The sequence below is a fragment of the Enterovibrio qingdaonensis genome (assembly GCF_028683135.1).
In the GTDB taxonomy this organism is placed as follows: Bacteria; Pseudomonadota; Gammaproteobacteria; order Enterobacterales; family Vibrionaceae; genus Enterovibrio; species Enterovibrio qingdaonensis.
Genome location: NZ_JAJUBB010000003.1, coordinates 346,029 through 461,371, shown reverse-complemented (window position 1 = coordinate 461,371; position 115,343 = coordinate 346,029). Strand labels below are relative to the sequence as shown.

General features: G+C 46.8%; 91 protein-coding genes, 1 pseudogene and 2 riboswitches. Of the genes and pseudogenes, 32 read left to right on the top strand and 60 right to left on the bottom strand.

Going from position 1 to position 115,343, the window contains the following annotated elements; all coding sequences use genetic code 11:
• Positions 1-161: 161 nt before the first annotated feature.
• Together LRP49_RS06910 and LRP49_RS06905 are read left to right on the top strand one after the other, a co-directional pair.
• Positions 162-917 (top strand): annotated as a pseudogene (locus LRP49_RS06910) (transporter substrate-binding domain-containing protein); the annotation flags it as partial.
• The gene (locus LRP49_RS06905; protein ID WP_274141203.1) at positions 900-1,145 is read left to right on the top strand and encodes a ribosomal protein L7/L12; all 246 of its coding nucleotides are present in this window, start codon (positions 900-902) and stop codon (positions 1,143-1,145) included. The pseudogene LRP49_RS06910 and the gene LRP49_RS06905, both read left to right, overlap by 18 nt.
• A 122-nt stretch (positions 1,146-1,267) precedes the next feature.
• Here LRP49_RS06905 and LRP49_RS06900 read toward each other — a convergent pair whose 3' ends face one another.
• The 4 genes from LRP49_RS06900 to LRP49_RS06885 form a co-directional block, all read right to left on the bottom strand.
• Positions 1,268-1,816 carry a YbhB/YbcL family Raf kinase inhibitor-like protein gene (locus LRP49_RS06900; protein ID WP_274141167.1) on the bottom strand — a complete coding sequence of 183 codons (549 nt, stop codon included), beginning with the start codon at positions 1,814-1,816 and terminating at the stop codon, positions 1,268-1,270.
• A gap of 115 nt (positions 1,817-1,931) precedes the next feature.
• A complete protein-coding gene (locus LRP49_RS06895; RefSeq protein WP_274141166.1) occupies positions 1,932-4,136 on the bottom strand; it encodes an AHH domain-containing protein in 2,205 nt (734 codons plus the stop codon).
• A 156-nt stretch (positions 4,137-4,292) separates the two neighbouring features.
• Positions 4,293-7,343 carry an efflux RND transporter permease subunit gene (locus LRP49_RS06890; protein ID WP_274141165.1) on the bottom strand — a complete coding sequence of 1,017 codons (3,051 nt, stop codon included), beginning with the start codon at positions 7,341-7,343 and terminating at the stop codon, positions 4,293-4,295.
• Positions 7,344-7,346: 3 nt separating this feature from the next.
• Positions 7,347-8,447 (bottom strand): efflux RND transporter periplasmic adaptor subunit, encoded by a 1,101-nt coding sequence (locus LRP49_RS06885; protein ID WP_274141164.1) that lies wholly within the window; start codon positions 8,445-8,447, stop codon positions 7,347-7,349.
• Between the two features lie 204 nt (positions 8,448-8,651).
• Between LRP49_RS06885 and LRP49_RS06880 the strand changes: the two genes are divergently transcribed.
• The 3 genes from LRP49_RS06880 (at position 8,652) to bfr (LRP49_RS06870) (ending at position 10,440) form a co-directional block, all read left to right on the top strand.
• Positions 8,652-9,245 (top strand): TetR/AcrR family transcriptional regulator, encoded by a 594-nt coding sequence (locus tag LRP49_RS06880; protein WP_274141163.1) that lies wholly within the window; start codon positions 8,652-8,654, stop codon positions 9,243-9,245.
• 236 nt (positions 9,246-9,481) lie between these two features.
• On the top strand, positions 9,482-9,952 hold the full coding sequence (gene bfr / locus LRP49_RS06875; protein ID WP_274141161.1) for a bacterioferritin: 471 nt from the start codon (positions 9,482-9,484) through the stop codon (positions 9,950-9,952).
• A gap of 8 nt (positions 9,953-9,960) precedes the next feature.
• Positions 9,961-10,440: a bacterioferritin gene (gene bfr / locus LRP49_RS06870; RefSeq protein ID WP_274141159.1), complete on the top strand. Its 480-nt coding sequence runs from the start codon at positions 9,961-9,963 to the stop codon at positions 10,438-10,440.
• A gap of 65 nt (positions 10,441-10,505) precedes the next feature.
• On the opposite strand, the gene LRP49_RS06865 is transcribed toward bfr (LRP49_RS06870), so the two are convergent.
• The 9 genes from LRP49_RS06865 to LRP49_RS06825 all read right to left on the bottom strand — a co-directional run bounded on the left by LRP49_RS06865 (position 10,506) and on the right by LRP49_RS06825 (position 19,541).
• A complete protein-coding gene (locus LRP49_RS06865; protein WP_274141158.1) occupies positions 10,506-11,204 on the bottom strand; it encodes a class I SAM-dependent methyltransferase in 699 nt (232 codons plus the stop codon).
• 39 nt (positions 11,205-11,243) lie between these two features.
• Entirely contained in the window at positions 11,244-11,690 is a 447-nt protein-coding gene (locus LRP49_RS06860) for a GNAT family N-acetyltransferase (protein ID WP_274141157.1), read from the bottom strand.
• 217 nt (positions 11,691-11,907) lie between these two features.
• On the bottom strand, positions 11,908-12,348 hold the full coding sequence (locus LRP49_RS06855; protein WP_274141156.1) for a hypothetical protein: 441 nt from the start codon (positions 12,346-12,348) through the stop codon (positions 11,908-11,910).
• Positions 12,349-12,393: 45 nt separating this feature from the next.
• Positions 12,394-12,891, bottom strand: coding sequence for a hypothetical protein (locus tag LRP49_RS06850; protein ID WP_274141153.1), 498 nt, complete (start codon positions 12,889-12,891; stop codon positions 12,394-12,396).
• Between the two features lie 74 nt (positions 12,892-12,965).
• Positions 12,966-14,006, bottom strand: a complete 1,041-nt coding sequence (locus LRP49_RS06845) for a histone deacetylase family protein (protein WP_274141151.1) — start codon at positions 14,004-14,006, stop codon at positions 12,966-12,968.
• Positions 14,006-15,034 (bottom strand): ABC transporter substrate-binding protein, encoded by a 1,029-nt coding sequence (locus LRP49_RS06840; protein WP_274141150.1) that lies wholly within the window; start codon positions 15,032-15,034, stop codon positions 14,006-14,008. Before LRP49_RS06840 ends, LRP49_RS06845 begins: the two co-directional genes overlap by 1 nt.
• Before the next feature lie 342 nt (positions 15,035-15,376).
• Positions 15,377-16,384, bottom strand: a complete 1,008-nt coding sequence (asnA, locus tag LRP49_RS06835) for an aspartate--ammonia ligase (protein WP_274141149.1) — start codon at positions 16,382-16,384, stop codon at positions 15,377-15,379.
• A gap of 161 nt (positions 16,385-16,545) precedes the next feature.
• The gene (locus LRP49_RS06830; protein WP_274141147.1) at positions 16,546-18,525 is read right to left on the bottom strand and encodes an alkyl/aryl-sulfatase; all 1,980 of its coding nucleotides are present in this window, start codon (positions 18,523-18,525) and stop codon (positions 16,546-16,548) included.
• 110 nt (positions 18,526-18,635) lie between these two features.
• Positions 18,636-19,541, bottom strand: a complete 906-nt coding sequence (locus tag LRP49_RS06825; protein ID WP_274141146.1) for a LysR family transcriptional regulator — start codon at positions 19,539-19,541, stop codon at positions 18,636-18,638.
• A gap of 266 nt (positions 19,542-19,807) precedes the next feature.
• Between LRP49_RS06825 and LRP49_RS06820 the strand changes: the two genes are divergently transcribed.
• On the top strand, positions 19,808-20,668 hold the full coding sequence (locus LRP49_RS06820) for a PA4780 family RIO1-like protein kinase (protein WP_274141144.1): 861 nt from the start codon (positions 19,808-19,810) through the stop codon (positions 20,666-20,668).
• 49 nt (positions 20,669-20,717) lie between these two features.
• On the opposite strand, the gene LRP49_RS06815 is transcribed toward LRP49_RS06820, so the two are convergent.
• The 10 genes from LRP49_RS06815 to torC form a co-directional block, all read right to left on the bottom strand.
• Complete coding sequence (locus tag LRP49_RS06815) at positions 20,718-21,338, bottom strand: CDP-alcohol phosphatidyltransferase family protein (protein WP_274141143.1); 621 nt, start codon at positions 21,336-21,338, stop codon at positions 20,718-20,720.
• On the bottom strand, positions 21,331-22,017 hold the full coding sequence (locus LRP49_RS06810; protein ID WP_274141141.1) for an ATP-binding cassette domain-containing protein: 687 nt from the start codon (positions 22,015-22,017) through the stop codon (positions 21,331-21,333). Before LRP49_RS06810 ends, LRP49_RS06815 begins: the two co-directional genes overlap by 8 nt.
• A complete protein-coding gene (locus LRP49_RS06805; protein ID WP_274141139.1) occupies positions 21,986-23,686 on the bottom strand; it encodes an ABC transporter permease in 1,701 nt (566 codons plus the stop codon). Before LRP49_RS06805 ends, LRP49_RS06810 begins: the two co-directional genes overlap by 32 nt.
• A gap of 39 nt (positions 23,687-23,725) precedes the next feature.
• On the bottom strand, positions 23,726-24,865 hold the full coding sequence (locus LRP49_RS06800; protein ID WP_274141138.1) for an ABC transporter substrate-binding protein: 1,140 nt from the start codon (positions 24,863-24,865) through the stop codon (positions 23,726-23,728).
• Between the two features lie 5 nt (positions 24,866-24,870).
• Entirely contained in the window at positions 24,871-27,048 is a 2,178-nt protein-coding gene (gene lpdA, locus LRP49_RS06795; RefSeq protein ID WP_274141137.1) for a dihydrolipoyl dehydrogenase, read from the bottom strand.
• A gap of 1,096 nt (positions 27,049-28,144) precedes the next feature.
• Complete coding sequence (locus LRP49_RS06790; RefSeq protein WP_274141136.1) at positions 28,145-28,738, bottom strand: TfoX/Sxy family DNA transformation protein; 594 nt, start codon at positions 28,736-28,738, stop codon at positions 28,145-28,147.
• A 117-nt stretch (positions 28,739-28,855) separates the two neighbouring features.
• A riboswitch (cyclic di-GMP riboswitch) is annotated at positions 28,856-28,953 on the bottom strand.
• Positions 28,954-29,250: 297 nt separating this feature from the next.
• Positions 29,251-30,261 (bottom strand): HTH-type transcriptional repressor PurR, encoded by a 1,011-nt coding sequence (gene purR, locus LRP49_RS06785; RefSeq protein WP_274141135.1) that lies wholly within the window; start codon positions 30,259-30,261, stop codon positions 29,251-29,253.
• Between the two features lie 438 nt (positions 30,262-30,699).
• Positions 30,700-31,347 (bottom strand): molecular chaperone TorD, encoded by a 648-nt coding sequence (gene torD, locus LRP49_RS06780; RefSeq protein ID WP_274141134.1) that lies wholly within the window; start codon positions 31,345-31,347, stop codon positions 30,700-30,702.
• A 161-nt stretch (positions 31,348-31,508) separates the two neighbouring features.
• The gene (torA, locus tag LRP49_RS06775) at positions 31,509-34,037 is read right to left on the bottom strand and encodes a trimethylamine-N-oxide reductase TorA (RefSeq protein ID WP_274141133.1); all 2,529 of its coding nucleotides are present in this window, start codon (positions 34,035-34,037) and stop codon (positions 31,509-31,511) included.
• A gap of 68 nt (positions 34,038-34,105) precedes the next feature.
• Positions 34,106-35,269, bottom strand: coding sequence for a pentaheme c-type cytochrome TorC (gene torC, locus LRP49_RS06770; RefSeq protein ID WP_420791526.1), 1,164 nt, complete (start codon positions 35,267-35,269; stop codon positions 34,106-34,108).
• Positions 35,270-35,686: 417 nt separating this feature from the next.
• Between torC and torR the strand changes: the two genes are divergently transcribed.
• Together torR and LRP49_RS06760 are read left to right on the top strand one after the other, a co-directional pair.
• Positions 35,687-36,403, top strand: a complete 717-nt coding sequence (gene torR, locus LRP49_RS06765; protein ID WP_274141131.1) for a two-component system response regulator TorR — start codon at positions 35,687-35,689, stop codon at positions 36,401-36,403.
• Between the two features lie 41 nt (positions 36,404-36,444).
• Positions 36,445-36,915, top strand: coding sequence for a DUF2947 domain-containing protein (locus LRP49_RS06760; RefSeq protein WP_274141130.1), 471 nt, complete (start codon positions 36,445-36,447; stop codon positions 36,913-36,915).
• 106 nt (positions 36,916-37,021) lie between these two features.
• Here the strand turns inward: LRP49_RS06760 and LRP49_RS06755 are convergent, their stop codons facing one another.
• Together LRP49_RS06755 and LRP49_RS06750 are read right to left on the bottom strand one after the other, a co-directional pair.
• A complete protein-coding gene (locus tag LRP49_RS06755; RefSeq protein ID WP_274141129.1) occupies positions 37,022-37,270 on the bottom strand; it encodes a DUF3297 family protein in 249 nt (82 codons plus the stop codon).
• Between the two features lie 111 nt (positions 37,271-37,381).
• Positions 37,382-38,371, bottom strand: a complete 990-nt coding sequence (locus LRP49_RS06750) for a 2-hydroxyacid dehydrogenase (protein ID WP_274141128.1) — start codon at positions 38,369-38,371, stop codon at positions 37,382-37,384.
• Between the two features lie 213 nt (positions 38,372-38,584).
• Here LRP49_RS06750 and LRP49_RS06745 point away from each other — a divergent pair, with 213 nt between their 5' ends.
• Positions 38,585-38,986, top strand: coding sequence for a hypothetical protein (locus LRP49_RS06745; protein ID WP_274141127.1), 402 nt, complete (start codon positions 38,585-38,587; stop codon positions 38,984-38,986).
• Between the two features lie 396 nt (positions 38,987-39,382).
• Here the strand turns inward: LRP49_RS06745 and LRP49_RS06740 are convergent, their stop codons facing one another.
• The 19 genes from LRP49_RS06740 to LRP49_RS06650 all read right to left on the bottom strand — a co-directional run bounded on the left by LRP49_RS06740 (position 39,383) and on the right by LRP49_RS06650 (position 60,748).
• Entirely contained in the window at positions 39,383-40,435 is a 1,053-nt protein-coding gene (locus LRP49_RS06740; protein WP_274141126.1) for a TRAP transporter substrate-binding protein, read from the bottom strand.
• Between the two features lie 84 nt (positions 40,436-40,519).
• A complete protein-coding gene (locus LRP49_RS06735; protein ID WP_274141125.1) occupies positions 40,520-41,842 on the bottom strand; it encodes a TRAP transporter large permease in 1,323 nt (440 codons plus the stop codon).
• A complete protein-coding gene (locus tag LRP49_RS06730) occupies positions 41,839-42,405 on the bottom strand; it encodes a TRAP transporter small permease subunit (protein WP_274141124.1) in 567 nt (188 codons plus the stop codon). Before LRP49_RS06730 ends, LRP49_RS06735 begins: the two co-directional genes overlap by 4 nt.
• Before the next feature lie 35 nt (positions 42,406-42,440).
• On the bottom strand, positions 42,441-43,157 hold the full coding sequence (locus LRP49_RS06725; RefSeq protein ID WP_274141123.1) for a glutamine amidotransferase-related protein: 717 nt from the start codon (positions 43,155-43,157) through the stop codon (positions 42,441-42,443).
• A 9-nt stretch (positions 43,158-43,166) separates the two neighbouring features.
• Entirely contained in the window at positions 43,167-44,327 is a 1,161-nt protein-coding gene (locus tag LRP49_RS06720) for an iron-containing alcohol dehydrogenase (protein WP_274141122.1), read from the bottom strand.
• 9 nt (positions 44,328-44,336) lie between these two features.
• Positions 44,337-45,722, bottom strand: coding sequence for an aldehyde dehydrogenase family protein (locus LRP49_RS06715; RefSeq protein WP_274141120.1), 1,386 nt, complete (start codon positions 45,720-45,722; stop codon positions 44,337-44,339).
• A 117-nt stretch (positions 45,723-45,839) separates the two neighbouring features.
• Positions 45,840-47,210: a glutamine synthetase family protein gene (locus LRP49_RS06710; RefSeq protein ID WP_274141119.1), complete on the bottom strand. Its 1,371-nt coding sequence runs from the start codon at positions 47,208-47,210 to the stop codon at positions 45,840-45,842.
• 231 nt (positions 47,211-47,441) lie between these two features.
• Complete coding sequence (locus tag LRP49_RS06705) at positions 47,442-48,419, bottom strand: LysR family transcriptional regulator (protein ID WP_274141118.1); 978 nt, start codon at positions 48,417-48,419, stop codon at positions 47,442-47,444.
• Between the two features lie 113 nt (positions 48,420-48,532).
• Positions 48,533-50,188 carry a pyridoxal-dependent aspartate 1-decarboxylase PanP gene (gene panP, locus LRP49_RS06700; RefSeq protein ID WP_274141117.1) on the bottom strand — a complete coding sequence of 552 codons (1,656 nt, stop codon included), beginning with the start codon at positions 50,186-50,188 and terminating at the stop codon, positions 48,533-48,535.
• Between the two features lie 152 nt (positions 50,189-50,340).
• The gene (locus LRP49_RS06695) at positions 50,341-50,877 is read right to left on the bottom strand and encodes a hypothetical protein (protein ID WP_274141115.1); all 537 of its coding nucleotides are present in this window, start codon (positions 50,875-50,877) and stop codon (positions 50,341-50,343) included.
• A gap of 212 nt (positions 50,878-51,089) precedes the next feature.
• Complete coding sequence (locus LRP49_RS06690) at positions 51,090-52,157, bottom strand: sn-glycerol-3-phosphate import ATP-binding protein UgpC (RefSeq protein ID WP_274141113.1); 1,068 nt, start codon at positions 52,155-52,157, stop codon at positions 51,090-51,092.
• A gap of 39 nt (positions 52,158-52,196) precedes the next feature.
• Positions 52,197-53,045: a sn-glycerol-3-phosphate ABC transporter permease UgpE gene (gene ugpE, locus LRP49_RS06685; RefSeq protein ID WP_274141111.1), complete on the bottom strand. Its 849-nt coding sequence runs from the start codon at positions 53,043-53,045 to the stop codon at positions 52,197-52,199.
• Complete coding sequence (ugpA, locus tag LRP49_RS06680) at positions 53,045-53,926, bottom strand: sn-glycerol-3-phosphate ABC transporter permease UgpA (protein WP_274141109.1); 882 nt, start codon at positions 53,924-53,926, stop codon at positions 53,045-53,047. Before ugpA ends, ugpE begins: the two co-directional genes overlap by 1 nt.
• Before the next feature lie 56 nt (positions 53,927-53,982).
• Positions 53,983-55,287: a sn-glycerol-3-phosphate ABC transporter substrate-binding protein UgpB gene (gene ugpB, locus LRP49_RS06675; protein WP_274141107.1), complete on the bottom strand. Its 1,305-nt coding sequence runs from the start codon at positions 55,285-55,287 to the stop codon at positions 53,983-53,985.
• A 289-nt stretch (positions 55,288-55,576) separates the two neighbouring features.
• Entirely contained in the window at positions 55,577-56,827 is a 1,251-nt protein-coding gene (locus LRP49_RS06670; protein WP_274141105.1) for an ABC transporter substrate-binding protein, read from the bottom strand.
• A gap of 2 nt (positions 56,828-56,829) precedes the next feature.
• Entirely contained in the window at positions 56,830-58,272 is a 1,443-nt protein-coding gene (locus LRP49_RS06665) for an ATP-binding protein (protein WP_274141104.1), read from the bottom strand.
• Complete coding sequence (locus LRP49_RS06660) at positions 58,262-58,984, bottom strand: response regulator transcription factor (RefSeq protein ID WP_274141103.1); 723 nt, start codon at positions 58,982-58,984, stop codon at positions 58,262-58,264. The genes LRP49_RS06665 and LRP49_RS06660 overlap by 11 nt, the downstream gene beginning before the upstream one ends.
• Before the next feature lie 169 nt (positions 58,985-59,153).
• Entirely contained in the window at positions 59,154-59,252 is a 99-nt protein-coding gene (locus LRP49_RS06655; RefSeq protein WP_157490740.1) for a MetS family NSS transporter small subunit, read from the bottom strand.
• The gene (locus LRP49_RS06650) at positions 59,249-60,748 is read right to left on the bottom strand and encodes a sodium-dependent transporter (protein WP_274141102.1); all 1,500 of its coding nucleotides are present in this window, start codon (positions 60,746-60,748) and stop codon (positions 59,249-59,251) included. Before LRP49_RS06650 ends, LRP49_RS06655 begins: the two co-directional genes overlap by 4 nt.
• Positions 60,749-61,684: 936 nt before the next feature.
• Between LRP49_RS06650 and cydH the strand changes: the two genes are divergently transcribed.
• The 7 genes from cydH (at position 61,685) to LRP49_RS06615 (ending at position 70,758) form a co-directional block, all read left to right on the top strand.
• Positions 61,685-61,777, top strand: coding sequence for a cytochrome bd-I oxidase subunit CydH (cydH, locus tag LRP49_RS06645; RefSeq protein ID WP_274141100.1), 93 nt, complete (start codon positions 61,685-61,687; stop codon positions 61,775-61,777).
• A gap of 88 nt (positions 61,778-61,865) precedes the next feature.
• Positions 61,866-63,095 carry a patatin-like phospholipase family protein gene (locus LRP49_RS06640; RefSeq protein ID WP_274141098.1) on the top strand — a complete coding sequence of 410 codons (1,230 nt, stop codon included), beginning with the start codon at positions 61,866-61,868 and terminating at the stop codon, positions 63,093-63,095.
• A 25-nt stretch (positions 63,096-63,120) separates the two neighbouring features.
• Positions 63,121-63,678 carry a sugar O-acetyltransferase gene (locus LRP49_RS06635; RefSeq protein WP_274141097.1) on the top strand — a complete coding sequence of 186 codons (558 nt, stop codon included), beginning with the start codon at positions 63,121-63,123 and terminating at the stop codon, positions 63,676-63,678.
• 146 nt (positions 63,679-63,824) lie between these two features.
• Positions 63,825-64,424, top strand: coding sequence for a GTP cyclohydrolase II (locus LRP49_RS06630; protein ID WP_274141095.1), 600 nt, complete (start codon positions 63,825-63,827; stop codon positions 64,422-64,424).
• Positions 64,425-64,786: 362 nt separating this feature from the next.
• Positions 64,787-65,989 carry a multidrug efflux MFS transporter EmrD gene (gene emrD / locus LRP49_RS06625; protein ID WP_274141093.1) on the top strand — a complete coding sequence of 401 codons (1,203 nt, stop codon included), beginning with the start codon at positions 64,787-64,789 and terminating at the stop codon, positions 65,987-65,989.
• 242 nt (positions 65,990-66,231) lie between these two features.
• Positions 66,232-67,629 (top strand): peptide MFS transporter, encoded by a 1,398-nt coding sequence (locus LRP49_RS06620; RefSeq protein WP_274141090.1) that lies wholly within the window; start codon positions 66,232-66,234, stop codon positions 67,627-67,629.
• A gap of 349 nt (positions 67,630-67,978) precedes the next feature.
• Positions 67,979-68,066, top strand: a riboswitch (cyclic di-GMP riboswitch).
• A 28-nt stretch (positions 68,067-68,094) separates the two neighbouring features.
• The gene (locus LRP49_RS06615) at positions 68,095-70,758 is read left to right on the top strand and encodes a calcium-binding protein (protein ID WP_274141088.1); all 2,664 of its coding nucleotides are present in this window, start codon (positions 68,095-68,097) and stop codon (positions 70,756-70,758) included.
• 67 nt (positions 70,759-70,825) lie between these two features.
• Here LRP49_RS06615 and LRP49_RS06610 read toward each other — a convergent pair whose 3' ends face one another.
• From LRP49_RS06610 to narQ, 3 genes are all read right to left on the bottom strand, one after another.
• Positions 70,826-71,101 carry a hypothetical protein gene (locus LRP49_RS06610; protein ID WP_274141087.1) on the bottom strand — a complete coding sequence of 92 codons (276 nt, stop codon included), beginning with the start codon at positions 71,099-71,101 and terminating at the stop codon, positions 70,826-70,828.
• Positions 71,102-71,468: 367 nt separating this feature from the next.
• Positions 71,469-72,098: a response regulator gene (locus LRP49_RS06605; RefSeq protein ID WP_274141085.1), complete on the bottom strand. Its 630-nt coding sequence runs from the start codon at positions 72,096-72,098 to the stop codon at positions 71,469-71,471.
• Between the two features lie 16 nt (positions 72,099-72,114).
• Positions 72,115-73,821: a nitrate/nitrite two-component system sensor histidine kinase NarQ gene (gene narQ, locus LRP49_RS06600; protein WP_274141083.1), complete on the bottom strand. Its 1,707-nt coding sequence runs from the start codon at positions 73,819-73,821 to the stop codon at positions 72,115-72,117.
• Between the two features lie 174 nt (positions 73,822-73,995).
• Here narQ and napF point away from each other — a divergent pair, with 174 nt between their 5' ends.
• The 7 genes from napF to napC are packed head-to-tail and all read left to right on the top strand — an operon-like array spanning position 73,996 to position 79,981.
• Positions 73,996-74,475: a ferredoxin-type protein NapF gene (napF, locus tag LRP49_RS06595; protein ID WP_274141082.1), complete on the top strand. Its 480-nt coding sequence runs from the start codon at positions 73,996-73,998 to the stop codon at positions 74,473-74,475.
• Entirely contained in the window at positions 74,472-74,759 is a 288-nt protein-coding gene (locus LRP49_RS06590; RefSeq protein WP_274141081.1) for a chaperone NapD, read from the top strand. Before napF ends, LRP49_RS06590 begins: the two co-directional genes overlap by 4 nt.
• Positions 74,743-77,229 (top strand): nitrate reductase catalytic subunit NapA, encoded by a 2,487-nt coding sequence (gene napA / locus LRP49_RS06585; protein WP_274141079.1) that lies wholly within the window; start codon positions 74,743-74,745, stop codon positions 77,227-77,229. The genes LRP49_RS06590 and napA overlap by 17 nt, the downstream gene beginning before the upstream one ends.
• A 19-nt stretch (positions 77,230-77,248) precedes the next feature.
• Complete coding sequence (gene napG / locus LRP49_RS06580; RefSeq protein ID WP_274141077.1) at positions 77,249-78,046, top strand: ferredoxin-type protein NapG; 798 nt, start codon at positions 77,249-77,251, stop codon at positions 78,044-78,046.
• Complete coding sequence (napH, locus tag LRP49_RS06575; RefSeq protein ID WP_274141075.1) at positions 78,046-78,906, top strand: quinol dehydrogenase ferredoxin subunit NapH; 861 nt, start codon at positions 78,046-78,048, stop codon at positions 78,904-78,906. Before napG ends, napH begins: the two co-directional genes overlap by 1 nt.
• Positions 78,896-79,375, top strand: a complete 480-nt coding sequence (locus LRP49_RS06570) for a nitrate reductase cytochrome c-type subunit (protein ID WP_274141073.1) — start codon at positions 78,896-78,898, stop codon at positions 79,373-79,375. The genes napH and LRP49_RS06570 overlap by 11 nt, the downstream gene beginning before the upstream one ends.
• Before the next feature lie 9 nt (positions 79,376-79,384).
• Positions 79,385-79,981, top strand: a complete 597-nt coding sequence (napC, locus tag LRP49_RS06565; RefSeq protein ID WP_274141072.1) for a cytochrome c-type protein NapC — start codon at positions 79,385-79,387, stop codon at positions 79,979-79,981.
• 52 nt (positions 79,982-80,033) lie between these two features.
• Here the strand turns inward: napC and LRP49_RS06560 are convergent, their stop codons facing one another.
• Complete coding sequence (locus LRP49_RS06560; protein ID WP_274141071.1) at positions 80,034-80,354, bottom strand: HI1450 family dsDNA-mimic protein; 321 nt, start codon at positions 80,352-80,354, stop codon at positions 80,034-80,036.
• 195 nt (positions 80,355-80,549) lie between these two features.
• Here LRP49_RS06560 and LRP49_RS06555 point away from each other — a divergent pair, with 195 nt between their 5' ends.
• The 4 genes from LRP49_RS06555 to LRP49_RS06540 all read left to right on the top strand — a co-directional run bounded on the left by LRP49_RS06555 (position 80,550) and on the right by LRP49_RS06540 (position 84,955).
• Positions 80,550-81,338 (top strand): hypothetical protein, encoded by a 789-nt coding sequence (locus LRP49_RS06555; protein WP_274141069.1) that lies wholly within the window; start codon positions 80,550-80,552, stop codon positions 81,336-81,338.
• A gap of 287 nt (positions 81,339-81,625) precedes the next feature.
• On the top strand, positions 81,626-82,996 hold the full coding sequence (locus LRP49_RS06550) for a YjiH family protein (RefSeq protein WP_420791525.1): 1,371 nt from the start codon (positions 81,626-81,628) through the stop codon (positions 82,994-82,996).
• 581 nt (positions 82,997-83,577) lie between these two features.
• Positions 83,578-84,183, top strand: a complete 606-nt coding sequence (locus LRP49_RS06545; protein ID WP_274141067.1) for a type VI secretion system-associated protein TagO — start codon at positions 83,578-83,580, stop codon at positions 84,181-84,183.
• A gap of 178 nt (positions 84,184-84,361) precedes the next feature.
• Positions 84,362-84,955 carry a PGAP1-like alpha/beta domain-containing protein gene (locus LRP49_RS06540; protein ID WP_274141065.1) on the top strand — a complete coding sequence of 198 codons (594 nt, stop codon included), beginning with the start codon at positions 84,362-84,364 and terminating at the stop codon, positions 84,953-84,955.
• A gap of 64 nt (positions 84,956-85,019) precedes the next feature.
• Here the strand turns inward: LRP49_RS06540 and LRP49_RS06535 are convergent, their stop codons facing one another.
• Entirely contained in the window at positions 85,020-86,303 is a 1,284-nt protein-coding gene (locus tag LRP49_RS06535; protein WP_274141064.1) for a DASH family cryptochrome, read from the bottom strand.
• Between the two features lie 459 nt (positions 86,304-86,762).
• Here LRP49_RS06535 and LRP49_RS06530 point away from each other — a divergent pair, with 459 nt between their 5' ends.
• Positions 86,763-87,098: a hypothetical protein gene (locus LRP49_RS06530; RefSeq protein ID WP_274141062.1), complete on the top strand. Its 336-nt coding sequence runs from the start codon at positions 86,763-86,765 to the stop codon at positions 87,096-87,098.
• Between the two features lie 56 nt (positions 87,099-87,154).
• On the opposite strand, the gene LRP49_RS06525 is transcribed toward LRP49_RS06530, so the two are convergent.
• Both LRP49_RS06525 and LRP49_RS06520 read right to left on the bottom strand, forming a co-directional pair.
• A complete protein-coding gene (locus LRP49_RS06525; protein WP_274141060.1) occupies positions 87,155-87,787 on the bottom strand; it encodes an OmpA family protein in 633 nt (210 codons plus the stop codon).
• A complete protein-coding gene (locus LRP49_RS06520; protein ID WP_274141058.1) occupies positions 87,784-89,199 on the bottom strand; it encodes a TolC family outer membrane protein in 1,416 nt (471 codons plus the stop codon). Before LRP49_RS06520 ends, LRP49_RS06525 begins: the two co-directional genes overlap by 4 nt.
• Before the next feature lie 467 nt (positions 89,200-89,666).
• On the opposite strand from LRP49_RS06520, the gene LRP49_RS06515 reads away from it, so the two are divergent.
• Positions 89,667-99,914 (top strand): retention module-containing protein, encoded by a 10,248-nt coding sequence (locus LRP49_RS06515; RefSeq protein ID WP_274141056.1) that lies wholly within the window; start codon positions 89,667-89,669, stop codon positions 99,912-99,914.
• Positions 99,915-100,038: 124 nt separating this feature from the next.
• Positions 100,039-101,019 (top strand): chemotaxis protein CheV, encoded by a 981-nt coding sequence (locus tag LRP49_RS06510; RefSeq protein WP_274141054.1) that lies wholly within the window; start codon positions 100,039-100,041, stop codon positions 101,017-101,019.
• 62 nt (positions 101,020-101,081) lie between these two features.
• Here the strand turns inward: LRP49_RS06510 and LRP49_RS06505 are convergent, their stop codons facing one another.
• Both LRP49_RS06505 and LRP49_RS06500 read right to left on the bottom strand, forming a co-directional pair.
• Positions 101,082-103,217 (bottom strand): TRAP transporter permease, encoded by a 2,136-nt coding sequence (locus LRP49_RS06505; RefSeq protein WP_274141052.1) that lies wholly within the window; start codon positions 103,215-103,217, stop codon positions 101,082-101,084.
• 92 nt (positions 103,218-103,309) lie between these two features.
• Positions 103,310-104,323 carry a TAXI family TRAP transporter solute-binding subunit gene (locus tag LRP49_RS06500; RefSeq protein ID WP_274141050.1) on the bottom strand — a complete coding sequence of 338 codons (1,014 nt, stop codon included), beginning with the start codon at positions 104,321-104,323 and terminating at the stop codon, positions 103,310-103,312.
• A 334-nt stretch (positions 104,324-104,657) separates the two neighbouring features.
• Here LRP49_RS06500 and LRP49_RS06495 point away from each other — a divergent pair, with 334 nt between their 5' ends.
• Positions 104,658-104,909 carry a hypothetical protein gene (locus LRP49_RS06495; protein ID WP_274141048.1) on the top strand — a complete coding sequence of 84 codons (252 nt, stop codon included), beginning with the start codon at positions 104,658-104,660 and terminating at the stop codon, positions 104,907-104,909.
• A gap of 37 nt (positions 104,910-104,946) precedes the next feature.
• Here LRP49_RS06495 and LRP49_RS06490 read toward each other — a convergent pair whose 3' ends face one another.
• The 4 genes from LRP49_RS06490 to LRP49_RS06475 form a co-directional block, all read right to left on the bottom strand.
• Positions 104,947-105,435 (bottom strand): hypothetical protein, encoded by a 489-nt coding sequence (locus tag LRP49_RS06490; RefSeq protein ID WP_274141046.1) that lies wholly within the window; start codon positions 105,433-105,435, stop codon positions 104,947-104,949.
• Between the two features lie 391 nt (positions 105,436-105,826).
• Complete coding sequence (locus LRP49_RS06485) at positions 105,827-107,254, bottom strand: NAD-dependent succinate-semialdehyde dehydrogenase (RefSeq protein ID WP_274141045.1); 1,428 nt, start codon at positions 107,252-107,254, stop codon at positions 105,827-105,829.
• 132 nt (positions 107,255-107,386) lie between these two features.
• The gene (locus tag LRP49_RS06480) at positions 107,387-108,724 is read right to left on the bottom strand and encodes a CoA-disulfide reductase (RefSeq protein ID WP_274141044.1); all 1,338 of its coding nucleotides are present in this window, start codon (positions 108,722-108,724) and stop codon (positions 107,387-107,389) included.
• A 63-nt stretch (positions 108,725-108,787) separates the two neighbouring features.
• A complete protein-coding gene (locus LRP49_RS06475) occupies positions 108,788-110,188 on the bottom strand; it encodes an L-cystine transporter (protein ID WP_274141043.1) in 1,401 nt (466 codons plus the stop codon).
• Positions 110,189-110,903: 715 nt separating this feature from the next.
• On the opposite strand from LRP49_RS06475, the gene LRP49_RS06470 reads away from it, so the two are divergent.
• Positions 110,904-112,151 (top strand): hypothetical protein, encoded by a 1,248-nt coding sequence (locus LRP49_RS06470; protein ID WP_274141042.1) that lies wholly within the window; start codon positions 110,904-110,906, stop codon positions 112,149-112,151.
• A gap of 122 nt (positions 112,152-112,273) precedes the next feature.
• On the opposite strand, the gene LRP49_RS06465 is transcribed toward LRP49_RS06470, so the two are convergent.
• From LRP49_RS06465 to LRP49_RS06455, 3 genes are all read right to left on the bottom strand, one after another.
• Positions 112,274-113,290, bottom strand: coding sequence for a Preprotein translocase subunit SecY (locus LRP49_RS06465; protein ID WP_274141041.1), 1,017 nt, complete (start codon positions 113,288-113,290; stop codon positions 112,274-112,276).
• 267 nt (positions 113,291-113,557) lie between these two features.
• Entirely contained in the window at positions 113,558-114,451 is an 894-nt protein-coding gene (locus LRP49_RS06460; RefSeq protein WP_274141040.1) for a DNA-3-methyladenine glycosylase family protein, read from the bottom strand.
• Between the two features lie 150 nt (positions 114,452-114,601).
• Positions 114,602-115,303, bottom strand: coding sequence for a response regulator (locus LRP49_RS06455; RefSeq protein WP_274141038.1), 702 nt, complete (start codon positions 115,301-115,303; stop codon positions 114,602-114,604).
• Positions 115,304-115,343 lie beyond the last annotated feature (40 nt).

Genomic DNA, 115,343 nt, shown 5'->3' with positions numbered 1-115,343 from the left:
TACTCAACCTACTTATTGTTAATTGTCAGTTTAGCTGCCGTGCAGGTTTGCTGATTGACTGTCGTCCAAAGGAAAACGTCCAAATCCTCAATACTTAGACCCTATGGGTACCGCGTGGTTGATAAATTGAAACGACCAATAATCAAAAAAGACCTATCACCATGAAAGCATCACATCTTATCGCAACCGTTGCTTTATCCCTTTCCAGTTTCGCAGTGGCAGATCAATTGGACGATATCCTCGAAGCAGGCGTCATACGTGTTGGCACCACGGGCGATTACAAACCCTTCTCATTTTATGACGGTGAAACCTATTCAGGGTATGACATCGACGTGGCTCAGTATTTGGGTGAGCAACTTGGCGTAAACGTCGAGTTTGTGCCAACAACGTGGAAAGGACTGATAGACGGACTGAAAGAAGACAAATATGACATTGCAATGGGCGGGATAACCCGTCGTATGCAGCGTCAACTTAGCGCCGAACAGACACAAGGTTACATGGTATTCGGGAAGTGTTTTCTCGTTGCTAAAGGAAGCGCGGGAAAGTATGACACGCTGGAAAAGGTGAATATGTCATCTGTGCGAGTGGGTGTGAACATTGGGGGAACCAACGAGAAATTCGCAGAACGTCATTTGCCGAATGCGACCTTCACCAAGTTTGAAAATAACCTTGATGTGCCTAAAGCGGTAGCAGCGGGTGATGTGGATGTGATGGTCACTGAAACGCCAGAAGGCTTTTTCTATGAAGTCACCGACGCCAAATTAGAAGCCTCGCGCTGTGATGAGCCATTCACGCGCAGCCAGTTTGGTTATCTCATTCCTAAAGGTGAACAAGGTCTTCTCAATGCGGTGAATTTTGCGATTGATGAAATGAAGCTTAAAGGTATTGAGACTGAGCTCATGCAGAAGAACCAACTCGTGGCAGAACCTAAGTTTGAGGTTGTCCTTGTCGCGGCTGATGGAAACAAAGTTGACCTTATTCAAGCGGTCAAAGACGCAACCGGTCTTAGCTTGATTGAATCCAAGACGGTTGTTGAGCAGCTTCCAAAAGTGCTCAAAGAAAACATGGCCAAAAGCGATGCTGAAAAAGTGGCCGCAGCCTTGAAAGATGCTGGTGCCACTATCGAAATAAAGCCGGTTCAATAGGTGAGCAACGCTAAAGCTAGCCGGTGTGTTCCGTGACAAAGGGAGCCTTTTGGCTCCCTTTATATTTTGCGGCTTCGACCTCGTTCTATTGCGTTATGCAATATTGGTTTGCTGCAAACTTTTTACTCGCGCGCGTTGGTTGGCGCGATCAACTGAGCTTCGCCGATACGGTGTTGAAGAATGTAGTATCCGGCCAGTGCAGGAGCACCATCTGCGGGAACGCCGAGCTTATCAACATCCAATGCATAAACGGTAATTTGGTAGTTATGTTTGGGCGCATCTGGTGGGGGACATGCGCCACCAAAACCAACAAATCCAAAATCGTTACGCTGCATTTGCGCGCCTGCTGGAAGGTTTTCACCGCCTTCTTTCCCTGCATCAAGCCTCAGCCCGTTCACATCACCGGGAATATTAATCATGACCCAGTGCCACCACCCACTTCCGGTTGGTGCATCAGGGTCATACATTGTGACGGCGTAGCTTTTGGTGCCTTCAGGTGGGTTTTCCCAAATGAGTTCTGGGGAATGATTGTCACCTTTACACCCCCAACTATTAAAGATTTGGCCTTTCGTCAATGATTCTCCCTCCGTAACCTGAGGGCTGGAAAGGTCCATCGCAAATGAGTGTGTCGCAAAGAGTAGTGTGGTAAATAAAACTGAGCGTAATTTCATTGCTTGTTACCTGCTGATGGATTGCGCCAGAAGTATGGTTATTTATGGAAAACGGCTCTGTATTCATTTCAAGACTTTTAGCGGCTAAGAGCGCGTATGCTTAGATATAGTAGGGTCAGAGAGGGTGGTTCCCATTGAGAATTTGGCTACGAATACTAGACAGTGCTTCAAGAACTTGTGTTCTTCCGCCAGCGGATGCTGCGGTGAGTTCTTGGTTGATCCAACCAATGTATCTTCGTGTGTGAAGCGTGGAGTGGATTTGCCCTGTGTTGGGGTTGGCGACGATGTAGTCTCGGGCTAGCCAAACACCATTTAATTCTGAATTGATATTGATGTTGAATCTTTCCAAAATGGCTCTGGAAGGGGCCGCGTCTTGCATGCCTTTGGGTATGATGTGATGGGCGTGATGGCCTGGCGGTCTTGTACCCGCTGTGCGTTCTAAATTGGCGGCCAGAACTTCCGCATCGGTTAAAGACGAAGTTCTCGGACGAGTGGTCGTTCCAACATTACGTGTGCCTTCCGGTGCGACATCGGGTCTACGGGTTGATGACTGGGCATCGGCAAACTCTTCCAGTATTTCTAGTCGCCTAGCTTCCTCTGCGGATGTGCTAGGTGTCGAACGTGATGATGAACCAGAACTCGATGTGGATCTGGATGGTGCGGCGTCTTCAATCGTATCGGCTGCTTCACTCATTGCGCGTGAACCGCCCGCTGTTTGACTGGTATGGGCCGCCATTTGCGCGCCTTGTGCAGCGACAGGGCCGAGACGCCCCAAGTCAACGGTAATTGCGCCCCCTGCACTTAATGCGGCTGAGCCCCGACCGACTGCCACGACCGCCTCCGCTCTCACGGGAACGGTCACTAATGCCCCTCTCGCCGGTGTTGCTGCTGCTCCTGCACCTGAGGTAGCGAGAAAGACTTCGGCTTCGCCAAAAATGCGTCCAATGATGCGTGCTTGCTCGGTAGGTGATGCCGACGTAAATGCATTTATCAACTGCTCTCGGTTCCGCCAAAATCGCGCAATGTTATCGGGTAACTCTCCGAGGGCTTCAATAAAGCCACCAGGGTCGCGAACTAACATGACAATTGATTCTGCCATGGCGACACCTGCTTCACCCATTCCTTGAAAATACGCAAAGATTTGGTCGCGAATTTGTCCTTCTGATAAATCTTGCCAAAAGCTCCCTGCAAAGGTGATCTCGTCGGGTACTTCGTGTTGTGAAAAGCGGCGGCTTTTCCGTTGCAGTAACTGCTTAAAGCGTCGTCCTCGCGCACCCTCTAGCTCTCGTTTTACTGCGGTAATGCCTGAACGGAAGTGGTAACCACCGAATGCGCCGCCGTAATAGTGGCGATTGTCTAATGCCGTGAGGAAAGAATCGAAACGTTGCCTTGTTGTCGCGTATCGTTCAATGATTGTGAGGATCTCCGCCTCTTCGTCATCACTGACATGTACCTCTTGAACCAAGTTCATAATGCGTTGAATATCCCGACGTCTTGATGCTGTATCGTAGTTAGGGCGTCTCCTGCGCTGTGGCCTGCTCACTTGTTCTTCGGGTGGCGTTGGGCGAGACGTGGTTCGGTCTCCCAGTACTTGCGAAGCGACATCTAGGTTTTCTTGTAAGGCTAATCTGTCGACTGAACCTTCATCAAAATTCTCGATATACGCGGATAAAGAGGCGACAAGTCGTTCTACCGTTTCGGTGTTGACGCCTTCAAAATCGGCTTCTGTGAGTTGTTGAACGAGTGACTTATCAAATATGTCAGCACGAATGCGAGAGGCCGCTCCTTGCTGCCACTGGAAGACATGAGCGAGTTCATGCGCAAGGGTGTGGTTTGGCTGAATCGGAATGCGACTGCTTAACCAAATATGGTTTTCAAACGCAAAAGCATTTGCCCCCATGCTTTTACTCAACAGATCGGTTTCTTTCCCTTGATGAAGCCTAACGTCACGAATGTCATGAGGTATGCGGTGTTGAAAGAAGGAAGCCACATTTTGGGGGAGGGGAGAGCCACCTCGGTTTAAATGGGAACCTTGACTGGAATGTCCCTTGTTTGTCGAGGTCGGCACTGAGGCTTCGGATGCTAGGGGCTGAGGAGAAGAAGCCAAAATTTGTGATGAAAACGCATCGGCATCATTCTCCTCGATAGCGTTTCTTTTTGAGGAAGATGTGCGACCGCTGGTGGCTCTTTTTAGCGGCATATGCCTCGCCAGTTTGCGTGTTGTACCTGATAAGGAAGCGCGAGGAGATGACTCAGCGGCACTTTGCTTGCTGGATAAGTTGGGCTTGGGCTTACTGTGGAGAGGATGAAATATTGACATGTTGCCGCCACCTGAAGCTTGTCATGTTGTAGATACAACTGCACATTCTAAGGTGAGTATGACTAACGCCAGTCAAAGAGATTGTATAAAGTTCAAGGCAAAAAGAGAAATACCGGCTGATGAGCCGGTATTTCGTGTTTTCATTTTGACTTAACGCTAAGCCGTTTCCACTTTCACGCGGAAGAACATTGCGTAGAAGAGCGGGATAACAACCAGTGTCAGGATAGTTGCGAACAACAGACCAAACATGATGGTGACCGCCATACTCTTGAAGAACGGGTCTATCAAGAGTGGTGCAACGCCAAGGATAGTGGTTAATGCACCGAGCAACACCGGACGCGCGCGACTGAGTGCTGCATCTATGATGGCATTGTAAGGCGATTTTCCATCCCGGATTTCCACGTCAGCTTGGTCTACCAGTACGATTGCGTTTTTCACCATCATACCAATCAAGCTTAGGAAGCCGAGGATGGCCATAAACTCAAACGGCGTTTGGAACACAATCAAACCAACGGTCACACCTACTACGGCAAGCGGTGCAGTCATCCAAATGACCAACGGTTGGCGTAGGGCGTTGAACATAAAGATGACCGACAAGATCATTGCAGCAAAGCCGTAAGGTGCTGAGATAACAAGACCTTCGTTAGCATCTTTGGATGCTTTGTATTCACCGTACCATTTCAGTTCATAGCCTGGTGGCAGATCAATAGCTTCAATCTTGCCTCTAACGTCGTTAAACGCATCTGCAGTCAGCACGCCCGGCGCAGGGTCCGCTTGAACCAACAGTGTTGGCATACGGTCAATACGACGAAGGATCGCATCTTGATAAACCACATCAACAGAATCAACCAACTGACTAACCGGAATAAAACTGCCTGTTGTCGGGCTGAATACTTCGGTATTTTCAATCGCACGTTGATGTTGACGTTCGCCTTCTGGAGAACGTACCACGATAGGGATCAAGTCATCGCCTTCGCGGTATACACCCACATTGCGGCCACTCAGGGTTTGAGCAATCGCTTGGTTGATTTCTTGCGTTGTTAGACCATAGCGTTGTGCTTCTTCTGCAGAGTACACAGGGCGAAGTACAGGCACTTGCTGACGCCAGTCATCTTGCACTGCGATCAAGTTAGGATCATTGAGCATGATGGCTTTTGCTTGTTCAGCTAATTGACGCAATACGGCACTGTCAGGACCTTTAAAGCCCGCTTCAATCTTCTTACCACCGCCACGGCCCAGCATGAATTTCCAGACTTTGATAGAAGCATCTGGGTATTTTGCATCAAGCTCGCTTTGGAGTTCACTCAGAAGTGGCGCGATCTTTTTGTAGTCGTCGATATCAATCAACAACTGACCATAAGCAGGGTTTCGCGCTTCTGGTGCGTAAGTCAGCATAAAGCGCAGACCACCGCCACCAATAAAGCTGGTGATGTTAGTGATGCCATCTTTTGCTTTTACATCTTTCTCGATGCTAGCGACCATGGCTTCCGTGCGCTTAATGTCAGAGCCTTGCGGTAAATAGACATCAACAACAAATTGTGGACGTTGAGAATCTGGCATGAAACCAGGTGGTATAAACTGTGCGCCCCAAATTGCCATTGCCATCGTGCCAAAAAGCAGAGAACAGCTAATGATGCGGTGTTTCAGTACCGTTTTCAGCAAGCCTTTGTATGCAGTTACCGTACGGCCCGGTTTTTGTCCTACTTTAGCTGGCTTAACTTTCAGGAAGTCATAGCAAAGCATTGGCGTTACGGTGACTGCAAATACCCAGCTCAAGAACATGGAGTAAAGAATTACCCAGAACAGTGAGCCCGCATATTCACCCATATCAGACGGTGACAAGCCAATCGCACTGAATGCACAGATACCGACGACGGTTCCGCCAAGAAGTGGCCACTTGGTCGAGTTCACGACCTCTGAAACAACTTGCTCTTTGTCTGCATCCGGCTCTTGTTGGAAACGCACCAAAATGCCATCAGTCACAACGATGGCGTTATCCACCAACATACCAAGGGCGATAATGAGTGCACCCAGCGAGATACGCTGCATCGCAATGTTGTCGATGAGCATGATACAGAGTGTGCCTGCTACGGTGAGCAACAGAACAAATCCGATAATCACGCCTGAGCGGACACCCATGAACAGCAGAAGAACCACAAATACAATGGCAACCGCCGCAATCAGGTTATCGATAAAGTTGGTGACCGATGCGCGTACAGAGTCTGACTGCATGGAGATGACATGCAGTTCCATACCCAAAGGACGTTGACTGTCCAGTTCCGCTAAGCGTGCTTTAACTGCATCACCCATGTCTACAACGTTACCGCCAGACACGTTTGAAATACCGAAGCCAACCGCGCGCTCACCGTTATAACGCATTAGCATTGATGACGGTTCTTGGTAACCACGAGTGACGTTCGCGATATCGCCCAAGCGCAGCACGGTGTTGTTGTCACCGACGCCGACTTGCAGGTTTTTGAGGTCAGCAAACGAGTCAATACTGGAGCTTGGGATCACGGGAATACGCATTGAATCAGTTTCTATGCTGCCTGCAACGGTTACCAGATTTTGCTTTTGAAGAACTTGAAACACTTTCTGAGCAGATACGCCGAACTTCGCCAGTCTTTCGCTGGAGATCTCAACGAAAATCGTTTCTTGCTGCTCTGCAAGCGTGGCGGTTTTTGCTACGCCGGGTACCAACACCAAGTCGCGACGAAGGGTATCCACGTAGTCTTGAAGTTGCTTGTCCGTAAAGCCTTCACCAGTGACGGCAAAGAAGAGGGCGTAAACATCGGCAAAGTCATCGTTAACAATGGATGGACTCGCACCCGGTGGTAATTGACGCTGTGCGTCAGAAACCTTGCGACGTAGTTTGTCCCAAACTTGTTGAAGGTCAGCGGCACTTTTTGCAAATTCCAGCTTAATGTCGACTGTCACTTCAGACATGCCTTGTTTAGACACGGATTTCACTTCTTTTACTTCTTGAAGTGATTGAACCGCACCTTCAATGACATCAGTGACTTCATCTGACACTTCTTGTGCTGTTGCGCCCGAATACGGCGTGTTGATTACAGCCTGACGAATAACAAACTCAGGGTCTTCGAAGCGGCCGAGTTTCAGGTAGCTGATATAGCCACCTAATAGCGTTAGCGCGATAAGCACCCAAACGCTGGTGCGTTTCGCGATGGTATAACGTGCAATATCCATCGATTAGGCTCCAACGCGTGCATCAGTATATGGACGAACTTCCATGCCTTCTTTCACGCTGGATACACCCGCGATGATAATACGTTCGCCGATTTTCAGATTATTTTTCACAACGATGCGATTTTTCAGCAGTGCGCCAACTTCCACATAGCGTTTTTCCGCTTTGTTATCATTGGAAACAACCCAGACAAACTGTTTACCTTGGTTATCTGGTACAACCGCAGTCAACGGAACGGTGACGTTTTCCAACGCGCCATTTTCGCTATTTTCTGGAATTACTTTTACCGCCATGCCAGGTAGCACGCGGAAGCCTTTCAAGTCAGAGAAACCCAGTACCACAGGGTACGTTTGAGAAACAGGATCTGCCTCTGTCGCAAATGTTCGCAACTCAAGAGGGAAGTGTTGGCCAGGGATGGCAGACAACTCGGCACTTGCGTCGCGGCTATTGACGCCAGACAGCATGACTTTGTGTGGAATATTAATAACCACTTCCAGATCGCTCAGGTCGTGCAACACGATAACTGGCGCATTGGCTTGAATTTGTACGTGATTGTCGACCAGTTTACGGCCAATCACACCGTCGAACGGTGCTTTAAGCTCGGTATACTCCAGCTGACGTTTTGCATCTTCGACACGGTTTTTCGCTAAATCGTAACGGGTCGTGATGGCATCAAGATCCGCTTTAGAGATTGCTTGGCTTTTCTCAAAAACTGTTTTTGCGCGTTTGTATTCCAGAGTCGTATTTTTTAGCTCAAGCTGGGCAGACTCCAACGCTGTTTTTGCATCGCGAGCATCTAGTAAGGCAAGGATTTGGCCTTGTTTAACCTGATCGCCTTCTTTTACTAAAATTTCAGTGAGGCGACCGCCCACACGGAAAGCAAGGTCTGCACGCTCTGCTGCGCGTATAACACCATTAAAGCTAAGTTCATCGCCGGATTGTGTTGCGACGATCTCAGTAAGGGCTGGCTTAATTGCAGGGGCAATAGTCTGTTCAACAGGTTCTTCACCACAGCCCGTCAAAACGAGCGCAGACATTGCAATGCTTGCTGCAAGTGCATTGGCTTTAAATGTTGCCAATGAGGACTTCTTAACAACCACTTTCACCTTATTCTCCAATAAAAGAAGGGACCGTCTGATACGGACCAAAAGTGTATTTATCAATTTGATAGGCTCAACTTAAGAGCAAAAGCAGCTCTAAAGTAAACTTGTGAGTTTATATTATTATTGTTTTCAACGAAGGTAAACTCAAAAGTGTACTTTTTTGTTTCTAGTTGTTAAAGTCGGCGTGTGTTGACGAGGAGAAAAGAGATGACACGCTCAGAGCAAAAACGCTTGGCCATTGTTACTGCGGCCAAAGCAGAGTTTATTCAACATGGATTTATAGCGGCGAATATGGACAGAGTTTGCGCCTCTGCTGAAGTTTCAAAGCGTACGCTTTATCGTCATTTCGAGAGTAAGGAAGTGTTGTTTGAGGCAGTGCTGACCATTATTCAGAGTACCATTGACGAAGGTGAGCACTACTCTTACAACGCCAAGCTAAGTATAGAAGTGCAATTGTCTGAGATCATTCGAAAAGAAGCGGAAACCCTTTACGGCACGTATGGGATTCCGTTTACACGCACCATCGTCTTAGAGTTTCTTCGCCAGCCAGAGATGGCGCAGCAAATTATCTCAAAGATCTACATCAATAGATCGTTGACCCAATGGTTTGCAGAGGCGCAACGTGAAGGGAAACTCAAGGACATGAAAGTGGAATTACTGTCCCACACCTATTCTAGTTTGTACAACGGTATGTTTGTTTGGCCCCAAATTTTCGATATGCAACCGATACCGACGGGGAAAGAATTTGAAGAAAAAATTCAGCATATCGTTACGGTATTTTTGGCAGCCTTTGCGGTCTAGCGTTTTTCTTAGCGAGGTGTGTACCTCGCTAACCCTCTGTTTATCCACCTGCTTTAATTTCCCTACAAAAAACAACAGATTTTCAGTCATAGATAAACGCGATGTGTAACGATAATGACAATGCTTCTCATTATCTAAGCGTCTGAAAATCTTACACTTTTGATTTGCGATTAACAAAAAATTTACTTATTCTTTCCCCTCAGTAGTCACGTCAACACGAAACAAGGAATGCTGTTATGAAAGGGCATCAGGAAGTCATTGTTGAGCTCAATCGGATATTGACCTCTGAATTGACGGCAATTAACCAGTATTTCCTCCACGCGAGGATGTTTAGAAACTGGGGCTTAGAAGCGTTGAATGAGGTGGAATACAAGAAGTCCATTCAGGATATGAAGCACGCCGATAAGCTGATAGAACGTGTACTTTTTCTTGAAGGTTTACCAAATCTTCAGCATCTAGAGCGTCTAAGAATTGGCGAAGATGCGGAAGAAATGCTCAGCTGCGACAAAGTCATGGTCGAAGAGGAACTGGTTCAGTTACGCGCGGCTATCGCAATGTGCGAGTTGAAGAAGGATTATGTAACTCGAGATATTCTCAACGCTCTGCTGGAAGATGAAGAAGAGCATCTCGATTGGTTAGAAGCCCAATTTGAACTCATTGGACTGACTGGCATTCAAAATTATCTGCAATCACATATGGACGACTAGGGGATACCATGAAAGGCAATCAAGAAGTTATTGACGCACTCAACCACCTGTTGGCCCATGAATTGTCCGCGATGGATCAGTACTTCGTTCATGCACGCATGTATGACGATTGGGGTTTGCAGGAGCTGTATGAACGCATTAACCACGAGTCAGATGATGAACGTGAGCATGCGTCTCGTCTGATTAACCGAATTCTGTTCTTAGAAGGCACACCAGACGTAGCGGGACGCGAGCCGCTGACGATTGGTAAAAATGTTGAAGAGATGATCAATAACGATCTTCAATACGAATATAAAGTGGCTGCCGCGTTGCGTGAAGTAATTGGTCTGTGCGAGGAAAAGCAAGACTACCAAACGCGTGAGATTTTGGTGGAATTGCTGGACGATACAGAGTCTGACCATATGTACTGGCTTGAGAAGCAACAATGGCTTATCAAGAACGTGGGCCTGCAGAATTATATCCAGTCGAAGATGGGTAAACCTGCTTAAGTCAAACTTTGAATAGACGTTTAAAAGCCGCTTTTACGAGCGGCTTTTTTCTATCTGTTCAACGGTTATTTTTGGCATTTGAAGAAGATGAAGTTTGGATTCTTTCGAAGACGCTCATACGTTTCTTCACAAATCAGCTTCGCTTCTTCTGACACTTGGCCTTCAGACATTTTCGTTATTGAAAAACCCGCATCGGTGATTGCATCCGTGATTTCAGTTAATGAGCGACGATAGAAGGTGACCTGTACTGGCTCACCAACCGTGTTCCATTCTTCTTTCACCAACTCTCGGTCGAAGTAATTACCTGTCGTAGAGCATTCAAAGTCAGCAAAAGGGTGGTGGGTAGAAAACGCAAAGACACCACCCGCGCGTAGAACCCGATAGGCCTCCTCCATCACCACATTCAGATCTTCGATGTAGTGAATCACCAATGGGCTGACGGCAACGTCATAGCTATCGTCTGCTTCTTTCGGTAATCCTTTGGACAAGTCTTGCTGGTATGCGCGTACCCTGTCTTTGAATTTACTTTCGACAATGTCGACCATCTCGTCTGAGAAATCCAAGCAGGTCACCGAACGCGCGTTTTGCGCGAGAAAATACTCGGCGTAAATACCAGAGCCACAACCCAGATCGATAACGTCTTTTCCCTCGACACTGTCGAGCATAGATTGCAGGGTCGGACGTTCTAACAACGCGTTATAGATATTGTCTTGCACGACAGTGTCATACTGCTGAGCAAACGTAGAGTACATATCAGATTTCATGGAAGCATCGCCTTGAAAATAGGGAGAAAGACGGCGGCATCATAAATCAAGGTAGAGCCTCAGCATATCTTTATGTTGTATCCCGTTTTCAAAAATCGGCTCTGCGTAATTATCGAGGAAATGATCTTTAACAACACGTTCAATACGGAAACCAAGTCTCTGATAATAAGTAAGTTGATAGCCAAAGCTTCCCGTTCCTAACTCGATGCGAGTGACGCCTTTTTGCCTGATTTGCATGAGTACGAACTCTAACAGCTTTGTTCCGAGACCTTGATGCTGTCGGTGTGGACTCATGGCGATATTGAAGATTTCAACAACACTTTCATTTATCGGCTTCACAACGCAAACACCAATGATGTCGTCGCCTTCTTGCACGATATAGCACCATGAATCTGTCAAATACGCTTGTATGTTCGATATAGAAGGATCTGCTTCCAAAAGCAGTTCAATTGGTGCAGTGCTTGAGTCTACTTCGAGGTACTTCATAGGGCTCACTTTGGTCACTTTTTCAAGAACAATGAGAGTTTAGAAGGTGCACATCAGATTATCATTAGTCGATACTGAGAAGTGCGCGGAAAATGACAATCGCTCAGCAGAAAAAGTAAGAGTTATTACACGATATTGGTTTCTCTTCGGGATGCAAAGGTGAATATATCCAAGCTCGTTAAATCTGGTAGATTCAGACCGTTTGGTTATTTGGATGTTAGTCTTCTTTGGAAGCGTTGATATTTGTCTTGCCTGTCGCAAGCGCGTTAAGGTAAGCGACAATAACAAATGTTGGTGCGACTTCGATTTCTTTTTTACAAATACGATACTGTTCCGGTGCTCTGCTGTTTTTCTCTATCATTTCTCTCATCAGCGCGCGGTGAACATTCCAATAGTAGAATGTCACTGGAGGAAATGCAGCGCATAAGATTGTCATTTCATACAAAGTGCTGTCTGCCTTAAGCGAGCCTTCTTCAGTGCTGTACTTGTACATAAAGCGTGTCGCGCCAAGGAGAAATACAATCCCGAACCCAAATAAAAAATAGGCACCTAGCCCCATTAAAACTGAACTGGTTTCAATACATTGGATCGTTAGCCTGATTGCTAATGCAAAAAACAAAACAGTGAATAAATAACCTTTTCTTTTAGAGAGGATCAAGGCTGACTCCTTAATAAGGGGTAAGTAACACCCGAACAATACCGCTCAGTGTTTGGGTTTTATTATGTCTAAATACGTTTTTATTAATGAAGTAGGAGCCACGTGCATATCGGCTTCGGGCAGTTTATTTTCATCAGGTGTTGAACGATTAGCTTCGATCATCTGTTTTAGTAGTCGCTGATGCTGAAACCAAAGGTAGGTGGTGAGCCCTGGCAATAATATGAGTTTCGTTGCCATGATGAGCATATGCTTCACCAATGTTGCCTTATCACCTTGCAGCATTTCGATGGTGTACATAAAGCGAGTTGCTCTTAGCAAAAACACCAGTGTCAAACCGAAAGATACATAGGCGAAAAAGGCATAGGAGGCACTTTCGTTTCGCCAAGCAGACATGGTGGTGAAAACGAGGAGAGCGGAAAATACTGCACTGAGTAGATATCCATTTCGTCTTGAGAGCAGTAAAAGCATGCCGTTAAGTTCGTTATGTAGTAAAGATGTAGGTAAGTTATCACGGTTATAACGAACAGCGACGAATTTTTCCACGTTAAATATCAACGTTTTAAATGGATGTCAAATAAAAAGCCGCTCCATAGAGCGGCTTAATTCTTGAACGAGGCTTAGTTAGCAGAACGGAAACCGTTCAGCACCGCCACCGTATTGTGGCCTAAATCGTCAACGGCATAACCGCCTTCAAATACAAACAATGTTGGCAAGCCCAGCTCGCCCAGCATGGTGCCGATTTGCAGGTAGTCTTCCAGCTTCAGTTTGAAATGGCTGATTGGATCGTTTTCATAGGTATCCATCCCCAGTGAAATCACCAGCGAGTCTGCGCCGAAGCTGCGAATTTTCTCGATGGCTGTTTCCAAAGCAGGGCGGTACAGTGACCAATCGGTCTTACCTTGTGGCAGAGGAATATTCAGGTTAAAGCCTTCACCTTTACCTTCACCCGTTTCGTCAGCAAAACCTAGGTAGTGCGGGTAGTCGTAATCTGGGTCACCATGGATAGAGGTGAACAATACGTCATTACGACCATAGAAAATGGTTTGGGTACCATTACCGTGGTGGTAGTCGATATCCAGAATAGCCACTTTGTTATGACCCTTACGACGCAAACCTTCTGCTGCGATCGCCGCATTGTTGATGTAGCAGTATCCGCCCATCAAATCAGGTGCAGCATGGTGACCCGGCGGACGGCACAGCGCAAAGGCCGCTTTGTCACCGTCAATCAGCATATCAACACCAGTCAGTGCGCAATCAACGGCCGAAGCAATGGCCTCGAAGCTGGTTTTTGTAATGGCTGCTGTCATGTCGAAGCTGTAGTAACCCAGTTTACCTTCGATATCCTTAGGTACACGGTTACGCAAGTGACGCGCAGGTACAAAACAGTAAGGAGATGCATCACGGTCTGGACCGTAAGTGTCTTCCCATTCGTTCCATGCATTTTGTAGGAATTCTACATAGTCAGCGGTGTGTACCCAACGCATTGGCTCAAGGCCAAACTCTTTAGGTGCGACCACTTCATAGCCCTCGTTTGCATTAATGGCATTTAATACCATGTCAGCGCGCTCTGGCTTTTCAAAGCAAGGTGTCGCTTCACCGCTCAAGAATTCATATTTTACACGGTGCAGGTTTTGCTTTTCGCTGTAGATGACTTTCATTATCGCTTTAGTTCCAGCCAGTATTGGTTGTAGATCGATACTGCTTCACCAATGTTAGACAGGAATTGACCCTTTTGCTTCACGTCAGTGTTTGGGAAGATCACATCGCTATTGCGCAGTTCATCTGGCAAATGGTTCAGTGCACCTAAGTTTGGCACTGCATAACCAATTTCTTTTACCAGAATTGCTTGGTTTTCAGGCTTCATCAGGAAGTTGATGAAGGCATAAGCCGCTTCTTTGTTTTCTGCGTGCTTAGGAATAACGATGTTATCCATCCAGAAAATCGTGCCTTCTTCAGGGTACACGTATTGGATAGACGGGTTTTCAACCATAGCGCGATATGCCGTGCCATTCCACTGCATGCCCACGTTCACTTCACCCATTATCAATGGCGTGTGCGGCGCATCAGAGTTGAACAGCGTGACATTTGGCTTCAGTGTTTTCAAAAGCTCATAGGCTTGACGGATTTCGTCTTCGTTTTGGCTGTTAACGCTGTGGCCGTTCATGATCAGAGCCATACCGAATACGTCGCGCAGATCATCAGTCAAAAGCAGTTGACCCGCAAATTCCTCTTTCCAAAGGTCAGCCCAACGTTTTACGTCTTTGCCGTCAACCATGTCGCTGTTGTAACCCATACCAGTGCTTCCCCACATGTATGGCAGTGAGTAGCGGTTTTCTGGGTCAAACGACTGGTTCAGGATCGATGCATCCAGATCTGCAAACGCGGAGATCTTGCTCTTATCCAGTTCGTGAAGCAGGCCTTCGTTGCCCATGATCGAAACGTAGTAAGTAGAAGGGACGATCAGGTCATAGCCTTTTGCATCAAGAAGCTTCACTTTCGCATACATGGTTTCGTTACTCTCAAAAGTAGAGTAATTCACCTTGATGTCGGTTTCTTTTGTGAACTTTTCGATAAGTTGCTGGGGAAGGTATTCAGACCAGTTGTAAATGTTTAGGAACTGATCGGCGTTAGCAGAGGCGGAGAAAAGCAGGCTGGCGGTCGCAGCAATAACAAAGTTTTTTTTCATCTACGTAGTGTTATCCGAAAACATATTATCAATAAATGGAACGCAAAATTGCGCGCGAGGATTAAATAGGAAAGTGGGGGTGTACGCAAGGTAAATCATTGAAAGGTGATGCGAATGTAAATGAAGAGTGATAACGAGAGATGATTGATGGAAGTGATGTGTGATTATGTCTCGGAGAGTGGCGTTCAATTGGCTGAAAAAGTAGACGGTGTATCACAAGCATGGAATGACGCAGTTACTGAAAGAATAAGTGACATTGAATGTTAGTGGGTAGGGAAGTCTCGCTTTCCTTGGAAAGAAAAAAGACGCCATCAAGGCGTCTTTCGATTCATTTTATGCCGATTACAACAGCACGATCTGGTTGCGATCGCACTCTTCAATCATTTCATCCGGCCAGATGGAAGATTGCACTTCACCAATGTGCGCTTTTTGCAGGAAGAACATGCAAATGCGTGATTGGCCAATACCACCACCGATGGTGTATGGCAGCGTTTTATTAAGCACGCCGCGGTGGAATGGCAGGGCGGCACGATCTTCACAGCCTGCGATATTCAACTGCGCCTGAAGGCTCTCTTCACATACGCGAATGCCCATTGAAGAAAGTTCTAATGCACTGTCCAATACAGGGTTCCAGAACAGTAAATCACCGTTAAGGTTCCAGTCGTCGTAGTCGGGTGCGCGGCCGTCATGGCGTTCGCCGTTAGACAGTTTGTGACCGATGTTTTGAATAAACACGGCACCGAATTCTTTACAGATCGCGTTTTCGCGCTCTTTGCCTGTCATGTCAGGGTATTTTTGCAAAAGATCTTCAGAGGTGATGAACGTCACTTTCTCTGGCAGACGCTTTTTCAAAACCGGATATTCTTGGTAGATGTAGTTTTCAGTCTTCAAGAAAGCGTTGTAGATCTTCTCTACGGTAGTGCGAAGGTAGGCATCAGTGCGCATTCCTTTATCCAGCACTTTTTCCCAATCCCACTGGTCAACGTAGATAGAGTGGATATTGTCGAGTTCTTCGTCACGACGAATGGCGTTCATGTCCGTGTAGAGGCCTTCATCGATATCAAAACCGTAGCGACCAAGAGCCATGCGCTTCCACTTTGCAAGCGAGTGAACCACTTCAACGCATGCGCCATTATCATCTAATAAGTCGAACGCTACCGGACGCTCTGTACCATTCAAGTTGTCGTTCAAACCTGTTTCTGGTTTAACAAACAGTGGTGCGGACACACGGGTAAGGTATAGCTCGTAGGCTAGCGCGTACTCGAAGTAGTCTTTTAGTTTTTTGATCGCGACTTCCGTATCACGAAGTCCTAGAAGAGGTTTGTATTCAGCAGGGATGGTGAGTTGCATGTAACGTCCTTTGTATCGTTTTAATTCTTTCCTGCCAACACCTTACACTTTGCATGGTTACAGCGTCTAGTAGTTTTCCATGCTTAACGAGCGGTTATTGTGTTTTGTCCCAGTAGAATGAAAAAGAGCCGCGATGTGCGGCTCAATACATGGCATTGTTTTTACTTCTTCGGCTCGATGATATTGAACCAGAATTCGAAGTTATCCAGCATACCTGCAATGTCAGTCAATGCTTTCGCATTGCCTTCAATTTTTGCTTGGCCAGCTGAAACCAGATCATTCAGTGATGCCTTACCCATCAGAACCTTGTTTAAGGCTGCGCGGTCAACCGTTAGGGTCATGTCTGGGTTGTCTGATTGCACGCCTTTGAGATTGTTAAGGTGCGCATTTTCCAATTCAACCAAGAAGGTTTCATTCACATCGGGCAACACAAAGTTAATGGTGTAATCAACGCCGGCTGCTTTGTCGCCATTCAGGCGCACGCCAAGGTAGTCAAGGAACAGTTCGGTATCCATTGCGACAACAACATCGGCACCTGCGGTTTTGGTTGCGTCACCTTTAGGTGTGCCGTGGCGTAGTTCGTAAGCACCCATCAGGTAGGTATTGCGCTCTCCGGCTGACTCGCTTTGGTAGCCAATTTGCTCTAAACAGTCCGCTTGCAAGAAGCGCGCTTTCTGGTTTGTTGGCTCCGCGAAAACAGCTTTGTCTACAACCTCTGCACACCAACGGTACTCACCGCTTTTATATGCTTCCTGACCAACTTTCAGTACGTTATCGATACCGCCCATTGCTGCAACATATTTAGGTGCGGCGTCTGTCGGGCTGAGTGGACGAAGCGTGGCTGGGTTCATATCAAAGTAACCCAAGTATTTGTTAATGACCGCCTTGGCGTTGCGGTGGTAGCTACCGTGGTAACCGCGGTTATACCATTCATGGGCCAGTACATCAGGAACATGAAATTCGTCTTGAATTTCGTTGATGGTCACACCATGGTTTGCCAAACGCAAAGCCTGATCGTGAATGTAGCCATACATATCACGTTGTTTACGCAAGAATTGGTTTATGTTGTCATTGCCCCAGCGCGGCCAGCTGTGAGATGCAAACATCACATCTGCGTCGTCGGCATACATATGAATGGATTCATTGATGTACTTGCTCCACGCTTTCGCATCACGTACTTCTGCGCCACGCAGTGTATAAACGTTATGAAGGCCACCCACCGTGTTTTCTGCCATCCACAACGCGTTGAATTGTGGGAAATAGGTGTTCATTTCTGCCGGTGATTCAGTGCCCGGCGTGTTTTGAAACTCCATGGTGATACCGTCTACCACTTTGGTTTCGGTCTCTTCGCTGATAACCAGCGTAGGGGCAATCATGGATACTTCGCCCTGCGCAACGCCTTTACCGATAGCAGCATCAACTTGGCCTGTTGCCGATTTTTCGAGTGCATTGCCGTATTGGTAAGTCACGCGGCGAGACATGGCATTACCTGCCAACACGTTTTCAGCTACGGCATGGTGAAGAAAACCGCGTGGCGCGATGATTTCCACTTCGCCATTGTCGACTTGCTCTTGGCTAACAATGCCTTTGACCCCGCCGAAGTGATCGGCATGTGCGTGGCTATAAACAACAGCTTTGATTGGACGTTCGCCAAGTTCTTTGTTGATGAAGTCCAACGCTGCTTTGGCGGTTGCAGGGACAGTGAGCGGGTCAAAGACAATCCAACCTGTATCGCCTTGGACGAAGGTAATATTGGCAAGGTCGTAACCACGGACTTGATAGATACGATCCGTCACTTTATACAGCCCGTGGTGCATGTTGAGTTGCGCCTGGCGTTGTAGGCTAGGGTGAATGCTGTCGTAGTCTTTGCCATCAAGCAGGAAATCGTAGTTACCTAGTTCCCAAATGACTTTTCCGGCCTTGTCTTTAATTTCAAGGTTGTCTTGTTGAGTAATGAGCCCTTTTTCAACGAGTGCAAAATCTTCTTTGTCGTTGAATGGCAGCGTAGCACGCTGTTCGGCAGCGAAATTCTGTGTTGTCTGGGTTGGGGCTTTCGCTTCTGGCGAATACGTGTGCGCGGCGGCAGGAAGAGTGGTTGAAGCAACCATCAGGGCAATTAACGTCGGCTTTAGTGTTTTCATTGTAATGCTCTCGTTTTTCTATTCATCGGAAAGGAACGAGAGCCAATATATGCAACCCAACGTGCTAGAACGATTCGTAATTCAATAAACAATTGTTAAGCATTGCTTAACTAATTGGTGAGAATTTCCTCAATTTGCATTTTTAGCCACTGAATCCCTTCATCATGCTGCTTTGCTTTATGCCAACAGACAAAGGTTGGGATAGGGCGAATATCAAACGGCAACGGTTGGACGCAAAGTCCTAACTTTTCGGCCCACAAATCGGCCAGCCTTTTGGGCGTGAAGCATAGGAGATCCGTTAATGCGGCTGTGGTCATCAGGTTCATCATCGAATCGCTTTGGTAATAGACTTTTCGAGTAGGAAGCGGTTTATCTATCAGGTTAGAAAACATAAAGTTTCCAAAGCGTCGGCTGCTCAATGCCGTATGTTTCTCAGCAAAAAATTGCTGAAAAGTAATGCCATTTTTTAAGCGAGGGTGGTCTTTTGCATAGACGACAACGAGCTCCTCTTCTGAAATGCGAGAAGTCATTACTGACGGATGACTGACGGGTAACGACGATAAAAACAGGTCAGCTTCTCTTTCACTGAGCACCTGACTCGGTGTGAAGTGGTTGTCTTCGTAATGGTGGAGGTGAACGGTAATATTTGGGGCGACTTCACTGAGCCTGCGAAGCAACTGCGGCAATACCGTTAAATCAAAATAGGCGTGTCCACCAATAACAAACTCACGCGTGCTGGTAGCAGGATCAAAAGAGGTGTTGGCTTCTAACCCGAACCGGATAGCACTTAACCCCTCAGCGACATGGCGGTGCATATTGAGTGCATACTGTGTGGGTTGTAGACCTCTGCCTTGACGAACAAATAGCGGTTCTTCTACCTGATCACGCAAACGAGATAAGTTCTGGCTTACAGCTGCAGATGTCATGGTTAACTTCTCAGCTGCTTTTGTCACAGAGCCAAGCGTCATGACAGCGTCAAACACCGTCAATAAATTTAGGTCGTAATCTCTGAGCATACAATTTAGTTAAGTATTGTTTAATGATTTTTAGTTTAACATTGCATGCCGAAAATAAAACTGGGTTGCAGGGTGTGTAGGATGCTGAGGAAGGGGGAGTGATAGATTCAGTCGCTTTAAATGAGTGAATTTTCACTAAACTTGGCGAAGAAAGCGTTCTTTCTTTACATCCAAGAGTTCGCACTCTATTGTGCCGGAATCTATACGGCTACTCGATATATCGAGGTTAGCTTATTGTTGTTGCGTTTTTCACATATGAAGGTGAGATGAAGATACCAGCACGATTACTGCCACTGGTTGAAGATGGCATGGTTGATGAAGTGATTTCTCAGTTGATGAGTGGCAAGGAGGCTTCTGTATACGTGGTGTCGAGTGGCGGACGTATTTGCTGTGCGAAAGTGTATAAGGAAATTGACCAACGGAGTTTCAAACAAGCCGTTGCGTATCGCGAAGGGCGAAAAGTCCGTGATAGCCGCCGAGCCCGTGCAATGGCTAAGGGGTCGAAGTTTGGCCGCGATGAGCAAGAAAAAGTGTGGCAAAACGCGGAAGTAGATGCGCTCTATGCGTTATCACAGGCTGGAGTCAGAGTTCCACAGCCTTACGGTTGTTTTGACGGTGTGTTGCTTATGGAGTTGGTGACGGACGATGAAGGATCTGTTGCTCCGAGGCTGAACGATGTCACCCTGAGTAAAGAGCAAGCACTGCGAGACCATGCGCAAATCATCAAAGATGTTACGCGTATGCTTTGCGCGGGCATCGTACATGGCGATTTATCCGAATTTAATGTGCTGGTGGATCATCTTGGCCCAGTGATCATTGACCTGCCTCAAGCCGTTGACGCATCCGCTAATAACAATGCGAAATGGATGCTGGAGCGTGACGTAAACAACATGACCAATTATTACGGTCAATACGCGCCTGAGTTGATTGGCACCCAGTATGCCAAAGAAATGTGGGCACTTTATGAAGCAGGCGATCTAACGCCAAATACTGAGCTGACGGGCGTCTATGTCGATGATGGCAGTGATGCAGATGTTGATGGTCTCATGGCAGAAATTAATGCAGTGATGGAAGAGGCCAGATTACGCCGAGAGCGTCGATTGGAAAATGATGCTGAACAAGAGTGACGCTGAGTTCCATCACTTATAAAAATGTAAATGTTATTAATTTAAAGGGCTAGTCGACAGACTCGCCCTTTAACGTTTGAAAGCCAGCCCAAATGCGTGTTGTTGTCGTTATCCAACACATGGCACCAAACGCCCATGCAATTTCTGCAAAGTACTGTGGGAATAGACAAAACAGAACGAAACAAGCGATAGTTTCTGTTCCTTCAGTTAGCCCCCCGATGTAATACAGAGACTTACTTTGATAAACCGGGTTTTCGATGTTTCGCTTGCTCGCCATGACGGCAAAGGCAAGAAAGCTCGACCCTGTCCCCATAAATGAAAACACCAAAAAGGTGGCTGCAACGGCATTTTGTTCAGGATTCGCCAATGCGAAGGCAAAGGGAATCATTGAGTAGAAAAGGAAGTCCAGCGTGATGTCGAGAAATCCGCCAGCATCTGTAATCCCTTGTCTTCGGGCGAGTGCACCATCTAGGCCATCGAAAATCCTATTCAGGGCAATAAACAGAAGACCTAACCAGTAATGTTCAGTAGCAATCGCGGGTAGCGCAAATAGCCCGAGAACAAAACCAATGAGCGTAATTTGATTGGCTGTCACGCCAAGTTTATCGGGAAGTTTTGCGGCTTGCTTTAGCGGCCATCGAATCACTTCAATCGAGTAACGATCAAGCATGGTTTCGCTCCGAGTTCATAAATGACGGTCGAGTGGAAGACGGCGGATCTGCAACCGGCCAATTTAAGAGTGTGCTTTCCATCGGTACGTCGCTGTCATCGTGCGTCACCATCACGGCGGCGATGTTTCGTGCCTTGATTTGTTTGAATACAAACGCACGAAATGCCTTACGGAGCGGTTTATCTAATTTACTAAATGGCTCATCGAGCAATATGACTTTAGGGTGAGAAAGCAGTGTGCGCATAAGGCTTATACGCGCTCTCTGGCCCCCGGAGATTTGGTCCGGTGCTTTGTAAGCGATCTCTGACAGTTCAATTTCATTAAGCGTGGCTAAGGCGCGAGCCTTTTTCTCCGTCGCAGACATTGTTTCGGGCAAGCCAAACGCCAGATTCTGCCAAATGTTGAGATGGGGAAATAAGAGATCGTCTTGGAACAGTATGCCAACAGCGCGCTTCTCGGCCGGTGTGGAAAGGATACTGGTGTCGTTTACATATATGTCTCCGACACATTCGAATTCTGGGGAAAGATGTCCGGCAATGGCGGAAAGCAGCGTAGATTTGCCACAACCACTGGGTCCCATTATCGATAGGACATCGCCATTTTCCACCTCAAAGCTCATGTCTTCGAGCAGTGTAAGTTGGGTGGTTTTAATAGTTAGGTTTTGTACGGACAAACTCATCGCTTATCTCTCTTTGTTCTGCTTGTCTTGCCAGACGCCGTTTTGGGTCAGAAATACGACTTGCGGCCAATGCGATTGCGAAAAATACCAAGGGTAGAAATGCCTGAATCAAGCCATAGACCGCGCTGATCCGTCTGTCTTGTCCACTGGCTAAACTGACGGCTTCGGTGGTCAGTGTTGTGATGCGACCTGCACCTAGCAATTGTGTAGGTAGGTATTGTGCGAAACTAACACTTAAACCCACAGCCCAAGCCAAAAGGATGGCGGGTAATACATTCGGTAACTTTACTAAGCTCCATGCTTTAAAAGGACTGTGCCCCAAGCTTCGGGCGGTTTGTGTTAACCGTTGATCGAATGATTTCCAAGGTCCGTCCAGGGCGAGATAAACATAAGGAAACGCGAACAGAATGTGTGCCCAAATGGTCGCGGGAACATGCCATTGCCCGGGCAGCATGTAAATCGCTACTTGAATGCCAAATAGAATAGAAAGCTGAGGGATCAGCATTGGAATCGCGATGACAAGTTGAGGGACCGACTTGTGGTACTTGTCTCTGTATTCTAGGCAGCCAATCGCAAACACAAGTGCAACCGTTGCTGAAATTAGGCCTAAGATCAGGCTGTTGGTGGCAAGCTCAATGAGGTGGCGGCTTTCTTGCTCCCAAAAGCGCACGCTGAATCGGCTTGGCCAAATGTCTGGGAATCGCCAACGCAATGCGAAAGACCAAACCAGTAACACGGGAATCATGAGAAAAGGGATAACTGCGACCAGTTTGAAAAGGTTTTTTCCCGGCAATGAAATGCATTTGCTTCCGCTGAACTGCCAATTTTGCCAAACGCGAACAATTAAATATTCGAACAAGCGATAGGCGAGTAATACCGCGAAGCAGAGAACGAACAACGAAATGGCACCTGCTGCAGCGCGAGGGAGCAATTGCAAGTCAGGGTCGTTAAACCATTGCCAGACTAATACCGCAAATGTGTTTGGCGATGTAGGGCCAATGATCATTGCAACATCAACAACAGAAAGCCCATAAGCAATTACCGCGTATATTGGAAAGCGCATCCTTGGTAACCATTGAGGAAAGATGACTTTCATCCAGGCTGCACTTCGATTGTACCCAAGGCTTTGAGATACATTGAGTAGCTTATCAACCCGCATTTGCTTTAGAACCGCGAGGCTCATAAGTAACAAAAAGGGTGTTTCTTTGATCGCCAAGGCCAAGATGAGTCCAATCCCATATTGGTCCTGAACAAGGGACCATTGGTAAGGTTCATTTTCCGAAGAAAAGAGTGCTGAGAAACGAAACAACCAGCCTGAAGGGGCAAACGTCAGCGCAAAGCCTATCGCAAAGGCGACATGAGGCATTGCGAGTAGTGGGGCCAGCCATCTTTCAATTCGTCGCCATCCTTTTGTTCCCCAACATGCTTGGAGAATGAGGAAGGTGAACATAACGGCTAAAGCGGATGCTGCAATGCCTGTATATAGGGTAATTTCTAAGGAAATGATTGTAGATGGCCACGCCAGCATTGCCTGCCAGCCAGCAATACTTGGTTCGTGTAAACCAAGGACTGGGAGGTAGCTGATAGCTGAAAGTAGCACGCCTCCCAATCCGGGTATCAAGGGCAAACAGCATACCGTCAGCGTCACAACGTACAACAGACGTAACATGTTTACCTCTCTACTGCGTTTAACAATATTCGCGGATAATTACTGACCATATCTCTCAAGCCAAGCCTGTTCAAGCGCGCCTTGCCAACTTGGATGAGGTTCCGGTTGCGACTTAAATAGTGCTTTACTGCCCACACTTGTCAATTTAACAACAGCGGGATCGCCCCAAACATCGCTATTGGCTTTACGTGATTGTGCTTCTTCACTCATCAAAAAGTTAATGGCAACCAATGCACCTTCTTTGGCATTTGCATTCCAAGGAATGCCCATAAAGTGAATGTTAGACAGGGCTCCCTGATCAAACGCGAAGGTCTTAGCTGTCGGCGCTAGCGTTCCATTTTTAATCGCCGTGTCTGCTGCGTTTGGGTTAAAGGTGATTGCCAGTAGCAATTCACCGTCGTCGAGCAATTGCATGGTTTCTGCGCTACCTGCAGGAAATTGCTTCCCTCCTCGCCATGCCACACCGTGTAATTCATCTAGGTATGACCATAGTGGCGCAGTTATCTCAGCAAATTTCTCCGAATCAACGGGTTTGTAGAGTGGGGCTGAATCGGTAGCAAGCTCAAGCAGTGCGGCTTTTAGGAAGCTTGTGCCATGGAATGCAGGTGGCTTAGGGTAGGTCGTTTTTCCGGGAAAAGCTTTGGCAAGACTGAGCAGTTCGGTAAACGATGCTGGTGGATTAGCCAAGGTTTTTTCATCGTGAATAAAGACCAGTTGCCCAACGCCCCAAGGGGCCTCCAAGCCGTTTGTTGGTTCAGTAAAATCTTCGGTAACGGGCAGTGATTTATCGACAATCGCCCAGCTAGGTAATTGCTCAACGAAAGGACCAAATAGTAAGTCGTTAGATTTCATTGATTTGAAATTTTCGCCATTGATCCAAACCATATCCACGCTGCCGCCGCTATTCTTCCCAGCTGCTTTTTCTGCAACAAGACGGTTTACTGTTTCCGCAATGTCAGAAACTTTAACGTGTTGAAGTGTGACGCCGTAACGATCTTTCAGCTCGTCGCCTGCCCAGCGTAGGTAGGCGTTAATTTCTTGGCTACCACCCCAAGCATTAAAGTAAACAGTTTGACCTTGTGCCGCGTCTTCCACCGACGCCCAATTTGAAAGATCAGCCGCAGAAGCGGCTGATGCGAGGGAGAGGGCGCAAGCGGTAACGATGGATTTCAAATTCATTGTTATCAATCTTCCTTAATCATTGATGACGAGTTCTTTGAATTGGATTCATTACGCATCCAAGTGTGAAATTTTTCTACCCATGCAAGCAGACCTTGTGGCGCGTTATTTTGTTTCCAAACACCTGCGGTATATTTTGTCGCTTCGCTCATTGTTGGGTAAGGGTGAACCGTACCAAGAATTTTGTTCAATCCAAGGCCGTGGCGCATAGCGAGGGTAAATTCTGCGAGCAAGTCGCCAGCATGGGAACCGACAATGGTGGCACCCAAAATCTTGTCTTTTCCTTTCGGCGTAATCACTTTGATAAAGCCGTGGTCCTCGCCGTCTGCGATTGCGCGGTCAAGATCATCGATACCATAGTGAGCAACTTCATACTCAATACCTTGAGCAATGGCTTCTTTCTCGTTAATCCCTACACGCGCAACTTCTGGTGCTGTATAAGTGGCTGCTGGCATAACGGAATAGTCTGCTTTGAATTTTTTGAAGTCGCCAAACAAAGCGTTTACCGCTGCGTACCAAGCTTGATGACCTGCTGCGTGGGTTAACTGAAAAGGACCTGCGACATCACCGACAGCGAAGATGTTTGGGTAGTTTGTTTGAAGATATTCGTTCACCTTCACGGTGCCACGGTCTGTTAACTCAACTCCAATCTCTTCAAGGCCAAAGCCTTTTGTATTGGCAACGCGGCCCAATGCCAGCATGACGTAGTCAAATTCAACAACGACTTCTTCGCCATTGTGTTCGAGGAATGCGCGCTGCACGTCCCCGTCTTTCTCAAATCGCGTAGCTTTATGACTTAGCAGAATGTTTACGCCATCCTCGGTTAAGCCTTTAACAACCAATTCTGCTGCGTCTGCGTCTTCACGGATAAGCAGTTGGTCTGCCATTTCCACCAAGGTAACGTCAGTCCCTAATCGCGCGAAACTCTGCGCTAACTCGCTGCCAATAGGACCGCCACCTAATACCAGTAATTTTTTAGGCTGCTCAGTTAGCTCCCAGACGTTATCTGATGTCAGGTAACTCACTTCTTGTAGGCCAGGAATCCCAGGAACGAGAGGGCGAGCACCTGTTGCAATAACCAGGTTACGCGTAGTCAAACGCTCTCCATTGACTTCTACTTCCCACGGAGAAAGGATCTTGGCTTCGCCTTGAATACACTCAACGCCAAGCTTGGTATAACGTTCGACCGAATCGTGGGGTTCGATGTCCGCTATAACTTTATGAACTCGCCCCATGACTTTTGCGAAATCAACGCTAGGTTCGCCAACAGAAACCCCAAATTCGTTCGAGCGTTTGATTTCGTGTACAGCATGACCTGCGCGGATGAGAGCTTTTGATGGTACACAGCCCGTATTCAGGCAGTCACCGCCCATTTTGTGTTTCTCTATTAGGGTAACTTTCGCTTTTACTGCGGCACCGATATAGGTCGTAACCAGACCGCCAGCACCTGCTCCTATCGCAATGAGGTTGCGATCAAACGTGTTTGGCTTTTGCCATTTTGCGTATACACGACGTTTTTGTAGAAAATTCATAACAACCTTCGCGATGATAGGGAACACACCCAACAAAACCAGAGACAACAGTACGCCGGGCGAAACAATACCGCTCAGTGAGTCTATCTGAGCGAGTTGCGTACCAGCATTAATGTAAACAGCGGTACCAGGTAACATGCCTATTTGACTCACGACATAAAACGTTAAGGTACGGATAGGCGTCAGGCCCATGAGTAGATTTATCAAGAAAAATGGGAAAACCGGAATGAGACGCAGTGTTAATAGATAAAACGGACCGTCCTTCTCTACACCTTGGTTTATTGTGGTGAGCTTATTTCCGAATTTACTTTGTACACTGTCTTTTAGCAGGAATCGGCTTACAAGAAACGCCAGCGTTGCCCCAATCGAACTGGCGAAAGAAACCAATAACAGTGCCCACCAAAAACCAAATAGGGCGGCACCCAAAAGCGTCGCGATGGCTGCACCGGGCAAAGACAACGCAGTCATTCCAATGTACACGGCGAAGTAGATGATACTTGCGGTAAGGAAGTTGCTCGCAATAGAGTCTTTTAACGCTTCGTGTTGGGCTTTAGCATTTTCAAGCGTAAAGAGAGCACCGAGGTCGAAAGCAAACCAAGTAACGAAGATCGCAACAATAACGACGATGATGGCTAGCTTTTGTTTATTCATCTGAAGTCCTTAATCTAAAAGCAATGTTGCACTGACTCACCCTGACGGACATTTCACCGAACGCTACGCATTATTCACAGAATAACTATGGCAAAACATACGTTTGTCATAACTACTTTCAGTAACAATCCAGAGAGTTAAATGAAGTTATTGCCAATAATGTGACTCATGAAGATTCTGAGCATAAGCAAAGGGTGGAGATGCGCGCGTTTCCGTTCTTGCTTGGTGAATAAGACCGAGAGGTTTCGGAATAAATTGCACTCTTCTTCAAAAAATTCGATGTAGTGGGGAGAGAGTCTACAGGTTTGGAATTTAACTGCATGTATTTAATGACATATCTGAATATTCAAACGTGCTGAATCAGCAAGGCGTGTTACTCACAAACAGTATTTGGTGTATTGAAACGCTAATAGAGCTAAAGGAACAAGGGCGATGGTTGTAGCGCCAGTAATGTGGTAGTTACGGTGCCAATACCGCCTTGCAAAACTGTTCAGTCTTAAGCCCCAGCAAACAACCATCGCGTTAAGTGCCAGAAAGAATATGACCAAAATGGTAAGGAAGGAAGGCGCGAAGATACCTTGAGTTAAAACCATATAAAAAGATGCCGGAAGAAAAAAACAGCTAAACACGGTCCACTTAAACCTCCTGGGCCACTTGCTAAAGTGGTCACGGAAGATTCTGTCGATTTGGTCTGGAAAAGGTCTGCTGTAATGCATCTTATTGTTGCCATTCAACTCTCTCTTTATTTGGCATAGCCCAGTTTTCTTTGAACTGATAATCAACGAGGCATATCGTGTCTCATAAGTGTGACATTTGTCACATAAAATTGTTTTGTGGTATTTTCATGGATTGAAGCTGGCTTGAAGGGAAAATGATGTGTTTTTTAGAAATAAGTAATTTGAAGGCCTGCTGTATAAGCAATAGAACATGATGATACTTTCGGTTTAGTACCATATTTATAGGGCAGAAATAGAAGACAAACTGTAATTTTTTATGGTTACAGTACGTAGTGCGCTAGAGGTGTGGTCGAGACAATTTTAACTCCCAACTCTAAGTTTGAGCCGCGTTGGGAGTTTAAGTTCCAGTTAACGATAAATTAAGGGTGAAGATGCTCTAAAAGCTCATCGCGACGTTGTGGGGTAATCACGGACCAGTGCTTACCTTCAATCGCGCCTTCTAACGCCCAAAGCATTTCAAGGCTGATTGAGTCGTTGTGAGACTTTTGCAGTGCTTGGAAGGCTGCTACAGAGCCCGTGTCTTGCAACTCTTGAACGGACCCGATACCCGCTTTTTTCAGCATTCGTTCGGTAGCGAGCCTTAGGTTGGGCAAGTCTTTTATACGTGCTGGGACGGCGGTCTTTTTTTCATGTTGGTCTTCGCGGGCAATCTCAAGTGCTTTAACGGCATGCGCCATGAGCGTTTTAGGCTGCCCCCACCAACACTCAGGAATAGCGTAATACTTTGTCACGACGGGGAAGCCGCGCTTTTTATATTCGTAAGGCTGCATCTGAAGTTTTATGAATTCAACTTCATTCCCTTGGCCTGCGCGAAGGTGCAATTGGTCGTGGACCACTAGCGCGAACATGGTTTCGTTGCAAAACACGCCAAAACCACCAAACATCGAACGCGATTTGATTTTTCCTAAAGATTCAAAAAACTTAAGTGTGTTTTTTAAAGTTGGCTTATCCATATGACTCATTCTCAAACGTGACGTTGTAAGACTATTGGTCAAGGGGGATTAACGTAGCGGGACGAATTCAATGAATTGTCTAGTGCCAGATGCTATCTGGAGGAGAATGCTAACGTCATCGGTAACTCCGCTACCACATCACAACAAGTTTGTTGAAGATGGAAGGCCGGAAGCTTTGCGTCCCACGCTTTCGCGATGGTTTGCCTTTTTCTTGACGCAGTTATCTTAACTCAATTAAGTAAATTTGTCGTTAATACTAGCCATTCAAAGTGTGATCTTGGTTCAGAAATGCATTGGCCTGATTGCCAGACATTCGAGCGTAATCACTGAAATAGCGGTGGTTTTCGTTAGATTCAGGAGGAAGAAAAAAAGGCAGTAATGCCTTTAAAAATAGGCATTGTGTAAGTCAAATAGAGCCGAGTTCGAAATAAGTGAGTCGATGGGTGACTCACAAACACAAAGACCCGAGTACAAGGACTCGGGTCTATGTCGTTCGATAGGAGAGAGGTCGCCTATTTGTCGTTAAGGTTCTTAACTGAACTACGCACGACTAACTCGGGTTGCATCTCAAAGACCTGTTGTTCGCTGTCTTTATTGACCAGCCTTTCAAGCAGGAGTTTGATTGCCGTTTTGCCGAGGCGATTTTTCGGCGTATGTATCGTTGTCAACGGTGGTGAGAAGAACGCCGCCAAATCGATATTGTCATAACCAATGACAGAAATGTCGTTAGGAACATCTAAACCAGCTTGACGGAATGTACTGATTGCTGCCAGTGCCATGATGTCGTTAAAACAAAATACTGCGGTAGGACGACGGTCTTGTGCCAGTAGCTTTTTCGCGGCTTCAACAGCAGTGTCACATTCAAAATCCGCTTCAACAATCCATTCTGGATTTTCCTGCAGACCTGCCTCTTCCAACGCTTTGCGAAATCCAGATAAGCGAGTTTGACATGTAAGTCGGTCTAGTTGACCAGAGATACATGCGATGTCTTTATGGCCGCTATCAATCAGGAATTTGGTTGCTAAGTAGCCACCTAGTTCGGCATTGTCGTGAATACAGTCGGTATTAACGTGCTCAGTGCCCCAGTTCATAACAACCATTGGCAAGTCTTGTTTCTTTTCAAGGAGAGCCAACAACTCTTCACTGATGTCAGAACACATGACCAAAACACCATCAACACGCTTTTCCGCAAGCATACGCAGATAGTCGCGTTGTTTTGCAATGTTACCTTCAGTGTTACACAGGATCAGCGTATAGCCTTCGTTGTAGCAATACTCTTCTACACCATGAACAACTTCGGCGAAAAATGGGTTAGTGGATTTGGTGACCAGCATACCGATAGTGCGCGTCGAGTTACACTTCAGGCTTCGCGCAACAGCACTTGGCGCGTAGTTCAAATCGTCGACGGCGGCCCATACCTTCTTGGTTGTGTTTTCTGCCACAAAACGTGTTTTATTGATCACGTGCGAAACTGTGGTCGTAGATACACCGGCGAGTCGTGCGACGTCTTTAATTGTTGCCATTGTAATCTTCTTATCGTTTTCTTTAGCAGCGTCAGTTTCGGCTGCTTAACATGTTTACGCCGCTATCTAAAGCGGCGTACTAAATTCGTTTAAGATGCAAAGGTGGTTAACCCTTGCTCTATTGCGTGTTGAGTATTGAAATGCCTGTCTGCAAATGCGAAGAACGACAGACAGTGAAGCGTCTGAAAGTACCCATGCAACAATGCCTAATTTCTCAATGCCAAACGCTTGCGTTCACAGTTTACTGGGTGTTACGCAGTGTCGCAATTATTCTATCGTTACGGCGTAAATAAGCTTGATGCGGGTCAACCTAATCGAGTGTGGGTATAACACCCAGTTATCGTGCGATTTTTCTTCTTCACTAAAAATCGACCACATTCTTATTCAGCAATAAAAAAAGCCGGGCAATGCCGGCTTTCTAGTCTGCCAGTTTTAAGTTTATTCGCCTTTCAAAAACGCGACATCCAAAGCGACGAATGCTGCCAGCAGATTAGCGGCAGATTTATAGAAACCAAAACGGTCAAAATCATTCACCGATTTTTGGAATTGACTTAACCAAGGCATCAGCATGGTCTCTAAAAAGCGACCTTGTTCTTGCATCATCGCTTCTTGTTTTTCTTCGCTTTCTTCTTTGTTAGCAAGAATGACAAGGTTACCCATAAAATCGAGCTGAACCGCTAAGTGGTCAAATGGTTCATTGAAGTCTTTGCGCTGTGCGATGCCGTATTGGTTCATCCACGCAGCCATTTCCTGTGCAGGTTTGTCGTTTAGCAAGCCAGTTGTACCGATATACATGGATGCGTAGGGAAGGGCACCTGTCTTCGGTGTGCTCAGGAACAAGCCACAAAAGTCTGCTGACAACTCAAGCTGTGCATCTTCACGTAGCTTCAATCGACCCAAGGTATCGCGAAACTCTGCGATTGGGGCTTTCAGCTCTTCGGTCATGGCCAATACAGAATAGTAGTTGTCCATATCACCGCCATGGTAATTGTCCAGATCTTGCTGGGTCAATTCCGTTGCAAACAGTGAAGACATCCACCAATAGAACTCGGCGCGTTGTTCGTTAATGGCAATAAATTCTTGCATTATCATTCCGTTTTTCGAGAAGCGTTAGAGTGTATAGCCAAGCTGTCTGTCATCAGAAGCGGCTTGGATATAGAACCTATAAGTGTAATAAGTCTATATAAGTGTATAGAAGTTAGAGTAAAAAAGGGCAGCTAGGCTGCCCTTTTTCTTCTCACTGTCTCTTATGCGATATCCATCGCTGGGAACAGTGGGTTTACGTCGTCAATCTCAGTAGGGCCACTGAAGCCTGTTACTGAAGGAATTGGGCCGGTGTATTTCTCAATTTCAACCAGTGCAGTGTGTGCAGAGGTTGCTTGAGCCAGCTTCGACGTACCGATATCTACAGTCAGAACGTTTGGATCGCCGTAAGTACAAAGGGTACCTGGTTTGCCGCCTTCAAGCGGTGCATACCATGCGCCTTCTTCAATACGACATACGCCTGACTTGTAGTCGTCAGTTACAACAGCACCTGCCAGAACTTGACCACGGTCATTGAATACGCGAACGATGTCACCAGACACGATGCCACGCGCTTTTGCGTCAGCAGTGCTGATGTATACAGGTTCACGATCTTGTACCGCGTAAGTTCCGCGGAAGTCGTCAGACGAACACAGCTGCGAGTGCAGGCGGTAGTTCGGGTGACAGCTTTGCATGTGCAGCGGGAACTTGTTCGACTTAGGGCCACCATGGCTACGCTCAACTTTTTCGAACCACATTGGGTGGCCCTGACAGTCGTCGTAACCCATGTCAGCGATAGTCTTACAGTAGATCTCGATCAGACCGGTTGCGGTGCCCAATGGCTCCAGATCCGGTTCTTTACGGAATGCTGCGTGACGTACCCACTCAGAACCTTCAGGGAATGAAACGAATTGCTCTTCTTCCCAGAACTTAACGAAGTTAGGCATACGAACGCCGATACCACGACCTTGCAGACGCGCACCGTTGTAGATCTCTTCAATCCATTCCATCTTGGTCTTGCCACCGGTGAACGCTTCTTCGCGGTCAAAACGGGTGCATAGCTCACGGAAGATATCGAAGTCATCTTTCGATTCGAACATAGGCTCAACGATTTGTTTCATCGCGATGATACCTTTGTTCGAGTGGTTACCGAACTGCTCGATGTCGTTACGCTCGTAAGTCGTGGTTGCTGGCAGAACGATATCTGCAAAGCGACACGTCGCAGTCCACTGGTGCTCAACGCTCACAACCGTTTCAAGCTTACGCCACGCCTCGATCATACGGTTACGATCTTGGTGGTGGTGGAATGGGTTGTTACCACAGAAGATAGCCATCTTCATGTGTGGGAACTTCACGCTGTGACCATTGAACTGGATGGTTTTACCAGGGTTCTCAATACAGTCAACGAAACGTGCTACTGGAATATAGGTCGAGTAACCGTTGTAGCTGCCTTGGTGAATTGGCTCAACGCCAGTCACTGAGCTGAAACCAGACATCAGTGGACCTGCAGAGGTAATTGTACCTGCATCGTTGTAGTGCCAACCGAAACCGAAGCCGCCGCCTGGCAGACCGATTTGGCCCAGCATTGCTGCCAGAACAACGATCATCCATGCGTACTGCTCGCCGTGTTGCATACGCTGCAAACACCAGCCCGCGATAATTTGAGTACGGCCGCTTGCCATGGTACGTGCCAGTTCACGAATCTCGTCAGCTGGGATACCACAGATTTTCTCTGCCCACTCAGGTGTTTTCGCAACGCCGTCTTTCTCACCGGTCAGGTAAGGAACGAATTGGTCGAAACCTGTGGTGTAGTCAGCAAGGAATTGCTCGTCGTACAGTTTTTCAGTGTACAGGGTATGAGCAATCGCTAGCATTAGTGGAACGTCAGTTTGCGGGTTAACTGGAACCTGCTTACCACCGAAGAACTTGTAAGATTGGCTCTTCACTGGGTCAACGTGGATAACGTTGATTTCGCCTGACTTCACTTTATCTGCCAGTTGCTGGTAGTAACCGTATACGCTGTGATCAGGGATCAGCCAGCCAACTTGCAGGTTTTTAATTGGGTCTGAACCCCAGATAACGATGTTTTTCGCGTTTTCCAGAACCAGAGGCCATGACGTTTGCTGTTCGTAAACTTCCATTGCACCAGCAACGTAAGGCAGAACAACTTGCGCAGAACCGGTGGAGTAGTCACCGATCTTCGCAAGGTACGTACCGTGCAGGCTGATAGCGCGCTGCATGATAGTACCCGCGGTATTCAATTTACCGCACGACTGCCAGCCAGAGTGGCCAGCGTACAGTGCACTTGGGCCATAAGTGTTTTGAACACGCTCTAGCTCGTGGTGGAAGAAGTCCAGAGCCTGTGACCATGGCACACGCACAAAGCGGTTATCACCACGTTGTGTCGTGTCAGATTTCCAACCGTGCTTCAGCCAGTCCAGACGAACCATTGGGTACTTAACACGAGATGGGTTGTAAACCACTTCTCGAACCGCGCTCAGCATTGCGGTTGGGTGCGGGTCGTTTTCGAACGCAACGGTGTCAATCCAGATGCCGTTTTCCACTTTCGCGCGGAATGCACCCCAGTGTGAACCGTGAATTACGTCGCCAGAGAACGTGCTTTTCGCATCAGTCGCGGCCATAGCCGTGCGAGGCGCCAGAAGGCTGCTGCCAATTACGGCACCAGCACTGGCGGTCAACATGCCTGATAGAAAACGACGGCGGGTAATGCCTTGTAGTTTTTCAGTCGCCATGTAGGAATCCTTATAAATTTAAAGTCGATAAGACAGGCGCTGATGCGCCTGCCGCTTTAATTTTTTACTTAGTGCTGACCTGCACCGCCGGTATCGCTACCGTGGTTCTGCAGATATTTCAGCAGTGTGCGTTCTTCAGTTTTGCTCAAGCGGTAATATGCACTCATTGCTTTCAGGCTTGAGATCCAGCCATTTGCAGTGAAGTGGCCTGGTGCAGGAGCAGCGTGACATGAGTTACAAGAAGACGCGTACATTTCTGATGCGTAATCCCATACAGGCTCAATGCTGTCCAGCATGCCGTCTTTGGTTACGTACGCTTCAACCGCTACTTGTTTCCAAGCCATGTTAGTTGCAGGGTCGATTTCTTCAGAAATGACGGTTTCACTTGCTTTCACGTCGCCACGAACGGTTGCCTTGAATACACGTTTACCCATGTACTCGGTCATTACGCGGCCTTTACCGTTAGTTTCGATCCAGCCTTGAATGCGAACTTTCAGCATGTCGCCTTCTTCGCCAATCACGTCAACTTCGGACGCTGGTAGTAGCTGGCCTTCAACTTTGCCGCTGGCATCTGCGGTTGCGAACAGGCTCTTCTCACTTAGTGAGTAAAGTTTCTTCGCGCCAGCAGGAGCGATCGCATCTGCATTTAGTGTTTCGAACGTCTTACGGAAGCCACCCGCCATGTTTGGCAGTTCGTGTGCAATACCTTTGTGACACTCAACACACGCCATGTTTTCTTTTGCAGCAGGGATCATCTCTTTCATTGCTTGAACAGATTGCTTGCTGTGATCCATCGCGTCATATGAGTGACAAGTCGTACATGTTTTGTAGTTTTCGTCCGCCATGCGGTCCCATACTTTCTGGGCGAGCTCAAGCCGGTGCTCTTCAAACTGCTCAGGCGTATCGATTTTTCCGGTGATGAAGTGGTGGTACAGGTCAGTAACCGCACCCATCTTACGTTTTACTTTACCAACGAAATCTTTTGGTTGGTGACAGTCCACACATTCTGCGCGGATACCCTTCGCATTGCTGTAGTGGATAGATTGCTTATATTCCTCATAGTTCTGTTGCATGGTGTGACAAGAGGTACAGAACTCAGTGGAAGAGAAAACTTCGAAGGCTTTGTTCATTGAGATCACGCCGGCGACCGCAATAACAGCACCGACCAGAACAAGCGCAAGGATTGGATACTTTGCGCTTGGCTTCATCAGCTTTTGCAATAGCTTTTTCATAAAAATGGATACACCCATAAAAAGTTTTCGTAGTTAGTGTTGGGCCCATTCCCCGATTCGAAGTTGGAAAGCAAGCCAGCGCACTATAGCTACATGTTTTTGATGCGTTATTTCGAGTCGCGCATGTTAGCGATTGGATGTGAATATGGTTAGGTATGAAAGTGAATGGGATAAGTGGTGATGTGAACAGAATATGAATGGAGGGTGGGTTTTCTTCGTGACGAGAGTATTATGTGCTTCTAAATGTGCCAAAAAGGCTAAATTTGGTGTATAACTCGCAAAAAAATATCACTGAGTAGTGAAAACTGTGATTTATCTAACGGATAGGAAAGTGCAAAAACCATGAGATAAATCAACTTTGCAGGTATTTTTGCTGGTACAGTGCGCCCATCATGACGATTTATGAACAGGTTTTAAGTGACTCATCACATACTGGTTGTAGAAGACGAAGTAGTCACCCGGATAATGGTAAGTGGTTACTTTGAAAATCAAGGATATACCGTTAGCCAAGCTGCTGATGGCAAGGAGATGCATCAGATAATAAATCAGCAGCACGTTGACTTGGTGCTGCTTGATGTGAATCTACCCGGTGAAGATGGTCTTAGTTTGACCAGAGAGCTGCGGGGGAAGTCTGACGTCGGTATAATTCTCGTGACGGCACGGACCGACAGTATTGACCGCATCGTCGGGCTGGAAATGGGGGCGGATGACTATGTCACAAAGCCATTTGAACTCAGAGAGTTACAAGTTCGGGTGAAGAACTTGCTATGGCGTATTTCCCGTGCGCAAAAAGAGATGCATCGTTTAGCGTCTTCAGGCCAAGAAGATGATAATATTGTTAGCTTCAACGGCTGGACATTTGATATCAACCGTCGCGCCTTGAGCAAAGGCAATGATGCGGTCAAATTGACGAAAGCTGAATATGAAATGCTTGTTGCGTTTACCTCGAATCCTAATCGTGTGTTGAGTCGAGAGCGGATACTCAACTTAATTAGCCATCGTGTTGATGCACCAAATGATAGAACGGTCGACGTGTTAGTTCGACGTTTACGAAACAAGATTGAAGTAGAGCCTAAGAAACCGCAACTGTTCGTTACAGTGCATGGTGAAGGCTATATGTTTGCGGGCAAGTAACTAACTCAAGTAACTAAGTCCCGCGAATTTTTGAGAGAGATATGAATTACATTCCCCTGGAAGATTACAAGCGCAAGTGGATTTTTACCCACCAATCCATGCCAGTATCATCAGAAGATTACGCCGAAATCAAACCGATGGCAGAGGCTCGTGGCGCGCAGTTGTGGCGCGATTTCATCAGCAATCAAAGCCCGACACCGGATCATTTTGGTAAAGGCGATTGGCCAATCATGCGTGATGTTTGGTCAAGCGAGGTTAACTGGCAATCAGCTTGGGATGAAGAAACGGAACTGCCTGACGAGTTCGTCGCCCATTTTCCATGGGAAGACAACAGCGTGGTGTATTTTTGTTATGACAAAAATAATGTGATTGAAACGCGTTGGGTTATGTTTAAGAAGTATTGGAAAAACTTTCTTTTCTATGACGACAAACCATTGTTAATTGGCAAGAAAAAGAAAGAAGTAGCCATGTTTGAACAAAACGGATTGGCGAAACTGGGTGTGAGACCGTAGGTTTCTTTTCTTGGTAAAAGGCACGCTTTTTAGCAGTTGCATCAAAAAAGGCAGAAAGTAACACTTTCTGCCTTTTTTCATTTTCTATAAGAAAGCGGAAAAACGCTTACTTGTAGAAAGCTTCGACTTTGCCTTTCAGCGTGATCAGAAGTGGCTGACCACGGCGATCTAATGCTTTAGGTGAAGGGATTTTGATCCAACCTTCACTGATGCAGTATTCCTCAACGTCGAAACGTTCTTTGTCATTGAAGCGAATACCGATTTCATGTTGGAAACACTCAGCAACGTGGTGTGGGCTGCGTGGATCACCTGACAGACGATCTGGCAGTGCTGGTTGCGAAGTAGTGTCGTTCATAATCTTGACCTGTAATAAGTAAAAAGCGCGTTATTGTAGACAATATAGAGAACTAATAAAGGCGCACGTTTAAAAAAACAAGAAAACGCAGTAAAAGGGAGAATTCTTCGCCTAAATCACTTCGTTTCCTGAGGTTTCACCGCGCTCGAAAGCCTGAAGGTTTGTGAGTGTCGTTTCTGCAATGTTGCCCAGGGCTTCTTCGGTCAGGAAGGCCTGGTGGCCAGTAAACAACACATTATGGCAGGCTGACAGTCGACGGAATATGTCATCTTGAATCACATCATTGGATTTATCTTCAAAAAATAAATCTTGTTCATGCTCGTAAACATCCACACCTAGCGCACCAATTCGGCGGCTTTTAAGTGCTTCAATTGCGTCTTGAGAGTCAATCAATCCACCACGACTGGTGTTGATGATCATGACGCCATCCCGCATTTTACTGAATGCTTCAGTATTGAGCATGTGGTAGTTCTCTTTAAACAAAGGACAATGCAACGAAATGACATCGGACTGTGCATAGAGTTCATCCAAAGGCACGTATTTTGCGCCCAACGCGATTGCGTCAGGGTTCTCGAAAGGATCGTGCACGAGCAAGTTCATACCCAGACCTTTTAAGATGCGTAACGTAGCAATACCAATTCGACCTGTTCCAATAATGCCTGCGGTTCTTTGATGAAAGTTAAACCCCGTTAAGCCCTGTAAATTGAAGTTTGCGTCTCGGGTGCGTTGATAAGCGCGATGGATATGTCTGTTTAAACTCAGCATTAGCCCAACGGTGTGCTCAGCTATCGATTCAGGCGAATAGGCAGGAACACGCATCACCTGAATCCCTAAGCTTTTTGCAGCGTTAACATCCAGCTTGTCATAGCCGGCACATCTCATTGCAATGACTTTTATGCCGTGGCTCGCCAGTTCCTTCAACACAGCGGCGTCTAAGTCGTCGTTCACGAAGGCGCAAACAGCGTCAAATCCATTCAGCAAAGCGGCGGTTTGTTCTGTCAGTCGAAAATCGAAATAGCTGATGTCATGGTTGAACCGTTGGTTCATCGCATTGAATGATATTTCGTCATAAGATTTTGCACTAAATACGGCAATTTTCATTAGATCCCCTCATTTTCGTTCTGTTGCTAGCAGGGTCATTGATACATAGTGAAAATGTGGCTTAGGGGCAGAGATTCTTCAATTACTGATAATGGGAATTATTAAAAACAAAGTTTGTCGTTTTGCATGGTTGACGATTGAACATGGCGCGAAAATTGCTGCTAAATTTATTCATGCAGCACTCCAAAAATGCAAGGAATAAAAGGACATAGAATGAAACGATACGCCTTATTGCTGGTCGCCATGGTCATACTCAATGGTTGTTCTTATGCGACAAACTATGGTGTTCACGGTGCGCTATTTGAAGCAGAGGCAAAAATTGTCGATTGTGAGCTTGAAGGTGCGCTAGATACATTGCAGCGATTTACCGTCGTTGGCAGTAACAAGGAAAAAGCCATTGCATTTGAATACATGGGGGTTGTTTATCAGGAGCAAATGGATTTGCAAGCATTCAATCATACTGTAGACCGCTTCTTGTTCAGCGAAATGGGGCGCGGTCAATCGCGAGAGTCGACGATTCATAAATGGAACGAAAAAAGACGTGAAATCCGTGAGTTGCGTGTATATGAGCTAGGACGGCCAGAATGTGCCACGGATTTTGTGACAGCTTTATGAAGAGAAAGTAGTGAAGTCGTGTGATATTGATTCCATGGTTTAATCTGGCTCGCAAAAATACTGCATCTCTATAATTAATAAGGGAACTTTCTGGATAGCCTCACAGTTTTCTTATTCATCAGATACTAAATTAGCCCTGTGTTCAAAATCATTCAGTAACGCAGGCCGCCAATTACAGACTGATTCTGAACCAAAGACTTTCATTTCTTTCTGTTTGGTTTTATCAGCTGAAGGAAATAAATGAGAGGGCGGGGTTAAGTCGCCGTCAGCTTAAAATACGAGGGAAACCAGTGTCGGTATTGGCCTATCGCACTGGTTTTTTTCATTTTTAACGCACAGAAAACAAAAAAGGCGGCAATTCTACGCCACCTTTTCGTTTTGCCATTTATAATTCGCTCAAGAATAGCGATAGGGTTTCCCCGCTTTTTCCATGACACCTGAGTACTCTTTGAAGATCTCGATGACACGGGCATTCCTTGGGCTTGTTTCGGCGATTTCATCCCAAAACTTATAGGCTTCAAGTTCAACTTGGCGCCACTCTTCATCAGGAATCGTAGTCAGTTGCATTTTTGTACCACCGGTTCTGAGTTTTGCCTCTCCGCCCCAATACCAGTGCTGACGATAGTAATGTGATGAATCCATCATCATGTTGAAGAGCACTTTTAAATGATCGGGGAGGGCGTCCCAGCGTTCAGAATTGGCGAAGAATGAGCCACACCATGCACCGGAAATATTATTGGTGAGGAAATAGTTCGTCACGTCTGCCCAACCTACGGTGTAATCTTCGGTGATACCTGACCAAGCGATACCATCTAGCTCACCGGTTTGAACCGCCACTTCGATATCTTCCCATGGCAGTGTCACGGGGATAACACCAAAGCGAGAGAGGAAGCGTCCGGCGGTTGGGAAGGTAAAGACACGCTTGCCTTTGAGATCTTCAAGACTGCGGATTGGGTCAACCGTCGCGAAATGACATGGATCCCATGACCCCGCACTAAGCCACGTCACACCTTTAACTTCACCATAGGCTTCTTGCCAGATTTCTTTCAGTCCGTACTCTTCAAACAGCACAGGCACATCGAGGCTGTATCGGGTTGCGAACGGGAAGTAGCCACCGAATACAGAAATATCGACAGGAGCGGCGATGGAGTCATCATCACTTTGCACCGCGTCTATCGTGCCTTTTTGCATGGCACGGAACAATTCACCGGTCGGAACGAGTTGGTCGGCATAGTACAACTCGATGATCATTTCGCCGTTCGCTGCTACGTTAAATGCATCAACAGCGGGTTTAATTACGTGCTCAGCCAAAGCCGGGCCCGCATAAGTTTGAAGTCGCCAGCGGATAGGTTCCTTCGCTGAAACAACGGCAGGTGCGCCCAGTATTGCAGTTGAACTCGCTGCACTGACAATACCTGCCTTTTTTAGAAAGTCGCGTCTATTGCTCATAACGGTATCCTTATTTCACTTAGCTAATTGCTTTACGCATCTACCAAGAGATGCTTCCTTGTTTCCGTCCTAAATCTGCATCCGCTATCGGCTGTAATGCCAATCAGGCAGCCACAAGGCAACTTGTGGGAAAGCCATAACGATTGCCAGCGCGCAAATCATAATGAGTACAAAAGGAACGATGGATCGGTAGATGTCGCTCAGGGACACTTCTGGCGGTGCCATAGCGCGCATCAAAAATAGGTTGTAGCCAAAAGGCGGTGTCATATAGGCGATCTGACAGGTGATGGTGTAAAGCACGCCATACCAAATCAGGTCGAACCCCAATAATTTGACCAACGGGACATAAAGAGGAGCAACGATGACCAGCATGGCTGTGTCATCCAAAAAGGTGCCCATGATGAGGTAAGAAAGCTGCATCAGGATCAGAATTTCCCATGGCGTCAGGCCGAGTCTGTCCACAAAGAATGCCTCTATGGCTTTTACTGCGCCTAAGCCGTCAAAAACGGCACCGAAACAGAGCGCAGCGAGGATGATCCACATAAACATGCAACTGATGGCGAGGGTTTTCCTCACCGTGTTTTCCAATACCTCTTTGGTGAGTCTCCGTTTGATAATGGCCGCGACGGTCGCGGCGAGAGCACCGACAGCCGAACTTTCTACCAAGCTGGTGACACCCATCAGAAAAAGGCCAGTCATGGAGAAAAAGATCGCCAGCGGGAGAATACCTGCCTGCAAGAGCTTCAGCTTTTCGCGAAAGGGAACATTCCGCTCTTCTTTGGATAAGGCTGGGCCAAGGTCTGGCTGCATTTTACAGCGTACCACGATATAGATAATGAACATGGTGGCCATAAGGAGGCCGGGGAATACACCTGCCAGCCACAGTTTACCAACCGGTTGACGGGCGATCATGCCGTACAGAACCAGTACCACACTGGGAGGAACCAAGATGCCCAGCGAGCTACCCGCCTGTATAACACCCGTGACCATGATTTTGTCATAACCTCGCCGTAATAATTCAGGCAGGGCAATACTGGCACCAATGGCCATACCCGCTACGCTCAAGCCGTTCATGGCGGAAATCGCGACCATGAGCAAGATGGTGCCGATGGCGAGTCCACCGTGTATGGGCCCCATCCAAACGTGGAACATCTTGTAGAGATCATCAGCAATGCCCGATTCAGACAGCATATAGCCCATGAAAATAAACAGAGGCAGAGTGAGCAGCGGATACCACTTCATCAGCTTCATGGCTGCACCGAAGGCAATCTCAGAGCCACCGTCTCCCCAAAGAAGCAATGACGCGATGACAGCAACAGCACCGATAGCGGCAAACACGCGCTGCCCAGTGAGTAGCATCAGCATCATGGAAGAAAACATGAGCAAGGCGATCAGTTCATAACTCATTTTGATGCCTCCTCAATGTCTTGAGGGGCACGCATACGCGCGATGTCTTTTAGAAGAACAGCGGTCGCTTGAAGCAGCATTAAAAAGATAGCGATACACATGGTGACTTTAATCGGGGCCATGTAGGGACGCCATGCTGAATAGCTTCGCTCGCCATATTCCAACGCGTAAGAGGTGCTGGATAGCCCCCCATAGAGCAGCACGGCGAGGTAGACGATGAGAAAAAGAATGGTCACGCAGTCTACGAGGGTTTTCGTGCGGGGTTTCCAACTGCCGTAAAGCAAATCCATTCGAACGTGGCTGTTCAACTGCATTGAGTAGGGGCCGCCAAGCATGTAATACGCGACCATGATGAACTGGGCCATTTCTAGCGTCCACAACGACGGCAAAAAGAAGGTTTTGGTGATTGATGAATAGATGAGAATGCCGAGCATCACGAAAATCAGATACATAGCAAATCTACCGACATAATAGTTGATTGATTCGACGAACCTGACATAAGCCGCGAGTGATGAGGGGAGATAGGCTAAGGAGCCATCATCCGCCGGTCGCTTGGAGTCCATATAGTTACACCTGTCCTTTTAAATTCATGCTTTTCCTAAGCATTGCGCCTTGCTTGTTCGAGGAATGCCAACATCCATCGTGTGACGTCATCGCTGTCTGAGTTTTGTTTTAACGAGTCCTGCCCAGCGTCTATGACTGGCTCAGGTATTCTGTCGCGTCTCGCTTCCATTAAGTCGAATGAATAGGCACGGCTAAACTCGGGGTGACCTTGAATCGCGAGAAAGTGCTGACCGACCGTGTACATACCGATTGGGCAAAATTCACTGCTGGCATAAGTCTGACTATCACGAGGAAGCTGTGACACCTGATCTTGGTGGCTGACGACGAGAGAAAAGCTCTTTTTTTCGTTGCTGAGCCAAGCTGCGGGTTGTGTGAGTTCGCTGGTAGCAATGCCCACTCCCCAACCTTTATTCGACCGTGTAACTTCTCCGCCCAACGCTTGCGCCATCATTTGGTGACCAAAGCATATGCCCACGGTGGGGATGTGGTTTTCATAGAGTTCACGGACAAACGCTTCAAACTGCTTGATCCAAGGAAGATCGTCATAAACGCTATAGCGACTGCCTGAGATGATGTAGCCGTCGTTTTCATCTATCGAGGCGGGGTACTCGAAATCCATCACGCGATAGAAGGTTAATGCCAATGACGGCTCGGCCCGATGCAAAATGTCCGTAAACATATCGGGATAATTTCGATGTGTTAGCTGAAGCTCTTGCTTCACATCGTCACAGAGTAAAATGCCAAGTCGCATAAGGCCTCTCTATAACCCTTTCCCATGGACTGCATCTGAGAAAATCTGACTGTATTGGTCTGAAGTAAATGCTATTGGATTACCGCCAGCAGAAGGGTCTTTGACTGCCATATCGCCTATCAATGCCGCCTCTGAGTCATCTATACCTATTTCCGACAGTGTGTGTGGAATGCCCAATGAGGCTCGCAAGGAAAGTACCCAATGCAGAACGGCATCCGTGCCTGTTCCTTCCAGAGCTAGGTAGCTGGATAGTCGGGTCATCTTCTCTTCGATTTTTGTACGGTTAGCGTTGAGCACATACGGCATTAGTATCGCGTTGAGCAAACCATGGTGTGCGTTGTATCTTGCACCCAAGCTGTGTGCGATGGCATGCATGGCACCTAACCCTTTTTGGAAAGCGGTGGCCCCCATACTCGACGCTACCAACATTTGCATGCGTGCATAACGGTCAGAGCCATTTTGAAATACCACAGGAAGAAAATTATTTACCAACCGAATGCCTTCGATGGCTATGCCTTCAGCCATAGGGTGATAGCTAGGTGAGCATAAGGCTTCAAGACTGTGTGACAGCGCATCCATGCCAGTTGCAGCCGTGATGTGTGGTGGCAAGCCTAACGTCAATTCAGGATCGAGGATGACCTGTTTAGGCAGCATGTCAGGATGGAAAATAATGATTTTCCGTTTTTCGTCTTCATTGGTAATCACTGACGCGCGGCCGACTTCTGAGCCCGTACCTGCGGTGGTTGGCAGAGCAATCACAGGCGCGATTTTGCTCGCATCGGCTGCGGTCCAATTGTCACCAATATCTTCAAAATCCCAAAGGGGAACGGTTTGCTTTGCAGACAGCGCAATTGCTTTTGCGCAGTCTAGGGCAGAGCCGCCGCCCAATGCGATAACACCGTCATGATTACCATCGAGGAATGCGTTATTTCCTGCTAACACATTGGCTCCGGTTGGGTTGCCCTGAACATCACTAAACAGGCCAACGGATAATCCTTGATGCGCGCACAATGATTGCGCGTGTTCAGTCATTGGCAGTGCGGCGATCCCGGGATCGGTCACGATCAAAGGACGCTTTATTCCTAAGCTCTCACAGGTGGTTGGCAGTTGGTTTAATGCGCCGACACCGCAAGACATAGATGTCGGATAATTCCAAATAGACACTGACATGATTTGCTCCTAACCGTGTTTAATATGGAAAGACTTTGGTCGGGTGAGATGTTCAAAGCCGATTTGCGAGAGGGTACAGCCTCTACCGCTGTTTTTAATTCCAACCCAAGCGAGTCCTGGGTCGAGATAGTCACAGCGATTAAGGAAAACCGTTCCTGATTCAACCTTGTCCGCCATGTGCTCACCAGCGGTGATGTCTTGAGTGAACAGCGCGGCGGTTAGGCCAAATTCGCTGTCGTTCATCAATGCCAACGCTTCGTTGTCATCCTTGACCTTTTGAATCCCCAATACAGGACCGAAGGTTTCTTCGGTCATCACGCGCATTGAATGATCCACGTCGACTAGCAGTTGCGGTGCGAGGTAAGGCGAGCCAAGTTGGTTCTGGGGAAAGTGTCTGGCATCAATGAGGCCTATCGCGCCTTGTCGTATCGCTTCGTCCACCTGACCACGCACGAAATCGGCGGCTGCAGTGCGTACTAATGGCCCCATGTTGGTAGATGCGTCATCTGGGCGACCAAGTTGGTATTGCCTGACTAGATCAGCAGAGAGGTCAATGACATCGTCATACACTGACTCGTGAACATATAAACGCTCCATACCGCAGCAAGACTGTCCCGAGTTAAAAAACGCACCATCGATGACCGTTTCAACGGCCTGCTGAATATTGGCATCGTGTCGTATATAGGCGGGGTCTTTTCCCCCTAGTTCTAATCCAGCACTGATAAACCGTCCTGCAATCGCCTGTTCAACGACTTTTCCTCCGGAGACTGAGCCTGTGAACGCCACGTGACGCACAGATTCATGCTGCATGACGTTTTCAGTGTCTGCATGTGTGAGGTGCAAGTATTGGAAAACGCCGTCGGGTAACCCTGCCTCTCGAAATGCTTCGAACAAGCGCTCTGCGCAAAGTGGCGTTTGCGCAGAATGCTTAAGAATGACGGTATTACCCGCTAATAACGCGGGCATGATGGCGTTGATAGACGTCAGATAGGGGTAATTCCATGGTGCAACGACGAATACTGTGCCAAGAGGTACGCGTTTGATATAGCGCGTAAAGCCCGCTTTTTCCGGGAGATAGACAGGAGATAGGGCTTCGGGTGCAATACTAATCATGTGCATTGCGCGCTCGACAAAGCCTGCGATTTCACCTGGCGTTTGCGAGATAGGTCGTCCCATCATCCACGTGATTTCTTCTGCTATCGCTTCCTGATGAGACACAAAACATTTAACGGCTTCGTGGCACAATGTTTGTCGCGTTTCTAAGGGTAAATCCTGCCAGTGTGTTTGTGCTTTTTGCGCTAACGCTAACGCCTCATCAATTTGTGTTGGTGTGGCAAATTCTCTTTCTACGTACACGCTGCCATCAACGGGCGTAATTGTCTGAAAACGTTCCATGTTGCTCACCTTTTCATGCAGGCTAGTGACATATCGAAATCTGACCTTGAGTTAACGAACCCATCATTTGCGACATAAATACGTGCGGCATCGATGGGTTTGAATCGTCAGGTGACCCTAAATAATCTCGAAGTAGCGGTCGAGTTCCCAATCCGTGACGTGCTTTCTGAACTCGCGTTCTTCCCATTCACGTGAAGCCGCAAAATGCTCTACAAACGCTTCGCCAAGCATGGCTTTTGCCGCTTCGGAGTCTTTGAACGTTTGTGCGGCTTCCCATAATGTAAGGGGTAGCTGAAGTTCTTCCGCATGGGCAATGTCGTAGGCGTTACCCTTAATTTGTGCATGAGGCTCGAGCTTATGCTCAACACCGTATAAGCCAGAAGCCAACGCAGCTGCTAAGGCAAGATAAGGATTTGCATCTGCCGCACCGAGGCGATACTCAATACGTTGAGACTTGTCAGAGCCTGGAATGACGCGAAGAGACGTAGTTCTGTTTTCAACGCCCCAAGTGGCATCTGTCGGTGCCCAGAAACCGGGAATCATGCGCGTATAGCTGTTAACTGTCGGCGCAATCATGCAAAGGAACTGAGGCATGAGCAGTTGTTGGCCCGCGAGGAAATGGCGTTGGACATCACTCATGTTGAGATCTGCATCTTCTTGATAAAACGCACTCTTGCCTGTGGATTTGTCCCTCAACGAAATATGAATATGCCCACTTTGTCCCGGGTATTCGTTTGTCCATTTCGCCATGAAGGTCGCCATCATGTCATTTTTCTGTGCCAGCACTTTCATGTAGGTTTTGAAGAGCGCGGCTTTGTCAGCAGCATTACTTGCACCGTCCACGGCAATCGCCGCTTCAATAACACCTGGTCCAGTTTCTGAGTGGATGCCTTCGATCGGGAAGTCCATGGTTTCACCCATGCTGAGGATTGCTTTGTACAGCCCAGAATAGGTGGAGTTTCGAATCATGGAGTAGCCAAACCAGTCGGGCGTAATGTTCTTTAAGTTACGAAACCCTTTTTCTCTGGCAGAGTGCGGGGTTTCATCAAAAATAAAGAACTCATATTCAAAGGCGGCAAACGCATCGAAGCCCATGTCTGCGGCTTTATCCAGTACCCGACGCAGCGTTGCGCGAGGGCAAACTGATTCAGCTTCACCTTCAAATTCGGCAATAAACAACAGCATGCCATCTTCATCCAGAACTTCTCGGCAGGTATCGGGAATAATTCGGACGGGCGCATCGGGGTAACCTGTGTGCCATCCCGTGAATTTTGCGTTGTCATAGAGTTGGTCTTTTACGTCCCAACCCAAAACGACGTCACAAAAGGCAAATCCACCGTCCAGAGAGGAGAGAAACTTCTCTTTGGACATGTATTTACCTCTCATGACGCCGTCGTTATCGAAAAGGCCAACCTTAACGTGTGTGAGTTTTCGTTCTTCGACGATGGCTTTGGCATCCGCCACCGTTTTTACTTCGCGCGCATCCATATTCGCTCCTGCGTCTTTCTGGTCCCTGTTAGAGAGAGTCAAAAGTGTGAGTTATAAAACGCAATACCATTACCAAACGATAGTAGATGGAGACTGAAGCACATGGCTGACTCCAAGAGTCTGACGATCGGTAACGAACTCATGAAAATAAGGTAGGGGAGGGAACAAAAAAACTGCCACAACAATCACGCTGTGTAAGACACTATTATTAGAATTATTAATAGTGTGAGATTAGGCGTACTTTCCTATGCGAATTTTCTCGTTCAGCCAAGGATAGTGTTGACGGATCTTAGCGAGAAAATGTTGCCGAAGAATCTTACTACTTCCTTCTGATAACTTTTCAGGGAGTTCGCCAAGTTCATTTTTACGTGAGATCAAGGTGAGGTAGCGAAAGAAAGTGTCTGATTCAGGGAGAGAAATGCAACTAAGTTCATGGCGAAACACTTCACCTTGCATTAAGCACAATGGCGTTGTCAGTGTCCAACCTAAACCTTGTGACACGGCTGACAGCACGGCGAATGTGTTGTCAAACTGCATGCGATTTGGTACTTCCAAGCCTTGTTGACGTAGATAGGTTTCGACACTTTGGCTGATTAGACTTTGCTCGCTGTATCGGACCATATCCAAGTGTTTACTTAATGCGAACAGGGATTTGCAGATCTCAGGATGTTGATTAACGTATTGACGAGGTAAAACGAGAACAAACGGCTCTTTCAGGATTTGATGGCGTTTTAAATTGTCTTCTTTTTCGAGAACATCATCAGAAATAATAATATCAATGCTTCTGCTCATTAGGCCATGCTGGTGGAGGTGAGAGTAGCCCGTCATCATTGACCAGTTTTCAGTGTGCGCTTTGACGACATCAATAAGAGGTTTGCCGACCGTGGCGGCCAGTGAGTCGACCATGGCAATTCTTACCAGATGAAGGCTGTTAAAACTGCCCTTTGCAATGACGTTCTGTGTTTTATTTGCCTGTTCGAGTAGGTGAACCGATTGGTCATAGAAATAGCGACCCGCAACTGTGAGTGCAATAGGGCGCACACTTCTGTCCAGTAGTTTAACGCCCAGATTCGCTTCTAGATTACCGAGGATTTGGGAAACAGCAGACTGTGAGAGATTGAGTTGTTGAGAGGATGCGGTCATGTTGCCTGTCTTTGCCGTCGTGACAAACACATCCAGTGCTTTCAAATCAAACCCCAGAGACCGCATGCTTTAATACCTTCAATAACAACGCCTGATATTTAGCGTAGTCATTGATTAGAAAGCATGAAATATAGTGCAGCGAGAAGTGCCGCGAGATGCGGCACTTCTGTTCGAGTTGACTAACGTTTAGGCGTTGACAAAATGCGATCCGCAAGTGCGTTTAGCTGTGGCAATGCAATGGTACTCTGCGCTGCAATGTCGCGGTGCTCGTCCAGCACTTCCTGAAGAATGTCATGTGTAGTCAGCGGGTTGGCAAGTACCACGCGAAAAACGCTGGTTGCACGGCGGGCAAATTTTTCGGGCTTTAATGTTGTGCGAGACACGAAGGTGTTGCCTGCTTCTCTTTGTCTTTTTTGAATGAAAATCGTCAAGTCATTCAATAGCGCATGGAGCTGTTCGAATTCTTCCTGATTTGCTTTTTTCAGCGCATTTTGAACAAGTTCTGGAACGAAACGATAGGTAAGCAAGCAGAGTTCGGGTTCAGTAATCAGTTCGAAATCCGATTGTGCTTGGATTAACTCGGCAAAGTAACGCGCTTTATCAACGCTTTGATCGATGAGAAGTTCATAGCCTTGGCGGCCAATGATATTTAAGCTGGCGAACAGCAGCATAGCCATCCCGCTTCGCGAGCCCTCCAGTGTATGGCTACCTAAATCTTTTGAGCCCTTGCGAAGGATGTAGTCAGCATGGTGTTCAATCGCAGAAACCAGTGTAGGGTCTTTGAAAATCACCATCCCGGCCCCCATTGGGACGTACAATTGTTTGTGGGCATCGATGGTGACAGAGTCTGCACGCTCAATACCGCGCAGTTTTGGTCGCTGATTTGACGACATCAAGCTTGCACCACCCCATGCTGCGTCGACATGGAAGTGAATACCTTCATGTTCAGCGATATCTGCCATTGCTTCTAGAGGGTCAATATTGCCGGTTTCTGTGGTTCCAGCAACGCCGACTAGCGCAAACGGCTTGATATTGCGTGCTTTCAAGTCGTCAATTTTGTCTTGCAGTTTATCCAGACAAATACGGTTATGTTCGTCTGTTGGGATAGCGATTAGTGACTCTCTGCCGATACCCAGCACGTCTGCGGCCTTTTTGAGAGAATAGTGGCCTCTTTCAGACACGAGGATCGCCAGATCTTCGTATCCGTAGTGTTTCATTGCACGAAAAATGCCTTCTTCGGCGACCCCTTTAAAACCGTGACTGGCTTTTAATGCGCTGTTACGAGCAACCCACAACGCGGTGATATTCGCAATTGTCCCACCTGAACAAAAAGCCCCGAGTGAATGATGGGCACTGTGCATGCAGGATTGATAAAAATCTTTAGAACACCCGTAGATAAGATTGTGCAGCATCCCCAGCACTTGCCTTTCGAGTGGCGTGAACGCCTTGGACGTTTCAATTTTCACTGTGTTTTGATTCAGGCCAATCATAATTTTTGACAGTGGCATCAGAAAATAAGGAAGTGCCGATGTCATATGGCCAATAAACCTTGGGGAAGAGGTATGGACTGACTGTGCAACGACCTTATCGAGAAGGAACTCCGTGTGATCAGAGACGAACGTTGGCTGCTCCGGAATACAAGGGTCACTGAAATCTTGTTCGATATCAGATAGGGAGCTATCCGTCGCTGCAATGTGATCTTGCAAAAACCGATTCAGGTTCTGTGAAATTGCTTGTTCGATGCTTCCAAGTGTTGAGTTTGGTGCTTCTGGAACCGTGAAAATGCGTTGAAGGCTTTCTAACGACGCTTCTGCCTTCTTTGTATCTTTAACCATCCGGGGTACGTTCTCAAAGAGTGGTGCGAAAGAATTACACGATGAGGGAATAAAATTCAACTGAGTTTTCGTGCGGGTATAGGTGGGGAATCAATGTTTTATAAGGTTTGAAAAGAAAAGCAGCATAAGAATGCTGCTTTTCTAACGGCGAATTATGCGGCTTTATCGCAGGTTGTTTCCGCGAGTTTTTGCATTTCATCATTGTATTTTTTAAGCGGAACTTCGATTTCTTTTGGATGGCTGAGTAGATCAGCCAACGCCGAACGCAGGTCGTAGTTTCCTTTGTGTGCTGCGCCTTGGCGGAAACTAAAGACTTTCTCCGCTTGGGGTGCTAGCGACGTGTTCGATTGGCTCAGTGCCTTAACGTCTTCTTGTGTCAGATTGAGCCAAGACTCAACAGGGGCATCGAAGTTGAGCTTGCTTGGATCGTTATCCAAATAATAATCAAATGCAGCTTCGTTAAGCATAAAGTGGTTACGGCGTCCTTCAAGAAACCAGGTTGCCACACTTTGTAATTTTGGGTCTTTTTGAATAGACAAATTGACCAGACTTTCGTACCAACCGATCGAGGCATCAATGTAATTGTGGTATTTCTGCGAAACACACAAGGTGTCGAGTTCATTGATGTCTTTTGCAAATGCTACGCCGGGTAGAAGAAACGAGAGAAAAATATAGGCTGAACGACGCATTACTTAATTCCTTTTGAGTCGGAAGTTTAGTTTCCAGCAAAGAGCAAGCGGGAATTGTTTTTATGGCTCTAATGGTAATGGTAGTGAGATCAGAAGGAAAACAAAAATTTTGCGAGAAATTAGCAAATTGAAGTGACCCACACTTTACGTTTTTTCTTGTGAAGTGTGGGCTGTAAATATTAGGTCAACAGTATGCGTAACGAGTGTTTTGTTTAAAGCTCGATACGCTTTTCAGTTTCTCTGTCAAAGAGGTGGATATTGTGGTTTTCGATCGTCAGTGGCAGTGTCGCACCATCTTCAACGACCACATGACCTTCAAGCCTCAGCGTCATGGTGATCGAGGTTCCAGATAGGGTGCCATACACCAAGAGATCTGCGCCCAGTGATTCAGTCAGAGTGACGTCCATCGAAAGTAGCTGTGTTTCGGGTGTCTCTGATATCTGGAGGTGTTCTGGGCGAAGGCCTACATAAGCCTGCCTGTCTGCGATATGTGTTTGTCCGAGTACGTTGTCATTTTCCAGTTTGAGGAAGCCATCTTCTATCGAGACTGGAAGAATATTCATCGAAGGGCTTCCAATAAACGTGGCGACAAACAACGAAGCAGGGCGATCGTAGACCTCTAAAGGTGTGCCAACTTGCTCGACATCACCGCCATTTAGTACAACCAATCGATCGGCCAGCGTCATGGCTTCTACCTGATCGTGCGTGACGTAAATGGATGTCGTGTTCAACGTGCGTTGTAGTTTCTTTATTTCGAGTCGCATCTGAACGCGAAGTTTCGCATCAAGGTTGGAGAGCGGCTCGTCAAACAAGAACGCTTTGGGTCGACGCACAATGGCTCGACCCATGGCGACACGTTGCCTTTGACCGCCTGATAGTTGTGACGGTCTGCGGTGCAGGAGATGGTCGAGCTCGAGCATTTTAGCCACTTCGGTAACCGTCGTTTCAATGTCGGCTTTAGGTACGCCACGATTTTTCAGGCCATAAGCCATGTTATTGAACACAGACATGTGGGGGTATAGCGCATAGTTTTGAAAGACCATGGCAATGTCTCGCTCGCCCGGCTCTCTTTCATTTACGCGATCGCCCCCGATGCTAAGCGTTCCATCACTGATGGTTTCCAGCCCCGCAATCATGCGGAGAAGGGTGGATTTCCCGCACCCACTGGGGCCAACGAGTACAATCATTTCGCCGTCGTTTATATCGAGATCTACTCCGTGTATCGCCTTGAATCCATTAGGGTAGACTTTCTTAATTTGTTCTAGTGTCATTGTTGCCATTCACGCGTCCTCTGTGTGAAAGAGCTTCTCTCACGTATTCTATTTTTCTGTCTCAACAAGGCCTTTTACGAAAAGTCTTTGCATGCCTAATACCACTAACACTGGCGGAATCATGGCCAGAAGGGTTGTTGCCATCACTTTGTTCCACTGAACTTCTCCGTCGCCAACGGCAAGCATCCGTTGAATGCTCATTACGATGGTGTAGTAGTTGTCATCTGTGGTGATGAGCAAAGGCCATAGGTATTGGTTCCAGCCGTAAATAAAGGTGATGACAAACAAGGCCGCGATATTCGTGCGAGACAAAGGAAGCAGAATATCGAAGAAGAATTTCACCGGTCCTGCACCATCAATGCGTGCCGCTTCCAGCAACTCTCCGGGTACAGTAAGGAAAAACTGCCGAAACAAAAAAGTGGCGGTCGCACTGGCTATCAAGGGTATGGTTAACCCCGACATGGTGTTGAGCATGCTTAAATCAGCAATGACTTGGAACGTTGGCATAATGCGCACTTCGACAGGCAGCATTAGGGTCATGAATATTACCCAAAATGCCAACATTCTTCCGGGGAAGCGGAAATACACCACGGCGTAAGCAGAAAGGATAGAGATCGACAACTTGCCGAACGCAATCCCCAATGCCATGAGCGTAGAGTTCCAAAGCATGCCTGCCACGCTGATGTTTAGCTCACGCGAGGTACCTTCGACAAGGACTTCTCTGAAGACATCAAACCCTTTGTCGCCAAACCAAAGCGGCGTCATGCCACTGACAAATTCTCGACTGTCATGTGTTGCTGCCGTCAACGCGAGCCAAACGGGCAATGCAACGGCCAAAACGCCAAGTATCAAGATGAGATGACTGAACAAGGTCAGTAGTGGGCGTCTTTCTACCATCAGTAAGCTACCTTCTTCTCAACGTATTTAAATTGCACCACAGTCAGTGCGCCTACCAAAAACATCAGCAGTACTGATTGCGCCGCCGATGAGCCCAAGTTCAGCCCAACAAAACCATCGGCATAGACTTTGTACACCAGCGTTGTGGTTGAATCGCCGGGGCCGCCTTGTGTCATGGCATGGATAACGCCAAAGGTATCAAAGAAGGCGTACACCAAATTCACCACGAGCAAGAAGAAGGACGTGGGCGACAGCAGCGGGAATATGATGGTGAAAAAGCGTTTCACAGGGCCAGCTCCATCAATGGCAGCGGCTTCTATCAGTGAACGAGGGATGGATTGCAGACCGGCTAAGAAGAACAAAAAGTTATAACTGATTTGCTTCCATGTGGCGGCCACGATCACCATAAACATAGCGTCACCGCTGTTAATAAAAGGATTCCATCCAATACCGAGAGCCGCCATACCATGCGCCAATACACCCACTGTTGGGTTAAACATAAATAGCCAAAGCACACCCGCAACCGCAGGCGCGACGGCGTAAGGCCAAATCAACAATGTTTTGTAGGCGGTTGCCCCTTTTATTGCGTGATCTGCCATCACTGCAAGTAAGAGCGAAACGCAAAGTGCCAATCCAGCAACAGCAAAACTAAAGAAGAGGGTGGTGCCGAATGTGGAAAAGTAGGTGCTGTCTTGGAGCAGTTCGAAGAAGTTATCTAATCCCACAAATTCGGAGCTTAAACCGAACGGGTCTTCAAGGAGTGCGGACTGCCATACTGCTTGCCCAGCGGGCCATAAAAAGAAAATAAACGTAATGATGAGCTGCGGAGCAAGTAGCAACACAGGGAGCCAAACATTATGAAAGACGGGTTTGTTATCCATAACAACCTGCAGATACGGGAAGAGGTAAAGGGGCCTAAGCCCCTCGTGCTTATTGCTTAGTTGTTCGCTTTCGCAAACTTAGCCAGTAGGGCATTTCCACGCTCTGTGGCTTTGTTTAGTGCATCTTGAGCACTGGCTTTACCTGCCCAAACGTTCTCCAATTCTTCATTGATCACGTCGCGGATTTGAACAAAGTTACCCAAGCGGATCCCTTTTGATGCTGGCGTTGGTTCGACAGAGGTCATCTGTGTGATAGCCACATCCGTGCCAGGATTTTTGTTGTAGAAGCCTTGCTCTTTACTCAAATCATATGCGGCGTAAGTGATTGGCAAGTAGCCAGTGAATTGGTGCCAATCTGCTTGAATTTCCTGACCTGACAGGAATTTGAAGAACTCAGCAACGCCTTCATAGTCTTTCTTGTCGTGGCCTTGTAGAACCCACAGTGTTGCGCCACCGATAATGGAGTTTTGAGGCTGCTTGATTTTAGAAGACCAGTAAGGCAGTTGTGCTACGCCAAAATCGAAGTCTTTAACGTTGTCTTTGATTCCGGCATAAGACGCTGATGAGTTGATGTACATGGCACATTCACCGCTATAGAAAAGCGGCGCACTGTCAGAACGGCGACCACCATATTTAAAGGCGCCATCTTTCTGCCATTCAGCAAGCTGGTTGATGTGATCCACAAAGATCTTGTCGTTGATCTTCAGTTTTGCATCAGAGCTATCAAAGCCATTATTTGCCGTTGCAATAGGGGCGTTATGACGGGCACCGAAATTCTCAATTTGTGTCCAAGATTGCCAGCCCGTGGTAAAGCCACATTTCACACCGTTCGCTTTGAGTTTCTCGGCAACAGGGCCCATTTCTTCCCAGGTTTTAGGTGGCTCAACACCTGCTTTTTTCAGCAGGTCTTTGTTGTAATACAGCACTGGCGTTGAGCTGTTGAAGGGCATCGAAAGCATATTGCCATCGCTGTCGGTGTAGTAACCCGTCACAGAGGCAAGGTAGTCCTTTGGATTGAATGTTGTTTTAGTGTCGGCCATGAGTTCATAGACGGGGTAAATCGCGCCTTTCGCCGACATCATGGTCGCTGTACCGACTTCAAATACCTGCACAATTTCAGGTTGTTGTTTCGCACGGAACGCGGCAACAGCCCCAGTCATTGTTTCGGTATAGTTGCCTTTATAAACAGGTTTGACGACAAACTCATTCTGGCTGGCATTAAACTTGTCTGCGATTTCATTTACTTTTTCTCCCAAGTTACCGCCCATTGCATGCCACCATTCAATTTCGGTAGCAGAGAGAGCTTGCCCAGAAAACGCCAGAGAGAGGGAAGTAAGTAAAGCTACGTTGCCCAGCTTCATAGATAACTCCTTGTTAACCTGCTTTTATAATGTGATGTGGATAGTTTCTAACGAACATAGCTATGTTCGAGTGAGCACTATAGGGTGTTAATATGAGCGTTATGTTACATTTTTGTTATAACATCGATATCGGGGAAAGTGTTATGTGCACAGATCACGAAGTGGACAATTTCGCGGACAAAGGACGGTTTCTTAAAAGCTAGATGCTTGATGGGACAACGAGATGAAGAAAGAGAGGAAATTGCCCGAACTGTGAACAGGCTAGCAATTTCCTCACATGGAGTTAGCGTTAAAGTTTGTCTGCCAGAACGGCGGCACGAATGTGGCGCATGGTGTCGTTAATGTCGACATCCTCGTTTTCAAAAAAACGAGAAATAACATCGAACAATGCAATTTGAGACGCGCGGCCAATCGCCATATTGTGAGAGAGGCTAGCAACCAAGTTGTCAGTGGCTGCAGTACGTAAAAAGGCTTCCATAGATTGTTTCGCACAGCCATCAAAGCCTTGCATATCCATGTCTATCCGCACTGGGATAGAGCCCTTCGTAAGGTTAAATTCTTTTTGAAATTCAGGCTCTAGAATTAAGGTAGCCAAGGCTTTTTGCGACTTAATCGTTTCCGGGTCGCCGTTTTTAAAGAAGACGAAGCTATCTACGTTAAATGAGAATTGGTTAGCAGTTCCTGGTGCAGGGATGCATACATAGTCTTTGCCTTCTTGTTTATTCGCGGCAATGAATTCACCCTTCGCCCAGTCTCCCATCATTTGCATTGCTGCTTTGCCTTCAATAACTAACGCCGTGGTATCACTCCAATTCCGGCCGGGTGCGTCTGCATCCGTGTACTGTTTCATACGGCGGAATATCTCGAGTGATTCTCGGAGTTTGTCGCTGGACAAGGCGTCTGAGTTGCCTTCAATAAATGCTTGTCGGAACTGGTCGGAACCCATCACTGCTAGTGCGATTGATTCAAACAAGGTTGTTTCTTGCCAAGGCTCGTTACCTAGTGCGAGAGGGATGTAGCCTGCCGTTTTGATTTTGTCGGCAGCGACAAAAAAATCATCCAGCGTTTCAGGCAGCTTCGCACCCGACTTAATGAATATTTCAGGGTTTGCCCACAGCCAGTTGACACGGTGAATGTTGAAAGGAACAGCGACATAGTGATCGTTGACTTTCAAGTAGTCCGCCACACGGGTGGGGACAAGGCGACTCCATTGCTGTTCGAGGGCAATGTCGTCCAGGTTAGTAAGGAAACCTGCTTTTCCCCATTCTTGTATCTCTGGCCCTTTAATCTGGGCTACGTCGGGTGGATTACCAGAAAGGGCACGGATGCGCAGCGTGTTAGTTGCACTTTCGCCAGCGAGACCTGCTACGGCAAAGTCTTTCCAGGGGCGGCCTTCTTCTTTCATTTTTTGTTTAAGTGAGTCGACGGCAGCAGCTTCACCGCCACTCGTCCACCAGTGAAGAACCTCAAGTTCTTGGTTATCTGAAGCAAAAACAGGAAGTGCAATGCTTAGCGACAGAAGAAATGTTCTAAGTTTCATCGCTATACCTTGGGGAATGCTATGTCAATTTGTAAGCCACCATTGTGGCGGTTTGACAGAATAATCTCTCCGCCATGTGCCCGAATGATGTTTTTTGCGATACCAAGGCCAAGCCCTGTACCGTGTAAATCCGTGTGCAAGCGGAAGTAAGGGTCAAAGACCTTTTTCAGGTACTCATCTGGGATACCTGGGCCATTGTCTATCAGTGTGATGTCCAATGACTTGTCACTATCATGAATGTATACCGTGACTTCTTCACCATACTTAACGCCGTTATCTACCAAGTTGGTTAAGCAGCGTTTAAATGCCAAGGGTTTGCAAGAAAATGGTTGTTTTTGTTCACCAGAAATAAACACGCGTTCACGCCCTTGATTGTGCACTTCAGCAATGCTGTTAATGATCTGAAGTACGTCAAGCTGCTCAACATTCTCATGTATATCAGTGTCTTTTACGGTTTGCAGTGCACCTTTCACCATGATCTCTAATTCATCGAGATCTTTGTTAATTTTGGCGGCTTGCACTTCGTCATCGATGAGCTCTGCACGCAGGCGTAATCGCGTGATTGGCGTTTTCAGGTCATGAGAAATTGAACCGAACAGTTTTTCACGATCATGCATATACCGTTGTAAACGCTTTTGCATCAGGTTAAACGCCCGGGTTACGGTGGTGATCTCGGCAGCACCTTCTTCGACGAGTTCGGGTTGTTCAATGTCCGTACTTAACTTATTGGCTGCCATTGCTAGCCGTTTGAGTGGTCGCGTTTGGTTTCGGATAAGCATGTAAGTGAAACCAAGAAGTAGGGTAGTGATTGCGATCAAGAATACCAATTGGTCGGCATTGACGATTTCATTATTCAACGTCACGTAAGGCGCGGGTAATACCGCAGCAAGGTATACCCATTGCTTCTTTGCCAGCTCAATTTGGACAACGAGGATTGGCGGGTTGAGCGGCTCCATGCTCAGGGTGTGGTGTGCCCATGATTTTGGCAGGTCAGAGAGTAATAAGTTGTTGTTTAATACGCGCAGTGTTTCGGGTTGAGAAAACTCGACGAAAACGTTTTTTACGTTCGGTAGCTTCTTCTCCAGCACTTGCTTAATCGCTGATATAGCTTCTTTCTTTGCGGCATTTTCTGGAATGGGATCAATCTTGATTTCTTCTGCATTAAAAGAAACAAAGAACCGTGCGCCGCCCATATTACGCAGTTGGTCTAGTGCGATATGGCGGTATTCAACCGGGAGAGATTGAAAAAATGCGGTTGTCGAGGCAAACATTTCCGCCATGCTCTCCGATGCCGCGCGAAGACCTTCTATTTCACGCTCTTTGGATTGGGTATACCAGAAAAAACTAGCAACCCCTTGAGCGAGGATGACGGAAAGCACGGTTAACAGCAGCGTTCTCGATAAGAGAGAACGAGGCCAAAAGTAGCGTTTGAGATTAAGATTCATACGTAATCTCTGCAACGAACATATATCCGTTTCCACGCACCGTCTTGATAATGGTTGATTGCTTTCCGTTGTCTTTTAGACGTTGTCGAAGTCGACTTAGCTGCACATCAATGCCACGTTCTTGAGGCTGCGCGTCGCGCCCACGAATGGCGTTAGATATCGCGTTTCGATCCAATAAAGTCTGTGGGTTTTCTAGGAACAGCATCAATAAAGCAAAGTCAGCAGACGTCATTTCGACTTCCTGTCCAGTTACTTGATGATTCAATCGCTGTGTAACAGGGTCTAAACGCCACTGTGCGAAACGAATGGCTTTCGGCTTAGACATGGTTGTTTCTTGCAGTTGTTGCGTGCGACGGAGCAGGGCACGAATGCGTGCAACCAATTGGCGAGGGCTGAATGGTTTCGCAATATAGTCATCGGCACCGAGTTCAAGACCGATGATTTGGTCCGTTTCATCCGACACCGCGGTCAACATGATGATAGGTACGCTGGAATCCTGACGGACATACTTACACAGGGTAAAGCCATCGTCGCCGGGTAGCATAATGTCTAAAAGAATAAGATCAGGGTACTGAACCGCCAGCTTGGCTTTCATTTCTAACCCATTTTGCGCCGTCGTTACGTCGTAACCTGCTTTGGAGAGGTACTCCTGAAGCAACTCACGGATCTCTAAATCATCATCAACCACTAAAATCCGCTTCTGATTTAGCATGCGGCGCATTCCTCTTATTCTTTTCGGTAATTGCCATATTATCTTTGAGAATAAAGAGCAGTGCTAGCGCGAAGGGGGGAATTTGCTTAACGGATGTCAAAAACAGGCGAGTTCGGTGATTTAGCCAGCAAAAAAAAGCCCCGGTTTGACCGGGGCTTCCATTCGATGTTTACTTGCTGGCTTTAATTGCTCGGCTGATACACCAAGCCGCTCCGCCCCAAGTGATGCCAAAACCTATCAGCATCATGATGATTGCGCCTGTTGTCATGCGTTAGCCTCCTCAACTTGTGCAGTTTCTTTCGCTGGACGTGATGTTGCGTTGACAACAATACCGACGATTAACAATGCTGCAGTGACACCCCAACCCAGAAGTAGCAGGTCACTTTGTTCATAGCCGCCGTATCCATTTTTGAAGGTGTTTAGCAGGTTAGTGCTAACGATCCACGCCAACATAAGTGGGCTTAGGAAACGTACACAGATTTCCAACCAAATACCGACTGAGAATTCGGACACGCTGTTGACGTGTGCACGGATATCAGAGGTTTTGATCAGCCAACCAATAATCACCAACTCAACCAAACAGCTAGCCAGAAGCGCAACGTTGTTCATGAAGTAGTCAACTAGGTCAAGAAGCAACAAGCCGCCGTTGGTTGCGAACGCCATAGAAACGACAAGACCAACACCACACACAACTGACGCTGCAACTTTACGGCTAACATTCAGCTTGTCGATGATTGCAGACGTTACCGCTTCAATGATCGAGATGTGAGAGCTAACACCTGCAACCGCCAAAGACAAGAACAGCAGTGGGCCCAAGATATAAGGTGCCGGTAGCAAGTTGATAGCTTGTGGCAGCGTTACGAATGCAAGGCCTACACCCGCACTCACAACTTCTGTTACTGCCTTACCCTGTTCCTGAGCCATGTAGCCAAGGATAGAGAAGATCAGTACACCGGCCATCATAGAGAAACCACAGTTAATCAGAACGGTCATACACGCATTGTTGTTAACGTCTGACTTTGATGGCAGGTAGCTTGAGTATGCCAACATGATGGCAAAGCCAACAGACAGGGTGAAGAAGATCTGTCCGTATGCCGCAGACCATACCTTCGCATCGCCCAGCTTACTGAAGTCCGGAGTGAACAGGTAGTTTAGGCCATCTACTGCGCCCGGAAGGAACGCAACGCGACCAATCAGAAGAAGAATCATGATGAAAAGTAACGGCATCATGATTTTGCTTGCGCGTTCGATACCGCCTTTAACGCCAGTAAATACAGCGGCAAAGGTGATCGCCCATGCTAGCGCGAGTGGCAGTGCAATGTGCCATTGAATGCCGCCCAGGTTGCTTGGCGAATTATCACCCAGTTTTAGGTACTCACCAAAGAAAAAGGCGTTAGTGTCCGTGCCCCAGCTTTGTGTAAACGAGAAACCAAAGTAAGAAAATGCCCACCCAATAACCGCTACATAGTAAACAGCGATAGTTGCGGCAATGCCCACTTGGAACCAGCCAAGCCACTCATATTTGGTGTTGAGCTTTGAGAATACAACTGGCGCAGAACCACGGAATTTATGGCCCATGCCAAATTCCATGATCATAAAAGGAATACCCGCGGTCAGCATGGCAAAAAGGTAAGGGATAAAAAATGCGCCGCCGCCGTTTTCATATGCCATATATGGGAAACGCCAGATGTTCCCCAAACCGATAGCGGAGCCTACAGCCGCCAGGACAAAACCTGCACGAGAGCCCCATTGTTCTCTTTTCATAACTTCTCCTTGTTGTCGCTAACACCGTTCCATCATTGTTCTCGATTAAAGCGCATCATTTCGCTTCACGAGAGTTGGTGTGCGTAGATTGTTGGCAGTATGTATTTATTGTGTTTCTGCCACCTAGACACATGGGTGTTGTGGCGTTAGCTCAACCATGTTGTGTTTGGAATCGTTCCCTTGCTAATGTGCAATATAATCATCTGCCAGCAAGGTTGTTAGCAGATTAAGCGTTGGTTATAGCTAAATCAATAGCGAGAATCTCTTATCTTTATCCTGATGTTAGGGGGAAGATTTTATATGATGGGCATTCAGTGGATTAATCTAAATGTAAACAGTTTATGTATAGTGTATTACGCTAGTTAAAATATATTGGGTGGTAGAAAGTAGTAATTTGGTTGTACGAGTCAACTGACGCAAAATTGTACAAAAATGCGTTTTGGTTCGAATATATTGTTAAGTGGTCAAAAATAAACCAATAGTGATGACGTAAAGCACTCATTATTGGCGAAAGTGTCCATGAGTACATATTTTTGTGCATTCTAACTTATTAAATAATAATGAGTAAAAACTGCATATATTTAGATGTCGAAATAAATTGAATGTTAAATGCATGTAAAGCTCAACTGAGGGTTTGATAGGGTTTATAGGCGTAAATAGGCGAGATAACGGCGAGTTTATTTTGAACGACCTAGGCTGATAAATCTGTCACTCCTGACAACTTCCTCCTCCATCTTTTACTCTTTCTACCAGTAAATGATTCTATGAAGCCTTGCTATGATAGGCATTATGCTTTGAGTCACAATTTGAAACATACTGATGAACGCATTGCGGAGATAGTTTCAAATTGTGAATGTTACTGCTTGATTCGCACCGCGCTCTACATTATGTATATGTAACATCAATGTTGTATTTTGTGGGTCGAGGGCATTAAAAATGGATACGAACTTAAAAATTGCTTTATTCACTGCGTTTACAGCCCTAGCGGGTATCATCACCTTTGCAACCGTCGCGATTGTGTACTCGTAACATCTCTTTGCACAAACTGTTGGCTCTGCAATAGTGACCTTGAGTAGAATGGTGTTGAATATAGAACGGCATTCTCTTAGAGGTTGGTGTGCAGAGCTCCAATGTAAAGAAAGGTTCATCGTTAACGCTTGATGATCAATACAAGCGTCATCCTTATCTCTCCCAAACGCAATCACGAAAGCTGAGAGTCGCATTGGTCGCACAAGGTGGCGGGCAACGTGGCGTGTTTACCGCAGGCGTGATTGATGCATTTCTAGAGGCACAATTCGACCCCTTTGAGCTGTACATTGGCACATCTGCTGGTGCGCTAAACCTTTCCTCTTATATCACTCGTCAGCGCGGCTTTGGGTTTCGTTTTATTACCCAATACACAACACATGACCGTTTCTTCAATTTGATGAAGTATGTGCGTCGCCAGCAATTTATGGATTTGGATTGGGCATTAGAAGCCGCAGGCCCTAATCACCCTGGTGGACTTCGTGTGGAAAACGCTCGGTCTATCCTCCAAAAACGGCGTGCCTATGCGTGTGTGACCAATACACACACGCTTGAACCTGAATACTTCCATTTGTTAGAAGACAACTACATGGACGTGTTGAAAGCAACATGTGCCATCCCTTTGCTCTATCCAGAAAGCGTCCAAATTGGTGATCACCATTTTGTCGATGGCGGTGTGAGTGGCGCGATTCCAGCGAGAGAAGCTTATAACCGTGGTGCCGATATCATCATTGTTATACGTACCGAGCCTGTAGAGGAGGAAGAAGCTGAAGAGGAAATGACAGATTCTTCCGCATTTCTCGATAATCTCAAAACGCGCATGGAACAGCGATTACCCCAATATTACGAACGCTTTAATGTGGAAGATCGCCTTGAAAAATTGCAGGATTTTCATGGTCATGTTCAGCATCACGTCCAATCCTTAAAAACGCGCTATAAAGAAAGCCATCAAGAACCTATTTGGCATAAACTCAGAGACATGGTGCCAGATAAACTTAACAAGAATGGTGGAAGGTGGTTGTTTGGAGGTGAATCTATCTATCGTTTGCAGGCCATGAGCGGCCACAGAGTAAACGCTGATATGTTCAACATGCTCACGAAACACTATCAAAGCTATCATGATGCTATTGAGTTTATGGCAAATCCGCCGTCGAGAACGTTGCTGATGCAAATTGCGCCCGATGCACCACTTGAAAGTAGTGCATTGTTGAGCAAGTCATTTCAATTGAAATTGGATTATTTTCAAGGGCATGAAATGGGTAGAGCATTTTTAAATCAATATGGATCTGCGTTAAATACGCTTTCGACAGTCGGCAAATAGAGACATTTTAATCAGGGACGAATTTTTGACTGAATTTGAAAAGATGCAGCAGGGGCTACCATACAGCCCTGTCGACCCAGAGTTGATGCAATTTCGCTTTGCATCCAGAAGGCTTTGCCAACAGCTAAATGCAGTCGATCCTGCGGATACTGACAAACAGGATATGGTGATTACCAAATTGTTTGCTCGGCGGGGGAAAGGTGTGGTGGTAGAAGCTCCGTTTACTTGTACCTACGGCATGAACCTGCACCTAGGTAACAATGTGGCGTTTGGGCCAAACTGCACAGTGATAGACAGCGGACACATCGAAATCGGCAATAATGTGCTGATTGGACCGGCAGTAGGGTTGTATACAACGACCCAAGCCCTGTTACCGCTTGAACAGCAAAATGGCGATAACGAGATCTCGCTGCCTATAATTATTGGCAACAACGTAGTAATTGGTGGTAACAGTGTCATCAAAGCTGGCGTATCGATTGGTGAGGGAGCCGTAATTGATGCAGGCTCAGTGGTGGAAGGCGATGTAGAGCCATTTGCCGTTGTTTCGGGGAATCCGGCTGCCGTAGTTAGACGCCTTCGTTGATTCGTTATTGGCAGTGGTGCTGGACTTCTGTTACGATTGCCCGCCACATTGATTGAATTGTTATAATATAACAATTATTGAAATTGATGTCGTAGTATAGGGCAGTACACCTCGGTTAACGCCGACATAACAGAGTATTACAGTCGATGGCAAAAATTAGAGCAAGAGTCCCGTTGAATGTTGGAGTGGGAAGTCAGATTCCTGCTGAAATCCTGTCATTCGAAGGTTTGACCTCAAATAAAGAGCACGTCGCAATCATCTTCCAATGCGCTGATAAACAGCAGGGTGCCCCCCTGGTTCGTATGCACTCAGAATGTCTCACTGGTGATGTTTTTCACTCATCCCGTTGTGACTGTGGCGAACAGTTAGAAGAAACCATCCAGAAAATGGGTGAGCAAGGCGGTATTTTGTTGTACTTGCGTCAAGAAGGTCGAGGTATTGGCCTTTACAACAAATTGGATGCGTATGAATTGCAAAGTCAGGGAATGAACACGTATGAAGCGAACAACCATCTAGGTTTCGCTGATGATCTGCGCACATTTGAAGATGCGGCAGATATGCTTAAAGCATTAGGTGTGACAACCATTCGTCTGATTACGAACAACCCGAAAAAAATCAAAGATATTCAAGACCACGGTATTGAGCTTGAAGCGGTTGTAGGTACTGAAGCGCATCTTAAAGACGGCAACAAACTTTACCTGAAAGCGAAAATCTCTCACGGAAAGCACAAGCTTCGTCTGAGTTGAAAATTCGCGTTTCAAAAAGTTTTTAAAGCCCAGCATTCGTGCTGGGCTTTTCTGTAAGGGCCTTTACGCAGTACTTCGATAGTGCATTAAGACCTTTTGATAAAGAATAGAAAGCACTCAGAGGAGTGCTTTCTTTTTGCTCTCAATTTAAGCATTAGAAAAACTAATCCTTTCTATGATTTCTTATCGTGTATGAAACACGTTTTTTATGTTGTTTAACTTTGCTCTCGCCACTAGTATCTGCGAAAAATTCTAAGAGGGAATGAAATCATCCGTTGTTTTCTTCGTTAGAGCCCGTTTCTACTTCTTTCCCTCGCATAAAAGAAACTTAACTAATACTGCTTGCTTAGGGAGAGTTGGTGATGTCCTCGACAACGCCTTTGTCTAAAATCCTTCTAATGATCATCATTCTGGCTGCTGTCGGACAGATGACTCAAACCATGTATGTTCCGTCAATGGCATTGATGGCGGACGACTTCAGCGTATCTCCAGCTCTGCTGCAAGCCGTGATGGCCTGTTACCTGATCCCTTATGGTTTGTCCCAGTTTATTTATGGCCCGTTGTCTGATCGTTTTGGACGTAAGCCAATTATCTTAATTGGTCTAGCTATTTACCTTGTGGGCACGATCGCTGCGCTGTTCGCGAACTCCTTTACGCTATTTTTGGCGGCGAGCGTTATTCAAGGTGCGGGTATCGGTTGTGGCGGTGCCATGGCGCGTACACTTACGCGCGATTGTTTCGAAGGTAGCCGTTTACACCGCGCAAACAGCCTTGTCAGCGTAGGTTTGATCTTTTCACCATTAGCGGCTCCCGTGATTGGTGGTGTGCTGAGTACCTATATCAATTGGCAAGCGAGCTATGCATTTCTGCTTATCTTGGCGGCAGTTGTGTACCTCATCATGTCGCTCTATTTCGAAGAAACGCTACCCGTCGAAAAGCGTCGTAATGATTCTGTATTAAAGCGTTACCAGTACGTAATGAGTAACCGCCAATTTCAGGGTTACCTGATTTGTTTGATTGCTGTTTTTTCTGGTATTGCGGTATTTGAAGCGGCTGCTGGGGTAATCCTTGGTAGTACGCTGGGTTTGAATGCAGCGAAAGTAAGTATGCTGTTTGTTTTACCTCTGCCTGGTTTCATGTTAGGTTCTTGGCTATCAAGTGTGATTGAACAACGTATGACCGGCGCGAAATCTCTGATTATTGGAACGCTAGTTTTGATCATCGGTGCGTTGGTCGTGTTTGTACCGGGTATCGAAGGTATTGTGACCGTAGAGACCTTGATTGGCGGCGCGTTTATTTATTTCCTCGGAGCCGGAATTTTGTTTCCTTCGGCAACAACAGGGGCGTTGTCACCATTCCCTCACCATGCGGGTACAGCGGGAGCAGTGTTGGGTGGCGTTCAGAATATGGCTGCGGGTTTCTTTACACTGATTGCCGCAAAAATGAGTGTCAATGATCAGTTTTCATTGGGTGCAATTCTATTGGCAATGGCGGTTGTGACGGGATTAGGGCTTCTACTGTGTAGAAACAGAAAAGTGGCACCAGATTTACCTATCACAGCATAAAAATATTAGGTTGTTTTGCATTCGATAACCGCAGGAATTTCAAACGTTATTTCTGCGGTTTTTGCGTTTTAGTGTGACTTAATCGCTTTTATCAACAATGAAATCTTAAGTTTTTGTTCATTTATTATTTGCGACAAGTGTCGATTTGGTGCAGTCTGTACGGCCTGCGGCGGAGACTAGAGAGGAAAGGAGGCCCCGATATTGCCCCGCCAGGCTAATAATAATAGGCGGTATAGACAAACATGAATGCAAACACTCAGGCAACTTGGCTTGGTCATCCTCGCGGATTGTTCCTGCTCTGTGGTACAGAGTTGTGGGAACGTTTCTCCTTCTATGCAATGCGCGCCATTCTGGTGCTTTATCTCACAGACAAAACCATTAATGGTGGTCTTGGTTGGACGACCCAAGATGCACTGAATCTCTATGGTATCTATACCGGTCTGGTATATCTGACACCTGTGCTGGGTGGTTGGTTAGCCGATAATTTCCTAGGTCAACGTCGCTCTATCATTATTGGTGGTGCATTGATGGCGATTGGTCAGTTTACACTGGCACTGCCAAACAGCATCATTGACCCTTATGAACTGCACGCTTTCTACGTTGGTCTTGCATTCCTAATCATTGGTAACGGTCTGTTTAAGCCGAATATTTCTACCATGGTTGGTCATTTATACAATGAAGGTGATAACCGTCGTGACGGCGCGTTTACCATCTTCTATATGGGTATCAACCTAGGCTCTTTGCTTGCCGGTATCATCGCGGGTACTGCTTCAACGGAATACGGCTGGAAAGCAGGTTTCCTATGTGCGGGCATCGGTATGTTGTTGTCGCTGGTGATTCAGTTGGTATTTGCAAACAAATATCTCGGCAGCATTGGTATTGAGCCGGCGGCGAAAAAGCAACTTCGTGAGTCAGGCTCTTTGGAAAAACAACCACTGACCAAAATTGAACGCGATCGCCTAAAAGTGATTGTTGTGATGAGCATGTTTGTGATCATCTTTTGGGCAGGTTTTGAACAAGCTGGTGGTCTGATGAATATTTACTCGCAAGAGTATACAGACCGTATGATTGGTGCGTTTGAAATTCCAGCGGCTTGGTTCCAATCATTGAACCCGTTCTTCATTATCTTGATTGCACCAATGCTGGCGGTATTCTGGCGTCGACTGGGTGCCAATGAGCCGAGCTCACCGATCAAATTCGCTATGGCAATGGGTTTCTTGGCGTTAGGCTTTGTTTGTATGGTTGGTGCGGCGATGCAGCAGGGTGGTGATATGTCTGTGAAAGCTTCCATGTGGTGGCTGGTAGGCGCATATTTCTTCCATACGCTGGGTGAGCTTTGCTTGTCTCCTATCGGTCTGTCTTTGATCACCAAACTGGCACCGCTACGTTTGATGTCAGTGATGATGGGTACGTGGTTCTGTGCGAACGCAGTAGCTAACTACGTTGCTGGCCTGATCGGTAGTCATGTAGGTGATGCGGGTCCATTAGCTATCTTTGGTGGTATCGCGGCAACGGCTGCAGTAGCTGGAGTTCTCTTGGTGCTGTGTTCAAGCAAATTGGTTGATTGGATGCACGGTGCTGAAGGAGCAAAATCTTTGGACGACGCTAAACCACAAGAGCCAACACCAGCGACCGTTTAAAGTTTAGGAAGAACTAAAATAGTACGAAAAGCCATCCATAAAGTGATGGCTTTTTTGTTATGAGGACTGTCAAAAAGTATTCAATTCCGTACTAACCGGTGTATGTGGTACTACTTTTGTCATGCTTCAGTATTGTATTCGGTATCATTATTTTCTAATGCCACTTGGCACTTTGTTCCAACCAAACTAGATAAAATCCCGCCCTTGTCCTGAAAATCCTCCTAATTCTTATGAATAGCCTTGATGCGATTCAGCGATTCAACCAATCTGAATTCCATATGAAACAGGGCAGAGGTCGGAATAGTAGTGTTTTTCATTGCCCTTAATAAGCAAGCAATAGGACATAAGGTAGAGTAAAAGCCAAACTCACTGCGAAGTGGGGACGGAAAGCTTCAGATCTCTCTAAACAATCATGGATAGATGGCTGAGCTACCTCGAGCTGGTTAGCAAGCGAGGATGAAACTCATGGCAACAATTACAGGTACAAACGGAGCTGATACGTTAAACGGCACATTAGGGGATGATACGATCACCGGCAAAAACGGTGATGACACAATATACGGTGATGTAGGTTCGGGCGGCGGCTCTACAAAAACCGGTGCAGTGTTTGTTATGGGCCAAGATTTCTCGATGAACAGTGGCAATTTTCACACATGGTCGTTCCCACCTACGCTAAATTTCACAGGTTCTACTTCCACAGTTACGTATAAAGATGATGACGGTCAACTGAACGGTGATGATGCCTGTAACGAATACTCTGATGACAAATCCCAAAACGTTGAGATCAATGGTCAAGAATATGGTGTGAACGTTGATTTTAGCCTCAAGTACTGTGATAGCGACGGCAATGTTTATACCTTTGCGATTGTTGACGTGGATCTGGACGGGAATGGTCACCATTACAGTAACTTAGGCGAAAACGGTAAAATTCTTATTCAAATTGATGGTCCGGAAATTACCTCAAGTACCGATCTTAGCCTTGTTCCAAACTCCTTCCAAAACGTTAGTAGCCTAAGCTACGACGATATCACGCAGCCAACTACCGTTGACCCTTCAGTGGGTGGTGATGACACCATTTCAGGTGGTAACGGCAATGACACTATCTATGGTCAAGGCGGTGACGATTATATCGAGGGTGATAACGGCCAAGACAAACTGTACGGTGGTGATGGTGATGACATCATCTATGGCAATACCGCATCGCCAAACTTCGGTGGCGGTGATCCTTTTGTCACCGTTTTCCAAATGGGTAATGACTTCACCATGCCTTCTGGTGGTGAGTTCCACACCTTCTGTTTTCCACCAAAACTGACGTTTGATGGCGGTTCAACTAAAGTCACTTTCCAAGATGACGATGGTGTGTTGAACGGTGACAACTACTGTAACGAATACTCGGATGATAAATCTCAAACGGTGACGATCGATGGCAATACGTATCCCGTAAACCTCGATTACACCCTCAAGTACTGCGATTCGGACGGCAATATTTATACGTTTGCCATTATTGATGTAGACCTTGATGGCAATGGTCACCACTACAATAACTTGAATGAGAACGGTAACCTTCTTCTTCAAATTGATGGTCCGGAAATTACCGACGCGACAGATTTGTCACTGGTGGCTAATTCTTACAGTAATATCAATGGATTGGATTATGCGGATATTGCTGAAGAGCAAACCTTGATGACCAATGATGAAGACTACATCGACGGTGGTGCGGGTAACGATACCATCTACGGTCAATGGGGGGATGATGAAATCCATGGTGGCGATGGTGATGACTTGATCTATGGCGGAACCATTGGCACCCAGACCATAGACTGTGATCCAACTGCGAAAGTCTTTATCTTGGGTGATGATTTCACCACGCCTCAAGGTGGTGAATTCCACACTTGGTGTTTCCCTCCAAAGCTCGCTTTTGATGGGGGTTGCACAGAGGTCACCTTCCAAGACGATGATGGTGTCTTAAACGGCGACGACGTCTGCAACGAATATTCAGATGATAAAACGCAGACTGTTACGATTGGCAACAATACCTACAATGTGAATCTGGATTACACGCTGCAATACACTGACGGTACTAATACCTACAAGTTTGTCATTGTTGATGTGGACTTGGATGGTAATGGTCACCATTATCACAATATTGGCGAAAACGGCAAAATTCTACTTCAAATTGAAGGGCCAGAAATCACGGCTTCAACGAATTTAACATTGGTTGCTAACTCTTACGCCAATATCTCTGAGTTGAAATACTCTGACTTTGCAGAAACCACCAAAACTATTGAAGTTAGTGATAAAGATACGATTCATGGTGGTGATGGTAACGACACCATTTATGGTGGTGACGACGACGATGTTGTTTATGGTGATGCGGGTGACGACATCCTATACGGCAACAAAGGTGACGACGTTATCTACGGTGGGGAAGGCAACGACACCATTCTCGGCGGCCCGGGTAAAGACGAGCTTTATGGCGGTGCAGGGGATGATCTTCTCAATGGTGGCCCTGGCAGTGAAGTGTTGATCGACGGTGGTACGGGCGTTGACCAGTACATTGGTAGTAACGGTGACGACACCTTTGTGTTCGGTCAGGATGATTTTGTCGGCTTAACAACGACGTCAGGTGGGCAAACCATCAATAAGTCGATGTACAACGCGGATAATGGCTTCGATAGAATGCTGGTCAATGGCGATGCCAATGTCGATTTTACGGGTGCATCCTATCAGTCAGATCCAAGCGTCAAAGGCAACGTTATGGCGCAAATTGAAGCCGTGATCGGTGACGATGGCGACCAAGATGTGACAATTAATCCAAACGAGATTTGGGCGCAATCTGATTCGCCATTTGGTGAAGATCTTGGTACGCCTGATGATTGGGATGGATTCGTTGCCCACTTAGGTGGTGGAGATGATTCATTTAACCTTGCAGGTTTACCTTGGAGCTACGATGAAAATGCGGCTGTGAATGCGCCGCTATCAGCAGAAATGATCAGCATCATGGGGCTAAGCAATGCACAAGTGGGTGAGTTAACGGCGTATGTGTTTACCCACGATACGCAAGACCGCACCATCACTGTATGGACCGATGCAGAAAGCGTAACCTTGAATGGCGATGACATTTTCTAAATCATGAAACTACGTAAAAAGGCTCACTAAAGTGAGCCTTTTTTTGTGTTATTTAAAGGTGATGCGACTAGCAACCACCGTCACCACCACAATCACCCGATGAGTTGCTTGTTGCGCTATATGCCATAGGGCCACTTGAGGTCATGTCATTCACACCTTTGCTCGTATTGTATGAAGCTGACCCTAGGTACAATTCACCCTTGATTATTTTCGTTAACAAGGGGCCAAAAGCAGCGGCACCGATAAAAAGAATGACAGCAGACGCGGTGTTGCCAGTGAAGAACAGATAAACAATAACCGCAGATACCAGAATCCCTAATGCGCAGCTAATTACTTTGAACATGATTCGTCTCCTTGAATAATCGACTCATAATTAACAGTATTGACCCTTGATATGACGATGCCAGATTGGCTAACGCTTACATCACGATCCAGTCAGTGATGAAAGCGACAGCTACCATTCTCAGGGCTACTAGCTGTCTATGCGTTGTCGCTTCAACCTTGGTAAACGACGTTAATTCAGTGTTCAGGAGTACCATGGACAAATATGCTCGTCACTCTCTACTCAAGAATATCGACGGGATATCACAACTAAGTGTAATTAATAGGTCAGTCAGATGATTTGCTGGCAACGCATTATTCGGCTGATTGGTTAGAGGAGGCGTTACCAAAAGTGAATGAATCCACTGCTCAAAAACGCCGTATCACCATTAATTCATGGATTCATGCTCAAGGTATAAAAGCGTTGCCGCCATTCTTGATTCGACACCGAGCTTCTTCAACAGGTTTTTCAAATGGACTTTGACTGTTGCTTCCGAAATATAAAGGTGTTCGCCAATTTGTTTATTGCGAAAGCCTTTAGAAACTTGCTGTAAAATCTGCATTTCGCGCTCTGTCAGCACACTCAGTGGAGAGGTTTGGTCCTGTGTTCGTTCCAAAAACGCTTTTACCGTATCGCTATAGGCTTTTTCACCTGTCATCGCGACTTTTAATTGTTCAATTATTTCTTCTGGCTCGCTGTCTTTAAGTAGGTACCCGTCAGCACCAGCCTGCACAATTGCATGAATGTCATTTGGGCTGTCGGAGACCGTCAAAATGACAATGACCGACGTGCAGCCGTCTGAGCGCAATGCGCGCAAGGTATCGAGTCCGGATAAACCTTTCATATTGAGGTCGAGAATGATCAAGTCGGGTTCGTGCCTCTCTGCTTCGGCGATGGCATCGGTCCCCGTGCTGACTTCAGACACATGGCCAATTTCAGGCTCGAATTTTAATAACTGAGCAAGCCCTTTGCGCATTAAAGGGTGATCATCAACGAGAAGTACATTCCATTCAGTCATTGCAAACTCCGGTGGGTTATTTCAACGAGAACACAAGGGAGACGGTGCAACCGTGATCGGGCGATGTCACTATACGCAGATCTCCACCGAGTAACTGCGCGCGCTCCTGCATAATATTTAAACCATAGTGGTCAGGTTTTTCTTCGGCCAACTCAAAGCCGTTTCCGTTGTCGATGATATCCACATACGCAAACGTCTTATCTTGATGACATTTTATGGTTATTTCGTCTGCTTGTGCGTGCTTAATCGCATTCGCACATGCCTCTCTTATTATTTGTAAAATGTGCATTTGACGTTGCGCGTCCATAGACACTGCATCAATGGAGGAAACAATGGAGATCGGAGCTGCTACTTGCATCTGCAGTGTCTTCACCAATTCGTGAAGTGCCAAGCCAAAATCACTGTTTGTCAGCGATAAACGGAATGCATTGAGTAACTCGCGCAGTTGATTGTAAGCAATACCCAATTGCAGACTAATCTCGTTGGCGATTTCATCGCACTCTTGGTTATCTAACAACTTAAGGTGGCGTTTTAGTAAAGATGTTTGGATTTTTAGGTATGAGAGAGACTGCGCGATAGAGTCGTGCAGCTCTCGCGCAAGGGTAGCGCGCTCTTCCATAACGGCAACGTGAGTCGCTTGCTTGTGCGCATGATTGTAGTAAATGCCTCTCGCCATCACAGACGCGAGATTCGACAGCAACACCGTATCCGCCATGGCTACGTCACCTTGCCACTCTAATGCACCCAATGTTTCTCCGTCCAGTTTAAGCGGTTGGGTATGCCACGCTTGTTGGGTTGTTTCACCGGTTTCGATTTCCCATTCAGACAATTTTGGGTTGTTCACACGAAGTCGAAGGGCCTGAACGCCATCAACCTTCAAGGTTATCGCGAGCATTTTTGTAAAGCTTTCACGGGTGAGAAAGCTAGACGATAGTTGAGTAGAGCAATCGTATAACACATTGAGGGCACGATTCGCTTTGGTGAGTTTCTGTGTTTTTAACTCAATTTTTGATTCCAAGTCGGCATACAACTCCTTGAGCTCGTTTGCCATCAGTCCAAAGCTTTCTGTTAACACCCCGAGTTCGTTGCTGCGAGCGGCAGGTAAATCAATGTCAAACTCTCTTTTTTGGATGTTCTGGCTTGCCAGTACCAATTGATTTAACGGATTAACAATGCGTTTTTGGGTGTAGTGAATAAGAAAAATGACGACAGCAAGAATTAGACCCAAGCCAGCACTGCTAACCAGAGCAAGGACTTGCAGTTTGTTTTCTGAGTGCGTTTGTAGCGCAAATACAAATCGGTCTATTTCGTTGACGAAAAGGCCGACTTGCTCAAGATAGAAACTCCGATCTGGCCCTTCAAGATCTGGACGAAGTTTGAGCCACTGTGCAATGAGTAAGTCGTACCTAACACGGATTTCTTCAGGGACCGCAAGGTTATCAAGCAATTGCAATTCGGGCGATAAAAGAGAGGCTTCGAACATCCCGATATGGTCAGCATAGCGCGGTGAGTCAGTCACTATGTCATAAGCGAGTCGATAGCTTTGCATGCGCAATGAGCCAGAGGTATTAACGGCTGCTGCATCGTTCAGACTTGACGCGAGAGTGATAATGGAAAAGCCCGTGATAATGACCGCCAGTGTCAATATGGTTAGCAGGGCGCGTGCGACAGTTGTTGTTACGGACTTCTTAACGGTTGCGTTCAAATTTGGTCTGCCCTTCAAGCGAGTACTTCCACAGTTTTCGTCATAATGTGATTTGCAACAATAGAGTAAATTGATCTAGGACAATACTACCCCCGATCTACCCCCTTAGAGGTATATCTCCTACCACCAGTTCTTTTTACGTTAATACTTAAGCTAAGTACTGGCGAGTAAAAGAGAAACGTAGGGTTGCTCATGGTAGACAAACAACGTCGCTTTTTCCTTAGAAGCAAACAGAAAATCTCACATCAGTCTCTTCCTTGGGTAAAGGATGCGGACGCATTTTCCGATCACTGCACGCGCTGCGGAAAATGCCAACAAGCATGTCCAGAAAGAATCATTGTATCGGGTGATGGTGGTTTTCCAACCATCGATTTTAATAAGGGCGAATGCACTTTTTGTTATGCCTGTGCAGAAAGCTGCCCAGAACGTCTCTTTCAAGAAGAGTCCACAGTGCCTTGGAATCAGACAGTTTCGATTACCTCCCATTGCTTAGCGAAAAATGCTGTTGAATGCAGAAGCTGCGCAGATGTCTGCGAGCCACGTGCGATTCAATTTCAAATGACAAGGGGGAGCGTTGCTCAACCCCTGATTTCAACATCTTCATGTACAGGGTGTGGTGCTTGCGTCTCACCTTGTCCCGTTTCCGCAATTTCAATGGAGCAATCACTTTGAATGAGTATCACGTTAGCAGCCTGATTGTACATGCTGCGGCCGACCAAATTGAGACCGTCAAATCGAGTATTGAAGCGTTTGAAGGGACCGAAGTACCTGCAGCGTCAGAGGCCGGAAAGCTCATCGTGGTTGTTGAAGGAAGCAGCCGATCAATGCTGCTGGAAGTGTTTGACCAAATTAAAGCGTTGCCGGGTGTATTGGCGGCAACGCTTGTATTTCATCAGGTCGAGAACGAAGAGCCTGAATCAGTAATGGAAGGAGAGCGCAATGAACTTAACGCGTAGAAAGTTCCTTAAAGCCAATGCAGCCGCCGCGGCCGCAAGTGCTGCGGGGATCACACTGCCCGTTACGGTTGCACAAGCAGCTGGTAACGATGACCAGGTTAAATGGGACAAAGCACCTTGTCGTTTTTGTGGTACAGGCTGTGGTGTGTTGGTGGGGACTCAAAACGGTCGAATTGTGGCATCACAAGGTGACCCGGATGCGCCAGTTAACCGAGGGTTGAACTGCATCAAAGGATACTTCTTGCCAAAAATCATGTACGGAAAAGACCGTTTAACTCAGCCGTTGCTGCGTAAAACTGACGGTGTTTACGACAAAGACGGTGAATTCGTGCCAGTGTCATGGGATGAAGCATTGGATTTGATGGCAGAAAAGTACGTCACTGCAATTCAGCAAAATGGCCCAACAACAGTGGGTATGTTCGGTTCAGGCCAATGGACGGTATGGGAAGGCTACGCTGCTGCAAAATTGATGAAAGCGGGCTTTCGCTCAAACAATATTGACCCAAATGCACGCCATTGTATGGCATCTGCGGTGGTTGGCTTTATGCGTACCTTTGGTATGGATGAGCCGATGGGATGTTATGACGACCTCGAACAAGCCGATGCGTTTGTGCTTTGGGGCTCCAACATGGCGGAAATGCACCCCATCTTATGGTCGCGTCTGGCTGATCGTCGTCTATCTGCGCCGCATGTAAAAGTCGCAGTGCTCTCTACCTTTGAACATCGCAGTTTCGAGCTGGCCGATAACGGCATGATCTTTACGCCGCAAACGGACCTGGCCATCCTGAACTTTGTTGCGAACTACATCATTCAGAACAACAAAGTTGATAAAGGATTCATTGAAAAACACGTCAACTTCCGTAAAGGCGCGACAGATATTGGTTATGGCCTTCGTCCTACTCATGCGCTGGAAAAGGCAGCCAAGAATGCGGGAAGTGGTGCATCAGATCCGATTGATTTTGATGCGTTCGCAAAGTTTGTCGCTGATTACGATGTCAAATCTGTGTCTGAGCTTTCTGGTGTTCCAGAGGACCAACTTAACGCGTTAGCCGAGCTTTATGCTGACCCTAAAGTGAACGTGGTTTCTTACTGGACCATGGGCTTTAACCAACATACTCGTGGCGTATGGGCGAACAACCTCGTTTACAACATTCACCTATTAACAGGCAAAATTTCTAAGCCGGGTTGTGGTCCTTTCTCGTTGACCGGTCAACCTTCGGCCTGCGGTACAGCGCGTGAAGTGGGTACCTTTGCACACCGCTTGCCAGCAGATATGGTGGTCGCTAACCCGAAACACCGCGAGTTTGCAGAAGATAAATGGCAACTGCCCGAAGGCACCATTCCACCTAAACCGGGCTATCACGCCATTTTGCAAGATCGCATGCTGAAAGATGGCAAGCTCAATGTGTACTGGGTGATGTGTAACAACAACATGCAAGCTGGTCCAAATATCAATGAAGAACGTCTGCCGGGCTATCGCGATCCGCGAAACTTCATTATTTGTTCTGATCCATACCCAACCGTAACAGCAATGGCGTCTGACCTTATTCTCCCTACCGCTATGTGGGTTGAAAAAGAAGGTGCGTACGGAAACGCAGAGCGTCGAACCCAATTCTGGTATCAACAAGTCAAGGCTCCGGGTGGGGCGAAATCAGATTTATGGCAAATCGTCGAGCTGTCAAAACGCATTAAGGTGTCCGACGTATGGCCACAAGACTTGGTTGCGAAAAAACCCGAATTCAGTGACAAGACATTGTTTGACATTCTGTTCGCAAACGGAAAAGCGGACAAATACGGACTTGATGAGATCCCAGCAGATCGCTTGAATGATGATGCGCGAGACGCGGGCTTTTATATTCAAAAAGGGCTGTTTGAAGAGTACGCAGAATTTGGTCGCGGTAAAGCGCATGACCTTGCTCCGTTTGACATGTATCACCAAGCGCGCGGCCTGCGTTGGCCTGTGGTGGATGGCAAAGAAACACTATGGCGTTACGCGGAAGGTTACGACCCTTATGTGGAAGCAGGCGAGGGCTTTGCGTTCTACGGAAAACCTGACAAGAAAGCTGTTATTTTTGCGCTGCCTTACGAACCTGCCGCCGAGGCTCCGGATGAAGAATACGACATGTGGTTATCTACCGGACGTGTTCTTGAGCACTGGCATACTGGCACCATGACACGTCGCGTACCTGAGCTATATCGCGCGTTCCCTGATGCAGTTGTGTACATGCACCCACTGGATGCACGTGCACGCGGTTTGCGCCGTGGTGACGCAGTGAAAGTGGTTTCGCGTCGCGGAGAAGTGACTACACACGTGGAAACGCGTGGTCGTAACCGCGTACCGAAAGGGCTGGTGTTTATGCCGTTCTTCGACGCAGGTCAGTTGGTAAACAAATTGACATTGGACGCGACGGATCCGCTGTCAAAAGAAACCGACTACAAGAAATGTGCCGTGAAAGTCGTAAAGGCTTGATGGATTAGCAGGCCATACGATGAAAAAGCACACGGACCTCACTCAGCAAAAAGAGAAATCAACCAGCCTTTCAGGCGGGTCTGACACCAGTCGTCGTCGATTTCTCCGAGATGCGGCGCGCACTGCAGCAGGGGCGGGAATAGCGGTAACAGTATTGGGTTTGCAGTCTAAGCAAAGCCAAGCACAAAGCGGTATACCGATTCGTCCACCCGGTGCGCTGGAGGAGAGCGATTTTCTCAATGCCTGTGTGCGTTGTGGCTTGTGTGTACGTGACTGTCCATACGACACCTTGAAACTGGCAACACTGCTATCACCGGTTGCAGCGGGAACCCCGTATTTCGATGCGCGGAGCATCCCGTGTGAAATGTGTGAGGATATTCCTTGCGTTGTGGCATGCCCAAGTGGTGCGCTGAACCGCGACCTCACCGATATCACAGAAGCCAGAATGGGTACCGCGGTACTGATCGACCATGAAAACTGCCTAAATTGGCAGGGATTACGGTGTGATGTGTGCTACCGCGTATGTCCTCTCATTGATGAAGCAATAACACTAGAACCCATGCACAACCAACGCACGGGAAAACACGCGAAGCTAATTCCCATGGTCAATGCTGACCGTTGTACGGGATGCGGCTTGTGTGAGCATGCCTGCGTGTTGGACGAGACTGCTATCAAGGTTGTGCCAACCAACTTGGCGCGCGGAAAACTCGGTGAACATTATCGCTTGGGATGGGAAGAGAAAGCGGCGAATGATGGCGAAAGCCTCGTACCTCGTCAGCTGACTTTGCCTATACGCGCACCGTTGGAGGGGAATTGATGGCTAAGAACCTTGCAAAAGACGCTGGCAAAGAGGCGGTTAAACGCTTGGGGTGGTGGCGATCACATCGTTATCTGCTGCTACGCCGAATAACCCAGCTATCTGTGCTTCTCGCGTTCTTCGCTGGGCCAATGTGGGGTATTTGGGTGCTGAAAGGCAACTTGTCTGCAAGCGTATTGTTGGATGTTGTGCCTTTCACTGATCCTCTCATTGCCGCACAAGCGATGGCAACTGGGCATCTGCTAGAGCCAGAAGGCTTAATAGGGCTGGCAGTCGTTATCGGGCTCTATGCCTTGGTTGCACCACGCGTGTTTTGCGGATGGGTATGTCCAATGAACATAGTGACGGATTTTGCAGCGTGGTTGAGAAGAAATCTGAACCTGAAAGCGAGCTTTCAGATGTCTTCATCGATTCGTTATTGGCTTCTTGGGCTGTTAATCATCGGTAGTGGCGTATCTGGAACCTTGTTGTGGACATGGCTGGATCCTGTCTCTGCGCTACACAGAGGGTTGATATTCGGCGTCGGTGGTGGAATTTGGCTGGTGGCTTGCGTCTTTGTACTGGATTTGCTCCTTGTCGAGCATGGCTGGTGCGGACATCTCTGCCCGTTGGGTTCCACTTATGCGCTGATTGGTCAAAAGAGTGTTCTGCGTGTGGCCGCTGTTAAGCGAAGTGCCTGCACAAAATGTATGGATTGTTTCAACGTCTGCCCTGAACCACATGTGTTAAGGCAACCACTGAAAGGTGGAGATGTGCGAGTGATGGACAGAAATTGTATGAGTTGCGGCCGCTGTGTCGATGTGTGTGCCGAACAAGTTTTGGAATTCAGAAAAAGATTTGGAGCCGAAAATGAAGAGTAAAAAAGCGGTTTCTTTGCTGTTGTCTGCACTTATTGGTGTGGCCGTTTATGCAAATGTCGTGAGTGCAAATACTGAAAACGTAACAGAGGAGGCCGTTGTTGTTGAATCATTGCGCGGCACGACAGGAATAGAAGAAGCGAATGTTGTACCGGACATTAAGAATGTCCCAAAAAATCAGGAGCGAATTGCGCTTAACTATGTCAATCAGCCACCTATGATCCCTCATTCAATAGACGGCTATCAGGTGAATCAGGCGAACAACTCGTGTTTAGAGTGTCATGATGTTGATGTTTACCGTAAAACGGGAGCACCTCGTATTAGCCCAACTCACTTTATGGACAGAGATAATCGCGTGTTGACGGAAGTCTCAGCGCGTCGATATTTCTGCCTACAGTGTCATGTGCCGCAAGCGCAAACGGATGTGTTGGTTGAAAACGACTTTGTTCCTGCTGGCAAGTTCGGTCAGTAAGGGGGAAGGATGAAATTACCAAACTTCATACAACGCGGATGGAAGTGGTTTAGAACCCCAAGTCATTTTGCGATCGGTACTGTTCTTATTGTGGGTTTTGTTGCCGGTATTATCTTCTGGGGTGGTTTTAACACGGGTATGGAAATGACCAACCAAGAAGAGTTTTGTATTGGCTGTCATGAAATGCGTGACAATGTCTATGAAGAATATGTCGGCACGATTCACTATACCAACCGAAGTGGTGTGAGAGCGACATGTCCTGATTGTCACGTCCCGAAAGAGTGGGGCCCGAAAATGGTGCGTAAAATTCAGGCCAGCAAAGAGCTTTATGCTAAAGCCTTTGGTATTGTCGAAACGCCCCAAAAATTCGAAGACCACCGATTAGAAATGGCAACACGTGAGTGGAATCGAATGAAAGCAAATGACTCGCAGGAATGCCGTAACTGTCATAACTTTGAATACATGGATTTTAGCGTTCAGAAAACGGTAGCGGCGTCAGTACACGACAAAGCTGAAGAAGCAGGACAAACATGTATTGATTGTCATAAGGGTATCGCGCACAAGTTGCCTCGAAATCATGATGCAGGGAAAGATTTTGGTTTCTAAGTGGTAGATGCTAGAAAATGAAGGCCAGCGTGAAGCTGGCCTTTTCGTCTACTTACTCTGCACGTTTCCAAAGCATGTGGCAGAACTTTTGCTCTGGGTCACGGCTGATCAACATGCGAAGTAAAACATCATTCAATGTGTCATTCGCTGCGAGTCCGATTCGAACTTCAACAAAGACGTCACGGTCCACATCAAAGCCGACCAAGTTATCCCAATCGTCTAGTGCATCAACAGCAATACCCGCACCTTCTTCATCAAAGCGAGCTTGATAAGCAAGCAGGTCGTCATAATCCAGATTGTCTTCCGCCATTTCGTAGAAAATATCGAATGCGGTTTCCAGCGTTTCATCAATCGAAAGCAGGGAAGTTTCCATGATTTCTTCACCGAGTAGTTCTATTTCATGTATTAGACCATGTAAATGGGGATTTCCCAATGACGATTAAAGGTATCCCAACAGCATTTGTTGGGTGAAGTGTGAATTTTCACTCAATCTAAACTGGTTGGTTGAATAAACAGCCATTAAAATAGAGCCTTAGCTGAACGTATTTTTTAAACGCAGGAACCTAATTTGTACCAAGCGCAACCTCGCCGAGGCTTATTACCAGAGCTCGATAGTCAAGCTCCTCTCCAAACCGACTTTGTCGCGCCAGTTGCGAATGGTCTGCGTCAAATCAGTGCCGTTTTGGAAGAGGTCATTCACAGTATTTATCTCTCTGGTGATGTGGCGAGAAGGGCCGCCGAAGAAAAATCGGATTTGGAGTTTACGCTGGTCACTAACCGCGTGCTAAACGTCCAAGAGTATTCCTCGCTGAATACCATTCGTTGGCGTATCGAACAATCCGGTGAAGCGGTAAAGAGCGTCTCACTAAATGTGGTGCCTCTGAAAGACGTTACCAATTTTGCCAATATTTTCCGCTGGGGCTTTTTCCTGAAGCATTGCGCTATCTGTTTGAAAGGCGATAACTTGGCTGACAGCTTCGGGCACTTTGAAGTGAGTTGGGAAGTTTCTAAAGCTATGAATGATGATTTGCAGCCAAGGTTAAAAGAGTTAAGGCAAAAAATTGCACTGGCGACGAAATGGGGGACTCAGCTTGATGCAGCAGAAGAGGTCGCCAAACGACTCATTCGCGCAAGTTTCGGTTTGGTCGCATACAAAACCCACTCTTGGGAAGAAAATTTAGAACGATGTTCTGCGGCCTTTTTAGAACACTACCCTGAAAAGTCTCTTGAAATTGAAAGACTTTTCTATTTGATTCAGCGTAAGCCTGTTAAAAAACGCGCGGTTGTCGCGCTGATGGATGCCTTTGGTGCATGGGTAAGCGAGGAATACGCAAAAATCGATCGTAAAATTGGATAATTATGCATTTTCCTGAGTTGTTCCTTCCTGTCGATAAAACCCACGTTAACTCACTGATATATTCGTTGTATATGGAACTGAAAGTAACAGTTCATTAACAATTAACTGGTGGTTTTTGTGTGAAAAGTAAACATAAATAGATGATATGGGCTGCTTTTAGCATTTTATTCAATATAAGTGACTAATTATTGTTTACATGCGCTTTTTGATGTTTTAACCTTGCGCTCAATTAGTCACTTTTAGTGAATATCTATTTCTTGCCCTCGCATTGCTCAGGAAGTATCGCCATGCAGAAGACATCTAATATTGTTAAAGACTCATCGTCGACACGGAATGTGTTGATGTTTGCCATTCCATCGCTACTGGGTATTTTGTTATTCATGACGCCTGTAGTGACGAGTGGTGGTTTCACTATTCCTATTGCTGTTCTAGCTAAAACGTTCCGCAACGTGATGGGTGATCATTCCACGTTGATCGTTACTGCGATTGTTTTGATCAGTGCAATTGGCTCATTGCTTGCGTTGGCGACAAAGCCTCGTTTTATCACCGAATCTACGTTTTTAACTGGCCTATTTTTACCTTCCCCTGTTTGGCTGGTGGTGCGACTGCTAGGTTCTGTGTTTGTCTCAATGGCGTATTTCGGCTTTGGTCCAGAGCATGTTGTTGGTGGCGCAACGGGTGGCTTCGTATTGGGTGACTTGCTGCCAACGCTACTTTCAGTGTTCGTCTTTGCGGGTCTTTTCCTGCCTTTGTTGACCAACTTTGGTCTGTTGGAAATGATTGGCGCGTTCATGACGCGTGTTATGCGCCCTTTGTTTGGCTTACCAGGACGTTCAGCAGTTGACTGCGCAAGCTCTTGGTTAGGCGACGGTAGTGTTGCAATCCTGATGTCGAGCAAGCAATACGAGCAGGGCTACTACACAGAACGTGAAGCGGCTGTCGTGGGTACCACGTTCTCGGTTGTTTCTATCAGTTTTAGCTTGGTTGTTATCGCTCAAGTGGGTTTGGAACATATGTTTGTTCCGTTCTATCTGACGGTATGTTTAGCGGGCTTTGTTGCTGCTATCGTTGTTCCGCGTTTGCCGCCACTATGCTGGAAAAAGAACACCTTGGTTAACGGTGAAGAGAAAACGTTTGAACATGAAGCATTGCCAGAAGGCGAGACCTTGTTCTCTTACGGCGTGAAATCAGGCATAGAGCGTGCGTCTCATATTCGTTCGCTATCTGATGTTTTAAAAGAAGGCCTAGAAAACGCAGCAGATATGGTCTTTGGTGTATTGCCAGTGGTTATGGCAATTGGTACGTCGGCTCTTATCATTGCTGAATACACGCCAATTTTCACCATTCTGGGTATGCCTTTCGTTCCACTTTTGGAACTGCTGCAAATCCCTGAGGCAGTTGCAGCGTCAGAAACCATGCTTATTGGTATTGCTGACATGTTTATCCCAGCGGTTCTGGCGGCGAACATTGATAACGAAATGACGCGTTTTGTTATCGCAACACTGTCAGTAACGCAGTTGATTTACATGTCTGAAGTGGGTGCCTTGTTGCTTGGCAGTAAGATCCCCGTGAAAGTCTGGGAACTGGTGATGATTTTCATCCTGCGTACTCTGGTTACGCTGCCAGTTATTGCTGGTGTCGCACACCTGATTTTCTAAATAGCTCTTTCTTTTTAAAAGCGGTCTTTTGACCGCTTTTTTTTGTGCCAGAAATGACCAATTCCTTATCGGTAGAATACCGTTTCACCTTCTCTTAAACGCGACCCAGATTTCTGGTTCCACGTGCGTTGTTGCTTCCACGTCGTGTTTATAAATCAATTGGTTCACATAGCCTGATGTGAATACGTCTTAGGGCGAGGTGTGCTGATAAATCCCCTTCATCTGCGCGATTTCAGCCGTTTTATGCGAGAACCAATATATCCATAGAGAGTATTACAGCATCAAACTCATGAATATGCGTGGCATTGCACATTTTGGCTCTATGAACGGAATGGTTGAGTTTGTAATATTTTGTTTAAGGAAATATTGCGGTAATGAAAAAAATAAAACGGCGATAAAACGCCGTGTTACAACAATAGATTACAATCGAAATTCGTCAGTTCGACTCTATAAAATAGCGTTATAAAGGCTTGGATTCCCTGATCTTGCTTTTTGCCATAGCAAAAGTGAGTTTTAGGCTATGAGGGAAAATGTTTGTAGGCCGAGCGCTAACAAACGTCGATGTTTCGAGATGTAGGTTAATGAACAAAAAGGTATTTTGGGCAGGTATGCTCTTGTTTTCCGCGTCCGCTAGCTCCCATGGGTTAGATGATGTGTTGTCAGAATGTGCTTCTATTATCGGTAAATCAGCGCGTGTCTCTTGCTACGATGCACTGGCAACAAAGTTAAATGTTGTGTCTTCTAATACAGTTTCTCGTTCTCACATTGCCATGGGGAATTGGGCGTTGTCTGAGATAATGAGCCCGATAGATGACTCTGAAACGGTGACGATTCGCTTAAGAGAATTACCGGGAAAGAACAAGTGGCGAGAGGCGATAGACCTAGTAGCTCGATGTCGAAATGGTAAAACCGAACTCTATATTTCTTGGAATAACTTCCTAGGAGGGGAGGCGCATGTTCTTACGCGTGTGGGCAATGAGAAAGCCGTCGGTGCGAATTGGCAGCTCTCTGGTGATAAGCGTACAACGTTTCACTCTCAGCCAACATCCTTTCTCAAAACGATTTCTACCTCAAACCGATTAGTGGCTCAAATAACGCCGTACAATGAAAACGCGATCACCGCTATTTTCGACACAACTGGGTTAGATAACGCAGTAATGCCGATTCGTAAACTGTGCCAGTGGTAGCGGGTTGTATTCGGTGGCAACCCGCTCTGGAGCAGCATGGTAAATTCTAGACTCATCTTCTGTATTAACGTCGACACGTTGATTCTGTGAAACTGCACTGTATTTTGATTCAATGTTGCTGACATAATTCGTCGGTCGACTCTTCGACAATGGCTTAAATGCAGGAAGGACAATAACAATGAAAATAATCTTGCTACACGGCTTATACATGCATGGCATTGCAATGCAGCCGTTGTGTGGTCGTCTTGAAGATGCAGGGCATCGTGTGTTGAATCTGTCTTACAACACTGTGTCTCCCGATCTGAGTTCGCTATTTTCTGACATTGACGATTTTATTGATGGAGAAGAAACCGCGATCGTTGCGCATTCGATGGGTGGCGTTATAACACGAACGTACTTGGAAAACGGCAGTGAAATGAGTGCGTTCGTGACTAAGGTGGTAACGTTGGGAACGCCCCACAAAGGCTCTCAAGTGGCAGCATTTTTTAAGAATGTAGGTATTGGGGACTTCATGTTTCAAGACTCCAGCAAATACCTGTTACCGGAAAACGAACCGACATGGCCGAAGGGGTCGGAACTTTACAGTATCGCCGGAGATCTTTCGATTGGGCCTGCGACAGTTTTGAATCACGGAGAGCCGTCTGACGGCACGGTTTTGTTAGAAGAAACGAAGATTAATGGCATGTTCAGTCATGAAGTTTTTCCACTGACGCATACCGCTCTGATCTTTGCTAAGCGAATCAGTGAACGGATAGAAGAGATTTTGGCCTGAATGGCTGTGAAAAAAAGGCGGACATCATGTCCGCCTTTTTATTTATAAACATAAGATTAGGTTGTCAGAACCGTAATAAGCTTACCGACGGTGACGACTCTGCCCACTTGGCGATGAAGCTGCCGTCTGGATCGTATTCACGCGCCAGTTTGTCAATGTCCAAAGGCAATAGATGCTCCGAGTCTGCGCTGACCCCTGACAGGTATTGCCAGTTGCCGTAATTTGTCGCCACATCAAAATCAACGAGCTGTTGCTCAAAATAGGCAGCACCAAAACGCCAATCAACGTTCAATGTGTTGACTAAGTAACGTGCAACAATTTGCCTTCCTTTGCTGGACATATACCCGGTTTGGTTAAGTTGGCGCATACAGGCGTTGACGAGCGGACAATCGGTCGTGCCTTGCTCCCATGCTTTGTAGTTTTCACAGTAGAAACTGGTGAGTGGGCGTTTTTTCTTTATACCGTCAAACGCAAACATGTTTTTACCGTGAAAATGCATCATCCACTGAAAGTACTCTCGGTAAAGCAGTTCTGAATACATCATTTCAGTAGACGGACTTTTACCGTAGCGGTATTCATAGTTATCGAGTTCAGCGGCAACCGTTCTAACTGATAGAGTTCCGTTTGATAGCCAGGCTGACAAGCGAGAAGAACACTGCCATCCATCAAATCGATTGCGCGTGTCCTTGTAGTTCTTCAAACCCTGAGTTTTCCAGAAGAACTGATTGAGTTGTACGAAACCTGAATCTTCTCCTCCATGATAGGGCGTTAAATCGTAAACGAACTCTTGGCCTCCCCATAAATCGCGGCTTTCGTCGATGGCTGGCGGAAGTGAATCAGGCTTTGCAATAGGGATGCAAGGTAGAAGGTTTTGCGCACTGATCGTTGCTTTAAATTCGGCGAATGATGCAGGAAAGTTGTCTTTCGTAAAACTGATTTGGTTCTTAATAAAAAGGGTAAAGCTTTCGCTAATCATCACCTCGCAGGGTAAGATTTTTGACAGATGACCGAGTTGCTGCCGTTCGGTAAAGCCCGGATGCTCTGTCGTGGCAACAAGATCAATTTGGTGCTTTTCACATAGCTTGGGAATAATTTCCAATGGATTGCCGACCTTCACAACCAACCTTTGCTTTGACTTTTTGAGTTCTTTTTCAAGGGCACGGAGCGATTGATAGAGGAACTCTTCTCTGAATCGTCCGAGATGGCGCGATTGAAAGTGATTGGGTTTGAACCAAGAAGGGTCGATGACATAAAGCATGAGTGCCTGATTGCATCGTTTTGATAGCGCAACGAGTGCCGGATTGTCTGCCAGTCTTAAGTCGTGTCTAAACCAATATAGCCCATTCATTCCGTCTCTCCTTAAAAACGATGATTGATTATGAGCGTGAGATGTAGCGTTGAACTGGGACAATACCTCCCTAAGTTGAATACGCTTGAGCGCGTACAATGGATGAGAAAGAGGGTGTGAGTGTTGCAAGTGGAGACATGTGACTCACAAATAAAGCGTAGCACCGCAGTACGGTAAGCAGGATGACCAAAGCGCGAAATGTGTAGAAGATCAAACCGGTGGTGGATTTCTGGGCATGAGAGTTGATGCGTAATGCTTTTCACATATTTAGGTATTGATACTTAAGTTAGCGTTCAGGTCAGCCATATTTGGTGTGGTTCGGTGAATGTCTAAAACGCGCTAGGAGTGGGATGTCAGCCTTTTTTACGGTTTTAGAAGGATTGTTGTCAGCGAAGACTGAAGGTTGAGTCAACTTTCTCTATATTGGGCAATCATGTCGTAAACAAATGTGGAGTTAGTGTGGTTGAGGTTCATTTGTCTACATCAGTCCGGAGAGCACTCATCGGTATCTCTGGTATTCGCGAAGAGTCTGACAATGGCACGTTTTATTTCTCTCAATACGGGCGTCTATTCGGCATCGTCGATGATGAAGGCATTGCCTTAGTTGTCGGGGAAGAATGTCTTGAAGAGGCGTTGCGTCGCCCTGGGGCAAAGCTGGAACATGCTGGTGGGAAACGGTGCAAAGGCGTTGTCAAAGTGGCTGCGGCGAATTGTACTGAAACGGATTTGGACTTTTGGCTACTTCTCGCACTGCCGACAAATCAGGGAACCATTGACCCTATAACATTCCATTAATGCACTGTCAGCCTTGCTTGATGCGAGGCTGACAGCACATCTTTAATGCTAGATGTCTATTTTGCCGCAGTAGAGTAAATCGTCCATTTCATGACGACGCTTTCTTCAGAAGCTACCACACTCGCTGTGACACGACGGCTAAGTATTTCCGTCTGACGTTCGGACTCTGCTTTAACCGGCTCATTTTCTCCAAACCCTATGATAACAATACGGTCAGCGGCTACGCCTTTGCGCACCAAAGCCTGTTTTACTGCGTTAGCTCGTTTTTTTGATAACGCGAGATTGGCCTCAACGCTACCAACTGGGCTGGCATACCCTTTTAACTGAACATGTGTTTGGGGAAAGCTCTTCATAAAGCGAGCTAATTGGTCAACTTCGCGTAAAAATGATGCAGGTATACGTGACGAATTATTAGCAAACAAAATATGAAGGTTGTCTCTCGCGCTTAACTCAAGAACTTCGGCGCATCCTTCATTGTCAATGTCAGCACCCACAGGTGTGCCAAGGCAGGCATCACGTTGATTTATAACTCCATCGCCGTCTGAGTCCTTCAAATCAGCACGTTGCTGGGCGACGGGAGGAGGATCCGCAGACAATGAACAGCCTGCGGTAAAAAGAAGCGTCATGGTGACGGCTAGGATTGCTGATTTTTTGAACTTGGCTAGGGTTAGCCAAACTGCGTTCATCATTCTTTATCTCCTTCATTATTTGAGCCGTAGACTGAAGTTTGCCATTCCTCTGGCGTTTCCACTCTGAGTTCTGAAAGTAAAAGTCCAGTCGCGTTTAGCACCCTGTAACGGGCTAATATGCCCGAGAAATGGGCATCAAGGTACGACCGACGCGCATCAAACAGTTCGTTTTCTGTGTTCAATAAATCCAGCAATGTTCGGCGACCGATAAGATATTGCTTCTCATAGGCAACCAGTGTGTCAGAAGCTGCATCCACATGTTGTTGCAAAAAAGAGGTTTGCTGATCGGCGAGCTCTTTTGCGGACCACGCTAAACGGGTGCTTTCTTTGAGTAATCGATGGGCATTGTTTCGAATGTTTTTGGCTTTATTGATTTGATAGGCAGCACTGCGCGACTCTGCGGCATCACTGCCACCGTTGAAAAGGTTATATCTCATTCTCAACATTGCTTGGAATTCGTCGGTGTCGCCCGGTGTTCCGTCTAGCTCTTCACCCCATTCTTGTGATGCTTCTATGGTAAACGTGGGGTACATATCGCCTTTGGCTTGGTTGTATTGATGTTTTGCAGCGTCGACATCATGGAGGGCAACTTTTATTACAGGGTTACTTTCTTTTGCTAAGTTCAGGGCCTCAACCAGAGACGACGGTATAAATAGGGCATCGACAGCAGGGGTGACAAGTGAATCTGGCGATGAACCAACTATCTGTTCAAATTCTGTGATTTTGTCATCTAGGTTACTTTGAGCTGCGAGCACATTTGCGTGAGCTTGTGCAAGACGGCCTTGTGCTTGAGTGAGGTCTGACGATGAACTTACGCCACTATCAGCGAGCTTTTTAACATCTGCAGTGATTTCTTCATGAGTGGTCAGGTTAGAGTGAGTAAGGTCAAGAATTTGTTGGGTTCTCAACACTTCAAGGTAGACCTCAACCACACTCAGTGCGGTGTCCTGAGCATCAGCAAGAAGTTGGTAACGTTGGGCTTCGGCTTCGGCTTTCGTACGTTGTATATCGTTGTAGGTGATAGAGCCGTCCCAAATCAATTGCCTCAGACTTATACGCACATCGCGTGGGTCATACGTTCCTTTATTGCTGTCGTTGTTGTAGTCCGAATATCCAATGCCTGCTTCTAGATCTATAGACGGAAGGTACCCTCCTGTTGAAACGTCGATATTTTCATACCGGCTTTTGTATTCGTTATAAGCCTCCTTGATGAGCGGATTTTGCGTCAGAGTTGTCGCTACCGCTTGTTCCAATGACTGGGCATTTGCAGATAGCGAGGGCAGTAACAATGCCAGTGCGAGGGTTGCATAACCAAAAAGTTTGATTACGTCCCTGTTGTGTTGATGACGATGCAATGAGTGAGATAGGTGATTGGCTAATCGCCTTCTCTTATGGGATGTTGACTTGGTCATGAATGCTCCCTGAATGCCTACTAATTATTCGTTGTTGCAAGAACCTTGGTTAAACACGGCAAATATGCCCAGTGAAGGCAAAACCCATCCAATTTGGGGCTTTTTATGACGAACGGGAGTTATGTCTGTCATAACCGGACAAAAATTGCGTGATAAAGCAAAAGAAAACTCTGTTGCTTATGCCCGTTAAAAGTAGGGCAAGTTGATGCGTATGTGACCCCCCAAAAGTAGGTTTCTCGTGTTTCTATTGCAAATGAGACAGGTTGAGACACATCAGTGACAGCCAAAATAGAAACTGAAGCAACAATAAGGCGTTCGACGGGGTGTTTGTCACTTGAACTTGAAGTCGAGTGAATCGTTTTACCGTAGCCTTAAGTTGGCTAATGAGGATGAATTCAGGAGGCTCGATGGAATTCTGAAAAGAATTTCACGACCTCCTGTTTTGCTTATTTGAGGGGTATAAGCTTATGACGGATCATAAAGAACCAAAAGAACAGATTCGAGAACAGGCAGATGAGAGGAGTACTCATCTAACGGTTAAAAACGGTCAGGTATACGTTATTCGTGAGGGCGTCGCGACACCTGTCCCGTTTTCCACGACCGTAGAATCTGGTGACTTGGTCGTTGCCAATCCTTCTGCGCACTATGTCGTGATCAAAAACGGCGTTCCAACCATGGTCAATGAACCCTGTGCAACCTGTATTCGCGTTGAAGGGGAAGGGGTAGAAGTCATTGGCTTATCGGGTAACATCGGTTTAAGCCAATCGGATGCCGCGCTTACGTTACTTGAGGACGATATCACCGCACTTCAACGTGCAATATTAGAAGGCATTGATCCGACGGAAGAACTGGAACCGCCAGCGGCTGGTGGGGTGGTAAGCTCATCGATTGGTGGTTATTCGATTGTTCACTATGACTATACCGCTGTGCTTGCTAAGGCAGGATTTGAAACCTCTTATATCCGAAAGCCTTTTGCTCAACTAAACGAAGACGATGCGCCACTCATTCCTGCTTTAGGCGGGGGTGATCTTTCCATTACTGTTAGAGAAGGTGATTTATCCGACCCGCGTCAGGGGGAAAGTTACCCTGTTTCTGGCAGTAAAACGTTGACGGTTTCGGCCGGAACATTAGGACTGGATGTCTCTTCGTTTGTTTTTGACACTTTAACCGCAGCAACCGTTGTTGCGGAACTTTCGAACGAAACGTTCACATCTGGAAAATCTATTTCCTATGCCTTAAGTGATGATGGGCGAGAAATTATTGGGACGTCTGATAGAGAAACGGTCGTCACGATTGTATTGACGCCTTCAGCGGCAGGAAGAGATGTCGAGCTAACGACTACGGTCACCATCTATGAACCGATTGACCATCTGCCTTCGGATACATCTGGGTTGGTTAGGGTGGTCAATGATGCGCTAGAAATCGATCTCTCCGTGAAGGGTGCGGACAATGGTGGTACTGCACTTCGTGAACCGATTGACGTAACAATTACCATTACTGACGGTGCCTTACCAACGATTGAGCCAGCAAGCATATCTCACAGCGAAAATGATCTTGGTTTTGTCTCTAAACCTATTCCTCTAAATATTGAAGCCAACTCCGATGAAATATCGACGGTAGCGTTTACTTCGACGTCTGAATTGCGCGCGGTTTTAGATGGGCTAACCAGTAACGGTGAAGCTACAACCTATGAAATATCAAATGACGTAATCACGGTTTCGCTTGCCTCTGATCCGTCTAGTAAGGTGTTCAGCATTCAATTAGAGAGCGATAACGGAGATTACAATTACGTCTTTTCGGAAAACGCGAGCGTAGATCAGGCTAATGGCGAGTCAGTATTAATTCCTGTCACCGTTGCCGTGACCGATTTCGATAACGATACCATTGAAGGTCGTTTCTCGGTGACCATTACCGATGGTGACAATGCTAACGGCAGCGCAGCAACTGAGTCAGGTAGTTTTGATGTGACGGAAGCGCGCATTGAAAATGGCACAGTGCCGAAGCAAACTGCCGAAGGTGAAATTGCTGTCAATGCAGGCTCTGATAGGCTGGAACCGGATTCTCTAAGCATTGCCAATCTAACGGAAAGTGGCGGTGTTCCTGGGTTGCTGGATGAACTTAATGAGCTGACTTCGAACGGGCAAGCACTGACGTTTACAGTTTCACCCAATTCAAGCGATGGGACGATTACTATTGAGGGTAAATTACCCGATGATCCTGTGGCGGTATCTATCACACTGGTGGCGACCCAAGCGTCTGGGTCAGGAGCGACGGGAGTCTCTATTTCGTCGACGTTCGAACTTAGCCAGCCGCTTGACCACGTGGATGATGCTAAGTTTGCGGGGAATCGCTGGGTTACCCGCAGTGAACAGTCTAATAACGCCGTGTTTGATATCGAACTTCAGGTTCAGTTAAAAGACAGCGATGGCGACGCGCTAGAACGCCCAATTTCGGTGAAATACCAAGTGACTGATGGCGAGTCTCCGACGATTCAAACGCCCAATATCGATGTCACAGATCCAGACGCGAATGCGCAAGCTGTTGTGGAAACGTCGACATTGGGGCTAGTGCTTGGCAGCGACGAGATCGCGTCTTTAGTTTGGAACATTGGCTCGGGTTTTCAATCGTTTGTGGAATCACTGTCCAGTGATGGAAATGCACTCTCTATCATCCCTTCAAATGCTCAAATAACGGGCTCTAGTGATCCAATAAATATTGGTTATCAAGACGGCAGCGGTGTAACAGTCACCGTACTGACCTTTACCCTTTTACCGAGCAGTGGTGAATATAAGGTTACGTTAAACGATGCTATCGATCAGCCCAACAGTGAAGATGTGGTCTTCAATTTGGGTGTTAAAGTCACGGATTATGACGGTGATAGTGCGTCAAGCACCTTCGAGGTGAAGGTCTTAGATGGAAAAGACTTGTCACTGAATCCTGTCGATGCCGATTTGACCGATCCAAATGTGGGAGACATAAACGAACAAGAGAACCTCAGTTTGGGATTAACACTTGGGGCAGATGCGCTGAAATCAGTGGTGTTTTATGCCCCAACGGGCTTAGAAGCAGCATTGAATGCGATCACAAGCAGTGGATATGACACGAGTGTGCAGCCTCAACCGTTTTCATCACTTTCTGACACCATCAGTATTGTTATTGATGATGCCAACTCCCCCAATAATGGCGAGACAGCACTAAGCATTACCTTGAATAAAGATGCTAATGGCCTTCCTGATGGCACGTATACCGTTAAACAGTTTTTTGCCATTGATGAGCCTAGTGATGTGATTAGCTTGCCCATAGGTGTAAGGGCGACGGATACAGATGGCGATACCGTTTCCAATGAATTCACTGTCACGATTCGAGATAGCGACGCATCCGGTGCGTCTCAGGCGTCCGGCACAGCCGAAATTACCGAGCCTGATCTGACTCCGGGTACGGGCGAGCAGGGCTATCCAGACTCAGCAAATACAGCGATCGAAATCAAAACCCAGAATGACCGACTTATCCCTGATTCTGCAGGCTTAGAAAGCGCGCAAGTCGCCAACGTATTGAACAATTTGAATGGTGTGCTTACCAGTAACGGCACGGCCGTTGTTTTTACCTACAACGCGACCACGCGAACGTTAACAGGTTCTGCGGACAATGAGGCGGTATTAACGGTTACGTTTCCAGCGGTACAGGCATCGAACGGCGCAGATGCGATTGTCTCTCCGACCATAACGCTGCTAAAGCCTCTCGACCATGATGCGAACGGAACATCAAATGCCAATATTTCGGTGAATGGTGAGCAAATAAGTATTCTTCTTCCTTTGCAAGTCAAAGACTCTGATGGTGATGCCGTCACTGGCGGAGCGTCCGTAGACTTAATCATTAAGGATGGAGCCGGTCCCTCCATTACCACTACGCCGGCGCTTAACGTAGAAGAAAGTGACATAAACCAAAATGGCAGTGGCGCAAACAGTAATCGTCCAGGTACCACGCCCGGCGGTGTGGGGACAGATCAGGACACAGACAGCGGGAAATTGGTCATTGATAAGGGCAGCGACAGCATCAATGACATTGCCCTCGATGTCAGTGCTTTTGCGTCAAACAATTCGGCAAACAGCCAAAACAGCTCGGGAGTCAATGTGCCATTGAGCTCCAAAGGCGAGCCAGTCACGCTAGTTCTCGCGAGTGATAGTAATGGGATTAAAACCTATAAAGGTATGGCTGAAACGCGGGAAGTTTTCAGCATAACCTTAGATTCACAAGGCAACTACACCTTTACCCTGCTTGGCGCATTAGATCACCCTCGTGGGGACGAGAAGAATACTTTAACCATCAACTTACCTGTCGTCGTGACGGATTCTGATAACGATACAGCGACCAGCATTCTAAACGTTAATGTGACAGATGATGTGCCATTTTCGTTGGAGACGGATGGGGTCGGTGTCGGCGGTGGTGCGCTCGTGACAGAAGAAGGAGACCACTCGCCAAGACTAACAGTGATGCCGGCTAGAAATCGAGGAGCAGATGATAGCCACATCACGTCAGTGACGATCAATGGTGAGAAGCATGAATTGAACGTTGGCCTAAACAATACTTTCACTGTTACTGAGGGCGTTGGTGGGCAAGTTCTTGGTACGCTGCTGATCCAAAGTTCTGGCAACGTTCAGTTTACAGCTGCCGAAGATGTTGACCACAGTGGCAGCACGAACAATCGAATCGTAGAAACCTTCAGCTATGAAATACTCGATGGTGACGGGGATATTGTGGTTGGCTCTACACAAATTGTGGTGGTGGACAGCAATCCGCAACTCGTTGTAGAAAATGCGACAGGCGTTGAAGACCAAGGGCGTGAAGGCGATCCTAATGATGACTTGGTCGATAACCCTGCTGACGGGATTCCGATCAATATGTCGGTGAACGTCGGGGATGATGATGAAGGCGAAACGGTCGATCGCGTCTTGATCACCTTGCCCGCAAACGCACAGGGAACGTTTTATGCCAATGGCACGGAACTCGCGGTTACAGACGGAAAAATCACCCTGCCTTCAAATCTGTTTACGCCAGATGCTCAAAATGAAATATGGACACTACAAGGTGTCACCTTTGTCCCTGACCAAGACTATTCCGCTTCCAGTGGTATACCAACTTTCACAGTCACTGGCTTTGTGAAAAACACGGATGGTTCTGAAAGGGCACTTCCTACACAGACGTTTACCATCACGGTCGAAGGTATTGCAGACGTTCCGCAATGGGATTCTGAAAATACCACACTCTATTACAACATTGATGAAGACAGTGAAGGCGCAAACCTTGCTATTGAAGCAGACTTGCAAGACAGCGACGGTTCAGAAACGCTGACCTATTTCCTTACATTGGAAAGCGGCGAAGCAACGTTATTACTAAATGGCAACGAACTGACGCCAAGTGGCGGGAAATATGAAGTCGCGGCAGCAGACATCAATAACGTCGTTGTAAAACCCAATGCAAATTATTCGGGCGACATTACCTTAACAGTGGTCGCGCAAAGCAAAGAAACGTCAAATTTTGTTGCTGGCCAGCAAACGGCCGATTCGGCCCCGAGAACCATTACCATTGCGGTTAATCCAGAGGCGGACGCCACCACGCTCAAAGTTGCGCGAGTAAGTGGTGATGAAGATACCTTAATTCCTTTGGGCAATAGCATTGAGTTAACGAACACCGTAGACACCGATTCTTCTGAAACCTTGTATGTTTGGATATCCGGCTTGCCTGAAGGTGCCAACCTGTTTATGGGAACAGATAAACTTGTCGCCGATAACAACGGTTTGTACGAAGTATTGTATTCGGACATCGCGAATCTAAAGCTTGACCCTCCGCCAGAGAGTAATGTGGATTTTGCCATTTCTGTTCGGGGAGTAGTGAAAGATACAGCCATCATCACAAATGCCTCTGGTGTGGACCAAACTGTCACGCAAGTTTATGAAACCAATGCAAAAACCTTGAATGTTGCACTGAAAGGTGTGGCTGATGAGCCAGACATCGAACCTGATCTTGGTGATATATGGCAACCCGTTATTGAAGGTGGCCAGGAAACGGGCATAGAAACGACCATTGAAGAAGACAGTTCAGTGTCGCTTTCTTTCCAGATCAAATCAGGAGAAGACGGTGACAAGTTACCGGGGGACAACTCTGAAACCCTAACAACCTTGCTGACTAAGATCCCTGAAGGCGTCACCTTGCTCGACACTAACAATCAAAAAGTGAATTTGGTTTACGCAGGGCTAGATGACGAAACGCCGCCACAGCCTCAGTATCAGGCGAGTATCAATGGCTTGTCTGATATTAAGCTGATCCCCCCTGAAGGGAGCACGAAAGATATCACAATGACAGTGAGCATTGTGGTCACCGAAAATGATGGGGACTCGTTAACGGTAAATCGAGATGTGATCATTCACATAGAACCAAAGATCGATGCGACAAACTATGCCTTGTCATCACTGGGTTATGAAGACCAGCCCATTGATATCAACTGGCGACCTGATGAGGACAGTGGATTTACCGATAATCGAGAGGAAATTGTTGGGATCGTGTTTTCGATGTCATCGACCGCAATAGCGGCAGGTTACGAATTGACCATTGAAGGCGAGTCTTCGCCACTCGCATTCTCGAATGGTGAAGTGGTGCTTTCATCTGCGCAAGTCACCGCGCTAGTGAATGGTGCCGCTCTCACGATGAAAGCTCCGCTAAACAGTGATGTGGATGAAGATATCGGCCTTAGCGTAAAACTGACGGTCGAGCAAAAAGATGAGGACGACCCGTCAATTGTTGATCGTGTGGATATCACTGGCGATCTGAATGTACGGATTGTCGCCACGGTAGAAGAAGGGGACATTGAAGTCGTCAATAGCGCGAACACTGCCATTACAGCAATCAGTGATGGGGGAACGGGTTCAATCTCTTTGTCGGAATCTGATCATCGGTTGGTTTTCAAAACCGCAGAAGGCATTAATACCGACGGGAGCAGCCAAGAGTTAATCACGGAAGTCGTTATTTCTTTTGTTCAAAATGCACAAGGCGACCCTTTTACTGGCGAAAATCAAGCCTACTTTGACCAGTTTTATATCAAAGGTGGGATAAACAATGGCGATGGGAGTTGGACAATTCCTGAATCGTCATTGGCCGATTTGACGATTTCAACATCATCACCCATCAGTACACCTGTGTTCGTAAAGATTGTGGGAACAGTGCAAGATCAAGGCGATGCAGGTGAAGGCGATAAAAGTGCAGAAGAAGAACAAGCTCCCATTGTAATCACACTGGACTTTAGTGGTCACAATACCAACACGCAAGAAGCCGGGGACATCACCGTAAACACTGGTGACATCACTGGTGTTGAAGATACAACGCTCAACCTTGGTCAACAACTGGACGGCCTTATTTCAATCGATCCAACCAATGCGCCTGATGATGAATTGACGCTTGTTATCAATGCAGCGGTGCTTTCATCAGCTGGCGTAACGGTGTCGGGCATGGAATTTAACAGCGTGACGGCTGAATACGTTGCGAAGGTGAATGTTGCTGCGGATGGTAGTGTTGATCTGTCGGGTGTTTCTCTCTCTTTGCCTAAGCACTTTGCAGGAGATTTCACGTTACCTATCAAGTTGGTTACTACCGATCAGGAAAGCGGAGATACGAAAGAAATTACGACGACGATTGATGTACTTATTGCCCCTCAAGTCGATGGCGTAGAGACCAGTGTTACAGTGATTCAAACCAACGGTTTAGATAGTGAAAAACAACCTGATCCTAACAGTACCACGGTCTTTTCTGGCGAAGCACTTGAGGACGGCATTATTAAGTTAAGCATTACCGACGAGCTGTTAGATCTGGACACTGATCCCACGAAAGGAGTAGAGAACATTACTTCCGTGGAATTGAGCGTCGAAGGTGGTACGGGTCAGTTTGTTGATGCTTCGGGACAGGTGGTTGAGGATCAAAATGGCGTCTATACCGTCTCGGTTGCCCAGTTGTCGGAGATTTATTTCAAACCCACTGAAAATTACAGTGGGCCTGTGAGTGTCAATATCAAAACATTCATTACGGATACGGCGCAAAACGACGATACAGGCAACCCGGACTCCTCCGTGTCAGGTAGCGTGGAGTCGAGTGTATCGTTCACAGTTCTGCCCGTTAACGATCCCATTACGTTTTCAGGTAACGCCAACCCAATCTCAGGCGATGAGGACAGCCATATCGCTTTGACCGGAATTTCGGCAAATGTTCAGGATACAGACGGCTCAGAAGAGATTGTATCTATACAAATTACCGGCGTACCCGATGATTTTCAGTTGGTTTCTACAGGAAGCCAGCTTGTACAAAACAGCGGAAATGGCGTTTGGACTATTAATGTGCCCAGCGGCAGCCAATCTGTAAACCTTGACCACATTGCATTTGTGCCGCCTGAAAACTTCAGCGGCTCTCTGACCGTCGACTTTGTGGTGTATGCGAAAGAGAAAAACCTCGACGTACCGAAAGAGTATGAATCCAGTATCAATGTTGTGGTGAACCCAGTTGGTGATGGCGTAGACACGGACATAACGACAGCAGTGTCAGGCACTGAAGATGAGCAAATCGTCCTGCCTCTCGATATCAGTGTCATAGACAATGGGCCGTCTTATGATGGAACGGGATTGGCAGTGACAGAAAATGGTCCTGAGCAAGTTCGCGTCGTGTTGACGAATGTACCTGCTAGTTCGACGCTAAGTTTGCCAACAAATGCGCCTGCGGGAAGCACGATTGAGAAGCAGCCTGATGGTTCTTGGATAGCAAACATCAATGGGCAGACTTTATCCGAGTTGATCTTCACACCCGGTGACGCCAATGAAAACAACTGGGACGGTAAACTTGAGATTTCGGTTCGTGCTGTTGATAACGGCGTAGAAGCTGTCAGTTCACTATGGGACGATCAAACCATCACAGTGACGGTTTCGGCGGTCAATGACGCCCCTGAACTGACGTTGCCGAGTACACCGCTAGCGGCAGAGGAAGAGAGCGCACTGCTCATCGAGTCTATCCAGGTTAAAGATGTCGATGCAAGTGAGTCGCCGTCGGGTGAAATAGAGGTTAGGCTCAGCGTAAAAGATGGCGTTATTGGTTTACCTTTAGGTGCACCAACAACGGGTATCACAGTCACGGGAGCGGGTTCTGAGACCTTGATTTTGGAAGGGCCACTGGATGCCATTAATACATTGTTGGCGGCTGGGGTGACGTACACCGGAGATACGAATTTCTCTGGCGCAGACCTTCTTACTGTTACCGTTGACGATAATGGCAATACGGGATCTGGTGGCGCGAAAACAGATGCCGAATCTGTTGCGATCAATGTGGCACCGAAGCCGGACATACCGAGCTTAACACTCAGTAATGCACAAACTGCAGCGGTTGGTGGCAGTATTGCCGCGTTAATACCGCTATTGGGTTTGGCTGCGGCATTGACCGATCCTTCAGAAACCTTGTCTGTGGAAATCAGAGACATTCCATCATCACTGACGTTTGTTGATAGTGATGGTGTTACGATTGGTACCGGCCCAGTTGCAGGGACGTTAACCTTGACTGCAACAGAGCTGGCACAACTGCATGTGATGAGTTCATCCCCAGTGACAGCGACGGTTAGCGTGGTTGCGATTTCGACGACAAGCCTGAATGAAGACGCAGAATCAACGCCGATATCATTGTCAATTAATGTTCAAGACCCTGCTCAGCAAGCCATTCACGCGCAAGACACAAGTGTAGAAAACGTTGTTGTGTCCGGAAATGAAGGGGCAACACTGGAAGGCGGTGATGGCGATGATTCACTGATTGGCGGGCTTGGTGCCGACATTCTCATTGGTGGCAGTGGCAACGATGAACTGTTTGGTGGGCAAGATGGTGCTGATGTTGTTAAGGATACATTTGTATGGTCAACCGGTGATCTGGGTTCGGTTGGTTCTCCGGCGGTTGATACCATCAAAGACTTTGAATTGGCGCATGATGTGTTAGACCTTAGCCAAGCGGTGAGTGTCTCTAACCTCGCTACGTTTTCTGATCTCACAACGCAGTTGTCGCTGAGTGAGAAAAGCGGTAACGCTCAACTGAATATATTGACCAGCGGAGATACGGTTCAGGAAATTATTTTACCAGGAATAAGCTTGGACGCATTGGTGAACGGTGATGCATCGAACCTTTCTCAATCAGAGCAGATCGCCGCCATTGTAAACAGTGGCGTACTTCATCTCGGAGACAACATTGGCACGGAAGAAAATGATTCTTTAGTGGCTGAGTCTGGCGGGGAGAGTCTTTTTGGTATGAATGGTAACGATACCCTCCAAGCAGGAAACGGTAATGACATACTCACTGGCGGGGAAGGGGATGACATTTTCCTTTGGCTTGAGTCATCATTATCGACGCCCAAAAATAGTGACACTGTCACTGATTTTGAGTTGGGACAGGACAAAATTGATATCACGGATTTGCTTCCCGATTTGGGTGCGTCACCGACAGCTAGCGATTTGTTGCCGTACTTTGATGATGCTGAAGTCGATGGCAATGGGACGATAACACTGCAGATTTTGTCAGGGTCAAATGAACAGACCATCGTCATGGAAAATATGGATGTGTCTAGTTCAGGATTAGATCTCGCCGCCGGTGCCCAAACTAGCGAAATCATTAATGCACTATTTGACCAACAGGCATTCAAATTGGACTAAAGACAAATCAAGGTGTTGAATTCAGAAACAACAAATTTCGAACAATCCCTCATCAGTCTCAATAAAAAGACTATGCTGAAAGAGGAAAATTTCAATTTGCCTCTTAACCGTATCGAGATTTGGAATGAGCACAGTACAAAAAAGTTCAATCTTGACTGAAAGTGGTACCAACGAGCTTGAAATTATCGAATTCCGTTTGGAAAAACGACTTCCCGACGGCGGTACCAAAGTGTGTTTCTACGGAATAAACGTTGCGAAAGTACGTGAAGTTATTCGTGTGCCTGACACCACGGACTATCCCAATGCACAGCCAAATGTACTTGGTGTGTTCTCCCTGAGAGGAAAGCTGATCCCGCTGGTGGACTTGGCGGGATGGCTGGGTGTGGCAACGGGCTCAAATGTAGAAAGTAAAGTGGTTATTGTTACTGACTTCAACCGCATGTCTAATGGCTTTCTGGTTGATAGCGTGTCACGCATTCATCGCATCTCCTGGGAAGAGGTTGAGTCACCAAGCCAGTTCTTAGAGGCGTCGGATCAGGACTGTGTTGTGGCCGTTGTTCGGCAAGAAACAAACCTGATTATGATCCTTGATTTCGAGAAAATCATTGCTGATATCAATCCAGAATTGAGTATGGAGAAGTATGATGTCACCAAAGATAAGCGGGTCGTTATCGATGATGCAATGGTAGCGAAGCGCGAAGCGAAAACTATCCTCGTCGTTGATGACTCGGCGTTCATTCGACGATTGATTGAGAACACATTGCGCTCTGCGGGATACAACGTTATTACCGCCAAAGATGGGCAAGAAGGGTTGGACAACATGATTGAGTTTGTTCGCCTTTGTTCCGAGGAAAACCTCCCCATCTCAGAGTTCGTTGATGGTGTTGTCAGTGACGTAGAAATGCCAAAAATGGACGGTATGCACTTAGTGAAACGATTGAGAGAAATTGATGAATATCAGTCGATTCCGATTGTAATGTTTTCCTCATTGATGAGCGATGACAACCGTCAAAAAGCCTTAGATTTAGGTGCAAATGACACCATCACCAAGCCTGAAATTGGTCGAATGGTAGGTCTAATGGATAGTTTTGTTCTGAAAGAATAATGCGCACTCTAAAGCGAAAAAAAAAGCACCGAATAGGTGCTTTTTTTTGTGCGCTCTTGTGATTACGCAATTTGGTGGGAAAAGTTTCGTTTACTCATGGCGAGTAGAGCAAAGAATGCGATTGCTGCGCCAATTCGTATGAACAGATCAAGCCCCGGCCACATCATCGCGGCGGCTAATCCAAAGGCAACAAGACGAGAAACAAGATTAATGGGGCCTTCGAGATAGCCTTCCAATCCTGCGATCAATGCCCAAACACCAATAACGGCAAAGAGAGTGACAATAACAACTTGCTGGAAATCACCTGCAACCAGCGGTGTATAAGCCATTAATAAAGGAACAAGGTAAAGACCTTTCGCAATTTTCCACGCTTTGAAGCCTGTTGCCATTGGGGGTGTTTTTGCGATGGTGGCTGCCGCAAAAGCAGTGAGACAAACCGGTGGTGTCACATTACTGTCTTGTGATAGCCAGAATATGATCAAGTGCGCAGCAAGCAAAGATAGACCGACAGTAGCGGGACCAAGGCTTTGCTCAAGTAAGGTTGCCTTAAAATCGTCAGGCACGTTACCCACCAATTCAATAGCTGTCTCAAATGCCATCGGAGAGCCCAATGCAGCCAGTTGTTCCGGTGCGATGAGCATAAAAATAGTTTTTGCCTCTTCAGGTAATTGGCCCGAGACAAGCAGCTCAATCAACTGTTGTTCAGCGATCAGTCCATAAATGGCGGGTGCAGAGAGGGTACCCAGTACAATGTATGATGCGGTAACGGGTAATCCCATACCGAGTATCAATGAGGCCAGCGCAACAAGTACCAGCATAATAAACAAGCTACCACTGGCCCAATCATTAATCATCAACGAAAACGTGTTACCGATACCTGTTGTACTGATGACGTTTACTACCAAGCCAATGCCTGTCAACAAAACTGCGGTTGTTGCCATATTGCGCGCACCTTGCGCTAAGGCATCAAAAATATCAGCTATACCCATGCGGCTCGGTGATAACCATGATGCAACGACGACAGAAATAATGGAGATGCCTGCGGCATAAGTGGGTGTGAAATCCATGACTAACAAGGTCACGAGAACAACGAGCGGGATCAGGTAGTGCCAACCAGACACCAGTACTTTTAGCATAGGCTCAGTAGTGGCTTCTACTTGGTGAACACCTGAGCGTTTCGCCTCTATACGAACAAAGAACGCGACAGACAGGAAATAAATCAAAGCCGGTGCAAACGAGACGGCAATAATTTCAACGTAAGGGATTTGTGTATAAGAGGCCATGATAAAGGCACCTGCACCCATTACAGGCGGCATTAGTTGACCGCCTGTAGAGGCTGCAGCTTCAACGCCCGCTGCAAACTTGGGAGGGAACCCGGCTTTTTTCATCAAGGGTATGGTGATAACGCCGGTTGATACGGTATTTGCAACGCTTGAACCGGAGACTGAGCCCATCAAACCTGAACCTAATACCGCAACAAACCCAGGCCCTCCGATGATTTTCCCAGCAGCAGCGCGTGATACGTTGATGATGTAATCACCCGCCCCTGATTTAACGAGAAAGGCCCCGAATAAAATAAACATGAAGACATAGCTCCAAGATATTCGAGATATGGGCCCGAACATGCCTTCAGAACTATAAAACGCACGGTAAAGCATGGTTTCGGCAGAGAGGCCGGGAAACGAGAATATGCCATCAATCCAGCTACCCCACCAAACGACATAGGTGAGAGCCACGATAATCAGGCAAGGGATAAACCAGCCCATGGTGCGCCTTATGAGCTCAAGCGCAATCAAAATGGCGATAATGGAAAAAATCCAATCAGTGGTAACAAAGGTGACACCACGCTCGTAGAGTGCGTCCTCCCCCCATATGATATAGATGAGGCAAGCCACTGCAGCGAAAGCGATACCTATGTCGATAGTTAAAGCAAATCGGCTGTTTCGCCATTTTGCGGCTGCAGGGTAGGTTAGGGCACACATGACTGAGAAACCCGCGAAATGAGCAGCAGATACCCAAAGCTCAGGCAACGTGGCAAGGGTATTGAACCAGATGTGAACCAATGACAACAGAATGCCTATGACAGTGACACAGCGCGTGAGAAGCGGGAAGTCAGTGCGTTGAGTTAACTCAAATTGGGAAAGTTTTTCGTCGATATTGTCTTGGGTTGAATCATCGGCGGGAGTGTGATCTTTCATCGTGCCCTCTACTGTGCTTTGCTTAGCACTACTTCCTTGGGGAATGCAGACTATGCGCCGACTACTTTGGTCAGCGCATAGGAACTTAAGGCTTATTTAACAATTAAGTGTTCTGGGATGGTTAGCCCTTGTTCTTTATAAAAACGGGCTGCGCCTGGGTGCAAAGGAACAGGTAACCCGTCGATTGCTTTTTGCAGAGACATCGCCTTGGTTGCTTTATGAATACCATTCAAGAATGCCAGGTTCTCGTAAATGGTTTTCGTCAGCAGGTAAACATCTTCATCACTAATGTCTTTGCGCACGGCGAGGAAGTTGGGTTGAGCAATGGTTTGTACCGCTTCGGTTTGACCCGGGTAAGTGTTCGGCTCAATGGTGAATCGCGTCCACAAGTTGTAGCTGCCATTAGCCTCTTTCATTTGCTCATCGGTAAAGTTCAGGATCTTGATTTTGTCACCCATAGAGGCAAAAGCACGTGTTACCGCACTGACAGGCACACCAGCAGGCGTGTTCATGCCATCGATGGTGCCATTTTGCAACGCATCAGCACTCGCGCCATAACCGAGGTATGCAAGGTTAAATGCATCGGGGTTGATGCCAAGGCCATCTAAAATCTGGCGACCTGAACCTTCTGTACCGGAGTTCTTTTTACCGATGGAGAACTTTTTGTCATCTAGCTTTTTCATGTCATCCATGTTGCCAGATTTTGCCAAGTCACTCAGCACGACAAAATGCTCTACGTTTTGCCAAAGCATGGATACAGAGCGAAGTTCCTTTTGAGGGCCAGCTTGCTTCAGCTTGCCTTCACCACTCCATGCCCAAGCGCCGTATAAGCCCTGTAGAATTGCAAATTGAGCTTCATTTTCACGCAGCAATTTGACGTTTTCACCGGAGCCCGCAGAGCTAATCGCAGAAAGAGAAAATTTATGTTTTGGCTCTAGCTTCACTTTGCTGAGGGTCGCCAAAGCAACACCTACTGGGTAATAGGTTCCACCCGTTGACGCTGTCGCAAGGATGTAGTCTCGGTCTTCTGCAGCTGCAGAATGAATACCGGTAAAGGAAATCGCAGTAGCGAGCGATAGTGTCTTAATAAGAGCCTTGATCTTCATACAACTCTCCAATGTTGGAAGGGGCGTAGTCTGTCTCGCCAGATGATCGAGCGTCCTGCTGCGCGACATGAGAATGATGTATCTCATTGATGTGGCACGAGAGTTACTCCATTAGCTAGCGTTCAATTTTCCACCAGAAGGATAGCCGACAATGTAAATGGCATGTTGCGTTAAAGTGTATAAATTTAATCACGCTCTCAGTTTTCTTCTCGTTTAGATCGTGAAATGTTGGTTGGTGCCAGAATTCGCTTCCGCTATTTGATGTCCTCTGAATTCTGGCACCTTCAGGTTGTTTGGGTATAAGATCCGCAGAGCAAAATTAAAGAGACATGAAATGGCAAAACCGAATAAGAAACTTCCAGAGCGATCGGTCGATATTCAGTGTGGGAAGTGTAAAACGTTGCTTTTTAAATACAAAAAAGGCGGGAAAGGGGCACTAATAAAATGCTTTAAAGAACGCATTGTGGATGACTTCACTACGACATCTTGTGAGTGTCCGTCATGCGGCAGTGTGTTTGCGAGAGAAGCGTTAGTGAGGGGAGCCCCTGCGTATAAAATTATCGGAAATAAAGCGGTAATGCGGTGAGAGATAGCACTGCAACTAGGTTGCAGTGCTAAAAGTCTTAGATGCCTGCGCGTTTGAACAGACCTGCCATCAAACGAGAGTTTGATTTAACGCCAGAGGATTTACCTTTGAACTCGCCAGCGAGTTTAGTGTTACCAATTTCGCGCGCAATGTGTTGCATGGTCGTATACATGTCTTTTGCGGTTTGCATACGGCTTTTGTCATTCAGAGGATTCAGCAACTTAAGCATATCTGCGCCAGTCAGATTATTCTTGTTCGCGTGCTCTTCGATTGCAGTAAGAAGCTTGTCCAGATCGACGGTTGCTTCGTTGCTTTCGATACCTGCTTTTTTCATTGCTTTCAGGTTACGCTTGCGGATTTGATTTATGATAAAAGTTGGTTTGTTCATCCGCTTGAAGCCCCAGTAACCTGCAGCGATTACTAGTGCAATACCGCCAACTACGTATGGCCAGATTGAACCAGAAGACTCAACAGCAGTTTGGGCAGTAGCCGCCACTTCAATGGCAGCAGAAGGTACGTCAGACATCAATATTACCTTAGTGTTCTCGTTGATGAGGCGTAGTGTCGCACTGTCGCGCGAAAAAACGCTGTCGAACCTCACATTAAGTGAAACTAGGGCCTTGATGCAAGTGCGTTCGCTGCCTTTTTATGCGATTTTTCGTGGGATTTCCGAGCTTTCAGTGTGAAATGAGGTTAAATGACTGAATACTGACGACGATTTCTTGCATATTCAGTGTGTCGACTTTGTGTTTTCTGTTAAAAACATTGTTTGCATCGTTAAAAGCAATGTTTGGTTTCTCGCGCTTTTTTCCCCTTCAAATTTGCGCTGGATATGCCGTTTACGTATTTACTGCGTGGGCTTTTGAGAGAACAGTCATGAAAAAAGGGAACCCACTAATTAGGTTCCCTCAATTGCGCTACATACCGCCTAGGCAGATATATTTGGTATTCAAGTATTCATCTAGCCCCTGGCTCGCACCCTCGCGGCCAATGCCGGATTGCTTTACGCCTCCAAAAGGTGCGACCTCGGTTGAGATTATCCCTTCATTAACACCTACCATGCCGTAATCCAGTGCTTCAGCGACACGGAACACGCGGTTGATATCTCGACTATAGAAATAGCTCGCTAAGCCGTAAATCGTGTCGTTTGCCATCTCAATGAGTGACGTTTCATCGTTAAAACGAATGACGGGCGCAATAGGGCCGAAAATTTCTTCTTGAACGATCGACATTAAGTGCGTCACGTTAGTCAGCACCGTAGGCTCGAAGAACTGACCGTCAAGCGCGTGACCACCTGTTGACACCATTGCACCTTCATTGACCGCATCGTTAAGTAATCGCTGTGTCTTCTCTTTGGCTTTTTCATCAATTAACGGGCCAATAGTCACGTTCGCCTCTAAGCCATTACCGATCTCCAATTCAGCTACCGCGTTGGAAAACTTCTCTGAGAATTCATCGTAGACCGCGTCATGAACATAAAAACGATTAGCGCAAACACATGTTTGTCCAGCGTTTCGAAACTTTGATGCAATGGCGCCTTTGACGGCCAAATTAATGTCGGCATCGTCAAATACAATGAAAGGCGCATTGCCACCTAATTCCATGGAAACGCGTTTAACACTTTCTGCACTCTGGCGCATTAAAATGCGCCCTACATTGGTAGAGCCCGTGAAAGAAATTTTCTGAATATCAGGGCTTTGGCAAAATAGCTCTCCAACCATTACCGCATCTTCAGTAGTCACGATGACCAACAAGTTCTCTGGCAATCCTGCTTGTCTGGCGAGCTCTGCGACGGCGAAAGCCGATAATGGTGTTTGTATGGCGGGTTTAACAATAAAACTGCAACCTGCGGCCAATGCTGGCGCGGCTTTACGTGTGATCATTGCAATGGGAAAGTTCCACGGAGTGATCGCGGCGGCAACGCCGACAGGCTGGCGAATCGTCATGATACGTCTATCTGCCAAAGGGGTTGGGACGGTTTCGCCGTATGCGCGCTTTCCTTCTTCTGCAAACCATTGAACAAAAGACGCACCATAGGCGACTTCACCGCGCGACTCAGCAAGGGGTTTCCCTTGCTCCAACGTCATGATTCTTGCCAAATCTTCTTGGTTGTCCATGAGCAACTGATACCAGCGATGCATGATTTCAGCGCGCTGTTTAGCCGTCGTTTTTGCCCATGCTTTTTGGGCCTCTTTCGCGAGACCTATTCGTTGTTGAATCGCCGTGTTGTCATGAGAGGGGATAAATCCGATCACCTGGTCATTAGCCGGGTTTGTGACCGCAATCGAACTGGCAGTTTTCTCGCAAAGACAGGACAACAGAGACATGTTTTTAATCTTATCCATGGTTCTTTCTTCCAATTATTTGCTTGATTTTGTTCAGACTAGCGATGCGCGTATGGGGATGCAATGCGAGAGATCGAATTGTGAAATAAAAAAGGCCAGCAATGGCTGACCTTTTGTTGTGTTTATCTGTGCTTATTTTGCAACGTTACCAGCGACATTCATAATGTCCCACGTGCGCGCAAATGGTGGTGCGTAGGCAAAATCCATCATACCGAGTTGTGTTGTGGTGACACCCATCGAAACCGCGACTGCCATAGCATCAATACGGTGGACTGCGCCTTTGTAACCAATGATCTGCGCGCCAAGAATACGCTTAGAATCAGCCTCATAGACCAGCTTCATGTGCAAATCAGATTGGCCTGCACAATAGTTAGTGTGGCACTTGTCTTTGATGACAATGGTTTTCGTGTCAAATCCAGCGTCGATGGCTTCACGCTCAGACAAACCGGTTCGACCAGCCTCTAGATTGAGGACGCGAACGCAACTCGTACCCAGTGACCCAGGGAATTCAAGTGGTTCACCGTTAACTTGTGCAATATTGTCGCCAATCATGCGACCGAGCTTGTTTGCACCCGTTGCCAACGGAATGTAAACGTCTTTACCTGACACGGCATGCCAAATAGTTGTACAATCTCCCGCTGCCCAAACATCAGGAAGAGAAGTTCGGCCTTGACGGTCAACGATGATGGCACCGTTTGCCAAGGTGTTGATACCCGTTTCTTTGAGGAAATCAGTGTTTGGTTTTACGCCTGTGCAAACGACAACAAGGTCAGTTTCGTAGCGGGACTTATCGGTGACGATTCCGGTGACAAATTCTTCGCCTTCAATTGAGATCAAAGATTCAGAGGTGAGGATCTCTACCCCAGATTTCTCTAGCTCGGCGTGGAAGTGTACGCTGATCTCAGCGTCAAATGCATCAGGAATAAGGCGGTCAGCGCGTTCAATCAAGCGCACAGACTTTCCTTGATGAAGCATAGCTTCAGCGACTTCAAGGCCGATAAAGCCGGAACCGATCACGGTAACATGCCGGCAATTTTCATTGTGAACCGCGGCTTTAAGATCTAAACCGTCTTGCATCACGCGCAGTGTATGCACGCCTTGTTTGTTTAGGCCTGCGACTGGTGGCAATACTTCCTTAGCACCCGTTGCAATCATCAAGCGGTCATACTCAGTGACAAAAATGTCGCCATCGTATGAGATTTCTAGCTTCTTGTTTTCTGCGTCTACTTTGGTGACGCGATGGCCGGTTTTGACCGTTACGCCGCGTTCTGCGAATTGCGCTGGGGTAAATTCAGCCATGTAACCCGAGTCTTGGAATTCATCAGCGACATAATATGGCAGTCCACAGGCACCGAATGAAATGATTTCAGACGCTTCGTAAACGGTAATGTCTGCATTTGGGTTAACGCGACGTGCTTTTGCTGCCGCGCTCATGCCGGCAGCCTCACCGCCGATAATGATAATTTTCATAGTTGTATCCAGCAAACTAAAAGCGGGGAGCACAGGCTCCCCAAAAACAATGTGAGTCAATGATTACGCCGTAGCGTCTTCACCATCAAGGGTTAGCGGTGAATCATCGTTGAATACGTTCATGTCGGTTTGGCCCATCACTTTACTTGTCACGGCACCCGCTGTGATTGAACCAGAAACATTCAGCGCAGTACGGCCCATGTCGATCAACGGCTCGATTGAAATCAGAAGACCAGCCAACGCAACCGGGAAGTCCATGGCAGACAGTACAATCAGAGCGGCAAACGTCGCACCACCACCGATTCCTGCAACACCAAACGAGCTAATGGTGATAATGGCAACCAGCGTAACAATAAAGCTAATGTCGAGCGGGTTGATACCCAATGTTGGCGCGATCATGACTGCCAGCATCGCAGGGTAGATGCCTGCACAGCCGTTCTGACCAATTGTTGCGCCAAATGAAGCTGCAAAGTTCGCGATGCCATTAGGAATGCCCAGTGCTTTTTCTTGTGTCTGAACGTTCAATGGAATAGTTGCAGCACTGCTTCGAGAGGTAAACGCAAACGTCAGAACCGGAATCACTTTCTTTAAGTAACGAAGTGGGTTTAAACCGATAAATGCGATGATCACTAAGTGAATGGCAAACATGGTGAACAGTGCACCGTAAGACGCGAGTACAAAGTTTGCCAAATTCACGATATCGGCATAGTTTGAGCCAGAGATAACCTTGGTCATCAGTGCTAGTACGCCATAAGGTGTAAGACGCAGCACCATCGTTACCATGCGCATGACAATCGCTTGTGCAACCTTGATGAAGTTTTCAAATGACGCGTAGATTTCAGGCTTTTTGGCTGAAATACCCGTTGCTGCCAAACCAATAAAGATTGAGAAAATAACAACCGCGATAGTGGATGTTTTACGTGCGCCCGTCATGTCCAAGAATGGGTTAGCCGGAATAAATTCAAGCACCATATTCGCAAATGACAGAGATTCGACTTTACCTAGATTGGTTTCCAGTGAAGCACCACGTGCCACTTCCGCCGCACCAGCAGTAAGGCCTTCAGCGGTCAAACCAAACATCAAAGACCAAGCAATACCGACAAGAGCGGCAATCATGGTAGTAACAACGAGTACACCAATACTGATGCCACTGATTTTACCGATAGAAGAACCACCATTCAGCTTAAGAATGGCACTAATAATAGAGACCATCACAAGTGGGATGATGATCATTTGAAGCAGTTTTACATAGCCACGGCCAACGATGTCAAAGTAGTCGATGCTGGACGCAATGATGTCAGAACCGGCACCGTAAAAAAGTTGAAGAATACCACCGAAGACAATACCTAAACCCAAACCAGCAAATACACGCTTGGTAAATGGGACATATTTAGCCTGAAGGTGGTAAAGAAAATATATTAGAGCAATAAATATTGCGAGGTTAAAAATAACACTCATCGCCATTATTTTATTCCTTATTTTATAGCATGCCTTTAGTGGGCAAATTAAATGTAGGGTAAAGAGAAATAAAAAAGTTAACGCGCCATAGTGAAACGCATTGATAACAAATTCTTCGATAATTCTTTACGCGCACAGTTTGCCACAAGGCGAAGGCCCTGAACTCAAGGCACCACTGAATGCGTGGATAGTAATAGATTTAAATGCGTATATAGAACGTAATTTATATATCTAAAAGTTCTAAGTTATAAGTAATGGATTGGGCCGTTTAAAATACACACAAAATATATTAATTTGATTATTATTTGTTTTATTTATGTGAAGGTGTTGTTTGATTAATATATTAATAGGTATAACAAAGTTTTGTCCCTGCCTATAAATATAAACACAACTGGATATTGAAAGAGTGAGGGTTGTCTTAGTCGGCACAATGCGAAAAATATTCTTTTGAAATTCTTCGTGCAGATCACGAAGTACCGAGTAGTTGAGCATCAGTAACTAACTTAAAGAATGTAATCCTGTAAACGTTGTTCAAGATTATGGGATCATCGTCACTTCAACTTCCCAAAGTTCCCCCTCATTGATGGACTAAATTGATCTTTATCCAACGAAAAAGCTAGGTGGCCGACGTGACCAAGGTTTACGTCAAAATTCAATTAATCATTTATAAAACAATCAATTAGTTGGCATTCGAAATTTAATAGTGTGTTGAGGGGTTGACATGGAAAGATTTAAAAAAGCTGTCGTCATGATGACGATGGCGACACTGCTTACTGCTTGCCAATCTACATCTGAACCACGTCAAGTGGCTTCCCAAACCAATGCGGTATCCAAGCAAAGCCAAAATACCATGGCTCTGTATGAAAAGGCGAAAGCCGACTACCAAGGATGGTTGGGAAAGATGAATGACAGTAAAACACTTCGTCTTTACAGCAATGATGCGGTCAATGATCTCTTTGACGCATGGGATGACACCGTGGATGTTTACGAGGAGTTTTCTGCCAATCCGGGGAAACTATCAGAAGACTATTCGTCATTTTCTTCTGGTACGTATGGTGAAGTGTTTGAGGAAAGGCTAGCGATTGTGGCTGCGCAGCATACATCTTTACTCGAACTGAAAGGGAAGGCAGATGCATTGCTTGCTGCAGCGATTGCTGAAATGGCGTATTTAGACACGATCAATGCAAATGACGTCTTTCCAAACAAATACAAAAGCATCAAAAAAACCTATCAACGTCTTTTCACTTACGTTGCAGACAACGACATTGACGATGCTCAGGTGAAGCAAGCTGAATTTCTAAACAAAGCGAAGTCTTTAGAGAGTGACATTGCGATGCAATTGAACTTCGTGCCGCTTGCAAAGGAATTGGCTTTGCTAAAACGTGAAGGGTTTAAATCAGTGGCTCCCATCAGTTTTACAAAAGCGAGTGCGACGTTAGAACAGGCGGAAGCAACGGTTAAGCTCAACCCACGTGACACTGTGTCAATTGAACAGGCAGTGGCAAGCGTCACATTCGAAATAAGCCATCTCAAACATGTGGGACAGGAAGTTAAGCGATTCAGAAGTGTTGATGACGGGAAGTTTGAGCCTTTGGTGTTGGAGTTGGAAAATCGCCTTCACAGCATCGCCCAAGCCCTAGGGGAATTAGATCTTCGCAGTAAATCGATGCAAAAGCAGTCAGAAGAGTTGGTGTTACGGGTGAGCAACCTGAGTGACGTACCGGATGTCGATCCTAGATTGGAAAACTTAATGGCGAAACTTGATGCCGTAAATTCTGATCTCACGAACAGCGATACCGAGAAAGATGCACTGTCCGCTAAATTGTCTAAAGCGGAAAGACAAAATATCAAATACGAAGGCATGATCAATGAGCTTCGGATGATGGTGTATGAGCAGAAACAATCGCCTGCGGGCGAGGGGACTCAGCAACCAGCGTTCCTGTCGATTGAAGATGAGCCGGGCATATAAAGTAGAATCGAGCATATAAAAAGAAAGCACCCTTAGGTGCTTTCTTTCGTTTTATGGTGTGAGGCTCGGCTGTCTTTGATGCTTTAAGAACATCACGTAACTTTTAGCTCAACAAGTAGCCTCTAGCTTAACAAGTAGTAGTGATGATTCGCCTTTTTCGCCAGAATGCCGTTTTCCATCATTTCTTCGAAAAGCGCGTCGACATCATCTGACGACAGCAAGAAATGTTTCGCCACGGCTTTTTTGGAACACGTGATCACGCCTTTTTTAATTGCGGCTTCAACACGTTGTGACTGCGTTTTAGGCTCATTGTCTTCTTCCATTTCGTCTTCGTGGTCATGGATGTCAGGCTTGTGCTCCAAGTAACCAATCGGCGTTGAAATTTCCTGAGGTGTAATATCGATTTCAGCATGATGCTGGTAGAAGCGGCGGAAACGCAGCTCTTCACCAATAACGCCAACAAAAAAGGCGGCGAACAGATCGAGCAAGATGGACAGAAAGACCACCAAGCCGAATTGCGCTGTCTGTTGAGAAACGGAAAATGCATCCGCAATACCATCAATCAGACCAATTGCTGAACCTTGTGTTACGGGTGGCAACGCATCTCTTTCTTCCGCCAAGCGGATTTGTTCTTCTCGCAACTTGTTGTTTTCAGTCTGGATACGGCTCATACCCGTTGCGATGCGCTCCATTTCGATGTATTTCTGCGCGGCAAGGTTATTGAGAGCGATTTGCTTCTCAATGGCGTCGATTTGGCGGTCGTACGCCATGATCTTTGCTTCTTGAATAGCGATGACGCCTTGTGCTTTATTCGTCGCACTGTTAATACCACCGATACTGCCGCCAATAGAAATGGCAGCCAGAACGAGATAGAAAACAAGGGCGGTGAATGCACCGGTGTAGTTTCTGTGGGCGCGTCGTTCTCCATATTCATACCACGCGTAGAATTTACCCGCTTCGAAAATGACGGCCAATGTGCCAAACAGGAACATCATTAATGGACTGTCATCAATCGACAGGAAAAGCAAAAGCGAAAAAACGGTAGAGGTGACAACCGCTGCGCCAGTAAAGCTGTAAACGCTAAACATGGCAAAAGGGCCTTTGGGGTATCTGTACCCCAACATGTTTTTATAATGCATAAGATGTAACAAATAGCGCGTCCCCGCAGGGCAATAAACTAGCAAGCGATGAATTTTCTGGCACGGAGCCGAAACTAAAAACGTATGCGCGATGCGGGGATCAGGTGATAAAGGCGGGAGGATACCCCATACAAGGGTTGGATACTTCAACCATCTCTTGTATTCGGGTTTGAGTGTCGAATTAGTCAGCGAATTGTTAATAATTTAAACAAATCGCTTCCTGTGTTGAGTGATAAGACTATGCAGAGCACTGCCATAGATTCGCTCTTAATACGCTTTATCGCTTTCCATTGCCCAGAGGTGTGCGGCTACGAGGGCTTTCCATGGTGAAAATTGTGCGAGCCATTCTTGTGTCTCTTTTTGTGAAAGAGGCTCCTCTGAACCTATTAAGCGTTGGAGGCTTTTTCTTACTGCCACGTCCCCATGCAGCGAACCATCCAACCACCCAAAACCTCTTAGCAATGTATAGCTGACAGTCCAGGGACCGACACCTTTGATTGCTAACAGTGTTTTTTCAATTTCTTTTGCGGGCACATCCGGAGCAAGGGTTAACTCGCCACTTGCAACTTGTTGTGCGACCAACTGGATGGTTTGTGCCTTCGCATTGGAATAGCCACAGCGACGGTACTCGCTTATTGGTAACGCTGCCAAACTACTCGGGCATGGCTGACACCACAGGCCAGAGTTGTGTTTGACCCCAGCGGTTTCGATGAGCCTTCGACGAATAGATACGGCGGCTTCTACGCTAATAAGTTGTCCCGTAATTGCCCATACAATCGCCTCAAAGGGTGATGATGTTTGAGGGATCCGCAAGCCAGCACTGTGCTTGAGCAATCGAGAAATATCAGTATGTGATTGGTAGGCAGTTTCAAACTGAGTCGTGGATTGCGCAAGACCCAACATATTATTCAAAAGCACCTGCAGAGATTGTTTGTCAAAATCGGATAATTGGCCATCAGCATGGAGCGAAGCAACAGCATTGTCTTGCGCTAACGTAATGGATAATAGGCAGGGCAGGCCTGAAATGACGAGTCCCTTTTTGATCGTTTCGCCTTCGACCAACTCAGCGATAGCACACTTATCTCTTCGGTGAAAAGCGAGAAAGTATTCTGATTGGAAGTCGCCAGGCAAGGCCGCTTTTACTTCTAAGTGTGTAAACATGTTAAATCCTTTTCTTTTTGCTGACCCCAGCCTAACGCACTAGGCATTTCGACGCGAATAAAAGGAAATTTAATGCACTATAACTGTATGTTATGGTGATGATATAGTCCTACGCTATGAGGCCTGTATCGGGGTCAGTCTCATCTTTAGCTACGCGGAAATATAACGCCTTTCAGGTCGACCAACACTGCCGTAATTCACATGCGCTTGTAACTCATACGTGCTGACAAGGTATTCCAGATAGCGTCTAGCCGTGGTTCGACTCGCACCAATAAGTGTACCGACTTCTTCTGCATTCAGTGGTTCACCTGAGTCAGCAAATACAGCACGAATTTTGTCTAGTGTGATGACATCAATGCCTTTAGGAAGACGTGAGGTAGATACATCGGTATCGACACTGGGAGCTTGAATGGATCGTTGAGGAAGTAGGGTGTCCACATCGGTTTGCGCGAGCGACTCCATCGCTTTCAATTTTTCTAAGTGCGCGAAGTACTGCCCAATTACCTCTTGAAGACGTTCGAAAACCAACGGCTTTAAGATGTAATAAAACACGCCTCCACGAAGGGCATCTCGGAGCGTGTCGACTTCTTTTGCCGCAGTGATGAGAATGACATCTGTAGTGCTGTTGTCTGCACGAAGTTTTCTGAGCAAATCCAGCCCTGTGCCATTTGGGAAATGGTTATCCAGCAACAAGAGTTCCGGTTTGAATACATCAACAAGGTCTTCAGCATCTTCTAATGTATGTGCGATGCCCACGAGTTCTACGCCTTCAATTTTTTCAAGAAAGCGTTTTTGAATTTCTGCAATTTGGATGTCATCTTCGGCGATAACGACGCGAATTTTCTGAGTCATCGGTAATACTGCTTCCTTTTCACTCTTATCAGTCTAGCTG

What these genes read in the sequence shown, in the direction of transcription:
- LRP49_RS06905 (WP_274141203.1), top strand. Translation starts at nt 900, where the DNA reads ATGCAGAAGAACCAACTCGTGGCAGAACCTAAGTTTGAGGTTGTCCTT.
- LRP49_RS06900 (WP_274141167.1), bottom strand. Translation starts at nt 1,816, where the DNA reads ATGAAATTACGCTCAGTTTTATTTACCACACTACTCTTTGCGACACAC.
- LRP49_RS06895 (WP_274141166.1), bottom strand. Translation starts at nt 4,136, where the DNA reads ATGTCAATATTTCATCCTCTCCACAGTAAGCCCAAGCCCAACTTATCC.
- LRP49_RS06890 (WP_274141165.1), bottom strand. Translation starts at nt 7,343, where the DNA reads ATGGATATTGCACGTTATACCATCGCGAAACGCACCAGCGTTTGGGTG.
- LRP49_RS06880 (WP_274141163.1), top strand. Translation starts at nt 8,652, where the DNA reads ATGACACGCTCAGAGCAAAAACGCTTGGCCATTGTTACTGCGGCCAAA.
- bfr (WP_274141161.1), top strand. Translation starts at nt 9,482, where the DNA reads ATGAAAGGGCATCAGGAAGTCATTGTTGAGCTCAATCGGATATTGACC.
- bfr (WP_274141159.1), top strand. Translation starts at nt 9,961, where the DNA reads ATGAAAGGCAATCAAGAAGTTATTGACGCACTCAACCACCTGTTGGCC.
- LRP49_RS06865 (WP_274141158.1), bottom strand. Translation starts at nt 11,204, where the DNA reads ATGAAATCTGATATGTACTCTACGTTTGCTCAGCAGTATGACACTGTC.
- LRP49_RS06860 (WP_274141157.1), bottom strand. Translation starts at nt 11,690, where the DNA reads ATGAAGTACCTCGAAGTAGACTCAAGCACTGCACCAATTGAACTGCTT.
- LRP49_RS06845 (WP_274141151.1), bottom strand. Translation starts at nt 14,006, where the DNA reads ATGAAAGTCATCTACAGCGAAAAGCAAAACCTGCACCGTGTAAAATAT.
- LRP49_RS06840 (WP_274141150.1), bottom strand. Translation starts at nt 15,034, where the DNA reads ATGAAAAAAAACTTTGTTATTGCTGCGACCGCCAGCCTGCTTTTCTCC.
- asnA (WP_274141149.1), bottom strand. Translation starts at nt 16,384, where the DNA reads ATGCAACTCACCATCCCTGCTGAATACAAACCTCTTCTAGGACTTCGT.
- LRP49_RS06830 (WP_274141147.1), bottom strand. Translation starts at nt 18,525, where the DNA reads ATGAAAACACTAAAGCCGACGTTAATTGCCCTGATGGTTGCTTCAACC.
- LRP49_RS06825 (WP_274141146.1), bottom strand. Translation starts at nt 19,541, where the DNA reads ATGCTCAGAGATTACGACCTAAATTTATTGACGGTGTTTGACGCTGTC.
- LRP49_RS06820 (WP_274141144.1), top strand. Translation starts at nt 19,808, where the DNA reads ATGAAGATACCAGCACGATTACTGCCACTGGTTGAAGATGGCATGGTT.
- LRP49_RS06815 (WP_274141143.1), bottom strand. Translation starts at nt 21,338, where the DNA reads ATGCTTGATCGTTACTCGATTGAAGTGATTCGATGGCCGCTAAAGCAA.
- LRP49_RS06810 (WP_274141141.1), bottom strand. Translation starts at nt 22,017, where the DNA reads ATGAGTTTGTCCGTACAAAACCTAACTATTAAAACCACCCAACTTACA.
- LRP49_RS06805 (WP_274141139.1), bottom strand. Translation starts at nt 23,686, where the DNA reads ATGTTACGTCTGTTGTACGTTGTGACGCTGACGGTATGCTGTTTGCCC.
- LRP49_RS06800 (WP_274141138.1), bottom strand. Translation starts at nt 24,865, where the DNA reads ATGAATTTGAAATCCATCGTTACCGCTTGCGCCCTCTCCCTCGCATCA.
- lpdA (WP_274141137.1), bottom strand. Translation starts at nt 27,048, where the DNA reads ATGAATAAACAAAAGCTAGCCATCATCGTCGTTATTGTTGCGATCTTC.
- LRP49_RS06790 (WP_274141136.1), bottom strand. Translation starts at nt 28,738, where the DNA reads ATGGATAAGCCAACTTTAAAAAACACACTTAAGTTTTTTGAATCTTTA.
- purR (WP_274141135.1), bottom strand. Translation starts at nt 30,261, where the DNA reads ATGGCAACAATTAAAGACGTCGCACGACTCGCCGGTGTATCTACGACC.
- torD (WP_274141134.1), bottom strand. Translation starts at nt 31,347, where the DNA reads ATGCAAGAATTTATTGCCATTAACGAACAACGCGCCGAGTTCTATTGG.
- torA (WP_274141133.1), bottom strand. Translation starts at nt 34,037, where the DNA reads ATGGCGACTGAAAAACTACAAGGCATTACCCGCCGTCGTTTTCTATCA.
- torC (WP_420791526.1), bottom strand. Translation starts at nt 35,269, where the DNA reads ATGAAAAAGCTATTGCAAAAGCTGATGAAGCCAAGCGCAAAGTATCCA.
- LRP49_RS06760 (WP_274141130.1), top strand. Translation starts at nt 36,445, where the DNA reads ATGAATTACATTCCCCTGGAAGATTACAAGCGCAAGTGGATTTTTACC.
- LRP49_RS06755 (WP_274141129.1), bottom strand. Translation starts at nt 37,270, where the DNA reads ATGAACGACACTACTTCGCAACCAGCACTGCCAGATCGTCTGTCAGGT.
- LRP49_RS06750 (WP_274141128.1), bottom strand. Translation starts at nt 38,371, where the DNA reads ATGAAAATTGCCGTATTTAGTGCAAAATCTTATGACGAAATATCATTC.
- LRP49_RS06745 (WP_274141127.1), top strand. Translation starts at nt 38,585, where the DNA reads ATGAAACGATACGCCTTATTGCTGGTCGCCATGGTCATACTCAATGGT.
- LRP49_RS06740 (WP_274141126.1), bottom strand. Translation starts at nt 40,435, where the DNA reads ATGAGCAATAGACGCGACTTTCTAAAAAAGGCAGGTATTGTCAGTGCA.
- LRP49_RS06735 (WP_274141125.1), bottom strand. Translation starts at nt 41,842, where the DNA reads ATGAGTTATGAACTGATCGCCTTGCTCATGTTTTCTTCCATGATGCTG.
- LRP49_RS06730 (WP_274141124.1), bottom strand. Translation starts at nt 42,405, where the DNA reads ATGGACTCCAAGCGACCGGCGGATGATGGCTCCTTAGCCTATCTCCCC.
- LRP49_RS06725 (WP_274141123.1), bottom strand. Translation starts at nt 43,157, where the DNA reads ATGCGACTTGGCATTTTACTCTGTGACGATGTGAAGCAAGAGCTTCAG.
- LRP49_RS06720 (WP_274141122.1), bottom strand. Translation starts at nt 44,327, where the DNA reads ATGTCAGTGTCTATTTGGAATTATCCGACATCTATGTCTTGCGGTGTC.
- LRP49_RS06715 (WP_274141120.1), bottom strand. Translation starts at nt 45,722, where the DNA reads ATGGAACGTTTTCAGACAATTACGCCCGTTGATGGCAGCGTGTACGTA.
- LRP49_RS06710 (WP_274141119.1), bottom strand. Translation starts at nt 47,210, where the DNA reads ATGGATGCGCGCGAAGTAAAAACGGTGGCGGATGCCAAAGCCATCGTC.
- LRP49_RS06705 (WP_274141118.1), bottom strand. Translation starts at nt 48,419, where the DNA reads ATGCGGTCTCTGGGGTTTGATTTGAAAGCACTGGATGTGTTTGTCACG.
- panP (WP_274141117.1), bottom strand. Translation starts at nt 50,188, where the DNA reads ATGGTTAAAGATACAAAGAAGGCAGAAGCGTCGTTAGAAAGCCTTCAA.
- LRP49_RS06695 (WP_274141115.1), bottom strand. Translation starts at nt 50,877, where the DNA reads ATGCGTCGTTCAGCCTATATTTTTCTCTCGTTTCTTCTACCCGGCGTA.
- LRP49_RS06690 (WP_274141113.1), bottom strand. Translation starts at nt 52,157, where the DNA reads ATGGCAACAATGACACTAGAACAAATTAAGAAAGTCTACCCTAATGGA.
- ugpE (WP_274141111.1), bottom strand. Translation starts at nt 53,045, where the DNA reads ATGGTAGAAAGACGCCCACTACTGACCTTGTTCAGTCATCTCATCTTG.
- ugpA (WP_274141109.1), bottom strand. Translation starts at nt 53,926, where the DNA reads ATGGATAACAAACCCGTCTTTCATAATGTTTGGCTCCCTGTGTTGCTA.
- ugpB (WP_274141107.1), bottom strand. Translation starts at nt 55,287, where the DNA reads ATGAAGCTGGGCAACGTAGCTTTACTTACTTCCCTCTCTCTGGCGTTT.
- LRP49_RS06670 (WP_274141105.1), bottom strand. Translation starts at nt 56,827, where the DNA reads ATGAAACTTAGAACATTTCTTCTGTCGCTAAGCATTGCACTTCCTGTT.
- LRP49_RS06665 (WP_274141104.1), bottom strand. Translation starts at nt 58,272, where the DNA reads ATGAATCTTAATCTCAAACGCTACTTTTGGCCTCGTTCTCTCTTATCG.
- LRP49_RS06660 (WP_274141103.1), bottom strand. Translation starts at nt 58,984, where the DNA reads ATGCTAAATCAGAAGCGGATTTTAGTGGTTGATGATGATTTAGAGATC.
- LRP49_RS06655 (WP_157490740.1), bottom strand. Translation starts at nt 59,252, where the DNA reads ATGACAACAGGCGCAATCATCATGATGCTGATAGGTTTTGGCATCACT.
- LRP49_RS06650 (WP_274141102.1), bottom strand. Translation starts at nt 60,748, where the DNA reads ATGAAAAGAGAACAATGGGGCTCTCGTGCAGGTTTTGTCCTGGCGGCT.
- cydH (WP_274141100.1), top strand. Translation starts at nt 61,685, where the DNA reads ATGGATACGAACTTAAAAATTGCTTTATTCACTGCGTTTACAGCCCTA.
- LRP49_RS06630 (WP_274141095.1), top strand. Translation starts at nt 63,825, where the DNA reads ATGGCAAAAATTAGAGCAAGAGTCCCGTTGAATGTTGGAGTGGGAAGT.
- emrD (WP_274141093.1), top strand. Translation starts at nt 64,787, where the DNA reads ATGTCCTCGACAACGCCTTTGTCTAAAATCCTTCTAATGATCATCATT.
- LRP49_RS06620 (WP_274141090.1), top strand. Translation starts at nt 66,232, where the DNA reads ATGAATGCAAACACTCAGGCAACTTGGCTTGGTCATCCTCGCGGATTG.
- LRP49_RS06615 (WP_274141088.1), top strand. Translation starts at nt 68,095, where the DNA reads ATGGCAACAATTACAGGTACAAACGGAGCTGATACGTTAAACGGCACA.
- LRP49_RS06610 (WP_274141087.1), bottom strand. Translation starts at nt 71,101, where the DNA reads ATGTTCAAAGTAATTAGCTGCGCATTAGGGATTCTGGTATCTGCGGTT.
- LRP49_RS06605 (WP_274141085.1), bottom strand. Translation starts at nt 72,098, where the DNA reads ATGACTGAATGGAATGTACTTCTCGTTGATGATCACCCTTTAATGCGC.
- napF (WP_274141082.1), top strand. Translation starts at nt 73,996, where the DNA reads ATGGTAGACAAACAACGTCGCTTTTTCCTTAGAAGCAAACAGAAAATC.
- napA (WP_274141079.1), top strand. Translation starts at nt 74,743, where the DNA reads ATGAACTTAACGCGTAGAAAGTTCCTTAAAGCCAATGCAGCCGCCGCG.
- napG (WP_274141077.1), top strand. Translation starts at nt 77,249, where the DNA reads ATGAAAAAGCACACGGACCTCACTCAGCAAAAAGAGAAATCAACCAGC.
- napH (WP_274141075.1), top strand. Translation starts at nt 78,046, where the DNA reads ATGGCTAAGAACCTTGCAAAAGACGCTGGCAAAGAGGCGGTTAAACGC.
- LRP49_RS06570 (WP_274141073.1), top strand. Translation starts at nt 78,896, where the DNA reads ATGAAGAGTAAAAAAGCGGTTTCTTTGCTGTTGTCTGCACTTATTGGT.
- napC (WP_274141072.1), top strand. Translation starts at nt 79,385, where the DNA reads ATGAAATTACCAAACTTCATACAACGCGGATGGAAGTGGTTTAGAACC.
- LRP49_RS06560 (WP_274141071.1), bottom strand. Translation starts at nt 80,354, where the DNA reads ATGGAAACTTCCCTGCTTTCGATTGATGAAACGCTGGAAACCGCATTC.
- LRP49_RS06550 (WP_420791525.1), top strand. Translation starts at nt 81,626, where the DNA reads ATGCAGAAGACATCTAATATTGTTAAAGACTCATCGTCGACACGGAAT.
- LRP49_RS06545 (WP_274141067.1), top strand. Translation starts at nt 83,578, where the DNA reads ATGAACAAAAAGGTATTTTGGGCAGGTATGCTCTTGTTTTCCGCGTCC.
- LRP49_RS06540 (WP_274141065.1), top strand. Translation starts at nt 84,362, where the DNA reads ATGAAAATAATCTTGCTACACGGCTTATACATGCATGGCATTGCAATG.
- LRP49_RS06535 (WP_274141064.1), bottom strand. Translation starts at nt 86,303, where the DNA reads ATGAATGGGCTATATTGGTTTAGACACGACTTAAGACTGGCAGACAAT.
- LRP49_RS06525 (WP_274141060.1), bottom strand. Translation starts at nt 87,787, where the DNA reads ATGATGAACGCAGTTTGGCTAACCCTAGCCAAGTTCAAAAAATCAGCA.
- LRP49_RS06520 (WP_274141058.1), bottom strand. Translation starts at nt 89,199, where the DNA reads ATGACCAAGTCAACATCCCATAAGAGAAGGCGATTAGCCAATCACCTA.
- LRP49_RS06515 (WP_274141056.1), top strand. Translation starts at nt 89,667, where the DNA reads ATGACGGATCATAAAGAACCAAAAGAACAGATTCGAGAACAGGCAGAT.
- LRP49_RS06510 (WP_274141054.1), top strand. Translation starts at nt 100,039, where the DNA reads ATGAGCACAGTACAAAAAAGTTCAATCTTGACTGAAAGTGGTACCAAC.
- LRP49_RS06505 (WP_274141052.1), bottom strand. Translation starts at nt 103,217, where the DNA reads ATGAAAGATCACACTCCCGCCGATGATTCAACCCAAGACAATATCGAC.
- LRP49_RS06500 (WP_274141050.1), bottom strand. Translation starts at nt 104,323, where the DNA reads ATGAAGATCAAGGCTCTTATTAAGACACTATCGCTCGCTACTGCGATT.
- LRP49_RS06495 (WP_274141048.1), top strand. Translation starts at nt 104,658, where the DNA reads ATGGCAAAACCGAATAAGAAACTTCCAGAGCGATCGGTCGATATTCAG.
- LRP49_RS06490 (WP_274141046.1), bottom strand. Translation starts at nt 105,435, where the DNA reads ATGTCTGACGTACCTTCTGCTGCCATTGAAGTGGCGGCTACTGCCCAA.
- LRP49_RS06485 (WP_274141045.1), bottom strand. Translation starts at nt 107,254, where the DNA reads ATGGATAAGATTAAAAACATGTCTCTGTTGTCCTGTCTTTGCGAGAAA.
- LRP49_RS06480 (WP_274141044.1), bottom strand. Translation starts at nt 108,724, where the DNA reads ATGAAAATTATCATTATCGGCGGTGAGGCTGCCGGCATGAGCGCGGCA.
- LRP49_RS06475 (WP_274141043.1), bottom strand. Translation starts at nt 110,188, where the DNA reads ATGGCGATGAGTGTTATTTTTAACCTCGCAATATTTATTGCTCTAATA.
- LRP49_RS06470 (WP_274141042.1), top strand. Translation starts at nt 110,904, where the DNA reads ATGGAAAGATTTAAAAAAGCTGTCGTCATGATGACGATGGCGACACTG.
- LRP49_RS06465 (WP_274141041.1), bottom strand. Translation starts at nt 113,290, where the DNA reads ATGCATTATAAAAACATGTTGGGGTACAGATACCCCAAAGGCCCTTTT.
- LRP49_RS06460 (WP_274141040.1), bottom strand. Translation starts at nt 114,451, where the DNA reads ATGTTTACACACTTAGAAGTAAAAGCGGCCTTGCCTGGCGACTTCCAA.
- LRP49_RS06455 (WP_274141038.1), bottom strand. Translation starts at nt 115,303, where the DNA reads ATGACTCAGAAAATTCGCGTCGTTATCGCCGAAGATGACATCCAAATT.